The organism is Kordiimonas aestuarii (assembly GCF_025574465.1).
GTDB lineage: Bacteria > Pseudomonadota > Alphaproteobacteria > Sphingomonadales > Kordiimonadaceae > Kordiimonas > Kordiimonas aestuarii.
In genome coordinates, this window is record NZ_JAOBPP010000021.1 from 743,489 (window position 1) to 858,831 (window position 115,343).

The following is a 115,343-nucleotide window of genomic DNA, read 5'->3' on the forward strand; positions in this document are numbered from 1 at the left end:
CAAGTTCGCAACCGACGTGCCGATCATCCGCGGCAAGGTTGCCAATATCATGAAGCGTTCGCAGTTTGCCAGCCGGTCCTATGCCGCCAAGGCGCTTGCGCATATCCTTGAGGCTTTCCCCCGCGACGAGCTGTTCCAGGTTAGTGAGGACTGGCTGTTTGAAACCGCGCTCGGCATCCTGCAGCTGACCGAGCGTCCGCGCCCGCGCGCTTTTGTACGCGCTGACCGGTTCGAGCGTTTTGTCTCAGCCATGGTTTATGTGCCGCGTGAGAACTACCACTCTGGCCTGAGGCAGGCGGTAGCCGATATCCTGTGCAAGTCCTATAACGGTGAAGTTTCGGTCTATTACGCCAACCTGTCAGAGGAAGCGCTGGCCCGCTGGCACTTTATTATCCGCACTTTCCCCGGTGATGTGCGCAAGCCCGATGTTGAGGACATCAACCGCGCTATCGCGGAGGCCGCGCAGGGCTGGGTCGACCGCCTGCACACCGAACTGATCCATCATCACGGTGAGGAAAAAGGCAGCCGCTTGCATCACTATTATAAAACCCGCTTCAAGATCGCCTACCGGGAGAATTTTACACCCGCCCAGGCCGCCTATGATGTCGACAAGCTGGAAGATGTCTCCGGGCAGGATGACGTGCGGGTGGATTTCTATCGTCACCGCGAGGACGGGGGCAACCATTATCGCCTCAAGATCTATCATGGCAGCCAGTTGATCGCATTGACCAACTGTATGCCGATCCTTGAGAATATGGGCTTCAAGGTTATTTCCGAACATTCCTATGAGGTGCCGGGCAAAACCACGAGCTATATCCACGATTTCGCGCTCGACCGGCCCGAGGGCAGCCCGTTTGCGCTTGAGCGTCTGAAACCGCTTGTTGAAGAGCTGTTTGTCAAGGTGTGGCACGGCACGGTCGAGAACGACGGCTTTAACGAAATGGTGCTGACCTCTGCGATGGACTGGCGCGAGATTCAGCTTCTGCGGGCCTACGGCAAATATATGCGTCAGCTGGGCATGGGCTATACGCCGGAATATATCGCCGACGCCATGGTTGAGAATACGCAGATCTCGGCGCAGTTGGTGGCGCTTTTCAAGGTACAGTTCGACCCGGCATATGAGGCCACGAACCGCGACAACATGGCGCAAAATATCGTCACCGATATCCGCAGCCTGCTGGACAGTGTCACAAGCCTTGACCATGACCGTATCATGCGGGCCTACCGCAATATTATCAGCGCAACACTGCGTACCAATTTCTACCAGCCCGGTGTGCTGGATGGGGTGGACGAACGCGCGCTTGCGTTCAAGATCCGGTCCCGCGAGGTCAACGAGATGCCGCTGCCCAAGCCCTTTGCCGAGATCTGGGTCTACAGCCCGCGGGTCGAAGGTGTGCACCTGCGCGGTGGGCCGGTGGCGCGCGGCGGCCTCAGGTGGTCTGACCGCCGGGAGGATTTCCGCACCGAAGTGCTGGGCCTTGTGAAAGCCCAGCAGGTGAAAAATGCTGTGATCGTGCCGCAGGGCGCGAAAGGCGGCTTTTTCCCCAAACAACTGCCGGGCATGGGCGACCGTGAGGCCTATATGGCCGAAGGTGTCGCCGCTTACCGCAGCTTTATCTCGAGCCTCTTGTCGATCACGGACAACCTTGTGGGCGCCAAAGTGAAGCCTCCCAAGAATGTGGTGCGCCGCGACGGCGATGATCCATACCTTGTGGTTGCCGCCGACAAGGGTACGGCGACCTTCTCGGATATTGCGAACGGCATTTCGGTCGATAACAACTTCTGGCTGGGTGATGCCTTTGCCAGCGGTGGGTCAAATGGCTATGACCACAAAAAAATGGGCATCACCGCCAAGGGTGGCTGGGTGTCCGTACAACGCCACTTCCGCGAAATGGGTATCAATGTACAGAAGGACGAGTTCACGGTCATTGGTGTGGGCGACATGTCGGGCGATGTGTTCGGCAATGGCATGTTGCTGTCGAAAACCATCCGGCTGAAAGCTGCCTTCAACCACCTGCATATCTTTGTTGACCCCAACCCGGGAGACACCAAAGCCGCTTGGAAAGAACGCAAACGCCTGTTCGACATGCCGCGATCGACGTGGGATGACTATAACAAGAAGCTTATTTCCAAGGGGGGTGGCATCTTTGCCCGCGCCGCGAAATCCATTTCGCTGACACCGGAGATCAAGGAATGGCTGAAGGTTGAAGCGGACGCGATGACGCCGACAGACCTGATACACCACATCATGAAAGCAGAAGCCGACCTGTTGTGGTTTGGCGGTATCGGCACCTATGTGCGCGCCACAAGCGAGAATAACGCACAGGTCGGCGACCGCGCCAACGACGGCCTTCGGGTCACCGCGCCTGAGCTGCATGTGAAGGTCCTTGGCGAGGGTGGTAACCTTGGCATGACGCAGAAAGCACGTATTGAGTTTGCCCGCCGTGGCGGCCGGCTGAACACGGACTTTATCGACAATTCCGCCGGTGTGGATTGCTCGGACAAGGAAGTGAACATCAAGATCCTGCTTGCCGGGGCTATCGCCAACCAGAACCTGAAGGCAGAGGACCGTGACAAACTGCTCGAATCAATGACAGATGAAGTGTCTGATATCGTGCTTTCGGACAATTATCTGCAAACCCAGGCGATCTCGCTGGCGGCGGAGAACGCCATCCGGTCGCGGGAATATCACCTTGGCCTGATGCGCACGCTTGAGCGTGACGGCGGCCTTAACCGCGAAATCGAAAACCTGCCATCTGATGAAGGGTTTGCTGAACTGGCGGCCAACGATCAGGGCCTGACGCGGCCGGAGATCGCCACCCTGATGGCTTACGCCAAGATGTCGCTGCTTGATATTCTGGTGAAAAGTAAACTGATCGAAGACCCTGTCCTGAGGCCTGAGCTTGAATGGGGATTCCCGACCAAGCTTCGCGACAAGTTCGAAAAAGAACTATCGAACCACCGCCTGAAGCGTGAGATCATTGCCACCGTTCTGGCGAACGAGGTTGTGAACTGGGCTGGCCTGACCTTTGTATATGAAGTGAAGGAAGAAACCGGCCTGGGTGTCGAGGATATCGTGGCGGCGTTTGTAGTCGTGCGGCAGGTGTACGGCTTGCAGGATCAATGGGAAGCCATCAACGAGCTGGACTATAAAGTGTCAGCCAAGGTGCAGTATGACATGCACCAGTCTGTCTCTGATTCGATGAAACAACAGGTGATGTGGGTTCTAAGGAACCTGCAACGACCATTTGATGTCAGTAAGCTTGTTGAGCGGTTCGAAGGGCCGGTTGAAAAGCTCTTTGGCATCAAGCAGGAAATCCTCTCGGAGCCGGCGCAGGATGCTTTTGTGGGTCGCCGCGATGCGCTCAAGAAAGAGGGTGTCGGCCATGACCTTGCGACCTTTGTGTCGGCCTTTGAGGTGCTGACATCCGGCCCCGATATCATCGAGGTGGCTGAGAAAGCTGAAAAACGCGTGGATTATGTTGCGGCGGTGCACTTCGCGCTTGGTGACCGGCTTGGGTTTGACTGGCTGCGCCAGCGTGCCGACCGAATCCAGCCTGAAAACCACTGGGACGTGCTTTCCGTCCGCTCGGAGCTTGAGGACCTTGCCGATCAGCAGCGCGCGTTGGTGGAACGTGTCTGCCTTGAAGCGGGAGAGAAGTCGGCCAAACAGGCGACAAAAGACTGGGCGGCCAGCCAGGCAACGCAGATCATCCGCGCTGAGCGGTTGATTGAGGACCTGGCGTCATCCGGCGGCCTGACGGTGGCGAAACTAAGTTTCGCAACCCGCCACTTGCGCTCGATCCTGCGCTAGATAAACGTGGCGATAAACCGGTAAACGGGGCGGCACCATCATGTGTCGCCCCGTTCAGGTTTGGTCCCGGACTGTCGCGTGGGGTTCAGGGGGAGGAGAGAAGCCCCACGCGACAGTCCGGGGCAGGGAAAACAACATCGTTGTCGGAGGCACATCCCTGTTACGTTGCCGACAAGAAACGTCCTTTGTTCCAGTCGTCGATTGTTGCGATAATTTCTTCCCGCGTGTTCATCACAAATGGCCCGTACCGCGCGACCGGCTCATTGTTTGGGGCGCCCGCGATCATCAGGAAGCGCGCGCCTTGTTTGCCGCGAACCACCACATGGTCACCATCTGACAGGATCGCAAGGGTGCGGGTCGGCACCGCATCGCCAGCGACAACCAGTCCGCCACGGATGCCGTACAGAAATGCTGTATGGCCGTCGTCCACTGGCAGGGTGACATCCCCGTCATCGGTGAGTGTGACATCCGCGAAGAACGGCCGCGCGGCAATATCTTTCACCGCTCCTTCCTGGCCAAGCAGGGAGCCGGCAACAAGCTGTGCTTTGAAACCATCGCCCACGACGGTGGGAATTTCGGCCTTCGAGACATCCTGATAACGCGGCGCGATCATTTTTTTGGCGGCGGGCAGGTTCACCCACAGCTGGAAACCATGTACGTCCTCATCTGATGCAACCGGCATTTCCGAATGGATGATGCCGCGCCCGGCGGTCATCCACTGGGCGTCACCGGGGCCGATAACCCCGCTGTTGCCAACCCGATCGCCATGTTCCATGCGGCCCGAGAGCATATAGGTCACGGTTTCGAAACCCCGGTGTGGGTGTTCGGGGAAGCCAGCACCTCTGGCGTCCCTGGGCAGGACCATCTCATCCAGCAGCAGGAAAGGGTCCAGCACGGAAAGGTCGGGCCTGCCGATACTGCGGTGTACCGTGACACCCTGCCCCTCCGGGGTGGCGACCGCTTGATAGAGCTGGGCTATTTTGCGTGCTGACATGATGGCCTCCTTAAAGCCAGTCCCGCCCATGCGGGGCATCGAGGTCTTGTTCCGGCCCCACGGGGATGATGCCCGTCGGGTTAATGTTTTTGTGGCTGGCGTAATAGTGCGTTTTGATGTGGGTCATGTTGACGGTCTCCCGCACACCCGGCATCTGGAATAGTTCACGCAGGTATGCGCCAAGTTCCGCATAGTCCGCGATGCGGCGGACATTGCATTTGAAGTGTCCAAAATAAACCGGGTCAAACCGGACAAGCGTGGTGAAAAGGCGGATATCCGCCTCTGTCAGGACATCGCCCATCAGGTATCGGTTGTCCGCCAGCCGTTCTTCCAGCCAGTCCAGCGTTTCAAAAAATGGTGTAACCGCATCTTCATAAGCCGCCTGCGTGGTGGCAAACCCGGCCTTGTACACACCATTGTTGACGGTGTTGTAAACGCGGTCATTCACGTCATCGATTGTCGCCTGCATAGCCTTGGGATAATAATTGCCAGCTTTGGCGCCAACGACATCAAACGCACTATTCAGCATGCGGATGATTTCAGCACTTTCGTTTGAGACAATGGTTTCCGTCTTTTTGTCCCACAGCACCGGTACGGTCACCCGGCCCGAATAATCCGCCTTGGCGCGTGTGTAGATCTCATGCAGATAGTCGGCTTGATAAAGCGAGTCGCCTGTGCTGCCGTCTTGCTTGTCGAACGTCCAGCCATGATCAAGCATTTTCATGCCGACCACCGACACGTCTATCAGTTCTTCAAGTCCCTTGAGCTTGCGCATGATAAGCGCCCGATGCGCCCAGGGGCAGGCAAGCGATACATAGAGGTGATAACGACCAGCCTCGGCCTTGAAGCCGCCCTTGCCGGAAGGCCCGGCCTCGCCGTCTGTCGTGACCCAGTTGCGGAAAACACTATCCTGCCGCTTGAAGCGGCCGTCATCGGTGTCATACCACTTGTCTTCCCATTTGCCGTCAACGAGCAAACCCATGTCTGCCTCCTGTCGTTACCTGTTACGTGTCTTCCCCGCTTGAAACCAAGATAAGCGACAAGCTTGACGACTTGTAGGCAGGGAAACGCGAAGCCTGTGTTGCATAGTTGCGAACACACTTTTGATACAAAATCTGTAACCTGTTAAAAAGAAAGAGTTTATACTGGCAGAATGAACGCTCAGTTACGGAATGTGACGTTGCTTTACAGGTTTCTGGCGGGTTGGGTTTTATTGCTCATACTCCCATTTGGTGTCGTGCGGGGCGGGGATAACCAATGTCTTCATATCGGCCGGCCGGCGGTACTTGTGGATGAAGGCCAGCTGGAACGCTTCAGGCAACAGGCAGCGCAGGATTACGGCGTCTGCGTTGCCTTTGTTGCGATTCCTTTTCGCCGCAGCGAGCAGATGATGCTTGACGGCAAGCTGGACGGTGATCTGCTGCGCACCGGCACTTGGGCAGAAATGTACGCGCGCGAGGTCGTGTTGGTGCCGACGCCGTCTTTCAAAAGCGCGGTCGTGGCCGTCAGCCTGCGCGAGCGTGGCATTACGGTGACCTCCCTGGCTGACCTGAAGACCCATCGCCTAGTGTTTTCCAGCGGTTTTCGCTGGGCGGAGCAAGCGGTGCTTGATCTTGGTATCGGCGCCGAAGAAGTTTCGTCGCTCGGCCGCTATCTTGAGCTTCTGCGCAGCGGCGGTTCAGACGTGGGGCTGCTGGAGAAGTCCGTGTTGCCCTTTCTGGGCGATGTATCGGACATGCAGATACAGGAAATAGAAGTCCTCAATTATTATCTGGTGCTTCAGCGTCGTCACGCGCCACTGCTTGACGCGCTTGATGCAACGCTGGTGAAAACAGGGCCGTTTATCCTCGGAAGCCAGACTTCGCGCTAAAGGTTGCAGGCGTGGCAGTCCCGGCCGAACCAGCTAGCCAGATGGTCGATCAGCGCGCGCACCTTGAGCGGCAGCAGGCGTTTTTCGGGATACAGCGCATAAAGGGTGGTGGGAGGTCTGGGAAAATCTTCCAACAGGGGAACAAGCTGGCCGACCTCCAGTGCTTCATGCACATAAAAGCGTGGCAGGTTGGCGATGGCCAGGCCGGCAAGCGCTGCCTCCATCTGCATCTGGCCGGAGTTGCAGGTCAGCCGGCCCTTCACGCGCACGCCTTCACTGTCCGCGCTAGTGCCAAAGCGCCAGTGCTTGGCCGTCTCCACATTTGAATAGAATACAGATTGATGATCGCGCAGGTCTTCCGGCTTCTTCGGTGTGCCATATTTTTCAAGGTAAGCGGGGCTGGCGACAATATGGCTGCGCATATCTGCAAGCTTGCGGGCGATCAGGCTCGTGTCATCCAGTTCACGAGTGATGCGCAGGCCAAGATCATAGCCGCCGCCGATGATGTCCACGCGCTCGTCCGTCAGGTTCATCTCGAACTTCAGCTCGGGATGCCGGTGCATGAAATCCATCAGCGGCGCGCCGAGGAAAATGTCAGCAAAACTGCGGGGGGCGGTGATACGCAAGTTGCCGACAAGGTTGCCTTCGGTGCACTTGACCATCTGCGCAGCGTCCTCAAGGTCATCAAGAATACGTTGCCCGCGTTCGTAAAACAGCGCGCCTTCGTCGGTTGGACTGACCCCTTTTGTGGTGCGGGCCAGCAGGCGCACACCAAGGTCATCTTCAAGCGACTGGATGCGCCGGGAGGCGACGGATTTGGTGATATGCAGCGCCTTGGCCGCGGCTGTCAGGTTGCCGGTTTCAACCGCGCGGCAGAAGGTGCGGATGGCTTGCAGGTCCACGGCGTGTCTCCGTCATCATATCTGGAACATGTTCGGTGCAATTTTGGTTTAGTGTTGCTGTGTGCGCAACAAAAAACTGGCCTCGCGAGGCCGGTTTGAGCGATATCTGAGCCAGATGTGTGCGGAATATGCGCGACAATTGTGCGGGTTTCTAGTGCCAGCGTCGGCTGATGTAGAAACAGGCCAGCCCGCCGAAGATAAACATGATGCCCATGCTGTAGTGCCAGCTGATCGCGGTGGGATGGTCTCCGCGCTGGGTGTCGTAAAGGCTGTATTTTCGGTAGCCGCCCGCCACCTGCTCGATGAAATTATTGCCCTTGTTTTCGCTCAGCGACTTGAAGTCATAGTCGACCCGGTCGTTGAACTTGCGGTTTTCGCTGTCCGGGCCACCGACGGCCAGAAACTCGAACACCATGGGTGATTCGTCAGCTTTGATGACCCCTTCCGAGCGGTAGAGGAACCTTATGTGCTGGCTTTCTGGGATGGAGTAGGCAAGCCCAAACGCACCGCCGCCGATCATGATCATAATGAGCCCGGCAACAAGCCACACCCGCATGAAGCGGTTTTCGGCTTTCTGGCGCGATAGGATGACCGCCCGCACTTCGCCGATCTCGCGCAGCTTGTCGAGCTCCGCGGCAAAAACCTTCTGGCTCAAGTCGTCGATGTTGATGTCATAGGTTTTGACCAGGCGGCCAAAGATATCTTCCGACGGGTATGACTTCCCTGTCTCAAGTTTTGAAAGATAGGACTGTTCGATACCGGCCCTCGCTGCGGCCTCGGGCTGGGTCCATCCATTTTTTTCCCGTTTCTGTCGTATATAATCGCCAAACTTCATGTTGGTCTCCCGCGGTGCTATTTATGTGCACTAGCTTGTTGATAACACGACACATTCTTTGAAAGGCATGCCGGGAATGCCAGATGAATATAGCGGAATATCACGCTTATTGTGGGAATAATGCCCGTGGTGGGGAATGCAAACACTATTTCAGCCGTATCAGGCCCATATGCTTGAGCGACGGAGACACGGCATGACGAAAATCCTGCGGACCCTGTTTTGTATGGTGGCCTTTGCTGCGGCGACGCCTTTTGCGCAGGCCGGCGCGCGCCAGATAGACGATGCCACCTTTGAGATGTTGATGGAGCGCGCCGAGGAAAACAACGCGCGGCTTGGCCTCACCCCCGCGCAGGAGGAACGGGTCAACCCCATCCTTGAGGCGGGGCGTGATCGCCAGCTTGCCATTCTTGAGCGATACGGCTTTGGCCGGGGGCAGAAACCCTCCCTGCGGTTGCGGGAAAAACTGAAGCTGGCCAAGGAAATGAAGGCGGTGCGCGCAGACACCGAATCAGCCCTTGCCACCCACCTGAGCCGCGACCAGATGAAAATCTATAAAGATATTCAGGATGAACGCCGCGCGCGGATGAAAGAGTTTATGAAGTCACGCAAGGATTGATCGATCACGTCGATGTGCGCGCCGGTTTAAATTCCGCAGGCCAATAAAAAACCGCCCCGGATGAGGGCGGTTTTTTGGCTGTTTCACGTGAAGCGCGGCCTTATTTGGGCGCGATGACCATGATCATCTGGCGGCCTTCCATTTTGGGGCGCGCCTCAATCTTGGCTTCTTCTTCCATCTCGGCCGCAACCTTCTTGAGCACGTCCATGCCCAGTTCCTGGTGCGCCATTTCACGGCCACGGAAACGGATGGTCACCTTCACCTTGTCACCTTTTTCGATGAACTGGTGAATTTTCTTCATCTTGGTTTCATAGTCGTGGGTGTCGATACCAGGACGCATCTTGATCTCTTTGACCTCTTGCGTCTTCTGGTTCTTGCGGGCCAGATTGGCTTTTTTCTGCTGTTCGTATTTGAACTTGCCGTAGTCGAGAATCTTGCATACGGGCGGTTCCGCACCTGGCGAGATCTCGACAAGATCCAGCCCTGCTTCGTCGGCGAGGTCTCTCGCCTGCGCGACGGTGACGACACCGTGGTTTTCACCATTAGCTCCGATCAGCCGGACTTCTTTTACTCTGATCTGATCGTTAACGCGCGGCCCTTCCTGTTTGGGTGGGGTCGCAAATTGCCCTCTACGTATGGTCAGTTCTCCTGTAGACGTTAAGTGGCGGGCCACACTTGCGGGCCCGCCTTGCACTTTTTTTACTATAGCCTGTATCGAAGCCCTTGCAAAGCCTTGAAAAACGCGGGCTTTGGCAGGTTGTTACATTCAGGCAACACTAGTTGCCCGTTGGCATCGTCGCTTCAGCCGACAACTGCACCGCAGCTTCATCAAGTGTCATCACCTTGTTCTCGTTCGAACCAAGGCGGCGCATGGACACTTTGCCCTCCTCCGCCTCGCGCATGCCGACCACAAGGATCACCGGCACCTTGGCGTGGCTGTGTTCGCGGACCTTATAGTTGATCTTCTCATTCCTGAGGTCCGTGTTCACGCGCATGCCAAGCGCCGATAGCCTGTCAGCCACGTTCTGTGCGTATTCGTCCGCCTCCGACGTGATGGGCGCCACAGCAACCTGCGTTGGTGCCATCCACAGCGGCATCTTGCCGGCGTAATGCTCGATCATGATGCCGATGAAACGCTCGAGCGTGCCAAGGATGGCGCGGTGCAGCATCACCGGGCGGTGCTTGTTGCCGTCTTCACCGATATAGCTTGCGTCCAGCCGCTCGGGCAGCACAAAGTCGGTCTGCAATGTACCACACTGCCAGGTACGGCCGATGGCGTCCGACAGGTGGAACTCAAGTTTGGGGCCATAAAAGGCGCCTTCGCCGGGTGCGTATTCAAACTCGAGGTTTGCCGCCTTCAGCGCGGCTTCAAGCGCGCCTTCCGCCTTGTCCCACACTTCATCACTGCCGGCGCGCATCTCAGGGCGCGTTGCCAGTTTCACTTGAAACTCAGGGAAGCCGAGGTCTTTGTACACGCTGGCCAGCAGCGCGCAGAAAGCCACACTTTCTTCTGTCACCTGATCTTCGCGGCAGAAGATATGCGCGTCATCCTGTGTCATCTGGCGCACGCGCATCAACCCGTGCAGCGCCCCGTGCGCCTCGTTCCGGTGGCAGCAACCAAACTCGGCAAAGCGGATCGGCAAATCGCGGTATGACTTGATGCCCTGCTTGAAAATCTGCACATGCGCCGGGCAGTTCATCGGCTTGAGCGCCATCAGCTTGGCGTCGCCCGACAGCACCGGGCCGTCCTCTTCGGTGTTCGGCACCTCATCGGGCACGACAAACATGTTTTCGCGGAACTTGGCCCAGTGGCCGGATTGTTCCCAGAACTTGCTGTCGAGCACCTGCGGTGTCTTCACCTCGCGGTAGCCCGCGCCCTGAAGGCGGGTGCGGATGTATTTTTCCAGCGCCAGCCAGATGGTGTAGCCCTGCGGGTGCCAGAAGACCGACCCCTGCGCTTCTTCCTGCAGGTGGAACAGGTCCATCTCGCGGCCGAGTTTCCTATGGTCACGTTTCGCCGCTTCTTCAAGTCGCAGCAGATAAGCTTTCAGTTCTTTTTTGTCGCGCCAGCAGGTGCCGTAGATGCGGGTGAGCATTGCGTTTTTGCTGTCACCGCGCCAGTAAGCACCGGCTACCTTCATCAGCTTGAAGGCGTCGCCCAGTTTACCGGTTGACGGCAGGTGCGGACCACGGCAGAGGTCTAGCCATTCGCCTTGCCGGTAAATGGTTACCAGTTCACCTGCCGGGATGGCTTCGATCAGCTCGGCTTTATACAGCTCGCCAATTTTCTTGAAGTAGGCGACGGCGTCGTCCCGGTCCCACACTTCGCGGATGATGTTCTCGTCGCGCTTGACGATCTCGTGCATGCGTTTCTCGATCACCTCAAGGTCTTCTTCGGTGAACGGCTTGTCGCGCGCAAAATCGTAGAAAAAGCCGTCTTCGATCACGGGGCCGATGGTGACCTGCGTGCCGGGGAACAGTTCCTGCACCGCTTCGGCCATGATGTGCGCGGCGTCGTGGCGCATCAGCTCAAGCCCGTCGTCGTCACGTTTGGTGATGATGGAAACGTCTGCGTCCGCTTCAATTTCACGGTTCAGGTCCCACAGCTCGCCACCCACTTTGATCGCCAGCGCAGCCTTGAGAAGCCCCGGCCCAATGACCGAGGCGAGTGTGGTGCCGGTTACCGGGCCATCAAACGTGCGCACGCTGCCATCAGGCAGGCGCAGGTTGACCGGGTTTTTGACACTCGCGTTCTCGTTCATTGGTCTGGTTTCCTCAAAATAGAAATTATGGAATTCGCGAGTTAACTACGCGGTGGCGGGAAGTCAAGCAAAGCCTTGGCTTTTATGCCGCTTGAGCCTTAAAAAGACCCCTGCTAGGGTCACGCCGGAGCAACACCACTGTCAGTCTATTATAGCCAAGGGGAAACAGCGTATGCCAAAACCATCCTTCATGGACACCGATCACGGCACCCGCATTGCCTATCACCGCACCCATGGCGCGGGGCCGGGGGTGGTGTTTTTGGGCGGGTTCATGAGCGATATGGAAGGCTCCAAGGCGCTCGCGCTTGAGGACTGGGCCAGGCGCACGGGCCGCGGCTTTGTGCGCTTTGACTATCAGGGGCACGGGCAGTCGTCGGGCACGTTCGCTGACGGCACCATTAGCCTGTGGCTTCAGGACGCGCTCGCGGTCATTGACCGGCTGACCACTGGCCCGCAAACCCTTGTCGGCTCGTCCATGGGGGGCTGGGTCGCGCTTCTCGCCGCCAAGGCGCGGCGCGCACGGGTGAAAGCGCTTGTCGGTATCGCCGCAGCGCCTGATTTCACGCTTTGGCACTGGGACGCGCTGACGGATACTGAGCGCAACACCATCCTCACCGAAGGCCGCCTGCTGGTGCCAAGCGATTATGGCCCCGACCCGTATGTTTTCACCCGTGCTTTGTTTGAAGATGGGTGGCAGCACCGGGTGAATCACGGCCCGATCCACCTTGATATCCCTGTGCGGCTTATTCAGGGCACCGCCGACCCTGACGTGCCGTGGCAAACCGCGCTCAGCATTGCCGACAACCTCACGGGTGAAGACACAGAGGTTATCTTGGTGCCGGGCGGTGACCACCGGCTGTCGCGCGACGTTGACCTTGCGCGCCTTGTGCGCGTAGTGGGGAACCTCGTGGAAGGGCTCAGGTAATGGCAGGCAAATATTCAAAGCTGAACCGCGACAAGATTTTTGAGTTTTTCAGAAGGCTCGCGGAAGATAACCCCAACCCCGAGGGCGAGCTCGATTATGTGAACGAGTTCACGCTTCTGGTCGCCGTTGTGCTGTCGGCGCAGGCGACGGACGTGGGGGTGAACAAGGCGACCAAAAACCTCTGGCCCGTGGCTGACACGCCGGAGAAGATGGTTGCGCTCGGCGTGGATGGCCTGAAGGACTATATCAAGACCATCGGGCTTTATAATTCCAAAGCCGAAAATGTTATCAAGCTGTGCCGTGACTTGATTGACAAGCATGGCTCCAAAGTGCCTGAGACACGGGAAGAGCTTGAGGCGCTCGCCGGTGTTGGCCGCAAGACCGCTAATGTGGTGCTGAATATTGCCTTCGGCCAGCCGACATGTGCGGTGGATACCCATATCTTCCGGGTGTCGAACCGCACCGGCCTCGCGCCCGGCAAGGATGTGCTGAAGGTCGAGCTGGCGCTTGAAAAAGTCATCCCCGAACCCTTCCGCCTGCACGCGCACCACTGGCTTATCCTCCTGGGCCGCTACATCTGCAAAGCGCGCAAGCCCGACTGTGCCAAATGCAAGCTGACGGACATCTGTTTGTACAAAGAAAAAACGATCTAACTCATAGCTGTAGTATGGCGCTGTAAATCGAGGGACTGTGATGCGTACTGTTAAATTTTTAGGGCTTGCCCTGCTGTTGGCTGTTGTTGTGTTGGGTACCGTGATGGTGACGCGCACCTTTATGCTGTTGCCGGCAGGGGAAGCGCATAGCGTGAAAAACGCGACGCTTGATGACGCCGAAGTGCGCCGAATCGGTGAAAACCTCGCGGCCGCCATCCGCTACGAGACCATCAGCCACGACCTGAATGCCGCCCCCGATGAAGCCGCCTTCAAAGGTTTCCACAAGTTCCTTGAGGACACCTACCCCAATGCCCATAAGGAGATGGAGCGTGAAGTAGTCTCAGATTACTCGCTCATGTACCGCTGGCCGGCGGCTGAAGGCGTCAGCAAAAAGCCCATCGCGCTTCTGGCGCACATGGATGTGGTGCCGGTGCCAGAATATGGCCTCAAGGACTGGAAACACCCGCCGTTTGACGGCGTGATTGACGCGGACGGTGTGCTGTGGGGCCGGGGTGCCTTGGATGACAAGGGCATCCTGATTTCGCTGATGGAAGCGGCGGAACGTATGGCCACGTCTGGCTTCACGCCGGACCGGGATATCTATTTCCTCTTCGGTCATGACGAGGAACTAGGCGGCGACATGGGTGCCGTCAAGATGGCGGAAATCCTCAAGGCGCGCGGTGTACAGCTTGCCTGGGCGATGGACGAAGGCTCTGCGATGACGGACGGCATTGTGCCGGGGATTAAAAGCCCGGTGGCGCTCGTCAGCCTTGGCGAGAAGGGTTCCGTGACACTCAAATTCTCGGCTGAGGATGAGGGCGGACACTCAAGCGCGCCGAAAGAGTTTACCGCTGCCAGCCTCGCCGCCAAAGCCGGTGCCACAGTGATGGATAACCCTTATGAGCCGATCCTCGATGAGCACTTGGAAGAGTTCCTCTTTGCCATCGCGCCCGAACAACCCTTTATCAACCGGTTGATGATCGCCAACCTGTGGCTCACGCGCCCACTCATGGAGGCGCAGTTATCAAAGAGCCCGACAGTGGCCGCCTTCATGCGCACCACCACGGCTTTCACCATGATGAAATCGGGCACCAAAACCAACATCCTGCCGCAGTATGGTGAGGCGATTGTGAACTACCGCATCCACCCGCGCGACACGGTGGAGAGCGTGACCGAACGCGCCCGCACGCTTGTGGATGATGAGCGGGTGACAATCACCAACCTTGGCGGTGGCCGCGAAGCCACCAGCATGTCTGACGCTTCGGGCGAAGGCTACAAAGCCATTGTTGCTACCATCGCGGATGAGTTTGGCGATATCCCCATCGCGCCTACGCTCACCGTGCAAGGCACCGACGCGCGGCACTATGACATGGTGGCCGACGGCGTGTACCGCTTCATGCCTTTTGTGTTTAAGCCCGAAGACCTCAAGCGTATCCACGGCACCAACGAGGCCGTGCCCATCGCTGTGATCGCGCGGCAAGTGGACTTTTTCGAGAAACTGATGCGACGCGCGGCAGGCGCGCAGCACTAATGCGTGAGCATCACCCTCCACGGTAGTGGGGGGCATTAAAGTGCGCTAGTATACATAGCGAGTGTTCTGAGTACCGAAGGTCATCTGAGGAGGGGAAGATGAAAAAACTCCCGGTTATTACCACTATTTTTGCGGCCTGCTTTGCCGTCGCGGGCATGGGTGCCGCGCAGGCGCTTGATCACCACGAAAAGGGTGAGAAGGGCGACATGCACGATGTGCACAAGGCGGCGATGGAAAAGGCGCAAGCCAAGTGCGATGCGGCGATGAAAAAGGCTGAAGGCGGGTCCGACGAGGACCGGGCCAAAGCCCAGGCCAAGTGCGACAAGGCCATCGCCAAAGCCCATAAGAAACACGCCAAAGAGATGGGCAAGGAACACAAAAAGCACGCCAAGGATATGGCTAAGGCTCATAAGAAACATGCCAAGGACATGGCTAAGGCTCATAAGAAACATGCCAAGGACATGGCAAAAGAGCACAAAAAGCACGCCAAAGAGGCCGCTAAAGAGCACAAAGACCACGCCAAAAAGATGAAAGACAAAAAGGCGAAAAAGGAAAAAGAAAAGGACGATGATGATAAGGACGAGGATGAAGATCCCTCCGTCTGATCGCCCGGTCTTGATGAAGATGTATTGATGAAGATGCCGCCCCGGTCCATGGTTCGGGGCGGTTTTTTTATGGCAACAGGTATTCCATGATCACAAGCTGTTCGCCGGGCACCGAGGTATGGTCCTCCCCCGTCTGCTTGAAGCCGAGTGACGCATACACATGCACGGCGCGCTCATTGCGGGCGTAAACATCAAGCCAGATGGTTTTCAGCGCTTTGTCGCGTGCAAAGTACGCAAGCACATCGCGCATGAACGCGCGGCCAATACCAAAACCCCTGCGGGCAACGATAATGCGCCGCCACTCAAGCCGATCAGCGCTGTTATAGTTCAGGATGGCAAAACCGATTGGCCTGCCTTCAACGTCTTCAGCGATCAGATACCTATAAGTTGTGTCAGCCAACTTCTTTTTGTGAAGGTTTTCGCTCCAGCGATGCACATATTGATTGGCTGGGTCCATCTCCAGCGCCTGGATAAAAAAGATATCGTCTTCCGTGCCGAGGCGGGTACGATGGAATGAGGTCATGACACTACCTTCAATGAGCTTGGGAGCGCTACTATGACAGAATTTTCGCTGCACGCAAAACTGGCGGCTGATACCGAGTGGATTGAAACACTTGCGCTTTGCCGTGTGCTCATGATGAACGACGCCACCTACCCATGGCTCATTCTGGTGCCGGAGCGTGCGGGCATTCGCGAAATTCATGAGCTGTCCGAGGGTGACCAGCAAACCCTGATGCGGGAGATGACGGCGGTCGCACGCGTCATGGAACTGGCGTTTGATGCGACCAAGATGAACGTGGCGGCGCTTGGCAACATGGTGCCGCAGCTTCATGTGCATGTGATTGCGCGTTATGAGGGTGATCCGGCGTGGCCCGGCCCCATCTGGGGCAAGATGCCCACAGTGCCCTATGAAGCCGATGTTATGAAGGCGCGCATTGCCCACCTGCGCCAGCACCTAAATAATCTATAGGCAATAGAACTCTCCCTATGGGTGTATACCCCTCCCTGTCCGCAAGCGCCCCATGCCTTGGCCCGGTTAAATTGAGGAGGGGATAATGTTGAAACCAGTGACACTATTTGGCGCAGGTGTTGCGCTCTTTGCCCTGGTCGCGTGCGGCGAGGCAAAAAACGGTGGCGAGGAACCAGAGGGCGAGATGGATACCACACAAGGCGCTGCCTGCGACCCCAGCACCATGATGGGGACGGTTCATCTTAACATCAGTGGCAATGCGGGCGACAGCTTCCGCATCAGCTATATGTGCGGTGGCCAGATGGTCACCCAATGCACAGCGACCGTGGCGGCAGGTAGCAACAATGCCACATGTACGTCGCAAGGCAATGTGCCACAAGGCGGCACACGGCGCTGCCCGGTTGGGCCGGGGAACGGCAACACACCACAGGCAAGGGTGGTTGCCGCCGGGTGCGGGTAAAGAGAATGATCACGATTTGATCTCAGGCGAAAAAGGCCGGGGCAATGGTGCGCCCCGGCTTTTCTTTTTCAGTCCGCATGCAGGCAACGAAGCCTTGTTCAACTGCCGGTTTTTTGTATACGATGGTTCGTTGATGCAACGAATTGGGGGTGCTATGACAGACATTCAAAAGGCAGCGCCGGCTGCGGATGATGCGATCCGCCGCGTGCTTTCCGCCAACGTCGAAGATTTTGAAAAGAAAGATGCCATGGGCATGGCGGTGGTGGGTTTTGTGGTGGCCAGCCTGAACCTTGCTTTTGCTCTTCTGATGATCTGGCGCTCTGAAGACAGCGGCGGTGCCATGTGGTTGGCCCCCATGTTTAACACGGTGGCCATTCTTGGCCTGTCCTTTCTCGTGACCCAGCATGTGCGGCCAGCAGGCATAGTCCTGATATCGGTGGTAAGCGCAGCTTTTGTCGCAAATATTGTCGCGAATTTCCTTGGAGAGGCGGTCAGTTATCCAGGGCTTGGCCTGACCTTGCTCGTTGCCATTTTTGTGCTGGGGAAAATGTATCCGGGGCTTGGTGCGCTCAAGACGCTTGATAAAGGCGAGCGGGCAGGGGCGACAAAAGTTTTACAGCCTGTGTTTTTGGTCTGGGGTGCGCTCGCGGTACTCAATTTGCTGGTTTCGCCGGTTTTGGCCGTGCGTTAGGTCTCGGCACTATAGCCATAAAAAAAAGCCGGAGCATTTGCCCCGGCTTTTTTCTTGAGATAGCTGTAAGCCCTAGTGGCGGAAGTGGCGCATGCCGGTGAAGACCATGGCAAGTCCGGCCTCGTCTGCGGCGGTGATCACCTCGTCGTCACGCATGGAACCCCCGGGCTGGATGATGGCGGTCGCGCCCGCTTCTGCGGCGGCGAGCAAGCCGTCGGCAAACGGGAAGAAGGCGTCAGAGGCCACAACCGAACCCTTGGCGAGGCTTTCCGTCTCACCGGCCGTCTCGGCCGCTTCACCCGCACGGATGGCGGCGATGCGGCTGCTGTCTCGGCGGTTCATCTGGCCCGCGCCAATACCTACGGTCATGCCGTCCCGTACGTAAACAATCGCGTTTGATTTGACGTGTTTGCCCACTTGGAAGGCAAAGAGCATGTCCTTCAGTTCCGCGTTCGTTGGCGCGCGTTTGGTCACGACCTTCAGGTCATCAAGGCTCACGCGGCCGGTGTCGCGGTTCTGCACAAGATAACCTCCGGCGACGGACTTGACCATCTTCGCGGCCTGGGTTGGTACAGCGAGGCCGCCGGTCGTCAGCAGGCGCAAGTTTTTCTTCGCGCCGATGATCTCCCTGGCTTCGTCGGTGACCTCGGGCGCGATGATCACCTCGGTGAAGACCTTGATGATCTCTTTCGCGGTGTCCGCGTCCAGGCGGCCGTTGAGCGCCACAATGCCGCCAAAGGCTGAAACAGGATCACACTTGAGCGCCTTTTTGTAGGCGTCCAACAGCGTTTCGCCCATCGCCACGCCACAAGGGTTGGCGTGTTTGATAATGGCGACCGTGGGCACGCTCGGGTCAAACTCGCTGACGAGCTCAAAGGCGGCGTCGGTGTCGTTGAGGTTGTTATAGGACAGTTCCTTGCCCTGGTGCTGGGTTGCGGTGGCGATGCCCGGGCGGTTCTCGGCATTCTTGTAGAAAGCGGCAACCTGATGCGGGTTTTCACCGTACCGGCATTCCTGCACCTTTTCCCCCGCAAACGGCAGGCGGTCGGGGAAGGTTTCGCCGTTCTGTTCGGCGAACCACTGGGCGATGGCGGCGTCGTAGGAACCCGTGCGGCTGTAGGCCTTGGCGGCAAGGCGGCGACGGGTCGCGAGTGTTGTGCCGCCGGTCTCGCTGACCTCGGCGATGACAGTGGCATAGTCTGAAGGATCGGTCACAATGGTGACAAAGCCGTGGTTTTTGGCCGCCGAGCGCACCATGGCCGGGCCGCCGATGTCGATATTCTCGATACAGGTTTCAAAATCCGCACCTGAGGCAACGGTGGCTTCAAACGGGTACAGGTTGATGGCAACAAGGTCGATCGCGCCGATATCATGGTCTTTCATCGCCTTGACGTGGTCTTTGTTGTCCCGAAGCGCCAGAAGACCACCATGAATTTTGGGGTGCAGGGTCTTGACCCGCCCGTCCATCATCTCCGGGAAACCGGTGTGTTCAGCTACTTCCCGAACCGGCAGGCCCGCGTCGCGGATCGCCTTCGCCGAACCGCCGGTTGAAAGAAGCTCAACGCCCTTGTCGGCCAGTGCTTTTGCAAGCTCCACCAGCCCGGTTTTGTCCGACACCGACAGAAGGGCCCGTTTAATCGTCACTTTATCCATACTTTATGGTCGCCTCTAAAATAAAAACATCCGACACATGCGGCCACCCATCAGGCCGGGTTGTGTCAGATGTTCATTTCACTCAAAACCCAATTGCAAATGGGTTGCTCGTTCCCCCCTGTGCCCGCACCATGGGCCAGCGTGACAACAATTTGCCGCGCCGCTTCAGGACGGTCGGGCCGGCTGAGATAAAGGCTGTCCTCAATCTCGGCCTTGCCGCCGTCCGCATCGAAAATCCATGTCTTGCCGGATCTTGTCTCCAGCGTGATACGCCCGTCCGGCGCCTTCATGGCGCGTACGTGCGGATGCAGATGAAAGCGCAGCAGCACTTCCTGCCCGGCTAGTTTTTTGATTTTTGGGCCGAACAGGCGGTCGCTGCCCTTGATGCGGCTGCCGTCGGCCAGCACTTCAATCAGCCGTTCGTGTTTGATGCCAAACCGCTTCAGGTAACCGTCGTGGGTCAGCCTCAGGCGTTGGCCTTCGTCGGTGCCTTCGCGGATCATCAGTGTTTCACCCACGCCGGCACCAAGCCGCCCGTCTTCCATCAGGCGGGTGGAGTTGCGGTCACCAATCACCAATGTCGAATGCGCTGCCGTGGTGCGCGAGAGCGTGGCCAGCCGCGGCATGGGGCCGTGTTTGGATGCGGGGCCGACGCTGACAATCATGCGTTCCTGGCCAACGGAAAATTCAATTGCGCCGGTGCTGGCGTGCGCGCGTGCGGCATAGGCCTGCGGGGGTGGCGGACCGGCGTCCATGATCAGGCAGGCTTTGCCCGCAATCACGCGCTGGAAGCCCGTGTGGGCAGCATTCTCGATGGCTTTGCCCTTGGCGTCGCTGGCGGCTAATATGGCATTTGTGCCGTGTCCCCCTTCGGCGGTAACGCCGCCAAACTGCGCGAAACTGCCGTCCCCATGGCGCATGGCACGGATGAAAGGTGCGATACGGTCAAGTGTTGTTAGCACCCAGGCAGGCAGGTCATCACCACGGTCCTGATAGGCGCCGCGCACAAGAATGAGCAGCTGCATGGTGCGGATAGCATCCGCCGTGTTGCGGCTGGCGGGGCCGCCGTCCGGCAGGATGAAGCCCGCCAGCGCGCGTTCAAGCTCTGTACTGCCACGGTTCAGCCACGCCGTGCCGCCGGGCAGCAGCAGGCCACAGAGTGTCAGTGCGGTAGTGGTGTAAACACGCGGCAGGCCTGCGGGCGCGTCATGCCACACGCGCATCAGGTGGCGGGTCTGGCGTGCGAAACTTGTCAGTACCTTCGAACGGTAAACAAGGTCTTCGCTGGAGAGAATAAGCGGCGCATGGGGCAGCCAGTTGATCAGGCGGCGGGCCAGGGTTTCCGCGTTCCACGCGTCCCTGAACCAGTCTTCCCCATAGGGAAGCCACCAGGACAGCATGGTTTCTGCCGCGTCGCGGGCTTTTACCTGGTCCCCCACCTGGGCCAGGTCCTGCAGCCAGTGGAAGCTGTGGGCATAGTGGCGGAACCTGAGGCTCGCGCTTTCCATGCGCAACCAGAAATCTTCTTTCAGCACATGTTGTTCGCCATCATGCAGCATATCGCCGCCAAAAATAGCGGAGCCAAGCGTGGCATTACCGGGTGCCGGGTCGTCGGGGCTGCCGAGCAACTGCCCGGGATGACGGCCGCGCAAACGGTAGCTGTAGAGCGAGGTGGAATAACCCCATTCGCGCAGCTGTTGGCCGGCGCGCTTGAGGGCGTTCAGGACAAAATGGGAGCGTTGATCGCGCCTTAGCGTGGAACGCGACATGGGCGTCCGGGCCGCATATTCGGCAATTTGATCAAAGGCCGCGTTCATCGCCGCCTGCTCCCTGTCCTTAATGTTATACTCTAAATTGGTGATACACCTAAACCCTGAGCGCCTTGATGTTGGCCGCGTACATGTCCGGTCCGCCTTTGAACGTGGCGCTGCCGGCAACAACCACATCGGCGCCTGCGTCCACGACCGACTGGATTGTCGAGGCGTTCACGCCGCCGTCCACTTCAAGGTCGATATCCAGCCCCAGCGCATCGATGCGCTTGCGGATGGCTTCAATCTTGCGCAACTGGCTGTCGATAAAGCTCTGCCCGCCAAAACCGGGGTTAACCGACATCACAAGGATAAGGTCTAGCTCTTCATAAAGATAGTCGATTGTGCTTTCAGGCGTCGACGGGTTGAGGGAAACCCCGGCCTTCGCGCCTGCCGCCTTGATCACCTGCAGTGTGCGGTGGGTGTGCGGGCCCGCTTCCACGTGGGCGGTGATGATATCCGCGCCCGCCTTGGCAAAAGCCTCGATATAGGGGTCGACCGGTTCGATCATCAGGTGCACGTCAAACACCTTGTCGCTGTGCGGCCTCAGCGCCTTCACCACATCGGGGCCGATGGTGATGTTGGGGACAAAATGGCCGTCCATCACGTCGATGTGGATATAGTCGGCACCGGCCGCGTCAACGGCTCTGACTTCTTCACCCAGCCGGGCGAAATCCGCCGACAGGATGGAAGGGGCAATTCTGAGAGGCTTTTTCATGGCGCTTCCATATCAGTTTGGCCCAATGCCCGCAAGCGTTTGGGCGTGCTTTTGGCACAGTTTTCAGGCCGTTTGGTCTTTGGTGATCCGGGCGGCAAAAAAGCCGTCCATGCCGCCTGCATCCGACATCATAGACGGCAGGCAGCGCATGTCACCCTCTGGCGTGACAAGGGCATCCATGCCGCCAAGGTCATCCGCAGATATACCCGCGCGTTTGGCGTTTTTATGGCGGGAGAGGAAAGCATCGATCTGATCTTTCCCTTCTGCGCGCTCCAGCGAACAGACGCAGTAAACAAGCGTGCCGCCCGTGGGCAACAGCGCGAAGGCGTGGTCGAGGATACGGGCCTGCAGGGTCGCCAGCTTTTCCACGTCCTCCGGCGCTTTGGTCCAGATGACATCCGGGTTGCGCCTGAGCGTGCCGGTGGCCGAACACGGCGCATCCAGAAGGATATGATCCACTGGCGTTTTGGGGGTGAAGGTGGCGGCGTCGGCCACATGGACATCGGCCTTCAGGCCAGTGCGCGCCAAATTGGCGTGCAGGCGCTTCAGGCGGTTCCTGTTGCGGTCGATCGCTGTTACGGTCGCGCCGCGGCTGACGAGCTGCATGGTCTTGCCGCCCGGTGCGGCGCACATATCCAGCACGTGTTTGCCACTTACGTCGCCAAGCAGCATGACCGGCAGGCTGGCTGCCATATCCTGTATCCACCATGTGCCGTCGGTGTAACCCGGCAGCTCTGCCACATCGGTAAGCGCCCGGCGCAGGCTGCCGTTTGGCATGACCGTGGCCGCCAGAGCCTCTGCCCATGTGTCGGCGTCTTGCCCGACGGCCAGCGTGATATCAAGCGGCGGCGCGGTTTGCAGACAGCGTGCGATGTCCTGCATCACCGCGGGGCCATAGGCTTTGGACCAGCTTTGTTGCAGCCAGTCCGGCAGGTCGGCGTCGGGCATGGCGTCCAGTTTTGCCACCAATGCATCGCGTTCGCGCACGGCACGGCGCAAGACGGCGTTCACAAGCCCGGAAAACCCTCGTTCCTTGCCGGACAAATTCTTGACCATAGTCACGGTTTCATTAACTGCGGCATGGTCCGCCGTGCGCATGAAGAGGATTTGGGCAAGACCGGTCAGGAGCGCGGCGTCGGTCCAGGTGGCGTTCCGGGGCAGGCCACGGTCGATCAAGGTACGCATGAGAACGCGCAAGGAACCAAGCCGCCTGAGGCATAGCATCACAAGCTGCATTACAAAGGCGCGGTCGCGGCCGTCCAGTTCGCTGGTGATATCATCCAGCGCTACGTCAAACGGGCGGCCTTTGAGCGTTACGGCCATCAGGGTGCGCACTGCCGCCTCGCGAGCGTTTTTCGGCTGAGCGTTTTGCGGTGCGTCGGTGGTTTTTGGGGTTTCTGGCTTTGTCATCATGGCGCTTCATAGCGCCAAGCGCGCCGCAAGGCAAAGCGAAACGCAGACCAAATGCACGATTGCCTTGCGCGCGACGCATTTTCCCCCTTACTTAGGGACAAAGACAAGATACGCGGGGAGGACTATATGCACCAGACAGTGACGATTGCATCGCGCTTCAAGGGCCCACCGACGAGCGGCAATGGCGGTTATGTCTGCGGCATGCTGGCCAGCCTGATTGAGGGCCCGGCGGAAGCCAGCCTCAAGGCCCCGCCGCCGCTGGACATTGACCTTGCACTTTCAAAGTCGGGTGACGGCAGCGTGCTGATGCAGGGCGATGTAGTACTGGGTGTGGCAAAACCTGCAACGCTTGACCTTGAGGTACCCGCCTTTCCGACCCCGCTGACGCTTGGCGGCAACCCCGTGGACGCGCCGGGGCGGCCCAAAAAGTTTGAACCGTTTGAAACCTGTTTTGTGTGCGGGCACGAGCGCACACATCCGGACGGGCTGTGTATCCACGCAAAAATGGTTGAGGGCGTGCCCGGTATGGTCGCCGCCAAATGGCTGCTGGATGAAAGTTACGCGGGGGCTGACGGCAATCTCTCAGACGTGATGCTGTGGGCCGCGCTTGACTGTCCCGGCTATTTTGCCTGTGCGGCCGGGGAAGCGGCACTGCTTGGGCGCCTGACCGCCGAGATTACCGGAAAGCTGAAGGCCGAAGGCGAGGCCACGGTGATCGGCTGGGATTTAGGTGCCTCTGGCCGCAAGCGCCGCTGTGGCACCGCCGTGCTCGACGCGGGAGGTAACCTCATCGCAAAAGCAGAGGGGCTTTGGATCGTGGTCGATGCCGACCGCTTGAAGGCTGAGGGTTAACCGCGTGTCGAAAGCAAAAGACCTTTGGGCCGCGCTGGAGCCCTACCGCGACCGGCGCATCGTCGCCACCTTCGGCCTTGGCATGTCGAGCGGCTTTCCGCTCACCTTCGTGATTTCGCTTCTGGGAATCTGGCTGTCGCGGGAGGATGTGAGCAAGTCGGACGTTGGGCTTTTTGCGCTTATCACCACTTTCTACACCTGGAAGTTTCTGTGGTCGCCGGCGATTGACCGCCTGCCACTTGGCCCGGTCACCCGGTTTTTTGGCCAGCGGCGCGGCTGGCTTTTCACCATTCAGGCGCTGATGGCTGTGGGTATCTTCATCGTAGCGGGGCTTGAGCCCGCGAGCCAGCTTTACTGGGTTGCGGTCCTGTGCGCGTCCATCGCCTTCCTGTCCGCCAGTCAGGATATCGTTATCGACGCCTACCGCATCGAGATTATCGACGACAGGGAAGAGCAGGGCTATAGCGCGGCGGCATATGTCTTTGGCTACCGTACCGCCAACTATGTTGCCGGGGTTGGCGTGTTGACGGTTGCCAATTTTTACGGTTGGTCGTTGGCGATCAGCCTGCTGCCGCTTTTGCTGCTGCCCGGTACGCTGGCGGCCCTTTTTATTGGTGAGCCGGAAGGCCGCGAGGATAGCGAGTTTCTGGCAAACGAACGCAAGCGCCATGCAGGATTACCGACATTTGTCGAACGCCTGCGCGAAGCCGTGTGGTTGCCGTTCAAGGAATTTACCCGTCGGGATTACTGGCTGCTGGTGCTGTTGTTCATCCTGCTTTTCAAGGCTGGCGATGCGGTGACGGCAATCATGACCGGCCCGCTGATTGTGGAGATGGGCTTCTCGGACCTTGATATTGCCGCGGCAAACAAGACGGTTGGTTTCATCACCCTCATGATCGGCGTTGGGTTGGGGGCGGTGCTTTACAAACGGATTGGCATTTACCAGGCGCTTCTGTTCACGGGCATTCTTATGATGCTGACAAACCTTGGTTTTGCCTGGCTTTCCATGGGCGCGACCGAGAGTTGGCGGCTGGCGGTGACAGTTGGGCTTGAAAACTTCGCCACCGGGCTTGGTACGACTGTGATCATCGCCTATTACGCAGGGCTTTGTAATGTCAATTTCACCGCGACACAATTTGCACTGCTGTCGTCGCTTGGTAATCAGGCGCGTACCCTTCTGGGCGCGCCCAGTGGTTTTGTCGCCGAGGCCGTGGGCTGGGTGGAGTTTTTCCTGTATGCGACAGCGATTGCCATACCCGGGCTTATTCTCCTGTTCATTCTCTGGAAAAAAGATGTGGGAACGGGTAACCTTGCAACCGGTGATGGGAAGGCCGACATATGAAACCATGTCACGGATTGTTCAAGCGTCTGTAACAATATCGCCACGCTGTGTGCCTATAAGGATCGCCTTATGAAAAGATACGCTCTCATTCGCCCACGGGTTGCCGCCGCGCAGACATTGGCAGGTGCCCCGTCCTATGTGCGGCAAGGCAGCCTTGAGGTTCGTCTCGCGCGCTCTTTCAAGGAAATCAAATGGGCGCAGAAGCTGCGCTATAAAATCTTCTACGAAGAAATGCAGGCCAAGCCTGACTGGCGCATGCGCATGACCAAGCGCGATATCGACCCCTATGATGCGGTGTGTGACCACCTGCTGGTGATTGATCATGACCGCAAGAAGGGCAAACGGGTTGTGGGTACCTACCGCCTCTTGCGCCAGGAAATTGCTGAGGCACATAACGGCTTTTATTCCGGTGGTGAGTTTGACCTGACGCCGATGAACTCACCCGCCTTCCGCAAGCAGATGGGCGAAGGCCGCCAGCTTCTTGAACTGGGTCGGTCATGCGTGCACAAGGATTACCGCGCCAATTCCACCATCAATATGCTGTGGAAAGGTATTTCGGAATATCTGAAGGCACACAATATCGCCTATATGTTCGGGTGCGCCTCATTTGAAGGCACGGACCCCGAAGACTTCAAGGAAGCGCTGGCTTACCTCTACCACAACCATCTGGTGGCCGAGGATTTCCACGTGAAGGCGCTGGATGGCCAGTTTGTGAACATGAACACCATGCCGGCTGATGAGGTTGACGTGAAACGCGCGCGCCGCGCATTGCCGCCCTTGATCAAGGGTTACCTGCGGATCGGCTGTTTCATCGGTGATGGCGCGGTGGTTGACAAGCAGTTCGGTACCACGGACGTGTTTATCCTGCTGCCGGTTGAGCGCATCGCCAGCCGCTATTCCAAGCATTTTGATATGGGCGCGGGCACACAAGCCAACGACAGCGCGGATGCGGGCCGGGAAGCTTCCGCCGTATAGGAATTGAGATGAACCGTGCCGTCTAAAGGTTAAAGTGTGAGATTATAACAATTCCTACCCTTATGCGCGCGGGTCGTCAGCTTTTCTCCCTGGCAGCCTGGATATGTTTCTCGGAAATATGCAGGTGGGCATCGGTGGGGTAAAAGCCGTAGCGGCTGATATCATCAAGGCATTCATTGACCTCCACGTCGGCTATGGGGCAGTCAGTAAACGTTAATCCACATGGATGACTATAAAATGGTCCGTATTCAACCCCTAGTGAAAATCAGCGAGAAATTATTGGCTGGCATGCCGACGATATCAAAGTCGGCAAAACCGGCACTGTCGGCAAGGTCCATCACGGCTTCCATGTCGCGCACACCCCATGCCGGGTTTTTGCGTTTAAGCGACAGGTCGAAGGCTGCGTTTGATGATGCGGTATGTTTGCCGTGTTGTTTGTAGGGGCCATAAAGGTACAGGGTGCCGCCGCTTGGCAAGGTTTTCCCGGCCCCCTTCATCAGGGCAACTGCCACCTCCCATGGTGCGATATGAATGAGGTTGATGGCCGCAATCGCCGAAATGGGCGCGGGCAGGTCATCAAACTGCCAATCATCTTCCAGCACGTTGAAGCGACGCACGGGTAACAGGTTTTCTGCGCCCACATGGTTGCGCCAAGCGTCAATACTTGTCAGGTGCCGGTCGTCGATGTCGGTGGGCTGCCACAAAAGCGGCGCCAGCTTGGGCGCCATATGGGCGGCGTGTTCTCCTGTGCCGGAGGCAATCTCCAGCAAGGTGCCTTTACGCTGCAGGCAGGCTTCCAGAAGCTCCAGGATAAAGTTCCGGTTGCGGGCGGTTGCGGGGGCATGCAGTCGCGCTGCTTCCCCATCATGCGCCTGCGGGTCGAAAAACTTGCTCATCTGTCACGGCGCCGGTTTTTGAGTTGCATGAGAAAATAAACCGGTACAACGATGGTTGCACCCAGGAGGATATATTGCAGGCCACTGCCGACAAGCCATGCCCAGACATCGGCAACACGCCCGGCGGCCCAGCCATAGACATCGCCAGGGCTCCACTCAAGCCAGTACAGAAGCGCGCCGACAAGGAAGCTGTAGATAACCAGCTTGATAATGGTACCGGCGTCAAAACGCATGAAGTATCCCCTTGCTTATTGTCGGGCCCTTATTCATCGGGCCAGTGACCGCCCGGCAGGTGCGAGGCAAGACAGGCGTCGATATTGACATTGTCGCCTGTCCGGGTGCGCGCTGCAAGGTGGCGCGCTTCAAAATACTCCCCGCGCGTTGGTTCGTAAAACACCACCTCAAGCACACAGCCGTCGTTCTCAAACAGCATGACCTGCATCATGTCGTCGCGTCGCACAAGCGTGGGGTTCCCTATCAGGGCCTGAACATCGCCGGGGCTTGCCCCCATCAGGCGCAGCGGGTCGGCGGGTGGCCGGGGGTGGATCTCGGCCAGTGGCTCCGGCTCGGGTTCCAGCACCGGTGTGGGTGTGGCTTTTTCAGGCGCGGGCGTGGTTGGGCCGCAGCCCGCGGTGAGCGCAAGGCAGCCAATTGCACCAAGTCGCGCAAGAAGGTGGAAGGGTCGTCGGCGATGGTCCTGATGTGTCACTCTTTCTCCTTCGCCCCCTCACGCACGGCCACTTGCCAGATTATGGTAGATATGGGTCATCATCGCCGTGCCGATGATGGGTGCCAGAATATTCACGAACGGGATGGCAAACAAGACCGCGATCATCGCGCCGCCAATAAAAATTTTGCCGCTGAAGCGTTTGCGGAAACGCCGGACCTCGCGCGCGTCCATATGCCGGATGGCAACCATCTCGAAATATTCGCGGCCCAGCAGGATGCCGTTGACCGCCACAAACAACAGGAAGGTGCCGCCAACAGTGAACAGCAGCAGGATATAGGGGACCAGCGCAATGAGGTTGATCAAGATGACAAGGAACATCAGTTTCAGCGAACCCAGCACCACCTCAAGCCCCGAAACTTTGCGAGTGCCCAGCCGGTGTGGGTAATACTCTTCCTCCACCGCCATGGCGATGCCGTCAGTGAAAAACCCCATGACGGTCGTGGAAATGGCCGGGAACAGCACATAGCTGCCAACGGTGGCGACCGCCAGGAAGCCAGCCTCGTCCAGCCATTCAAGCCAGCTGTAGCCAAAGGAAAGGTCCTGTGGCCAATAGATGTGCAGCAGATACAAAAGCAGCCCAAGCGTGGCGAGGGCGACAAACACCCCGGTGAAAAACACACTGCGGAATTTTGGGTGTAAGAGTTGTTGCCAAGTTCGGTTAAGGGCCTGCCCTATCATTGCTGTTTCCTCGCGCTTTCATGGTTTCCGTCGCTTGCGGACGGCTTTTTATTCCCTAAAACATAGGAAGGGCGATCAAAGCTTGCAATACGGTATGGCTTTTCTATGGTGCGCGAGACGCTATGATTTGCCGCCCTGGCGCGGTGCCCAACTCAGGAGACAGGGATTTGAGCGATTTTCAGGTGCTGTGCATTGGCAATGCAATTGTGGATATCGTGGCCCGTGTGGAAGAAGAGTTCCTCACTGACCATGAGCGCGTGAAGGGCTCGATGATGTTGGTGGATGCGGAGACCTCGGCGCGTATTTATGACGCCATGCCGCCAGCCGTGGAACGCTCGGGCGGCTCCGCCGGGAACACGGCTGCGGGCATCGCATCGCTTGGTGGTAAGGCCGCCTATATGGGCAAGGTCCATAATGACCAGTTGGGGGCTGTTTTCAGCCATGATATCCGCGCCATCGGTGTGCACTATCAAACACCGCGCGCCAGTGAGGGTGCACCCACGGCCACCAGCATGATCCTTGTCACGCCGGACGCGCAGCGCACCATGAGCACCTATCTTGGCGCTTGTGGCGAGCTGGCGCTTGCGGATATTGACGAGGATATCGTTGCGTGCGCCGACGTGACCTATATCGAAGGCTATATGTGGGATCGTGACAACCAGAAGGAAGCTGTGCTGAAGGCCATGGACGTGGCGCACAAACACGGCAAGCTGGTATCGCTGACCCTGTCCGACAGCTTCTGCGTTGACCGCTTCCGGTCCGAGTTTGTTGACCTTGTTGAGGGCCGCGTTGATATCCTGTTTGCCAACGAGGCGGAGATCAAATCGCTTTATGAGGTGGATACGTTTGAGGAAGCGGTCGCGCGCCTGCGCCCGCATGTAAAGCTGGCGGCGATCACACGTTCGGAGAAAGGCTCGGTAGTGCTCAGCAGGGACGAGATGGTGGCCGTGCCCGCGCATCCGACTGCGCTGATTGATACCACCGGCGCTGGCGACCTGTATGCGGCAGGCTTCCTGCACGGCTACACATCGGGCAAAAGCCTTGAAGACTGTGCACGCCTTGGCGGGCTTGCGGCTTCGGAAGTCATTTCCCACCTTGGTGCAAGGCCGGAAGTGAACCTTAAAAAAATGGCGGCGGAGGAGCTGGGCCTCTAGGCATGGCCACAAAGACCGAGATATCAGCCCCAGGGACCTTTCCTGGGGCTTTTTTTTGCCTCGCCCGGCCCGGTGTGAGGCACGCTGCCTGATTGCGCGCGCCGCGTGGCGGACCTTGATACAGGTGTGTAATCACCGGAGGCGGCCATCGCTTCAAGCCGGGAGATGCGCTCTTCCATGCGGGGGTGGGTCGAAAAAAGACTATCAAACGAACGGCCGCTTAGCGGGTTTACAATAAACATATGCGCCGTGGCGGGGTTCTGTTCCGCGCGGTCGTTGACGTTCATGGCCGCACCCTGATGCAGACGCGCCAACGCACTGGCCAGCGCCAGCGGCTGGCCGGAGATGGCGGCCCCCTCCCTGTCGGCGGCATATTCCCGCGTGCGTGAGATAGCCATCTGCACCAGCATGGCGGCCATGGGGGCCAGAATCATCATGAGGATTGTGCCAAAAATACCCAGTGGGTTATTGCGGTTGCCGCCGAAAAACAGCGCGAAGTTAGCCAGCATGGAGATGGCACCTGCAATGGTGGCGGTGATGGTCATGGTCAGGGTGTCGCGGTTTTTCACGTGTGCCAGCTCGTGCGCCATCACGCCGGTTACTTCGTCGTGGTTCAGGATACGCAGCAGGCCGGTGGTGGCAGCCACAGCGGCGTTCTCTGGGTTGCGGCCGGTTGCAAAGGCGTTGGGCTGGTTGCTGTCGATGATATAGACTTTGGGCATCGGCAGGTCAGCCCTGCGCGCAAGTCGGCGCACAATGCCGTAAAGTTCGGGCGCTTCACGTTCGTCTACCGCGCGCGCACCGTGCATGCGCAGCACCATTTTATCCGCATTCCAGTAGGCGAACATATTCATGCCCGCGGCAATCACCAGCGCGATCAACATGCCGGTCTGTCCGCCAAGCATCAGGCCAAAAACAAGAAACAGCGCCGTCATGGCGGCCATCAAAAGGGCGGTGCGGGCATAACTCATCATAGCTCACTCATCTGTCGGTTGGTCGCGTTTGACTTGCGTATTACATTATATTTGGGCAGCGTGGGGCATGGCTTCAAGTCTCCATGCATGTCAGGTGATTTATGCCGAGCGTGTTTGAAGGGCAAGAATAACAGAACTGAAGACGGGACCATGTCAAAAGAAGGCCAACTGGAAAACCTGCCCCGGCAGGCGGTAACAAAAGCGCTGGTGATTTTTGTCCTCGTGACAGCAATACTGTCACTCTTGGCATCCAAGCTGGTGATCGATATTGGCCTCAAGCGCCATTATATGGTCATGCTGATGTGGACGCCGGGCATCGGGGCGCTGGTCGCCTGCAAACTTTCGGGCATTGGCGTTGGCAGCCTTGGGTGGAGTTGGGGCCGCTCACGCTGGCAGCTATCCGCCTATCTGCTGCCGCTTGTATATGGGCTGATCGCCTATGGCATCCTTTGGGGTGGCGGCCTTGGCGGTGTGCTGGACACAAAATTCATCGAAGAAGCGGGCTATCACCTTGGCCTTGTCGGCTGGTCGGAGACGGCAACGCTGATGATGGCCATTTTCATCTTCGCTGTGGTGGGGATGACATGGCACCTGGCGTCGGCTCTGGGTGAGGAGATCGGCTGGCGCGGGTTCCTGACGCCTGCCTTGATGCGCTATATGTCTTTCCCGTTCGCGTCGCTGCTGACTGGCCTGATGTGGGCGGCGTGGCATCTGCCGATCATCCTTTTCACCAAATATAATGCGGGGCCAGGCGATATGGGGCTGCAGGTCGCGAACTTTGCGCTGCTGTGTGTCGGCATTTCCTTTATCATGAGTTACCTGCGGCTCGTTTCCGGCAGCCTGTGGACGGCGGCCGTGATGCACGCAGCCCATAATATTTTCATCCTCAGCTTGCTTGACCGCATGACGATCAAATATGACGACACTTGGCGCTTTGCCGGGGAGTTTGGATTTATTCTGCCGCTTGTCGTGGCTGCCTTTGCCCTATATGTCTGGCGCCGTGCGCACAAGGAAGGCTTTTGTGCAGGCCCGGGCGAGAGGAAGGTGGAAGCATGAGTGGAAGAAAGACAGATGAAAAGGGCGCAGGCGCGCAACCTGTTAACGAGAAAGCCAAGGTAAAGCCGCAGCCCAAAGAAATCGGTGGCCGGGCTGGCCCGGAACCCACGCGCTATGGCGACTGGGAAAAAAACGGTATCATTTCAGACTTCTGACGCGAGACCTAGTTCCCGCCGCCCTTGGTCCCGTCGTCCTTATCGGGGGTATTCTGTTGCCCTGATCGCTCCGAGCCCGCCGAGCTTATCGGATCGCCCGCCTCTGGGGTGTCCGCGGCATCATCTTTGTCCGCTTCCGCATCGCTTTCAGCCGGATGCTCTTCAGCCGCTTTTACCGCCTGCGCGGACTGTATGAAACCTGCGCGGTCCAGCAGGTCCCGGAACTCCTTGAGCTCCTTCTCCGCTTCCGCACGCGCCATGCCCTTGATCAGCCCTTCGGTGAACCCCGGTTGTTTCATATAGATGCGGACCTGATGGTCGGCACGGTTGCGGCAATCCCCTGCGGTGAAATAATTATCTGCCATCAATGACAGGATTTTTTTCGCCTTGTCCTGCAGGCTGATGTTCAGGTTATGAAGTTTTTTCAATATCTGCGTATTGTCGAGGATGGCGCGGCAGAAAGCATCCAGTTTTTCGGCAATCTTGCGCCGGTGCATTTCTGTCAGGTCGGCTTCCATGATGCGTTTTTGCAAAAGCACGAGATCGTGCATGCGTTGCATGGGCTGGTTGCTGTCGAGGCCGACAAATATCGATTCGTATTCGGGTCGGGTCAGTACAGGCAGCATGAAGTTGGCTACCATGCGTTTGTTGCTGTGGCCGATGGTAAATTTCTCAAGGTCAAGAAGCGCGTTGATCTGGTCGATGGGGTTTCTGGTTTCATACAGCATTTCACCAACGGCCTGGCTGTTAAGCAGCCGCCCGGCCCGCGAGGCCAGCGCCTCTTCAAGGCTTTCTTGCATGCCCACGTCGTCTTGCAGTTCGTCAATCGCGTGCTTCAGTAGGTCGATGCCCTTCAGCTGGTCAACCAGTCCGCCAGGGCAAATGGGTTTGGCAGCGTCTATTTCGATCTTGAGCCGACCGAACAGGGCGCGGGCAACCTGCGGCATCTGGCCTTCGGACAGGAAACCGTTCAGGCGCAATATTTCGTCGGAGAAAACCGGGGACCGTTCGTTTTCGCCCATCATGTTGAGGCGGCCCGCCTGCAGATAGGAAAGCCAGATCATGAAACGGCTGCGGTCTTCGGGTTCATCGAGGATCTGCCCCAAAATACTGGGGTGGAGGAACATCTCGGCGATCATCTGGTCAAGGATTTCCAGCACCCATGCCGGGCGCCCGCCGCTGAGCATCGCAATAAGCCGCCCGACCTTGTCGGACAGGGTGACAGCCGGTTGCAGATAGTCGGTGATGGCTGCGATCAACAGAAAGCGTTTGTTGGAGCGATCCTGCAGCACCTCAATCACCGGCTTGAGCCTCCCCACTTCAAGCGAGGGCGTTTTTTCCTTGTTGGCCTTCATGATTTCGACCGACGTATCGATCACCTTGGTGATCTTGCGCATGCGTTCCTGAATGGAGCTTTGATCATTTTCATAGGACACGGCGGTCCGCTGCACGGCGTTCTGTAGCTTAGTGCCAGCATTATAGAGCTTATAATAATGGTCGAGGCTGTGCAGCAGTTCGGTGGGGGTGATCATCCAGTCCCCGAGCGTATTGCCGAGCAACTCCCAGATGGCGCGGCGGCCATCGGCGCTATAGAGGTCGTCCGGTGTCAGGCACGGTGAAATGGTGCCGGTCTGATCATATTTGGATGTTTTTCGGCTGGCCCCCCGGGAGTAGATCTCCACCGAGGCAAACTCCTGATTGACCTTGTCGTAGCTTTCCTTGAGAACCCTGATGCCAGTGAAACGCTTGGAACCCCATAGTTCCTCTGCTTTCTCTACGGCAAATTTTCTGTCGTTGACGACTTCAAGAATTGTCCAGCGGGTGCCGCGCCGCCCCATAATCTCAAAATGGACGCTCTGGCCTAGGGACACTCAATTCTCCTCTTCCCGCTAATCCGCACCAATCGCGCGCTCATGGTCAACCAAATTCAGGGGGCAGTCAACATTGGCCCTGTATCCCGACCTGAATCGTCCGTTTCTGCATCCTGCAGGTACGCCGCAAAACCTTCTCAGTTGGTTAAAGCAGCTTTTCTTCCTTGAGATAGGCAATGCATTCATCGACCGACTGTTCAAGCGGCACGATGCGGTAGCCAAGATCCTTGACGGCCTTGTCGCTTTTGGCATCAACCACTTCAGAGGCAAAATATGCTTCTTCCGGCGTTACCATGGGTCTTTTGCCACTGAAAGCCGCGCGAAGGCTTAGGACGCCTGCGGCCAGTTTCAGGAAAAACGCCGATGTCGGGTGTTTGGGTTCCGGCAGGCCAAGTTTGTCAGATGCCAGCGCAAGAAAATCATACATGCTGGCGTAGGGGCCGCCCAGGATATAATTTTCGCCTGTTTTTCCTTTTTCAAAGGCAGCAAGCAAAGCTTCCGCAACGGCCCGGGCGTTGGCGAAGTTGCCGGCGCCAGGTGGGGTGCCGGGCAGACTTCCCTTGGCGTGGCGCAGGATAAGCCGCGCCCAGTTGCGGCTGTCGTAGCGGCCTATGATATGGGTCGGGTTGACGATGACAGCATCCATGCCGCGCCATGTGGCCTCCTTAACCTTGCGTTCCGCAAAGGTTTTGGTGTTGACGTAGGAAACCCAGCTCGTTGACCCCAGCTTTTCGGTCTCCTCTGTCACGGGCGTATGGTGGATGCCGTACACACTTGTACTGGAGACATGGATAAAACGTCCGACATCTTTGTCGGTAGCCAGTTGCAAAAGGGCTGCTGTCCCCTCGACATTCACCAGATACTGGCTGGCGGCATCAGCCTTCCATGTGCTGGTGTTCGCGGCGATATGGAACAAGGCGTCCAGATCCTCCGGCACCTGGTGGGCATAGGCGGTGGGCTGCGAAAGCTTGCCTTCGATATACCGCACCCGGTCGCCAAACAATGCCTCGGCAGCCTTTCGGTCGCGCGCCAAAATGTGTATGGTCCACCCTTGTTCGGTTAACACATCGATCAGATGACGCCCCAGAAACCCGGTGGCGCCGGTCACAAAAGCGGATGGCATGTTTTCGTCCCCGGTTCTATCGCTTGAATTTATGCCTGTTTTTTGGCTCAGCGCTTGAGTTTTTTTGGAACTGACGTTAAGTCACAGGCAAATTTAATCCCGTCTGGCAAGGAATATGACGTTCATGCGGCTTTTTGGCAATGTGAAGACACAAAAAATAGTAGCATCTTTACTGATGATCTCGGTGCTCTCCTCCGCACCTGCCTATGCGTCGGACGCAACGGCAGGCGTGGTAGCCATGCTGAAGACAGCGTCCGTTGCAAATGACAAGGCCACATTCGACACCTTGCTGAAAACAGCGCTTGATACCTGGCCGAAAAACCGCATCCAGATTCTGAGATCGGCAAAAACCATTAGTGAAACCTGGATGAGCCAAGCTTATCTTGACGAGCTGGTTGCTGCAAAAAAAGCAGAGGAAGCAGCGGAAGCAGCGTCTCGTGCCCGGGGGATCATGTATTACCTTGACCCGGAGCTTTGGCAGGGACAGGCGCAGCTTGGCGGAAGCAGCAGCTCAGGTGACACGGATGAGCAAGGTGTCTCTGCGGCGTTGAGTTTTGAGCGTGCTTTTGGTCCCAAGTGGAACCACTCACTGAATCTCAAGTTTGATCTCGCGCGCTCTGAAGGTGCTACCACGCGGCAGCGCTTCGTGGGGCAGTATGAGGTGATGTGGAAGCCGTGGACGGATATATTCCTTCTCAACTTCACCGAGCTCGAGCTGGATAAATTTTCCGGTTATGATTATCGGGTAGTGGAAAACCTGGCAGTGGGTACCGAGATTTTTCGCTCCGCCAACCAAAGCCTGCGTATTGAGGCGGGCCCTGGTATTCGGATCAGCGGTGTCGAGGAAACCCTGCAGGACGGCATGGTCGTGCCCGCGCACACTGAAAAAGAGTTCCTTGGCAGGGTCTCCAGTACTTATGAACTGAAGTTGACCGACAATCTGACATTCAAGGATCGGGCGTCTGCCATCTTTGGCGCGCAGTCAACCACACTTGAGAACTGGGCGCAGTTCTCGGCACGGATCAATTCGCACATGCAGGCACGGGTATCGTTTGAGGTGAAATATGATTCACTTGCGCCAATTGGTACCGCCGCCTGGGATACCGCCACGCGGGCAACGCTGGTATATGACTTCTAGGGCGCTCCGGCGATCGCATGACCCATCATGAGCCCGCGTTTGGCGCGGGCTTTTTCATGCCCCCGCCAGATGGCAAACCACGTGCCGCTCCTGGGCGCTGGTGCGGTGTTCAAACACATAAACGCCCTGCCATGTCCCAAACACAGGCTGGCGGTTGAGCACCGGTATGGACAATGATACGTCGCTGAGTGCAGCCTTGATATGGGCGGGCATGTCATCCGGCCCCTCCGCGCTATGGCGATACAGGCCGCGCGTCATGGGCGCCATGCGGTCAAACGCATCGGCCAGGTCTTTCCGTACATCGGGGTCGGCATTTTCCTGCACGGCCAGCGAAGCGCTGGTGTGCCGGATAAAAAGCGTGAGCAAGCCTTCGGTAATGCCGCTGGATTGTACCCAGCCAGCCACCTCATGGGTAAATTCATAAAGGCCAATGCCTTTGGTTTCGACGCACAGTGTGGTTGTGGCTTGTCGCATGCAGTCCTCTAGCGAATGGGTACAGTGCGTACCATTTCCTGCGCTTCGGGGCGCTCCAGATCGATATGCAGCAAGCCGTTTTCCATAAAGGCGTCTGAGACTTCCATCCCGTCGGCCAGCACAAATTTACGCACAAATTGCCGCGCCGCGATTCCCCGGTGCAGGTATGCTTTCTCGCCACTGTCTTCGCGCTGTTTGCCGCGGATGATCATTTGGCTGCCTTCAAGCGCGAGGTCGAGGTCTTCGCGCGTGAAGCCCGCGACCGCCAGGGAGATGCGTATGGCGTTATCGCCAATATGTTCGATATTATAGGGCGGATAACCGTCCCCGGCGTTTTTGGCAACCTTGTCGAGGACATCCTCAAGTTGGTCGAAGCCGAGAAGAAACGGGCTGTTGAAAATAGACATGCGCGACATGGCGGCCTCCTTGAAAAAGCGAACCCACACCGCGAGGCCCCCGGATGGGCGACCAGAGCGGTGGTCGTGACGCGCTCATGCGTGAGCCGCCAACACTCCAGAGTTTGGGAGTCTGCGGCACATACTTCAAGTATAATTCGTATGAACGCCTATTCCATCACGCTGGCGGTGGTGACTGCGCTGCCTGAGGCGGGCTTCCTGGCACTGTCGGGCAGCCGTCCTTCGCTTTTCTCCGGCGGGCGTATCCAGCATTCAGTGCCGCGGGCCTTCAGCGCCTGACATAGCGTCCGCGCTGCGCCAAGGCTTTTAAGCGGACCCGCGTTCAGTCGGTAGTAGAAGCCTTTTGGTTTGCCCTCAGTGTTCCCGAAGTCCACTTCCGAACGCCGGGGCGGGATGTCAGTCAACAGATCCACATTGGCGCGGTAAAGGATAGTCCAGCCGCGCATCAGCGCCTTGGTTGTACGGTAAGCCCCGATCTGCAATGCCCAGCCATTAGGCTCCACAAGAGGCGGTATTTCTGTCAGCTCATAGTTCGCGACATCAATATCCGTTTTTGCCTCTTGTTTCACCGGCTCCTGCTTGACGGGTGCGGGGACTTTTGCCAGCACGGGCCGGGCGGCGATGCGTTTTGCTGCTTCCTCTGCATTCGGTTTTTCGGCCAACACAAGGTTGCCAGCCTCGGCGTTTGTCCAGTCTGGCTCCACGATGCCCGTTGTCAGCGCCTGCATGCGGCGGTCAACTGGCAGGCTGGTGAGCGACCGATAAAAGGTAAAAGTTTCCCCCACGCTTGCTGGATCAAGATCCAGCCGCGCCATCTGATAGGCGTCGGTTTCCCGGCCCGCCAGCAGATATGCCATGGCGAGGTTCTGGCGGCCCTGTGCGGACACCTTGCCGTTGAGGGCAAGAGGCTCAAGGATGTTGACGGCGGCGGCGGCGTTTCCGGTCATGGCAAAAATAAGCGCGAGATTGGACAGGCTTCCCGGGTCGGCGGTGTGCCGGAAAGCGGCGATAGCGTCACCGGTGCGGCCAAGGGCTGCCAGTGTGATACCCCGTGCCGATATGACACCTGGGTCCGAAGGCATGGTGGTGGCGGCGCTGTCGAATGCCAGAAGGGCGGTGTCGAACTTGCCAAGCGCGATACGGCTTTTGCCAAGGACGTACCAACCTTCGCCAGACAGCCCGGAACGCAGGGCGAGGCCTTCGAGGATATTTTCCGCCTCATCATATTTACCAAGCGCGGCAAGGCTGCGCGCAAGCCCCGTCGTCGCCGTTGGCGACCCTGTCGCCGTTGCCTGATGGCGATAAAGGGGAATGGCGGCGCTGTGGTCCCCCTTTGCGGCGAGGTCGTCGGCGATCACAAGGATTCCGCCGGTTTGCGCGCCCGCGTTGACGGGGGTTGCAGCCTTGATGGCAGGTTCATTTTGCCCGTTGCAGGCGGCAATGCTGAGCATTGCACAGCCCAGGAGCAGCCGCCTGGCGGTGTTGGAAGTCTTCATAACTGTCTCGCTTTTCAGCGTGGGTTGCCTGATTTATCAAGCTGCAGCCTAGCGAAGACACATGAAAGAAGCTTTAATTGACCTTCCGGCTTTTAGCTGTAATTTCAGTAAAGTTGCTTAAAATTTGAGGCTTCGGCCATGATTGATGTGTTCCATAAAACAGTGATGCTGCCTCTGTTGGCGGCATTGATGGCAGTTCCCGTTGCTGCGCAACAGGAAGACGAGGAAGAAATTCCCGAACGCACCCCCACGGTTTTTAGTGGCCCAACCATGGCAGATTCAGAGATCGAAGACGCGCTTGCGCTGGTCCGGGAGGGCAATGTTGAGGCCGGAGCTGAGACCTTGAGGCGATTGGGGGAGCTGGGGAACCCGGACGCGTTTTTCCACCTTGCTGAAATCAACCGGCTCGGGGCAGGCAAGGAGTCATCGGAAGATGTAGCGCTTATGTATTACCGTTTTGCTGCCCGTCTGGGCCATCGCCGCGCCGCGCTTAGCCTTGCGAACATCCTGTTTTTTGAAGGCCAGGATACCGAGGCGGAATACAAGGAGGCCATGGAGATCTGGCAGAAATATGCCCTGAGGGGGGAGCCTGAGGCGATGTATTTGCTGGGCATGGTGTACTGGAACGGGGAAGGCGGCGTGCTGCCTGACCCGGTTCGTGGGTACGGCCTTGTGACAAAAGCGACCCAGTTTGAGTATGCACCCGCCATCGAGGCAGAACCCGCAATGCGGGAGCAGCTAAGCCTTGATGCCCGCGCCAAGGCGGCCGCTTTCGCAGACAATATGGCGCTCGAAGGTTTTGACGACACACCACTTGCCCTTGAGTTGGTGACTGACGACGCGGACACCATTATCAAGGGGTATGAAGAAGCCAAGGGCAAACAAGAGAAACCGGAAAACTGGGATGACGTATGGCATCTTGAGGTTGGCTTTGCCATGAGCCAGGAGGAGATCAAGAAACTGCAGGCCAAAATTATCGCCGACCCGAAGGCAGACGTGAAAGATATGTTTTCGGAAGTGATTGAGAATACGAATCGGGAAGGCTTGTATCGACTTGTCTTTGGCCCTGTTGGGAGCATGCAGGACGCTGTCCGACACTGTGTCGCGCTCAAACGGGTTGGGCATGACTGTTTTGCCAAACCCCCGCGCGAGGAATAACAGGTTTAGTGGCGCGGCTCGCCAGCGGCGGACTTGACAGCTTCTTCTTCCAGCATCTTGACAACAGCGTCCTCCATCAATGATTGCTGGCTCACCCCTCTTTGTTTTGCAAGCGCCCTGAGCGCCCGGTGCTTTTCTCTCGCCAGCCTGAGGGTCTTCTGCTGTCGTTCGGGTTTATTCGCAGTATTAGCGGGAAGCGCTGTGACGGGCTTTGGCGGCGGTGTCGGGGCGGTTTTAGCCGGCACGAGAAACAGCTCACCGTTTCGTTTGCCTGTGGTTTTGTGCCTTCCGCCATGGGGGGTGCGTTCTGGTCTGCTGCGTGTCAGTAGTGATGCGCTGAGCGATGCCATGCTCATTATTTTCCCTTTCCTCAGAACTGTTGATGGCTTGCGGCAACAGTACGGGTGCCGAACGCACCGCGCTGCAGCGGTGCGGCCTTGAAGCTCGCTTTTACCGGCAGGCGCTTGATGCGGTCGTCTATATAGGCCCATAGCGCATCAACCTCTTCCGCTGACCTGCCGCCCGCGGCCGCTTCCATCACGGTGCGCCCGTCAATCATGCTAGCGGCAAAGTCTTGCCGGTTATGAATGATGGTTGGAGCGACGGTGCCGTGTTGGGACAAGGCAATCGCGGCTTCACCTGTGAGCCGCGCCCGCGCTGTTGCGCCGTTGACAACAAATACCAGCGGTTTTTCCGCCCGTTCAACAAGATCCACAGTGGCGCCCGCGGCACGTAGATCATGCGGGCTTGGCCGTGTCGGGATGATGACAAGGTCTGATTTTTGGATCACTGCCTGTATAGAGCGGGTAATGGCGGGTGGCGTGTCGATAAATACCAACTTGATGCCACGTTCCTTGAGCATCAGCAGGTCCTGTGCCAAGGCACCAATATTCACGCGGGCAAAGGAAGGCCCGCCTTGCTGGCGTTCTGCCCACCAGTCGGACAAGCTGCCCTGCGGGTCTGTATCAATAAGCGCGACGGGGCCTGCGCCGGCGAGTTCTGCAGCCACACCAAGGTGGCCCGTAAGGGTGGTTTTGCCTGACCCCCCCTTTTGTGACGTGACGGCGATAATGCGCATCTCTTGTCTCCAAATTGCCTGATCGGGAGTATTTCAGCACCCAAAGTGGCACAGCAGGCGTAAAAACCCCCTTAAGGAGTGCGGAGACTTTTCCTCTAATGATATGATAATATTGAATAAAATTTAATCGCATTCGATATTTCGCTTCCATCTGACAATGTCTGGGCGATTTTCTTGGTGCCGGGAGGCGAGTGTTCAGGCGCTATTTCAAAGGCTACCGGCCATATTTTGCGCGGAGGTCAAGTTTTCGTGCGTGAAAGCAAAGCCATAATGAGTTTTGAACCTTTCTGATAGGTTGATATTCCGCTATGGCTGTTGTCGGAGGGGCTGGCCAAGTGCAATTGCGCTCTTGCCACGCTTGTTTTGACCGAAGGGAAGGTCTCTATGTTACATCAGTCCGCGTTTTCAGCGGCAGAAACAGCGGTCGTCCGGAAAGCCGCACGACATCTCATACCGTTTATGGCGTTGCTGTATTTTGTGTCCTTCCTGGACCGGGTAAATATTGGCTATGCGGCGCTCACCATGAATGCCGATATAGGCCTTTCAGCCAGTGCGTTTGGCTTCGGTGCCGGCATCTTTTTCATTGGTTATTTCCTTTTCGAGGTGCCAAGCAACCTGATCCTCAAGCGTGTCGGCGCGCGGCGCTGGATCGCCCGCATCATGCTCAGTTGGGGCATCCTGTCGGCCGCTACGGCATTTGTCGAGGGTCCTGTCAGCTTCTGGATCATCCGGTTCCTCCTCGGTGTCGCCGAGGCGGGGTTTTTTCCCGGTATGATCTACTATCTCACCTATTGGTTCCCTTCCGCCGTACGCGGGCGGGTGATCGGCGGTTTCCTGATCGCGGTCCCGCTTTCGAGCGTGCTGGGCGCACCGGTTTCGACATGGCTGCTGGAAACACCGATGTTTGGTTTCGCGGGCTGGCAAACCATGTTCCTGCTGGAAGGTGTCCCGGCGGCACTGTTGGGTGTCGTTGTGCTGTTTGTGTTGCCGGACCGTCCAATGACAGCTTCGTGGCTGAGCGACAGTGAAAAAACCACCCTTGAGGGGCTGCTTGATAAAGACCGTGGACCATCGCAGCATACCTCATTGAAAGCTGGCCTGCTCAGCCTGAACGTCTGGCGTTTCTCCTTGATATATTTTGGTCTTGTTGTCGGCCTTTACGGTTTCAGTTTCTGGTCTCCCCAGATCATCAAGGCGCTTGGCAATCTCAGCAATATAGAGGTTGGTATTGTCTCCATTGTGCCCTACGCGCTGGCCGCTGTTGCGCTGTACTGGTGGGGCAACCGGTCCGACCAGGGTGGCGACCGCGTCCTGCATCTGGCAATGCCTGCGTTTCTCGCGGCTGTGGCTTTTGCCATAAGTATTTTTGTCGCAGACCCAATGCTGAATTTTATCGCGCTGACAGTGGGTGCGGTTGGTATTTATGCCAGTTTGCCTGTCTTCTGGACGCTGCCCACACAGGCTCTGAGCGGCACAGCGGCGGCAGGGGGCATTGCGCTCATTAATTCCATTGGCAATCTGGGAGGTTATGCGGGGCCGGTGGTCATCGGTTCGTTGCTGGACAGTACTGGTGGTTTTGCTGGTGGCATGCTGGCGCTGGCGGCCGCTATGCTCGCCGCCGGGCTTCTGGCCCTGTCAGTCAAATGGCGGAATGCCGGTTGAAGCCGGGGATGGACAAAGGAGGGCATCACAATGAAAAAAAGCAAGCTTATTGGCAGTACCATAATTTTAGGAGCACTCGTTGCGGGCACCGCATACCTGCTGACGTCAGCGAATGTGCCGCCCCTGCCTCGCACCGTGACAGCCATCGCGAATGACCCAGCGCCGGTCGGGTTTGATGCTGTAGCGTGCCGCAGCATGGAAGGCGGTTACCTTGCTTATGGTACCGCGATGGTGCAGGCGGCGGCGCTCGCGGATAACACCTCCTCAGGCACAGCTGACTGTGTCGTGACGGTCGCGTTCACGGCGTCTGACCTCAAGTTTCAGGCACGGTTGCCCCTGGGCCGCTGGAACCAGCGTATGGTTTATATCGGTGGCGGCGGTTTTGACGGCCTGATGACCGATGTGCCCGATTATGTCAGCCCATCGATCAAGGCCAAGCCCTATGTCACGGTAATGACTAATGGGGGTCATGATGCGCCGCTACCCACCAGCTATTTTGACGCCGAATTTGCCTTGGACGGGCAGAAGCTTGTGGATTTCACCTATCTGTCCGAGCATCGCAGCCTGCCGGTGGCGAAAGAACTGATCGAGAATGTATATGGGACAAGCCCTGCCCGCAGCTATTTCGAGGGCTGCTCTATGGGAGGGCATGATGCGCTGATGGAAGCGCAGCGTTTCCCTTATGATTTTGATGGTATTATCGCGCGGGCCCCTGCGGGTAATATCATGGGGCTGTTTGCCAAGTTTCACCAGATTTCGCAGCAGGTGGAAGCCGTGGGCGCGCTTTCAGACACGCAGCGTGAAGCCCTGTCCGTCGCGGTCCTGCAAGCATGTGACACGCTTGATGGGGCAAAGGACGGCATCGTTTCAAACCTCAAGGCATGCAAGGTGGATGTGAAGGCTCTGGCTTGCCCGGCAGCGGGGGGTGGGGAGAATTGCCTCAGCGCAAAACAAGTCGCGCTTGTTGAGATAATCACCTCTGAATTTCGTTCAGAGAAAACCGGCATCCACCATGGCGGCTATCCGGTTGCCGGTGCCGCTGAAACCAAGGCATGGGGCGAATATATCTGGCCGCAACTGATGCTTGGAAACACTTCGTTACAGGGGGCGTTCTCAACCGGTTTTATCCGCTCCTTTATCACCCGCGACGCGGATTATGATGTGGAGGCCTGGCAGGTAGACGACTGGAAGGCGCCGCTTGGCCAGGTCAGCAGCCTGTTTCAGGCGTATGACCCCGACCTTTCCCGCCTTGCTGACTATGGCGGCAAGCTTATCGTGTGGAACGGCGTGTCAGATACGTCCGTCAGTGCCAACGATACGGTTGGCTATTATGAGGCCGTGCGCAAAAGCCTGGGGGAAGCGACGGCGGAAGAAACGGTTGCGCTGTTTCTCTCCCCCGGAGTTGGCCATTGTCGTGGGGGTGCGGGGGCAGACAAATCCGAACTGATGGACAGCTTGGTCAAATGGGTGGAAGACAACAGAAAACCTACCAGACAGGATGTCACGGCTGAAAAGCACGCAGACGATGGCACGGTGATCATGACAGCGCCGCTGTGCAAATATCCATCTTATCCCCATTATCGTGGTTCAGGTGACATGAATAGCGCAGAAAACTTTGACTGTCGCACCTAGCGTGAGCATGGGAGCATCAGGGCTTGGCCCTCGCTGAAAGCTAAAATGTAAACAGTTCGTGCGGGCATGCACATGCTGCACCTCAAACAGACCTTTCAGATAGGTTTTCTGTTTGATATGACAAAGGTGAGACACGGCAGGCGTCTTCCGTGTCAGGGAAGTCATACATACCAAGGGGAAGGGTATATGTCGCATACTATGAAACAGTGTCTGCTCGCAGGCACCTGCATCGGTGCTGTGATGTCAGTGCCAGCCGCCGCGCAATCGACCACGGATACAGACACAGCGCAGCTTGAAGAGATTGTGGTCACCGCCCGCCAACGGGAAGAGTCGCTCAAGGATGTGCCGATAGCGGTCAGTGCGATTACGGGCGACAAGCTCAAGGAACAGCAGATCTATGCTGTGAAGGATATCGCGGCTTACGTGCCGGGGCTCAATATCAACTCCGACAGCGTGGGCCGTGCCTTTGTATCGATCCGCGGTGTGGGCACCACGCTCATTGACACCGTGCAGCCGGGTGTTGGTATCTTCATTGACGGCATTTATCAGCCCAACACCTCCTATCTTAACAGCCCACTTGTGGATGTTGAGCGGGTTGAGGTGCTGCGCGGGCCGCAGGGTACGTTGTTTGGCAACAACACTCTGGGTGGCGCAATTAATGTCATAACACGCAAGCCGGGCGATGAATTTGAAGGCCGGGTGGATGGCGCGTATGCCGACAGTGATGACTTTCGCTCTTTGTCCGCCAGTGTGAGCGGGCCGATTGTGGAAGATGTGCTGCAGCTACGACTTGGTGCCGCCTATCATCACCATGACGGGTTTCAGGAAAACGTGCTTGCCGGTGGTTATAGCAACCCGCTGACGCAGAAGACAGTGAACGGAACCATTCGCCTGCTGCCGTCTGAATGGGCTGAATTCACGCTTAACGCCAGCTACGATAAGGTCAAGGGCGGCAATGTCGCTTATCTTGGGGTGGCGGGCCCGACTGACTATTCGCTTGAAGGTGCATCGAACGTTCTCAATATCGCTGAGCATGAATACAAGGGCGTGAACCTCAAGGGTGAATTTGATGTGGAAAGCATCGACACCATCATCACAACTGTGCTGGCGTATAACCGTCGGGACCAGCAGTCGGTCGGTGACGGTGATTATGGCCCGGTGGATTTCTTCCGCAGCGCGGGGGAATCCAGGCTTGTCACCAAAACAGGGGAACTGCGCTTTGACACAAACTGGTCTGCCCGCTTCTCCACCCTTCTCGGTGTTTTCACCAGCCGCTCCACCACCGATGCGTCGGGGGTGACCACGGTGGTGCCCGCCGGGCTTGATGTACCAAGCGCAAGCTTTGCAGAGATCGAATCGCAGGCCGTGTTTGGCACCGCCTTCATCGATCTCAGCGATAGCGTCGATCTGGCCGTGGGTCTGCGTTATGACCACCAGAAACTCGACGCGACCAACGCCGGTAGCACCGATGCTTATGAAGCGAACGATGTGCAGCCGCGGGTAACATTGACGAAAAACTGGAACGAGGACGTTATGACCTATGCGTCGGTTGCGCGCGGTGTGCGGGGTGGCGGTCAGAACGGGCCGGGTGCGCCAAACCTCATCTATCGTGGAGACAGCGTCTGGACCTATGAACTGGGCACCAAACTGACCACAGCGGACAAGAGCTTCTCGCTCGATGCGGCAGTGTTTTATAATGATTATAAACACTTCATTGGCCAGAACGCACTGGCACCCAGCACCACGGGGGCGGGCTATGTGGCGGTAAACCTCAACAGCGGCACCGTGCACAGCTATGGTGCGGAAGCGGAGATGCACTGGCAGCTGACCAGCAACTGGCGCATCGATGCCAGTGCCACGCTCCTCCATGCCCGTATTGTGGATGGCAGCGAGTTTGAAGATACCACAGGCTATGCCCTGCCAAGCGACCGGATCATCTTCACGCCGGACTGGAACTTCAGCCTTGGCACGAATTATGTCGTGCCGGTGGGTGATAATGAGCTGGCATTTGACCTCGGTCTTGTTGGCAAGGGCAGCCGGATGGGTTCAAGTCTTGACCCGGATGTAGCCCCCCTTCTGGAGACTTATTATCTTGTGAACGGCTCCATCACATGGCGGATGGAAAGATTTGAGGTCGCCGCTTTTGTCAGTAATCTCTTTAACGACAAATATATGGAAAGCTATATCGACCAATCGCTTCTAGTGCGGGCGGGGCTTGCTGCTGTGGCGCAGAACCTCGGCCTGCAGGGCGAGCGGCGTCGCATCGGTGTGCGCGCCACGGTGAGGTTCTGATAATGGCCTCGCTGGTCCAGAAAGCGCACCCGCCGCTTGGTGGCGAGTTCACGGACGGCCTGCGTGCCATCTTCGGTGACCGGCTTCATTTCGGTGAGGCCGTGCGCGCGCAGCATGGTGGCAGCGAAAGCCATTTCGAGACCATGCTACCTGATGCTGTGGTGTTTCCGCACAAGACGGAAGAAGTCGTGGCGCTTGTGAAACTGTGCCAGCAATACCAGATACCGGTGGTACCCTTTGGGGCCGGAACATCCGTGGAAGGGAACATAACCCCCATCGCCGGGGGCGTGAGCGTCGATCTTTCTGAGATGAACCAGATCCTGTCGGTGAACCCGGAAGACCTCGACTGTACTGTGCAGGCGGGTGTGCGGCGGGAAGAGTTGAATGAGCACCTCAGGGATTTGGGGCTTTTTTTCCCCATTGACCCGGGAGCGAACGCCACTATTGGTGGCATGGCCTCGACGCGAGCGTCGGGCACCAATGCTGTGCGCTACGGCACGATGCGGGAAGCTATCCTGTCGCTCCGCGTTGTGACACCTGACGGGCGCGATATCCGCACCAGTGGCCGTGCGCGCAAGTCTGCCGCGGGCTATGATATCACGCGGTTGATGATTGGCGCCGAAGGCACGCTGGGTATTATCACCGAGATCACCCTGCGCCTGCACGGCATCCCGGAGGTAATATCGTCGGCGGTTTGCAGCTTTGAGAGCATTGCTGGCGGGGTGGACACGGTTGTGCAATCGATTCAGATGGGAGTGCCCCTCGCCCGCGTTGAGATCCTCGACGATATGCAGATGAAGGCGGTCAACCTGTGGTCCAAGCTCGATTATCCTGAACTGACCACCCTCTTTTTCGAGTTTCACGGTACCGAGGCTTATGTGGCCGAGCAGGTGGAAATTGTGCGTGATATCGCCGCTGATAACGGCGGTGGTGATTTCCACTGGTCCAACCTGCCTGAGGAACGCACCAAGCTCTGGCGCGCACGACATGAAGCCTATTATGCGGCGCTTGGCCTGAGGCCGGGCAGCGTTGGCTGGCCAACAGACGTATGTGTGCCCATGGGGCGGCTGGCGGAATGTATCAGCGCCACGAAAGAAGACCTTGGCACAGCAAGTATACCGGCTACCATCCTGGGCCATGTGGGCGACGGCAATTTCCACGTCATTTTTGTGTTGGACCCGGATAGGCCGGAAGACCTTACAGAGGCTGAAAGGCTGAATGCGCGGCTTGTCGGTCGGGCGCTTGAAATGGGCGGCACCTGCACAGGCGAGCACGGCATAGGCCTTGGCAAGCAGGACTGGCTTGTGCGGGAACTGGGCGATACTGTCGACCTCATGCGGATGGTCAAACGCGCGATAGATCCCAATAACCTGTTCAATCCCGGAAAAATTTTCACGCTCTGATCCATGGATCCAGGCCAGTAGGGAGCTGGGTCTGCCTTATTAACCTATCTGATAGGTATTGACTATACTATCTGATAGGTTATGGTTTAACCGGGAAGAAGGGGAATAGAGTTGAAATATTCCTGCATAAAAGAAGCGGCGCTCTTTGGCGATGTGCCGATCTCGGATGAGATCAGCATTCATTGGGGCTGTGACGCAGCCCATGAGGTTGCCGCAGTTGGCGCCCACGTGGCATTCATATACCTCCCAGGGTCAGGCGGGATGCCGGGCACGTTTTTCATACATGTCCGGTCGTCCTGCCGCTCTGGTGACGCAATCTCTGAACTTGACGGTGAGGAGTGCCTTGTCGTGCAGGTGTCGGAAGCCGCGCTCAAAAAATTTGAAGCGATGCAAATCAACCACCTTGGTGGCTGTCGCTATCATATGCCGGAAAACTTGCGAGCGATCACCCGGGCCCTGCTTGAATGCAACATGACCGGAAAAATGGCGCAAACATACCGCACCGCGAAGGCGATGGAGCTTTTATGTGAAACCCTGCGTGTGGGTGCCGATGAAACCCTGGTGCCGTGTCTTGACCATGGCGGGCTTTCAGCCACGGATACAGCTCGTATCATGCAGGCCCGTGTCGTGATAGACGAACACTGGAGCCAGAAACTGACGCTTGATCACATCGCGCGCATGTGTGGGCTGAACCGGTCCAAGCTCACCTGCGGCTTTCGTCAGCTTTTTCATTGTACGGTTGCGGAAGCCCTTGCAGAAAAACGCCTTCTTGAAGCGCGGCGTATGTTGCTGACGACGGATATGTCCGTCTCGGCGATCGGCTATAAGGCGGGATATCAGAACAATGCCAGCTTCTCGCGGGCGTTTGGCCGGCGATTTGGTGCGCCGCCCAGCGATTATAAGGCTGGCAAGGTTGCGGCTTAGCGTGATAATCCGAAATGTGTAAAAGCTGGCAGTCAGTGATAGAGGATTGGGACGAGGCATGAACGTGCAAGAGCGCGGTGACGAAAAAGGTTCGCTTGTCAAAAAGGCGATGCGAGCCGTTACCTTTCACATCAAGGACAACCGGTTGCGCGTCGGCGATACCCTGCCCGGCGAAGGCTATTTTGTGTCGGAGCTTGGTGTCAGCCGTGCGGTGATGCGTGAAGCCTTCGGTGCGCTTGCCGCGCTGCAGCTTATTGATGTCGGCAACGGCCGCAAACCGAAAGTGGGAGCGGTTGACGGCTCGGTTATTGCGACCTCGCTCAATCATGCGGTGGATACAGCGCAGATCACCGTACCCGAGGTGTGGGACGTGCGCCGCACTATTGAACTGCGTACAGCTACCCTTGCCGCTGTGTCACGCACCGAGGCGGAAGCAGTGGGCATCATGAACCTTGCTGACGCCATCGCGCGCGACAGCGATAACTTTGAGTTGATGACCAAACACGATATCGCCTTCCACGAAGCCATCGCGCGGGCCAGCCATAACGCACTTTTCCTGCAGATCGTCACCTCTTTCTCACCCCTCATGCAGGTGGCGGTTCCTACTGCCTGGCAAACCCGCAAGGCAGCGGAGCAGAAGTCCGTCATGCTGGAGCGCCACCACGATGTGGCGGTGGCGATCGCCAACCGCGATCCAGAGGCAGCGGGCAACGCCATGAAGGCGCATTTCGATACGTCCATTGGGGACTTGTTGCGCGGTCTCGCGGGGCCATACGGCGGGCTTTGAGCCACGCCGATGTCCACCCCCTTCACCTGACTCTATGGCCTGGTGCTTGGCCTTGGGTAACGGTTATTTCAGGAAACGATCATACCAACTGATATAGCGCTGGTAGCGGTCCAGCACAAAACTGGGCCGGACGATGCTGTGGGTTTCACCCGGATAGACGACAAGCAATGTCTCGATCCCGCGCCGGCGCAGGCCCTGATACAACTGCTCGGAGTTCTGGATAGGGACGTTCCAGTCTTCCTTGCCGCCGATCACCAACGTGGGCGTGGTCACCTTGCCGATATCGTTGAAGGGCGAGATACGCTCCCACGCTTCAGGGGTTTCCCATGGTAGGCCAAGCTCCTGTTCCCAGATGGCCTGGTAGATGTCGTGGCCATAGTTTGCGCGGTAAAGCACCTCGCTCGCGCCGGAGATCGCCGCTTTGAAGCGGGTGGACTTGGTGATCACATAATTGGTGAGGATGCCGCCATAGGACCATCCGCCAACGCCGAGCTTATCCGGGTCTGCGTAGCCTTCAGCGATAGCGAAATCCACCGCCGCCATCACATCCTCAAAGTCCTTGACGCCCCAGTTGGCGAACAGGATGGCCGAGAAATCTTCGCCGTAACCAGTTGACCCGCGTGGGTTAGGTGCGATGACGACGTAACCGGCCGCCGCCAGCACCTGCGCTTCGGTATAGAAGCCGGAATCATGCTGCGCAACGGGGCCGCCGTGGGGCCGTAGAATGGCGGGGTAGCGCTTGCCTTGCTCGTAACCCGGCGGAAGATATATGAAAGCCTCGATCATGGTACCGTCCGCACTGGGAAACTGGACTTCCCTGACGCTTGCGAGGTTGACGGAGGCCAGCAGTTTGTCGTTCAGGTGCGAAAGCCTCTGCAATTTACCCTTCTTCAGCGTGTAGATGGCGTCGGGCTGGTCCGGCTCACTGCGGTTGAGGACCGTCATGCCGTCACCGTTCATGTCGAAAGCATAGGTGGAAGACTGGTCTTCGGTTACGCGTTTCACTTTACCCGATTTTGTATCAACAGCGATTAACGGCATCTGGCCGTCATCCTCACTGACGACATAGATGGAGCGTCCATCCGGGGCGTAACGCGGCGCATGTACGGGTCGATCATAATCTGTGGTCAGAAGCCGGGCTTCACCGCCCGCGGCGGGAGAAATCGCCAGATGGTTCGTCGCATACCAGATTTTGGCTGTATCTACAGTGCTGACATAGGCAATCCACTTGCCGTCCGGGCTCCAGGCGGGACTATAGTCGGCACCCGGGTTGGAGGTGACGCGGCGAAGCGGATGGTTCTCTGCCGTGGCAGCTTTACCGTCCTCAAGCGTGGCGGACACTACCCAAATATCACTATTTGTATTGCTGTCGGGCTCTTCGGTGCGGTTACTGGTGAAAGCGATCCACTTGCCGTCCGGGCTCCAGGCCGGGGACTGGTCGTCATAGTCGCCGAAGGTGATTTGTGTCGGGCTGCCTTCGCCACTGAACAGATATAAATGCTGACGGTAGCGGTCGAGATATCCAACACCGTCTTCCTTGAATTGAAGACGGTCGATGACCCAGGGCATAGGCTTGTCTTCGCCATCGATCTTTTCCGGCTCCGGTTGGAGGTCGGTGAGGGTGAGCAGCATTTCCTCACCGTTCGGTGACCAGGCGAAGGCGTCAACGCCTTGCTTGATGTGGGTGTATTGCCGGGCCTCACCGCCGCGCCGGTCGAGCAGCCAGACCTGGCTTTTTTCGCCTTCCTTTTTCTCTGCCAGAAAGGCCAGATATTTGCCGTCCGGGCTCCAGCGCGGGCTGCTGGCGCAGTAACCTTTGCCGCTCATCGCCAGTTCGGCTGTTCCGTCCGTGGCGGCAATCCAGACCTGTGTCCGGCGCTTATCTTTTTCAAGATCGTTGCGGCTGACGGTGTAGGCAACCCACTTGCCGTCCGGGCTCAGGCGCGGGTCGCTCGTGTACTGCAGTTTAACCGCGTCGGCTGCGGACAGCGAACCTGGGTCGGCTGCGTGGCCGCTATATGAGATGACGGCGGCGAATAGTGCTGAAAATATTATCCTGTAGTGCATGAAAACTCCCCCTCTTCATGTCCCCGAACCGTGCTGTGGCATGACGGGTGTCAGCGAGCATGGATCGCGATCAAAGCAGGAAACGGGAGGTTTAGCAATCCCGCGTTTGCGCTTTTCGCTGTCCAGATCAAGTAGTTATGCAGAAATATTCTCCGATACTTAAGTAAAGTTATTATATCATTCGTTATATAAATGAAAAAACTTAAGTTTAAAAATAGCTTCACTGCGTCATCTAGTTGACGGACAGTTTAGTTTTCCTGTAGAATCCTCAAGTTAGGGATAGTGGTAGGAAGGGGGGCTTTTTACCAAAAAGTATTGTTTAACTTTGCAAGCTTCGGTTTGCGGGTCAGCCCCCGTTGTTGTCTTTTGAAAATGCAACTAGGGAGGAAGCTTTTATGTCGGACAGGACAAAAAAAGCACTGATAGTCATGTTAATGACGTCTAGCGCCATGGCATGCATGGCACCCGCAGCTTCGGCACAGGAGGCCGGAGAAAGCGCGGACACTGACGATGAAATGCAATTGGAGGAAATCTACGTAACCGCGCGGAAAAAGCGTGAGCTTGTTGTCGAGGTGCCAATGAATATTTCTACCGTCGGAGCGGTGGAAATCGAAAAACGCAACCTTGTCAACAAGGAGGACATGTACCGCACGATCGCAGGCGCCGCGAGCCCGCGGGGATCGTTGATCCTGAGGGGTCTGTCGGGCAGTAACTCGACGGCGCCCGGCACCACCACCACCTTTACCGACGGCATACCGTATAATTTTTCCAACCTGTTCGATGTTGAACGGGTGGAGGTGCTGCGCGGCCCGCAGGGTACACTCTGGGGCTCCAACGCGATTGGCGGTACGGTGCAGGTGATCACCAAAAAACCGAACCTTGATGAGTTCGAAGGTCTCGCCACACTGCAGCTTGACCGGGAGAAAAACCGACCCAGCACGGGTGTGCGTGCTTCTGCTGCGGTGAATTTCCCGCTGATTGCGGGTGAGCTCGCGCTCCGGGTAACCGCGTCTGTCGGTCATGTGGGCAAAAAGGTTCTCAACACCTATACCGGTGTGATCGGCGAGGACGAAGACCACTTCATCCGTACGCAGTTGATGTGGTCGCCCAATCCTGAAACCCGCATTAACTTCATGCATGTGAACGAGCGTATATTTGACAGTGGTGAAACCGATGTGGATGCGAACTCACCCACATACTATTATGACGCCATCCTGACTGCCAATCCGGACGCACCCTACGGCTATGATGTCGCGTTCGACTTCCCAAGCTGCCCGGATGGTGCCAGCCGGACCTCGTGTTTCGGCGGGCAACTGAACGGTCATGATCCGAAATTCACGCAATATATGCTGATGGACCAGTTCACCCGGGACCGCCAGAACCTGTTTGCGTTGAATATCGAGAAGGACAGCATCTTCCCTGGGGCGGACTTCACCTATTCCGGTTCCTACCGGCGGAATGACAATCTTGGACGGCAGTCCTGGTGGTCACGGGCGGACGCCAACGATATGTTCCGTACCTGGATCATGGACGAATCCGAAGGCCGTCGCTGGACCCATGAAGCGCGGCTTCAGTCCAATAATGAAGATAGCGCGCTCAGCTGGACCGTCGGTGCTTTCTACGACCAAAACGAAACGCTGCCGTCAGGTGACGTACAGTGGCAGTATCATGCAAGCGACGACCGGTCACGCGCGATAGCCGCTTATCTGTGGGGCTCCTATTGGGGGCTTGGCGATCCGTCGGAAATTGGCGCAACCATGTATGGCGACGATACCAAGAACTACAACTACACCATCTACAAATGGAAAAAGAAGGAACTCGCCTTCTTTGGAGAGCTGAGTTACACGCTAGACCTCGGTGACGCCGGGGATCTCGAGCTAACGGGTGGCCTGCGCTATTATGATCTGAAGGATGACCTGCATGACGAAGTGTCGGGCATCTGGATTGATCCATATGACCTGACGCGTCAGGAAACCATCACCAACGACGGTGAAAACGGTACCCGGAAAAAGTTCAGCGTTAACTATATGCCGAACGAGACCCTCGGTATCTTCGCGATCTATTCGGAAGGCTACCGCCGGGGCGGCAACAACGGCCCGACCCCGCCGGCCGACTGTTTGAACGATGAGAATATCGGTTCCTATACAGACCGTTATGCATCGGACAAGATCAAGAACTATGAAGTGGGTGTGAAAGGCGCTGTCTTTGATCGGCGCATGTCGTTCTCCTCTGCCGTTTACCAGATTGACTGGTCCGGCGTGCAGGCAGATGTCTATATGCCGTCGTGTGGTTTCTCCTACATCGCGAACGCAGCTTCGGCCCGCTCGCAGGGTGTGGAGTTCGAATCGACGACCCAGATCATGGACGGTTTGAACCTGATGGTGAACGCAGCTTATACCAACTCGAGGATGACGTCCGACGTGCCGGCACTTGGCGCCGAGGACGGTGACGATATGACGATGGTGCCGAAGTATAATTTCTATGTCGCGCTCGACAAGGAATTCGAGATCTGGAACAAGGACGCGTCTGTCCGGCTCGAGATGCTTGGCTATGGCAAATACAAGTCTCACTTCAACGTACGTGAGGATGACATCTCGCCTGCCTATGAGTTGATAAACCTCAATGCTTCGTTCGGAGTGACCGAAAATTCGCGCCTTAGCATTTTCGTGAACAACCTGCTTGATAGTAATATCATCACCTATAAGCGGTCGCGCAGCCGGAGTGACTGGTCTGGCAACGCGCTGTGGTACACCTACGGGCAGGAACGCAACGTGACGGTTCGTCTGGATGTAACCTTCTAAATTTCTTCAGACCGTTTTATGGTGGCAGGCCTTCGGGCCTGCCATTTTTTTGCCCGAAGGTTGGGGAGGTATCTTTCAGTATGGACAAACAGGCATTCTACAGACAGGCCGCAGCCCTTGTGCAGGCGCAGGCATTTGCTGACGCCGAAGCCCGGCTGGCGGAGTTTCTGTGCGCGCACCCGGATGACGAGATCGCCCGTTCCATCTATGGCAGTGCCCTGATGCGGCAGGACAAAATTCCTGAGGCGCTTGAGGTGTTCGTCGAGAATACCCGACGGCACCCGTCGTCCTGGGCCGCGCTTGCGGATCTTGGCTTTGCCGCCATGAAGGCGGGAGACGCTGACCACGCGCTTGCAAGCTTTGAAGAGGTCGTCGCCCGCAACCCTGACTTTTACCTCGCCTGGTGCAATCTGGAGCGGCTTTATTTTGACAGGCAGGACTACAAGGCGGCGGTTCGGGCCAGCGACCGGGCGGAAACCTGTGATCCGCTTGATGGCGCCTACCGGGACATCCGGCAATTGATGCAATCGGACCGGCGCGCGGACGCGGAGAAAATCGCGCGGCAGATGTTGCAGCAACAATCTGGCCATCCGCGCGCCAGTTTTTTCCTTGCCCATCTTGCCGATACCGTCGGCGCGCATGAAGCTCGGCGCGATATCCTCCGCGCAAGCATTGAACAGCATCCCGCCAATGTCATGCTGCGGCGCAGTCTTGTGGAAGCACTTGAGGCCATGGGCGCCTATACCGCCGCACTTGCCGAGGCCCGCGCGCTCACCGATATAAAACCCGATTTTACCGCTTTCTGGCTCCTCAGCCGCATCTGTGGTCATGTGGCGGACTATGAAGGCGCGCTCAAGGCGGCTGAAGCCGCGGCAGCATTTCTTGAGGAAGGCAGCACAGAACTTGGCAAGGTGGATCTCCTGCGTGGCCACGCCCTCAAGATTCTCGGCCGGCGCCGGGAATGCGAGGAGGCTTACCGTGCCTGCACTGTCAATACACCGGACAATGGCGCAGGCTGGTGGGGCCTGGCCGACCTTAAGGATTATCATTTCTCAAGCGGTGACAAGGAGGCCATGGCAGCGCTGGCGGGTAACGATGGCCTGCCCGATGCGCAGCGATGCCAGGCGGCCTTTGCGTTGGCGCGTGCGTGTGAGAATGACCAAAAGCCGGGTGAGGCGATAGGCTGGTACAAAACGGCAAATGCCTTACGTACCGATGCTGCGTATGACCCTCTGCAGCATGCGGATTTCTATCGCCGCCTGAAGGAAAGCTTCAGCGTAGGTTGCCTGGAGCGGCGAGCGCCGCGCGAAATGCTGAAGGGACCAACGCCCATTTTTGTGGTGGGCATGCCGCGGGCGGGTTCCACGCTCATTGAGCAGATGCTGGCGAGCCACAGCCGCATCGATGGTACGATGGAGCTTCAGGCGCTCGCGCATCTCGAGCGTCGCATCCGTATTGAAGGTGGGCGGCGTTTTGGTAAACAGTTCCCTGAATCCATCGCGGATTTCAGCGCGGAAGACCTCTGCCGGTTCGGGCAGGCTTATCTCGATGAGACCGCAATTTACCGGGCAGGTGGCGATTTTTTCATCGACAAGATGCCGCCGAACTTCGAACGCATCGGCCTCATTCACAAAATCCTGCCACATGCGATCATCATCGATGCACGGCGCTATCCAGTGGACTGCGGTTACAGCGCCTTCAAGCAGCATTTTGCTGGCGGTCATGACTATAGTTACGACCTCGGTCACATCGGCCACTATTATAATTGTTATCTTGACCTGATGGACTATTGGCAGCTGGTCCTGCCGGACGGGATCATGACCGTGCAATACGAAGACACCATCAACGATACGGAGGCCGTTGTGCAGGCCATGCTGGCGCATGTCGGTGTGGCGTTCGAGGGGGCGTGCCTTGAGTTCTACCGGAACAGGCGCGCGGTAAAGACCGCCAGCAGTGAGCAGGTGCGGCAGCCCATCAACCGCAAGGGCGTCGGAGCATGGACGACGATTGCCGAGGAAATACACCCGCTTTTTGACAGCCTTGGTGACGCGACGCTGAAACGTTTTGCTGCCTACGCGCCAGACGGCGCACGGTAGGCTGAAGGCCAAAGTATATTTCCTCGATCTCGCCGGGATCCATCACCGACCGTCATCGCCAGCTTCATTCCCTGGCGCCGCAGTTCATGCCGTGCCGAGATTGGGCTCGGCCGACATGGTGTCGTAAAAAAGGGTCATCCGATACCCACCGTCAAACAGGCAGCAAAGGTGAGAAATCAAGCTCATTCAATACCCAGCCTAGACACCTTCTGGCCGTGAACAGCCATCACGGAAGAGTTGTTAACAAAAATAGGACATAAGCGGACATCGGTGACATAGGGGCCTCAAGCCCACGCATATTTGCGACGTCGGATCCACATCACCTGCTTGAATCTTTCCTTTAGTGCATAAGCGCTAGCTGGAGCGACTGTATGTTCATGAAAAAAGCGCAGGTGCTCCAGAATTGAGGCTAGGCGGCGCTCAGCGTCTGGGCCAAACGTAACCTTAGCAATATGAGAGAGGTTGTTGGCCCTAAAGCATGATTTGCGCTGCGCTAAACTCATCAAGCGCCAACCCGGCAAGGAAAACGCTTTCACCGCCTCCGAGGTCGAGCATAACACCGCTTTCCCCGTTCACACTGGCCTCAATGGCCCCGTTTAACACGGCGTCAAGGCTCTCGAACCCGCGATAGGACAGGTGAAGCGTGTCCTCATCCACGTTAAAGTCGGTGACCACGTCATTGCCACTTACAGTACCGAAACAAAAGGTGTCAGCGCCCGAACCGCCGGTGAGCTGGTCGTCGCCTGCGCCGGCCCAGAGTGTATCATCACCCGCGCCGCCGTCGACCGTGTCAGCGCCAGTGCCACTGAAAGCCAGATCATCGCCTGCACCGCCAAGTACTAGGTCGTCGCCCGCGTGGCCAAAGAGCGTATCGTCGCCCCCCAGGCCAATGAGCTTGTCATCGCCCGTTCGGCCGCCGATGAGGTCATTACCGCCTGAGCCAACGCCCACATCGTTGCCGCCCCCTGCCCAGATGTGGTTTTGCGCTGTGCCACTCTCGATTTCCTCACCGTCATCATAGCTGCCGTTGTCATTGATGCGGTCATCATTCCAACCGCCGCCGAGGATGGTATCGTCTCCCATGCCGCCGCGCAGCGTGTCCGCACCATCGCTGGACGTATCGCTGTCTTGGGGAAGTGATTGGCGGGTAGTACCGTCGGATGCGCCGTCGCCCACGATAAAGTCATTGCCGCCACCGGCGTGCACCATGTCATTCCCGCCGCCGCCGACGATGATGTCCTGCCCGTTGTCACTGCTGTCCTTCAGAATGGTGTCGTCGCCCTCGCCACCATCAAGCGTATCATTGCCCGCACCGCCCGTCAGTGTATCGCGGCCGTCTCCACCCATAACCGTATCATTGCCGTCCGTTGGCGTATTGATGACCGCTTCCGGCAGGTCGTTTACGTTGATATCGAGAAAGGCTGTACGACCTTTACCGCCGTCTGACGCGGTAACCTTGATGCTGAGTTCCTGGACTTCTTCATAGTCGAGCGCGACATCGTCGGCCAGATAGAGCTTGTCATCCACCACTTTGAAACGTGCGTCATCCACTGAGAAGCTAACGCTTTTTCCTTCCGGATCTGTTGCGCTAAGGGTACCGACAAAAGCGCCCATTTTATCTTCATCAACACCGGTTGAAACCAGCCTTGGCAAAGATGGTGCATCGTCAATACCCTCGATTGTCACTGTTATTTCCTGGGAGGAGCCATCTGTAGCCTGATAGGTGATGGTGTCTGTCAGGTTGCTGTCCGCCCCCAAGCCCGACACGGTGCTGCGGTCAAGGGTATAGGTCCATGTGCCACCAGTGAGTTCAAACTTGCCGTATCCGTTATCGCCCCTTGTGGCGCCCTGATCAGCGAAGGTGGGGGTGTCGTCTTCATCCAGATCGCTGATCGACAGCGTGCCGGTTGTTATGCCCGATGAGGTTGCCTGCTCAGACACGGAGCCGTTGAACGTGCCGGTGATAACGGCGTCATCTGCGGTGCCGATAATTGTTATGGTGATTTGTTGTTCCGCGTCGTTTGATGCGGTGTAGGTGATGGTGTCTGAGACAATATCGCCAGCATCCAGGTCCTGCACTGCGGCTTGGTCCAGCCTGTAGATCCAGTCTCCGCCCGTTAGCTCAAATGTACCGTAGGCGTTATCCCCCGCTGTAGCTGCCTGATCCGCGAAACTTGGGTTGTCTGCCGTGTCGACGTCACTGATCGAAAGCGTGCCGGATGCGGTCGTGCCCCTGCCGCCTTCACCCTCATCACTCTCAACCACAGCACCGGTGAAGGTGCCGGATACAACGGCCTCGTCATCAACAGCGGTGATATCCACATTGGCGCTTTCGCTCACTGTGGCATTGCCGTCGTTGACCGTGACGGTCAGTGTTGCGGCGTTATCACCTTCCGCATTTTCCGCCCCGGTATACTGAACATTGCCGACCGTATCCAGATAGCTGGTGATGTCGTCCGCGCCGCCCACAAGGGTGATCGTTTGCGCGTCTGTCAGCGTGGCTGTTACCCCGTCGCCAACACCCGCGCCGTCCGCAGGGGTGGTAAACGTGCCGCCGGTGACCGTGAGGGTCAGTGTTTGCGTGTCGTTCGTATCGATGTCAGTGATGCTGACGGCGGACAGGTCGAGGTTTCCTTGAATGTCTTCCGTGAAGATATAGTCGCTTCCAACACCGGTAAGCGTTGGTTCGTCGTTCACGCCGGTTATCAGCATGGATATTTCGCGTTTGGTGCCGTCGGCCGCCTCAACATTAATGCCGTCACCAAGGGTGTCGTCGCGGCTCAGGCCTGCCACAATATCGAGGTCATTATTGAGATCGAAGGTCCAGGCGCCGTTTGTGTCAATCGTTAGGGTGCCAAAATCGCCTTCCAGCGTTTCGGCTGTAAAGCTGTCAGCACCGTCTACATCGCTTACGGCCAGCGTGCCTGAATAGGTGTCTGCGTCTTCATTCATATAGGCCGAGACATCGCCCGTGAAGACAGCGGCATCGTTTATGCCGCTGATCGTAATGTCGATATCGACATTGTTACCGTCGTCCGCATAAACCGTGACAGTATCACCGAGCGTGTCGCCCTCCGTCAGCCCATTGACCGTATCGCTGGTATTATCAAGCGTGTAGGTCCATGTGCCGTTGGCTTCAATGGTAAGCGTGCCATAGTCGCCCTCAATCGTATCGGGGGTGAAGGCAACATCATTGTCGACATCATTGATGCCAAGGTAATTGCTGGTGGTTGGCACGCCTTCAAAAATCGTACCTGTTGTGGTGCCGGTGATAATGGAATCGTCGTTGGCACCGGTTACCGTTATAACCACCGAACTTTGGGTGCCATCGTCTGCTTCAATGGTATAGGTCAGGTCAATCTCGTCACCTTCCTGCATTTGATCAACGACGCTATAATCATTGTTGAGGTCAAAGCTCCAGTCGCCGTTTTCGGCGATTTCAAAGTCGCCATAGGATGAGGTTGAAGTATCTGCGTTGAAGCTGTCTTCTCCGTCCACATCGCTGACAGACGCAGTGCCGCCAATACTGTCTGTATTATCGTCAAGGTTTGCTCCTAGGGTACCGCCGATGACAGCTGCATCATTGACGCCGCGGATGGTGACGTTAACTGCTTTTTCGGTCCCGTCCGAAGACTGAATGGTGAAACTGTCGCCCAGCGTATCGCCAGCACCCAGTTCATTAATCGTGTCATCGCTGTTGCTGTCTGGCGTATAGGTCCAGCTGCCGAAGGCATTGATGGAAAGGCTGCCATAATCACCGTCCTGAACACTTGCCGTGAAATAGATATCACCGTCCGGGTCGCTTGAGGTCAAATCGCCGCTTATCGATGTGCTGCCTTCGTTGATGGTGCGGGCATCTGTGCCCGTGATCACAGACGGATCGTTAACCGGGGTGACGGCAACATCGATCGATTGCCCGACCGTGAAGTCGTAGGTCAGGAGGTCGTCCTCTGAAAAAGCGCCGACAACAGCCTCATATACGCGGTCGCCGTCAATATCGCCTAAGGCCACGTTGCTGATATAATAAACGGAGACATCATTTAACGGGTTGTCGTCGCCGGTGCGCTCGGTGAAGCTGGCACTATTGGTCGAGCCTGTGTTCTCAAAATAGCTGATATCGCCGCTGTTTTGCCCAAGCACGGCGTCCAGGTCGCCATCGTTATCCAGATCGATAAGCTCGATTGACGATGTTGAACTCAGGTCGACGCCGTTGAGCGGATTGCCGCTGCCGCTCACCTCTGTGAAGTCAGCGGTGTCGTCGTTGCCGTCGTTCCGGAAGAAGGTGAAAGACCCGTCCCCCTGACCTGCGAAGGCGTCGAGATCTCCATCATTATCCAGGTCACCAAAGGCAAGCGCTGCTTTGCTACCCACATCGAGAACATTGAGCGGGTTGTCGCCGCCTGTGCGCTCTGTAAAGCTTGGGGTCGCGGCGCTGCCCGTATTCTCAAAGAAGCGGACGGTGCCGTCGTTTATACCTACGAATGCGTCCTTGTCGCCGTCGCCGTCAATATCTGCGAAGGTAGGTGCCGCACGTGTACCAAAATCCACCCCATTAAACGGATTGTTGGCGCCGGTTTGCTCGGTAAAGTCGCCGCTGCCATCGTTCTCCCAAAACCGAATTCCGGCACCCGCGTTCCCAAACCCGACAAACAGGTCTATATCGCCGTCATTATCAATATCCACCATCGTGGGCGCGGTATATTGATTGCTATATGTATTGTCATAGAAGGGGTTGTCGCCCGATGCACGTTCTATAACCTGACCGCCGCCAAGCACGGAGTTGCCGTCTGTGTCAGCTACATTCAGGGTCAGGGTGCGGGCTTCAACCGGGCTGTCATCTGTGGCGGAGAAAGTGAGCGCTTCGATAAGCGCGTCAACCACTTCATCGGACGCGTTAGCGTTCAGCGCAATGGAGAAGGTGTCGCCGTCACCGCCCGATGTGGTGCCAACGCTCACGCCCTCATAAGTGACACTGGTGCCCGAAAAACCAACTTCGCCGCTTCCGGTTCCGGTATCCTGCAAAGATACCACGTCACCGGACAAAAGGCCGCTGACGGTGAGCGTGCCGCCGCTTGAATCAATGTCGGTGAAGGTCACATCGCCATCAAGCAGGGTGATTTCGTCCTCATTCACCGTAACGCTGCCAGCAAAGCCAGATAGCGAGCCCGGGTCATCGGCCCCGTTGATCGTGATGGTAATATCCTGGTTGGCGCCGTCTGCTGTCTGGATCGTTATCACATCGGTCAGCGTTTCGCCTTCTGTCAGGCCTTGTACGTCAGCGTGGCTTTCATTCAGGTCGTAGATCCAGTCGCCTTCATACTCGGTGGTGATCCGGCCATAATCACCATCATAGGCGAAGCCCGAGAGGCTTTCGGTCCCGTCCGGGTCGGAAAGGTTCAGCGTGCCGGTAACGGTGCCGGTGTTATCTTCATCGATATTGCCGCTTGTATCGCCGGTAATGACCATGGGGTCATCAACCGCAGTGATATCAATCGTGAGGGTGTCGTCATCATTGCCACCGGCACCGTCAGCTGTCTGGAGGCGGATCGAAGCGGCCGCGTCGCCGTAAGCATTGGCCGTTGGTGTAAAGGTGAGGCTGTCGAGTGCCGCGTTCACCTCCGCCAATGTGCCACTAAAGGTCATGCTGGCGTCGTCGGTGCCGTCTCCCACGGTGAAATCGAGGTCGGTGGTATCAAGCGAAACCGTGCCGCCCGTTACTGTGAGCGTAACGGTTTGGTCGTTGCCGTCTTCGTCGGTTATCGCGATCGTGTCGCCAAGGGAGACATCTTCGTCGTCCTCGATCACCTCAGGTGCGTCCGGCAAGGTAATCACCGGCGCGACATTATCCGGCGTGATGGTTACGTTCACGGTGATGATGTCAGTATCGATACCGTCGGAAACCTGAATGAAAAAACTGTCAGAGCCTGAGGTGTCCGCGTTTGGCGTATAGGTATATGTGCCCGGCAGGTCCCCACCCCCAGACGTTGCTGTTGCCGTGCCGGTCAGGGTCACCGAACCTTTGCTGGGGCCGGAAACGACGGTCCACGTCAGCGTGTCGCCTTCGTCAGCATCGGTGACGCCAAGGCCGGGAATTGCCGTCGCACTGTCATTTTCATCGACAGTCAAAGAGACCGTATCATCCGCATCGTCAAACTCGGGTGCATACTGGTTAAACACCAGATTGTCGAAGCCCGGATTGAAGGGAAGACCAATATTCGCGCCGCCCAAACGAATAGTCATGCCGGTAGCATCGGTCGACAAAATAGCAAGAGAGTCACTGGTGTCAGCACCCAGAACGCCTTCAATCGTCGAGTATCGGCTCGTGCTGATAGAAAAGCCGCCGGAATCTCCTCCGGTTATATAACCGCTAATGGTACCATCCAGCGAGTTGTCGATTTCAATAATCTGAAACTGGTTGAGCCGGATACTTTCGGAAAACTCGAACGTTACCAGAGTGATAGCCTGCCCTCCCGGCGTGAAAACAAAGCCCCCGTCAGAACCACCTCCACCACCAACGGCAGACATAGTTACGCTGCCGTCTGTGCTCCCAAGACCATCCGTGAAAGTGACGGTCATGGTCACGCCGTCTTGCGTTTCCGTATAAACAGTATTCCCGTTTGAGAGTGATCCGCTCGAGAAATCAAACATCGGCAGGGTGTGCGGGTAAGATGACTGCGCAGCGTTGGTAAACGGTGCCGGCACACCGATGTTCCAGTCACCGCCTAGTGATGCGGCACCTACCGGCCGGTCTGTGGCGTGTACCTTTGCGTCCGTACCCGCCGCTAGTGTACGGATAAAGCTTGCCCCCTGTGTTGTCCACGCAACCGAGCAGGCCCAAAGTGCAATGCTCGCGTCATCGGCCAGCAAGGCATCTATGGCACTAAGCAGACCTTCATGGGTGTGAAGATAAGCTTCATCAACGTCCACACCACCGAGATGAATTGTGCCCGGTGAGCCGTGGGCGAGAATATGTACCGTCGTTATATGAGAGCGAGACGCCAGTGCCTGTGCGACCTGGAAAAGCGGATTCTGACATGTGTTCAGGTAAACAACGTCAACCGATGGCGAGAGTTCGCTCAGCAGGATCTCAACGTCTTTCACACCCCGGTCGATGATCAGGAGCTCACGCGCCGCTTCACGGTCAAATCCGTATACTGCTTTATAGTTGGTCATGGGTCCTCCCGCCATCTGTTGGCCACCATTTGATGGCAATGCCCGTATGCCGATTGGCCATTGGGCGTCATAACTGTCTCGCCCTTAAGTTCCCATGACCGTTCAGGAAAATCCTGCCAGAAGCCTTGAATTTTCTGCATTGGCAGAAATGTCGGTGTGAATTGGCAGGAATTTCAGTCCGGTTTTGAGTTTGTTTTTCAAGGAAGCTTTCTCGCTGTGACATGCCGCATTTATGGCGAGTATTGCTTCGCGCATATGAAGCTCAGCCACGAATGGCTAGGTTAAAAACACCACCCCGAAAACCAGAACGGTGTCTGAAAGTGTCGTATTGCGGCTCTGATAAGGGGCGGTTGAGGTTTGGGCGAGTATCGTGCGCGGGCGTTAGGTCTGTCCGATATTAAACGTGCTCACGGACCGCTCAAGGTCTGATGGTGTATAGAGCACATCGCTGCTCACAAGCGCGAGGGCCACATCAACCGCCCTGAGCGGCCGGTCAATTTCGAGCCCATGAAAGGAATTGGCAAGAGCCAAGATGGCATTTTCAACATCCTCGGATACAGCTGTCTGGTCCGTCTGTTGCGTCGCCTTAATCGTTGTTGAGCCATTTTTGCAGAACTCGCGGCTTATTTTATAGGTGCCCAGACCGTCTGCCTCATTAAAACAGACCGCCACCATTTCAGAGCACACAAGATGTTTTTGCTGCCGCCAGCGATCAAGCGCCCGGTGGAAAATATCGACAAGGAACAGCTTGATGGTCTCTGGTGCAATGAGCGTGTAGAGCATTTCCGTGGCTTGCGTCCCAAATGCAAGGACCAAAGCGGCGTGCAGGCGGTCCATAACCATATCTTCCCCAGCCCTGAACAGGCACCAGATAGCCAGAAGGCCAGCGTGATAATAGCCGTATTCAATATCGCCAGCGTTGCAGAGGTCGTTCGCTTTTTTCAGCACCGGCTCAGCCGGTAAAAGCTTATCGCCGAGAGACACTGCATCTCTGTGGTAACGATAAACGCTGATCGGGCCACCCCAATAGTCCTTTAAGGGTGTTTGCATGATGCCTTTGGGACCAGCTTCAATCACTACCTTTTCATTATCCGCATCCTGCCCGACAATTGCGGCATGGAAATAACGGTTATTGTCAAACGCCGTGATAGCGAAATGGATAAGCGGCATCAGGGCTGCAAAATGCTTGTCGCGGGTTTCCTTGTCGTAGTCAGCCCAGTGTTTCCAACCTTCAACCGCTTGATGCGCCAGCTTGAGAAGCTTCAGCATCTCCGCAATCCTGTTGTGCTCTGGCACATAATGCAGCAACAGGATATCGCCCAATTCTACGTCTGCCTTGCTAATAGGCACCCCTGCCACGCTTATTTTCTCAGAGGAAAGCGAGGGTTTGTTGCGTTTCTTGAGCGCGGCGATCTTGGATAAGGGTGACATGGAAGGCCTCTCGGTTGCCGGATTTGTACGCTTAGTTGTGTACAGGGACATGAAAAGAAAATCCTGCCAGCGGCCATGATTTTCCCGCCATGGCAGGAATGTCGTTTAATATGGCAAGTTTGTCCGGGGTTAACCATCGGCGTGGGGTAGGTTTGGCCTATTGCACGGTGTCGCTCAAAAGTTTCGAGGCGGACTTTCCGTACCGGCTTGAGAACAATTTGGTGAAATAGCTCAGGTTCCTGTCCCCGCATTTGTGGACGGTTTCTGACAGATTAGCGGCCCGTGCGCTCAATATCTTGTGGCCATACCCCAGCCTGAACGTGCGAATATAGGTTGATAATGATTCGTTTTCGCCTGAGTGGGGTGATGGCCGACAAGGGCTTTAATGAGGGCCGAAAGATCACGTTTGATGAGATATCCCGGGCGACGCTGACCAAGGTCGCGAACCAGAAGGGTATAACGCGTCGAAAGACATCATCGACAAGTTATGCAATTACTTTCGGGTGCCGGTTGAAAAGCTCATAGAGAACGTCCCTGACAGTCTCGATCAATCCGTATGGGTGTCAGGAATTGAGGAGGGTGGCAGTTTCTCAAATTTCGTTGGTCCCAGTGTGGTCCCAGTGTGGTGCCTTTTTGGGGACCAAAAAAGAAAAGGGCCTAGGATTTTTATCCTAAGCCCTTGTAAATCTTGGTGGAGCCGAACGGGATCGAACCGTCGACCTCTACACTGCCAGTGTAGCGCTCTCCCAGCTGAGCTACGGCCCCATGATCGCAAGCGGATCTTGTTGGAATATCCGGAAGCGATGGTTTGCTTCCCAGAACGGCGCGGACTATAGGCGGAGGCCCATGTGTGCGCAAGTAAAAAATACGCTTTGGCAGGGCGGCAAAAGAGCCGCCCAGATCCGGCTGTTTTACTTAATTGTCGTCTTCCGACAGCTTGGTGTCGACGATGCTGGTGACTTCATCGTCATCGTCGTCATCAAGGCTGACGTCACCGAGAACGTCATCGTCATCATCGTCGATTTCAATGTCGTCATCGTCGTCGTCGAGATCCGTCTCGTCCTTCTCGGCTTCTTTCTCTACCTTTGGCTCAATCACGACTGGCTGCTTGGCTTTGAGAACCGGTTCTGGTGCCCACTGGTTGCCGCAATCAATGCAGGTTGCAGGATCGTCTTTTTTCAAATCGTAAAAGCGCGTGCCACATTTTGGGCAGGTGCGCTTTGTACCCCATTCGGGTTTTACCACGTTTCTCTCCTTGCGTTTCCGCCTCTGGACAGCAATTTGTATCAGGCCTTGCGCTGAAGGTGCTTTTCGGCCAAGAATTCGGCGCATCCCTTGCCATGATCGGTTGCGCCTGTCAAAGCATTAGTGTCCACCCATACTTCTAAAGCTGGAAATCCCTCCGTGCCAAGTCTTATTTCATCATTCCTCACACCACTCACTGGTACCGTTAAGGTGCCGGGAGATAAATCGGTTTCCCACCGATCAATCATGTTATCCGCACTTGCAGTGGGTCGAAGTGAAGTGACGGGCCTTCTTGAGGGTGAGGATGTGCTTGCCACCGCCGAGGCCATGCGCGCCATGGGTGCGCAGGTTGAGCGAATCGGTGAAGGGCACTGGATTATAGACGGAGTTGGCATCGGTGGCCTGATGAGTCCGGACGGCGTGATTGACATGGGCAATTCCGGTACCTCCACCCGTTTGTTGATGGGGTTGATTGGAACCCATGACATCACTGTGACCATGACCGGGGACGCCTCCCTGCGCGGGCGTCCGATGGGCCGGGTGATTGACCCCCTGACAAGCATGGGGGCCCGGTTCAGTGCGCGAGACGGCAAGTTCCTGCCGCTCACTGTCACGGGCACCGGCAACCCGCTGCCGATCGATTACACCACGCCGATGGCGAGCGCGCAGGTGAAGTCCGCCGTGCTTCTGGCGGGGCTGAACACGCCGGGTATCACGACCGTGCGCGAGACCGTGGCGACCCGCGATCATACGGAACGCATGCTCAGGGCCATGGGCGCGGAGATAGAGACCACATGCGAAGCGGGGCTCAATATCGTGCGGCTTATGGGTCAGCCCGGGCTGAGGCCTGTCAATTTCGAAGTACCGGGGGATGTGTCCTCGAGCGCCTTTTTGCTGGTGGCAGCGTCCATCATTCCGGGGTCCGATATTACGGTGCAGAATGTGGGCATGAACCCGCTCAGGACCGGTATCGTCCATGCGCTCAAGGCCATGGGGGCCGATATCAAGATATTGGCCGAGCGGAACCTTGGCGGTGAACCGGTGGCAGACCTGAGGGTGCGGGCGGCGACGCTCAAGGCTGTAACCGACCTGCCCGTAGATCCCTCGACGATGATTGACGAGTTTCCTGTGCTGTTTTGCGCCGCAGCGGTTGCGGAAGGCGCCAGCCGTTTCACCGGACTCGAGGAGTTGCGCGTGAAAGAGTCGGACCGACTGGCCGTGATGGCGGAGGGCCTGAAGGCAAACGGTGTGGACCTGAGCGAGTTTGAGGACGGTATCGAGATCAAGGGCGCAGCCGGCAAGGTGCTGGGTGGCGCTACCGTCGCCACGCATCTCGATCACCGCATTGCCATGAGCTTTTCGGTCCTGGGGCAGATGGCGACAAGCGCCATCACGATTGATGACGCTGCCCCTATCCAGACCAGCTTTCCCACGTTTATCGAGCTGATGACAGGTCTTGGCGCCGGGCTGAACCTCAAGGGTTGATCAGCTTTCGGCCTCACTTGAAAATTCAGCGAAGGTGACAATATGGCCGCCGGGTTCGCGGTAGCCAATTTCACGGGCACCATAGAAGGTCGTGCGCTCCGCCATCACCACCTCGTAACCGTCGAGCGCTTTCATGCAGGCGTTGAGATTGCCGGTTTTGACAAACAGCAATACCGGCGTGCCTTCGGTCTCATTCGGGAGCATGCCGCTATCGTCAAAAATGCTGGTGCGGGTCTGGTACATCACCTGTACATCGCCTTGCATCAGGATCACAAAGCCAAGGTGATCGCCTTCCGGCACCTCGGTTACTTTTTCAAAGCCGACACGGCTGAAAAAGTCGATACTGGGTTCAATCCGGTCTACTGGCAGTACCGGTGTTACGCTTTCAATCATTTTCCCGTCCTTTTATATGTTCCCTTTTTGTTCTTTTATCATCAGCAAGAGAAAGAGTCGAATCCTTAAATCAGACTATGCTGCGTAAATAAAACTGCGGCCCCAAAGGAGGCCGCAGTCCTGCATATGTCCGCCGCTGTCGTGAAGCGTATCCGTCCGCGCTTAGGGTCGCAGGCAGGATACGGACATGTGCAATGTCAGGATGGCTCGTCCGCCTGTTTGCGATATACCTTGAAATTCAGGCTGTTTACCGTGATGTCGCGGAACACGAAGCCAAGACCTGCCACGATGCAAAGCTGCAGGTAGAAGCTGATCAGCACCGGATCGAAAACCTCGAAGCCAAAACGGTCGGCCGCCTGGGTGAAAGCAAGGAAAAGGCTGATGCCAATGCTGGAAATACCATATACCTTGCCCATCACCCTGATCTGCCGGTCGCGGTCCTCGTCGGACCGGTAGGGGTCGACCTTTTTACCAAATACCATGCGACGCAGGTACAGCACATAAAAGACATTTATACCGGTGATCACGGCAAGTGTGGCATAAACCTCACCGCTCCAGGTTGCGACCGGCCCTTGGTCCGATAGGTAAAAAACCAACCACAGCACATAAAAAACGATCGCCGCGCCCACAAGTGCGGGGGAGACAAACTGACTCATGCGACGCGGCGCGAGCGAGGCCGACCGGTGCTTGGCGGTGAAACTTTCCCGCATGAGGGCGTAGTAGCGCCACTCGGTGATCTGGATGTAAAGAAGTGGGCTGGCCTGCAGAATGAAGTAAAACATGACAAATATCTCGTCCCCGCCGAGCAGGGCCGGTTCATACCCGGACAGCATCATCATGCAAAGTATGCCGAGGCCAATGGCGGCAATGATGTAATTGGCGGCCATGAATATCTTCAGGCCGTGTTTGCGTGCGCTCTCGGCATAATAAACATAGGGGCCGGGATAGAGGTGGGGATATTCGGCAGGGGGATAGGACTCGACCACCTCTCGGATTCTCGCACACATCTTGCGCGGATAATGCACAGAAATAAGATAAATCTGGCTCAGGAACACAGTGTACATCACTGCGAGAACGGCGGTCATGTTGAAGTCGGCAGGCATTTTATGCTCTTCCTTTCTAGGGCTGCATGGCGTTCGCAAACGCGATGCGAATCTCGCTGTCAGTGGCACCTGCCTCACGGCAGGCCTTGATGGTGATTGCCAGTTGGGCTTCAATCCAGGCGCTGAGATCGAAGCAGCAATGCGCGGTGGCATCTGCATGCACAAAGGTGCCGCGATAGCCTTTGGTCACGATGACATTGTCGCGCTCCAGAAGGCGGTAGGCTTTCGCCACGGTCTTGTTGTTCAGCTCCAGGTCATTTGCCAGTTGTCGGATTGACGGCAGAGGGTCGCCCGCCCGAATGGCCTTTGTCCTGACCGCTGTTTTGATCTGCTCCACAACCTGGGAGAAAAGGGGTTCCTCGCTGTCGATGTCGATCATGATTTTCATAGGTGTTTCGCTATCAAATTATATGTACCATCTGTAATAGTGGTACAATGGGTACAATAGAGAGTCAATTGATTTTTTGGTTGGAGAGCCTGTGAAAAGGGTTGACCGGAGTGGTGCAGGCGCAGTCCCCGCTTTTTGAAAAGAAAGCCGGGCGGTGCGAGAAGCACCGCCCGGCAGCCCGAAGGAGGTCGTTGGTGGAACCGATCAGAAGGTTGCCAGAGAGTTCAACCTGCTTGTCGAAATCCACCGACCGACCACACTTCGGTAGCCCCCTCGTGTGCTATCCGTCAGCGTATGTTATCGTCACTTCGCCCAAGCGCACCGCGTGTGTCGGCGCGTTATCAAGCTTGGTGGCGAAGCCAAAGGCCTCAAATGGTTTTGCGTGACGCATGAGGAGATCGTTGCTTTCCGGTTCCTTGGAAAGCGGCGCGCCTGCATAGGCTACCTGCAGGTACTGAATATGGACTTTGGCCCCGGCGGGAATCGATAGCCCTTGGGGTGGAGTAACAAACACGCCCAGCACCCCGTCCGATACGGCGGTAACAGTGTCGGCGACAAGGATGTCGTAGGGGCTACTGTTGATGGTACGATTGATGTCGATCATGCTACCTAGGCAACTGGACTGCGACATGATCTGAACCTGGCTGCCATAGTCAAACCCGATACATTGGACGGTGAACATCACCTGGATGGTGTGGTTGTCGATATTCCCGAACGTCTGGGCATAGGAAGTGGTTTCAGTCGTGTTTTCCTGAATAACCAGATTGCGCCATGCGATGGCCGGATCATTGATGACCCAGTCGATAAAGGCACCATTATTCGCGAAGCTGTCCGGGATACTGTTCGGCTCTGCTTCGGTTGTGATTTGCGACACAAGGCAATAGTGAATGTCGCGCTCTGGTGGCGTCCAGATAAACGGCTCGCTACCCAGCAGATGCTGCTCGTTGGCGGTGGACGTCAGGGTAACGCTCTCGCCAGAGGTATCAACCGGGTCCCAGCGGTCCGGGGTCATGAACAGGCAGGATGGAACACTGAACAGATTTACCTGGCCGACAACCGGGCCCGCTGTACCAATATTGTCCCGGCTTGCGCCACGAACATAGATATAGTTGGGAATTCCCTCCACAAGCGGCTCGCCATAATCCTGATCCCAGCCATAGGGAGAGATTAGTTCCGGCGGGTCCCGCATCAGTTCAACGCGCGGTACAATATCTGGTGAGCAGCTTGCTGTGCGTGCGCCGCTCGGGATTGAGCCGTCATCGTCAAAATCATCCCGCATATAAAGCTGGTAATTGTTTACCACAGACCCCGTATTCATTTGATCGTACATCTCGATAGCTCCCTTGTTGCTGCGGGTGTCCGGATGACAGCCAGTTTGGCGGAAGTGCCGATCGAGCCATCGTCAGGGTCACCTGCAGGCCGGCTTATCTGGCCACGACCCCCCAAGGTCTTAAGGCAGCCAGACGTGAAGCCGATGCTTGTATAGGGGTATCAGCAAAGCACGTGCCAAAAAAAAATGTTTTATAACAGTAGCTTGTGTTATTTTCGCGCTGTCAACCGTGCCAGCCTGGCATGGCTGACACTCTTGACACGCTTATCGGCGTGGTTCGCAGTTGGTGAATAGAGAGGTTTAAGACGTAAGGGCCTTGATGCGGCGTTTAAGAGCGTCCCGGCCCACCCGGAGCGTGCGGGCCCAGGCGGTGAGGTCACCCGGGTATTCGTTCATGACCGTCCGGATCTGGGTGTCATCAAGGTCTTCCACCTGCCGAATGCCGGAGTGTTGGCGCATCAGATTATAAAGCGTGCCGCGTGACAGGCCAAGCCTATGGGCTGCCTCCTTGATTTGCCAGCCTGTCTGGTCAAGCGCGGCGAGTATCTCGCTCTCAGATACATCGGCGGAGTCGCGATACTGGCTGCGCGACCTGAAGGCTGTATGCCCTTGTGCTGCTTTGAAGCCTTCCCCGGCGGGCGGCTGGCCATGGTTTGGCGCCCGTTCACCGCCCGATGCAGTCAATTCGGGTTTGAGGCCAAGGGCCATCTGCTCGACCACATTTCGCAGTTCGCGTACATTGCCGGGCCAATTGTGGAGAAACAGGGGTACTATCCATTCAGACGGTATATCGGCGGGTGCGATATCCGGGTTCTGACGGTAAAACTGACGGAAAAAATACACGATCAGCGGCCCGATATCGACACGCCGTTGCCTCAAGGCGGGGACGGTCAACACGTAACGTTCAAGCCGCCGGAGGAGTGGGTGGCTGAACCCCGATGTCTCAAGTGACTGATCGGTCGCGGCAATAATGCGAGCACTCGTCCGCATCACCCTTGTGCCGCCCACCCGGCGTATCTCTCCCAGTTCAAGTGTGCGCAACAACATGGGTTGCACACTCTCCGGCACACTGCCGATCTCGTCGAGAAAAATGGTGCTGCCATTTGCCTGTTCAAACAGGCCTGCCCGTGCCTGGTGTGCACCTGTGTATGCTCCCTTTTCCGCGCCGAACAACTCAGCCGCGGCCAGTTCGGGTGCAAGTGTAGCCATGTTGACACTCAGCATGGGCTTGGCGCTATGCGGACTGAGGGCATGAAGGGCCGCTGCCACAATTTCCTTGCCGGTTCCGGTTTCCCCCCGGATTAGAACTGGGATACCGCTTGGTGCAATCCGTTCAATATTGGCACGCAGGAACTGGGTCTCAGCGCTAATGCCAATCATGCCGTGATGGTGCAGACTGCCGGCGGGATCCATCGGCTGTTCGAAAATAGCCAGAACCACATGGGCGGAAAGCGACAGAAATATCGTGCCGCCGCAATCTTCAAGCGCAACTTCCGTTGGCGCAGTGATGATATTGCCATTGACGGCAATTTGCATCCTGCTGGGCGGTGGTGTGATGGTGTAGGTCCGGGTTGCGGTGCGGCGAATGCCGACGGGCGCGCGTGATACGTGATGGTCAAGTAGCGGTTTGCCGTCTTTGTGGGGCGGCTTGGAAAACAGGGGTTCGGACCGCGAAATGGCGGCACCGGAATTCCCACTACTCAAGAGTGTGCTGGTAGAGCCTACCCGGTCAGGGTCCGGGTGCCATACAATGGCGATGCTTGGGACAACCGGCTCCCCGGCAGACCCTTGTAATCTTTCCGGTATAAAACTAATGGTTTCGCTATTAAGATCGGGCCAATCACCCATAGCGTGTTACCCTTCCTGTTATTGTCTCGCCGGAATTTATTCAGATTTAAAGCAATAATATAGATACAAGAGCATTCATATGATAGCAAATGTGCAGACAAAGAGTTGAAACGATGCCAACTCAAAATATAGAACGATACAATCTTTTATATACTGTGGGGGCAGGGTCTCACGGCACCGTATTGTGCGCCTTTGATACTGTCCTGCAACGTAAGGTGGCGCTTAAGGAGCTTACCTCACCGGCAGGGACGGATACGCTGGCGGATGACGACTGGCAGGAAGCCCTGGCGCTTGCACGCATCAATCACCCGAATATTGTGACAATCCATGAAGTGTTCCGTGATCAGGGGACGGCTTATCTGGTGACGGAATTCGTCGAGGGGCAATCGCTTGGCGCGCGCCTTGCCGAGGATGAGGTTGACTTTACACAGGCGGTAACGATCGCGCTGAAGCTGGCAGACGGCCTCAGGGGGGTTCACGAACAGGGCCTCGTTCATGCGGATATCAAACCGGATAACATCATGATTCGTGATGACGGCGAGCCTGTGCTGGTGGATTTTGGCATTGCGCGTGCCGCACCAACCGCAGATGATATGAGGACCGTAATGGAGGATGAGCCATCATCCCTTGGCGGGGTTGCGGGTACGCTTGCCTATATGGCACCGGAAGTCATCCGCGGAGACCCTCCAACAGCCCGGTCGGATATATTTTCGCTTGGTGTGGTGATTTACGAGATGCTGAGCGGCACCAAGGCCTTCAAGCAGAAAACAGAGGCCGGGACCATCTATGCTGTGCTGGCTGATCGCCCCCCCTCCCTGACGAAAGTGCGCCGGGAGACACCGTCTGCGTTTGCTGACCTTGTATCGAGCATGATGGCGCGGGATGCCACTGAGCGTCCGGCGTCGATGCAGGATGTCTACAGGGCCCTTTACAAGTGGTCGCCCGAAGGGATCAGGCAACGCCAGTCACGCCAGCGGCTGACGTACCTTGGTGTGGCGGCAACTTTTCTGATCATGCTGGTTGGTTTATGGCGTCTGGACATATTGACCCCACCGAAAACCATCTCCGGGCTGATGGCAACAGGCCTTGAGGGGCTGAAATCAAGCGCGAGCGAGGAGCAGGTCGACATAACGATTGAAGCCTTCAGGCATGTGCTCCTGCGGGCCCCGGACAATGCCGGCGCCAAATCGGGGTTAAGCCTTGGCCTCACCCGCAAATATGTGTTCGGCGAAAAGAGTGCCGCATTGCTTGAGCAGGCACGGACATTGGCGGAAAGCGCGGTTGAGCTTGATAACCAACTTGCCTTGTCCCATGTGGCGCTTGCGCGTGCCCTTGAATTTGAGGGAAAGGACGAAGCGTCGGAACAGGCGTATGTGCGGGCGCTTGAGCTGGACCCAAGCAATTTCTTCGCTTTTCGGAACTATGGCCGCCTGCTGATCAAGCGTAACGATCTTGCGGAGGCGGAGCAGAAGCTCAAGGCGGCGATTGCTTATTATCCCGAAGAGAGCACCCTTTATGATCTGTTGGGGCGGGTATATTTCCGCAAGCAGGAATACGGCCCAAGCCGCGAGGCTTTCAAGGCCAGCTTGAGCATGGAGCCAGACAACGTGTATGCCCATGCAAGCCTCAGCGCGACCTACTATATGGAAGGCGATACGGCAGGTGCGATAGCCGCATTGCAGGCGGGCTTGCAGGTGCGTCGTGCCGCCGTACTGTATAGTAATCTGGGCACCTATTATTTTGCGCTTGGCCAGTACCCGCAGTCGGCGCAGGCGTTTGAACGCGCGCTTGAAATGACCGGCGGTGGTGCCGACTATCGCCTTTGGGCCAATCTGGCCGATGCCTACCGCGCCGTGCCGGGGCAGGAAAAAAAGGCGGTCGGCGCCTATCGTCAGGCGCTGGATCATATGGCTCCTCTTCTCGCTGTTGCCAGGCCAAGGCCCGACCTTTTAAGCCGCGCGGCACTCTATCACGCCAAGGCTGATGAGGGGGCAGATGCCAGAAAACGCCTTTCCGAAGCGCTGGAGCTTGACCGGGATGACGCGACCCTTTTGTTCCGGGCGTCTGTTACAAGCGAAATTCTCGGTGAACGCACAGAGGCTATTCGTTTTGTGCGCGGTGCGCTTGACCAGGGTTTTCCCCTCAGTGTGATCCGGGCTGAACCCGACCTTATCAACCTGCGGCAAGACAGGGAGTTTCTTGACATCATCCTCAGCCACAACATTACACCAGGAGACTGATATGATTAGTACAATAAGCCGCGTTGCTGTACCTGCCGGTGCCGACTATATGTTGGCCTTGTCCTTTGACCCGTGCCAGATATCGAAATCACTGCACTATGAGTTCTCCATCGCCGTCGATGGCAGCGGTGTCCGCAAGGCAATCTATGGCCCGAACGCGGGTTGTTTCTATTTTCAGGCGGGTAAAACCATGGCGGTGACGATTACCGCTTTGTGCTCGCACGATTCCTCCATGTCGAAATTGCCGGATATTGATATCCTTGCGGTGCAAATCTCCCTCAATGACCAAGAGCGGCATCTGGATGTTCAAAAGGGAGCCGAGGGCGATTATTATGTCAGCTTTGTCGCGACGGAATTGTATCAGTTTGTCAAAAACGATGACCCGTGGCCGTTGAGTGTGACGGTTGTTGCGAGCATTGACGGGCAGAAGAAAATCTATTCCTTTGATCCCGAAGTGATTGTTGGCGACGGTGAATTCTAGAAGGATCTAGGCGAGTCTCCTGCCGGAAACGGTGGGGGAAATTACCCCGATTTTAACAAGCGGCTGGTGATACACGCCGCATTTGTCCTATAAACGCAGCATGATTTCAGGGGTGATTCGCTTTGATTATTGCAATTGATGGGCCGGCGGCGGCCGGTAAAGGCACGTTGGCGCGGCGGCTCGCGGACGAATTTGGCTTCGCTTATCTTGACACCGGTGCGCTATACAGGGCTGTGGGGCTCAGTGTGCTGCGGGCCGGTGGCAACCCGGCGGACGCCGGCGCAGCCGAGGTGGCTTCCGCGACCCTCGACCTTGCCCTGCTCTCCGATCCTGACCTCAGGGCAGAAGATACAGGGAATGCCGCATCGAAAGTGGCCGCGCTGCCGGTTGTTCGCTCTAACTTGCTGGATTTTCAGCGCAATTTCGCTGCGAGCCCGCCTGGTGGCGCTGCAGGCACGGTGCTGGACGGCAGGGATATAGGCACCGTGGTGTGTCCGGACGCCGATGTGAAGTTCTTTGTAACCGCCAGTGCGGAGGTGCGCGCCAAGCGTCGTTTCCGTGAACTTGAAGAGCGTGGCATCGAGCCGGATTTTCGTGTTATACTCGCCGACGTGCGTGAACGGGACGAGCGGGACATGAACCGCAAGGATGCGCCGCTCAGGCCCGCTGAAGATGCCCTCTTGCTTGATACGAGCAATTTGGATATAGACGCCGTGTTTTTAAGGGCGGCGGCTCTCGTGAGAGAAAGCCTCTCGCCCCAATAACCGAAGACGCTTTACGAGAGCGACTCCCGGACCAGACGCTACCCTTAAAAGGAAGCTTGGCCCGAGGGGTCAGAATTTGTTGGTGTTTGAGGCTTCCGGACCACAGGAAAGCACGGGATGGTCCCGCGCTTGAGAAACCCGGAGGAAGACCGTCGGAGCCAACCGGCTGGCAAGAAAAGTAATAGACCTGAAAGGAAGACATACATGTCTGAAGCGGCAACCATGCCGAGCCTCGAAGATTTTGAGGCACTGCTGAATGAAACACTCCCCTCTGAGGATGACGGCTTTGAAGGCCGCGTTGTCAAAGGGACCGTCGTCTCGATCGAGAACGACTTTGCGATCGTGGACATTGGCCTTAAAGCCGAGGGCCGCGTTCCACTTAAAGAATTTGCTCCCGCAGGCAAAGCAGCTGAAATCAAAGTTGGTGATACAGTAGAAGTATTTGTTGACCGCGTTGAGAACGCGCTCGGCGAAGCGATCCTGTCCCGTGATAAAGCTCGCCGCGAAGAAGCTTGGGAACTGCTGGAAAAAGCGTTTGAAGGCGATGCCCGTGTTGACGGTGTTATCTTTGGCCGTGTTAAAGGTGGTTTCACTGTTGACCTCTCCGGCGCTGTGGCATTCCTGCCGGGCAGCCAGGTTGACATCCGTCCGATTCGTGACGTGACACCGCTGATGAACATCGAACAGCCGTTCCAGATCCTGAAGATGGACCGCCGTCGCGGTAACATCGTCGTATCTCGCCGTGCTGTTCTTGAAGAAGACCGTGCAGAGCAGCGTGCTGAACTGATGGGTCAGATCAAAGAGGGCGACGCTGTTGAGGGCGTTGTGAAGAACATCACCGATTATGGTGCGTTCGTGGACCTCGGCGGTATCGATGGCCTGTTGCACGTGACAGACATCTCCTGGCGCCGTGTGAACCACCCGTCTGAAGTTCTGGCGATTGGTGAGACCGTGAAGGTACAGGTTGTTCGCATCAACCCTGAAACACAGCGTATCAGCCTTGGCATGAAGCAGCTTGCTGCTGACCCATGGGATGGTATCGAAGCCAAATACCCTGTCAGCGCCAAGTTCACCGGTACGGTGACGAACATCACCGACTATGGTGCGTTTGTTGAGCTCGAGAGCGGTGTTGAAGGCCTTGTGCACGTATCCGAGATGAGCTGGGTCAAGAAAAACGTACACCCTGGCAAGATCGTTTCCACGAGCCAGGAAGTCGAAGTTATGGTGCTCGAAGTTGATCCTGCGAAGCGCCGCATCTCTCTTGGTCTCAAGCAGTGTGGCGAGAACCCATGGGAAGCCTTTGCTGGTAAATACCCGCAAGGCACCGAAATCGAAGGCGAAGTCAAGAACATCACCGAATTTGGTCTGTTCATCGGCCTCGATGGCGATGTGGACGGTATGGTTCACCTCTCCGACCTCGATTGGGAACGTTCCGGCGAAGACGCGATCCAGGAATACAAAAAAGGCGACATGGTCAAAGCTGTTGTCCTCGACGTAGACACCCGCAAAGAGCGTATCAGCCTCGGCATCAAACAGCTTGCCGGCGATCCGTTCTCCAATGTTTCTTCCAAGAAACGTGGCGAGCAGGTTACCTGTGTTGTTAAAGCCGTAAACGATAACGGTATCGAAGTTGAAGTTGGCGATACGGGCGTTACGGCCTTTATTCGTCGCTCCGACCTCGCGCGTGACCGCGGCGACCAGCGTCCAGAGCGTTTCGCTGAAGGCGACAAGGTTGACGCTATGGTAACCGGTATGGACAAAGGCAGCCGCAAGCTGAACCTGTCGATCAAAGCGCTTGAAGTTGCTGAAGAAAAAGCAGCTGTTGAGCAATATGGTTCGGCCGATTCGGGTGCAAGCCTTGGTGACATTCTCGGTGCAGCGCTTGAGAAAGCCAAAGAAGACAAATAATCCGCACATCTGTGTGAATTGTGATTTGAAAGGCCGTCCATTGGGGCGGCCTTTCTTCTTTTTGACATCCGGATGACAAGAAGTTGAGCAATTGTCGTCGCGTTGATACAAAAAACTCATGATAAAAGCCCTTTTCGTAGAAAGGCTTATCTTGACGTGGGCGAGATCAGGTGGCACGCTTGACCGGTTGGACATGGGTAGCTTCGTTTTGAGTGTCGCTGAAAAGATTGCCCCGAGGGGAGGACCTAGATGATAAAGTCCGAGTTAATTGCAAAAATTTCTGAAGCCAATCCCCACCTGTATTACAGGGACGTTGAGCGCATCGTTTCCAAGATTTTTGATGAAATTACCGCAGCTCTTGCCCGCGGTGACCGGGTTGAACTCCGCGGTTTTGGTGCCTTTTCAGTGAAGGAACGCCCCGCGCGTGTTGGCCGCAATCCCCGCACGGGTGAAAAGGTTGAAGTGGCAGAGAAGCGTGTGCCTTACTTCAAGACCGGCAAAGACCTGCGGGAGCGGCTGAACGGCTGAAAATAGTATCTGTGGCGCAGCTGGCCTGCGCAGCAGAGTTTATCAAAACAAAGATGAAAGAGTGTCATGGCACAGTCGCTCGGCAGCCTGATTCGCCGCATTTTCTGGTTTGCGCTTGCCGTACTGCTTATCCTTTTTGCGATTTCCAACCGGCAGAACGTGGTCCTGAGCCTTGAGCCCTTCGGTGCGCTGATGGCGCCAGTACCTGTTTATGGTGTCCTCTTTCTGGGTATTTTTATCGGCCTCCTGATTGCAGGCAGTGTGACGGGATGGCTCAGGCTCAAAGGCTTCGCCAGGCGCCGGAAAGCCGAAAGGCGGGCAGGGCAGCTTGAAGTGCAGGTCTCGGCCTTGTCGGAAGACGTACACAAGGCGCATGCGAAGGATGCGCATGAAACGGCACGCGCTGCGACCCAGGCCTTGCCAAGGGGTGGCAAAGAGGGCTAATCCGTGTGCAATCAGTCCCAACCCTGAGAGGATTTTGCCCTTGTCCCAGAACCTCAAGTCCAGTGATCGGATATACTGCGCCCTTGACACCGTTGATGTAGATAAGGCGGTGCAGCTTGCATCCACACTGAAGGGTAGTGTGGGCGGCCTCAAGCTGGGGCTTGAGTTCTTCTGTGCAAATGGGGCGGATGGCTTCAACCGGGTGGCAGAGCAGGGCCTGCCTATCTTCCTTGATCTCAAGTTTCATGACATCCCGAATACAGTCGCGGGTGCCATTCGTGCTGTGGCGCCACTGGCGCCCAAACTATTCACCATCCACACGCAGGGCGGGCCTGAGATGATGCGCCGCGCGGCCGAGACAGCAGGGGAAGAGGCGGCGAAATACGGCCACGCCAAGCCGTGGGTTATCGGCGTCAGTGTGCTCACAAGCCTCGACGGCAGTGATTTGAATGCGATTGGGGTGCCTGACCCGGTTGAGGAGCAGGTGGCGCGCCTTGCGGCCCTCGCGAAAGCCAGCGGCATCGACGGTCTGGTATGCAGCCCGCGTGAGATTACCCGCGCGCGCAGGGCTGGCGGACCGGATTTCAAGCTGATCGTGCCGGGGATCCGCCCCGCAGGCAGCGCGGTCGGTGACCAGAAGCGGGTCATGACACCATCGGACGCGGTCGCCGCAGGGGCGGATATCCTCGTGATTGGCCGACCTATCACCGCGGCTGCCGATCCGGCTGCTTCGGCAAAGGCCATCGCCGACAGCATCAACGCTTAGGGGCGGATATGGCACCAGCCCCGTTAGAGACGATCTATCTGCATATCGGAGCTGAGAAGACCGGTACTTCTACCATTCAGCGTTTTCTGGCGGGAAATCGCCTGCAACTGGCAACGCAGGGGTATTGCTATCCAAGTGCGCCTGGGCCCGAAAATCATATAGCCCTCGCGGTGTATGCGCAGGATAGCATGCGGGAACGCGGGTTGCTTAACCAGACAATTGGTGAGGTCTCCGCTCAATCACTGTGTGCCTTTCAGGTCAACTTTGAGCACGCACTTGAAGCTGAACTGATGGCTGCCCGCGAAAACGGATGTCGCAACCTGGTGCTTTCCAGCGAGCATTGCCACACCCGGGTTAAAACCGTATCCGAGACGCGAAGATTATCGGCATTGCTCTCCAGGGTCGCCCGTGACGTGAAAGTCATCTTTTATGTGCGCCGTCAGGACGAAATTGCCACCAGCATATATTCCACGGCGGTCCGGGTCGGTTACAGTCATCCCCTTCCTGACTTGCGGTTCGGGCCGGATGCCCACCGCTACAACTACTGGAACGCGTGCCAGCTGTATGAAGAGTCTTTTGGCCGGGGCGGCCTGGTGGTGCGGCAGTTTGGTGAAAAAACCTACGAAGGGGGGACGCTGTTGCGCGACTTTTGTCGCACCGTCGAGCTTGATTGGGATGAAAAGTTCGCGGCGCCGGAGCGTCGGAACAAATCGCTCGACGGTACGGCCCAGGGTCTGCTTGTATTTGTGAATGATCTGAGGGACGGTCCGTTCCATCCAAAGACCGGACGTCATCGCCCCGCGCTGCTGGCACGGCTGCAGGAGGTCCATGTGGGTACAGGCATTATGCCAGCACGCTCCCAGGCCATGGCTTTCGCCAATCAGTATGACACCGGCAATGAAAGGGTACGCGCGCGATATTTACCCGATGTGCCTGCGCCGCTTTTTTCCGCGGATTTCTCGATGTACCCGGAGGCAGCGTGCGAGGCGCGGATGAGCAGCGATACGGCGCGCGTCCTTGTGGACGCCCTGTTTCATGACCGGCCGGACATTGTTGCTGCGTTTGAGGCGTCGCTATCTTAATTCCTTGCGAATCACTAGCTTGAGGGCGGACCAGACTTCATCCACCGCACAGACCTTCACATCCACAAGCCCCAGGGGTAGCGCAACTTCGCGCACAACATCTTCGCTCATGTCCGTTGCGACTTTGGCGGCCTTCTTCGGCCATGAGATCCAGATCATGCCGTCACGCCGGATGGTGGATATCAGATCACCGATCTCGGCCTCGAAAAGGTCATGCTCTTTATAGAAAGCGTGGACAAAGTGACAATCGGTCTGAGCTTCCTCAATGCCTACGGGCAGGCCACCAAGCAGGTTGGCATAGTGGGGCGGCGTGTGGGCGAGCCGTAATCTGAAGCCATCCTTGATGCCCAGCTTCTTGATCAGTGGTGTGCCTGAGTATCCCGCCATGTGGCACCTTACTGCACCCTGTTAACGGTCAGTCCCATGGCCCGCAACATTTCAATCAGCGACTCCTCGTCCGTCAGGTGCCCCGCGCCCACGGCAACAAAATACCGCCCCGGACGTTCCAGTACCTGCATCAGCTTGTCGGCCCAGTCGCGGTTACGCGCGGTCAGCAATTGTTCCTCAAGCCCGGGCGCGATGGAAAGCGCGTCATTCAGAATATGGTCAAGCTCTGCCACATTGCCTGACAGCCAGGCCGCCTGCATTGCAGCAAAATGCACGTCAATCGCCGCGTTCTGCTTGAGGGTATCAATAAGAAGCGCTTTTTCCTGCTGGGTGTTCAGGCTCTCAAACAGCGCCACCTGTTGCGCGGCGGTTTCAAGTCCAAAGATGGGTTTGCCCATTGTCTCCGCCTGCGCGATGAAATATTTATCCGTCCCGCTTGCCGGGTCATAACCCGCTTTCACAAGGCCGATCACCGAAAGGGACATGCCAGCGAACCATGGTTCGCTGTTGGCAAAGGTGTCCACTGGCATCCCCAGTTGACGTGCGAGTCGCTGCACATCGTTATAGATGCCGTTGCCGACAAGTGCGCGCAGGCTTTGGCCCTCGGGCAGGCGCCCGGCATCGGTGAACAGCGGCCCTGCACGGTCGATTTCATCGCCATTCAGTTCCACGATCAGCGCGCTTGCACCTTCAAAGGCAGTCTTTGTCTCTGTCGTCAGCCAGTTTATATCCTTGGCCAGCACATGCAGCGTGCCAAAGATGTGAATCTCCGTGTCGGCGTCGGCTAACCGCCACAATGCCGGGGCAGCACCGGCGGCGTGACCGGTGAAGACAAGGCAGAGCGCCAAAAACACTTGAAGCGGGAGGTGCTTGATGCTGTGCATATGGACAAATATCTGTTTCATCGGGTCACTTTCCCACGGGTCTCGCTTCTGCGCAAGAAAACGGTGGGCGGAATTCGTTGAATCTGCTTGCAAACCGGGGCTTGCGGCGCTATACACCCCACTTCATCGAACCGACCGGCTTGTTTAAGGGCTGCCGTGCCGGTTCAGAAATGTCGAACTTGCAGTTATAGAAGTGAGGACAAAAATGCCCAAAATGAAGACGAAATCGAGCGTGAAAAAGCGCTTCAGCTTGACCGCCTCCGGTAAGGTACGTGCAAACCAGGCTAACAAACAGCATGGTATGATCAAGCGCACCAACAAGCAAATCCGTAACCAGCGTGGCACCACCATCCTTGCAGATTGTGACGCCAACATCGTCAAGAAGTTCATGCCCAACAGCCTCTAAGGCTTTTCGGGTCCTTCAAGGTTAAGGAGAAAATACCATGGCACGTGTCACGCGCGGACTTACATCACACGCCCGTCACAAAAAGGTTCTCGAGCAAGCCAAAGGCTATCGGGGCCGTCGTAAGAATACAATCAAGGTTGCTCGTCAGGCTGTTGAAAAAGCCGGTCAGTACGCATACCGCGACCGTAAAGCACGCAAGCGCACCTTCCGCGCTCTGTGGATCCAGCGTATCAACGCCGGTTCGCGCGCTCTCGGTCTGCAGTACGGCCAGTTCATGCACGGCCTCAAGCTCGCCGGTGTTGAGCTTGACCGTAAAGTGCTGAGCGACCTTGCGATCACCGAACCAGCTGCTTTTGAAGCGCTTGTGGAACAGGCTAAGGCCGCCCTCGCTAAGTAAGCTGGTTTTGCGGCTGTTGTCGCAGCACCAAGATATTAAGGGGCCTGGCCGTTGGCGGGGCCCCTTTTTATTTGCGCCTTTGGCATTCCCGGTGCAGATTTCAGCGACTTTAAGAACATTTGATCAGATCATCCCGAAGCGGAAGAGACATGCAGGAACAAATCTCAGCCCTCAAAGAGGAAATCACCGCGCGCATTGACGCGGCAGGCGACGTCGCCGCCCTTGAAGATGTACGTGTTGCCGCGCTTGGTAAAAAAGGCAGCGTGTCGGAGCTCATGAAAGGCCTTGGTCGTATGAGCCCCGAAGAGCGCAAGGAAATGGGCCCTGCCCTCAATGGCCTGAAGGCCGAGGTTGCGGAGGCTATTGCGGCACGCAAGGAAACCCTCGAGGAAGCGGCGCTTGATGCCCGCCTCAAGTCCGAGAAGCTGGATATCACCCTGCCGGTGCTTGACCATGCCTCGGGAAGCGTGCATCCGATCAGTCAGGTGATGGATGAGATTGCCGAGATTTTCGCCTCGCTTGGCTTTGATGTGGCTGAAGGCCCGGACCTCGAGAGCGACTTTCATAACTTCACCGCGCTCAATATCCCGCCCGAGCATCCCGCGCGCCAGGATCATGACACCTTCTACCTGAAGCCGGATGCGAACGGTGACCGCAAGGTTTTGCGCACGCACACCAGCCCGGTGCAAATTCGCACCATGCTGAAGGAAGAACCGCCGATCCGTATCATCGCGCCCGGTCGCACCTACCGGTCTGATTCGGACGCAACCCACACACCCATGTTCCATCAGGTGGAGGGGCTTGTGATTGACCGTGACACGCACCTGGGGCACCTCAAGGGCACGCTCGAGGCCTTCCTCAAGGCTTTTTTTGAGGTGGACGCGGTGACGCTTCGCCTGCGGCCCAGTTATTTCCCCTTCACCGAACCATCCATGGAAGTGGATGTGCAGTGCAGCTTTGAGGGCGGCACAGTCAAAATTGGTGACGGCAATGACTGGCTTGAGATTTTGGGCTCCGGCATGGTGCACCAGAATGTGCTCGAGGCCTGTAACCTTGACCCCAATGTCTATCAGGGGTTTGCCTTTGGTTGCGGCATTGACCGGTTGGCCATGCTGAAATACGGCATGAGCGACCTGCGGGCCTTCTTCGATGCGGACCTCAGGTGGCTCAAGCACTATGGTTTCCGCGCACTTGACTTGCCGACGATCGCAGGAGGGCTCAGCCGATGAAATTCACTCTTAGCTGGCTCAAGGACTATCTCACCACGGATGCAAGCCTTGAGGACATTCTTGCCAAGCTGAATGCCATCGGCCTTGAGGTTGAGGGTGTTGAAAACCCGGCTGACGCGCTGGCGCCGTTCAAGGTTGCACAGATCATCTCGGCAGAGCCACACCCCGACGCCGACAAGCTTCAGGTGTGCAAGGTGTCTGACGGTGCGAGCGAGATGCAGATTGTGTGCGGCGCGCCGAATGCCCGCACGGGCATCAAAGTTGTGCTCGGCCAGCCCGGCGACTATGTGCCGGGGCTTGATTTCACCCTGGGTAAAGCCAAAATTCGTGGCGTCGAATCGTCGGGCATGATGTGTTCCTACCGTGAGCTTGAGTTGGGCGATGACCATGACGGCATCATCGAGTTGCCTGACGATGCGCAGGTCGGCCAGTCTTTTGTGGACTATGCGAAACTTGATGAGCCAATGATCGAGATTGCCATCACGCCAAACCGGCAGGACTGCCTTGGTGTATATGGCATCGCGCGCGATCTTGCCGCCGCGGGCATGGGGACGCTGAAGGCGTTGTCGGACGTGAAGGTCGCGGGTTCCTACAAAAGCGATGTGACAGTTGCGCTCAACCTGCCGGAAGACCGAAGGGGCGATTGCCCGCTGTTTGTGGGCCGCAAGTTCACCGGCGTGAAGAACGGCCCAAGTCCCAAATGGATGCAGGCCCGGCTGAAGGCGATCGGCCTCAGGCCCATTTCGGCGCTTGTGGATATTACCAACTATGTCTCGTACGACCTTGGTCGCCCGCTGCACGTCTATGACGCGCACAAGCTAGACGGCAGCCTGCAGGCGCGGATTGCAAAGGAAGGCGAAAGCTTTCTGGCACTTGACGGTAAAACCTACACCTGCAACGGCGGTGAGACGGTTATCGCTGATGACCGGAATGTCCTCGGCTTTGGCGGCATTATCGGCGGCGAGGACAGCGGCTGCACACCCGAGACCACGGATGTGGTACTGGAGTGTGCGTTGTTTGACCGGGTGAAAACCGCGATGACAGGCCGGGAGCACGGCATCAACACCGATGCGCGTTACCGTTTTGAACGCGGCGTTGACAGCCAGTTTGTGCATCAGGGCATGGAAATCGCTACCCAGTTGATTCTTGACCTGTGTGGCGGCGAGCCAAGTGAGGCTTTTGAGGCCGGTGCGGTTCCTGATTGGAATCACACGGTGCCTTTCCGGTCAGAACGGGTGAAAACCCTGGGTGGTGTGGACCTGCGCGGTGAAACCAGCGTCGCCATTCTTGAGCGGCTTGGCTTTACAGTCTCGGGCAGTGATCCTTACACAGTCCATGTGCCGTCGTGGCGTGTGGACGTGGAAGGCGAAGCCGATATCGTTGAGGAAGTGCTGCGTATCCATGGTTATGACAATATCCCGAGCGTGCAACTGTCTGCGACCGACCATAAAGCTGGCACTACCCTGAGCGCCCGGCAGAAACAGGCGCGTGCCACCAAACGCCGCCTGGCAGCCGTGGGCATGCACGAGGCGGTGACGTGGTCCTTCATGAAGCGGGAGAATGCCGTGCTGTTTGGCGGCGGTGACGAACGCCTTGTGGTTGATAACCCGATCTCGTCGGAGCTTGACTGCATGCGGCCGTCCGTTCTGCCGAACCTGATTGAGGCAGCGGGTCGCAACGCCGACCGCGGCGCGCCGTCGGTGGCGCTGTTTGAAGTGGGTGGCATTTACCGCGATGACAGCGACAAAGGTCAGCTTTTGGTCGCAACCGGCATTCGCGCTGGCGACGCCGTAGAGCGGCACTGGGAAAGTACAAGCCGCAAGGTATCGGTCTTTGATGCCAAACGCGACGCGCTGGCTGCTCTGGAAGCTGCGCTTGCGCCGACGGCCAACCTGCAGGCCTTTGATGAAGCGCCGGATTATTATCATCCGGGCCGGTCGGGTACCTTGCGCCTTGGCCCTAAAAACATCCTCGCAAGTTTTGGCGAGCTGCATCCGCGTGTCCTGAAGGCACTGGATGTAGATGGTCCGGTTGTCGGCTTTGAGGTGTATCTTGACGCTATTCCGGCACCGCGCAAGTCAGGCGCGGCCAAGGGCGCGCTGAATGTCTCCAATCTGCAGTCCGTGGAACGGGACTTTGCGTTCCTTTTGTCCCGGGATGCAAAAGCCGGTGACCTGATCCGTGCGGTCAGAGGTGCCGATAAGGCATTTATATCGGACGTGCGTATTTTTGACCTTTATGAGGGTAAAGGTGTGCCGGATGACATGCGCTCTGTCGCGCTAACGGTGACACTTGAACCCAAGGGTGAAACCTTCGCCGATAAGGACATTGAAGCCATCGCTTCCAAGGTTATTGCGGCCGCTGAAAAGGCGGTTGGGGCAACTTTGCGCGGCTGAGGTGGCTAAAAATCGATAAAATTTGAATCGATCGGGGCTTGCAAAATATTCCCGATCGGTTTTCATATTCATGTTAAAGAGGAATTGGGTTCATGGGGTGTGGTCCTTTTCCATACGTGTGGGTGTGAAATTTGGCAGCAAAACAGCAGAAAGGCAAAGCGGCTTCGGTTCCGCTCAAGTTGCGCTTGAAGGCCTGGTGGGAAGGCTATGATACGGAAGATATCAAAAAGCGCATAGGCTCTCGGCAACCTCAGGAGGCTGCCAAGGAGGAACCAAAAGAGGTCGCGCCGACGAAAGCGGCAACCGCGGAGAATCTGGATCCGTGGGATAACGCTACCGTTGATATTGCCCAATATATCTGGGGCAAGGGCTTCTGTGGTCCTGGCGGGCCGGAATATATTGTCTCGCTCTCAAAACTTCTGGCACTCAGCCCTGAAATGTCCATGCTGCAGATCGGTGCGGGTCTCGGTGGCCCGGCACGTGTGCTTGTGGACCGCTTTGGCGTCTGGATCACCGGTTTTGAAGAAAGCCAGACGCTCGTTGACAAGGGGCGTAAGCTTTCCAAAATGGCGGGGCTCGAGAAAAAAGCCCAGCTTGAGCAGTATGACACTGAAAATTTTGATGGTTTCGACCGGAAATATGACCGAGCGCTCTCCAAGGAAGCGCTCTACACCATCGAAGACAAGAATGACATGATCGCCAAGATTGAGGACAAGCTTAAGCCTGGTGGCCTGTTTCTCATGACTGAATATGTTATTTCGTCTGATGCCGTGCTCGGGAAAGACCGCTACAAAGAGTGGGTCGTGGGCGAACGCCATCACCCATATCCTGTGCTCTCGGATGATCTCGTGGAGATGATGAAAAGAAACCGACTGCAGGTGCGCGTGTCGGAAGATATCAGCATGCAATATGTTGATATGATCAACAAGGCATGGGCGGGTGCTGACGAGGTCGCGGCCAAGCTTGCCAAGCGTGAAGACGGCACCATGATGATCCAGACCCTGATGCGCGAAGCCGAGTTCTGGACCCGGCGCAAGAAAATGCTTGAGAGCGGCGATTTGAAATTGTGGCGGATCGTGGCGAATAAAAAGTCCGGCGGCCCCTCCATGATGTCTGACTGGTAAGCGACCAGTTGGCTGAAAGTGGCGGAATCACAAAAATGACATCGTTGCCATAGCGGGGGTTGCAACAAGGCCAAACTGCCGTCATGATCCTCCCCCAGCCTACTGGAGGGAGTTGAGAAATGAGTGAAGGTCTGAAGTTTCCGGTGCCCGCGCACGCGCTTGAAGGCACCCTTTGCACAAATGAAAAATATCAGGAGATGTACCAGCGCTCCATCGACGCGCCGGAGGAATTCTGGGCGGACGAGGCCAAGCGCATTGACTGGATGAAACCCTTCAGCAAGGTCAAGAATACCAGCTTTGAAGGCGACGTGCCGATCAAATGGTTCGAGGACGGCACCCTGAATGCCTCCGTCAACTGTATTGACCGCCATCTGCCAGGGCGCCGCGACGATGTCGCGATCATTTGGGAAGGTGATGAGCCGACGGACCACAAACACATCACCTTTGGTGAGCTTCATGAGGAAGTGTGCCGCTTTGCCAATGTACTGAAGGACCGGGGCGCCAAAAAAGGTGACCGTATCACCCTTTATATGCCGATGATCCCGGAGGCGGTTTACGCCATGCTGGCATGTGCGCGTATTGGCGCGGTGCACTCTGTGGTGTTTGGTGGTTTCTCGCCCGACGCACTGGCGGGCCGTATCAGGGACTGTGGGTCCACCCTTGTTATCACCGCCGATGAGGGCCTGCGCGGGGCCAAACATGTGCCGCTCAAGGCCAATGTGGATGAGGCGCTCAGGCAGTGCCCCAATGTCGCAAGTGTTGTGGTTGTAAGGCGTACCGGGGGCGACGTATCGTGGCAGGATAACCGCGATGTCTGGTACCACGAGGCGAAGACCAGGGTGTCAGCGGACTGCACGCCCGAAGAAATGGACGCGGAAGACCCGCTGTTCATTTTGTATACCTCCGGTTCAACAGGGACGCCGAAAGGCGTGCTGCACACCACTGGTGGATATATGGTCTGGGCGTCAATGACCCATGAGTATGTGTTTGACTACAAACAGGGTGAGGTTTACTGGTGCACCGCCGATGTGGGCTGGGTCACAGGGCACAGCTATATCGTTTATGGGCCGCTCGCGAACGGGGCGACCACCCTGGTGTTTGAAGGCGTGCCTACCTATCCTGATGCCGGGCGTTTCTGGCAGGTGTGCGAGAAGCACAAGGTCAATATTTTTTATACTGCGCCGACGGCAATTCGCGCGCTGGAGCGGCTTGGCGAGGAGCCGGTCAAAAAGCATGACCGCAGTTCGATCCGCTTGTTGGGATCAGTGGGAGAGCCCATAAACCCTGAAGCATGGCTGTGGTATTACCGCGTAGTGGGTGAGGAGCGTTGCCCGATCGTTGATACCTGGTGGCAGACTGAAACCGGCGGTGTGATGATCTCGCCGCTGCCGGGTGCCACGGAGCTTAAGCCCGGTTCTGCCACCCACCCGATATTCGGTGTCAAACCCGCGCTAGTGGATCAGGATGGTAATTTCATTGAGGGGGCCGCGTCCGGCAACCTCGTGATCACCGACAGCTGGCCCGGCCAGGCACGCAGCGTGTATGGTGATCACGCGCGGTTCATCCAGACCTATTTTTCCACCTATAAGGGCCTCTATTTCACCGGCGACGGGTGCCGCCGCGATGAGGATGGCTATTACTGGATTACAGGTCGGGTTGATGATGTGATCAATGTGTCCGGCCACCGGATTGGAACCGCAGAGATTGAGGCAGCCCTGGACGAACATGAGGGTGTTGTCGAAGCCGCGGTGGTCGGGTTTCCGCACGACATCAAGGGCCAGGGCATTTATGCTTTTGTGACCACGGCCCTGGGGGTCGAACCTTCCGATGCGTTACGCAAGGACCTCGTGGCTTTTGTCCGCAAGGAAATTGGCCCGGTGGCGACGCCAGATCATATCCAGTTTACACCGGGCCTGCCAAAAACCCGTTCAGGCAAGATCATGCGGCGTATCTTGCGCAAAATCGCGGAGAACGAGTTTGGCAATCTGGGCGATACGTCAACGCTTGCCGATCCGGGCGTTGTGGATGACCTGATTGAGCACAGGCTGAACCGCTAACAGCCTGAACGGCAACCAGGCACCATTAGTGCGCCCGGGTATGCTCGGCAATGGTTTGCATCAGATGGTCAAGCTTGATCGGTTTGGCCACAAAGCCTGCGATGCCGTATTCCTTTGCCATTTTTCGCGTCTCGGGCGAGGTGCTTGCGGTTAGCGCGATAACGGGGGTCTGCTGTGCGAGGCCCATGGCGATTTTGCGGCGGTTGAACTCAAACCCATCCATATCCGGCAAGTTAATATCAAGCAGGATAAGGTTATATTTGTTGGATTTCAGCTTTTCGAGCGCGGTGTTGCCATCATAAGCGAAAGACATCTGGGTAATCCCAAGCTTGATAAGCATGCGCCGCACAATATCCTGATTGATCTCAAGGTCCTCAATACACAAGACGCTCAGGTCTTCAAACGGCGTAGCTTTGCCGCCGTCAGCTCCCTTGGCGTCGGTTTTTTGCGGCCCGGTCAATGTCGCCGATAACCGGAGGGGGAGGCTGAACCAGAAGCGGCTGCCTTTACCCGGTGTGCTGGAGACACCCATGTCGCCATCAAGTTCTTCAATAAGTTTGCGCGAAAAGGCGAGGCCGATGCCTGACCCCTCGATGCTGGTCACATCGGTCCCAAGGCGGGTAAATGGTTCCCACAGATTAGGCATATCCTCCTTGGTGATTCCCCGTCCGCTATCGTCCACCTGAAAGCGGACATTGCCGGCACCGACGGTGACATGGATACTGACATACCCACCAGCGCTGTTATATTTCACCGCGTTGGACAACAGGTTCAGCAGTACCTGTTTCACCCGCGTCGGGTCTGTCCATATCTGTGGCAGTTCGCTGAGGTCGTCGTTTTCAAGGTGAACGACAATTTGCCCTGCCTTGGCAGAGGGCTCAACCATCTCGATCGACTCGGTTACAATATTGGCGATGGAGGTTTTGCTATATTGGAAGGAGAGCCTACCCAAGTCCAGTTTTGCGAATTCCAGTATTTCGTCGACGAGAGACAGAAGATGTTCGCCGCTTTCCTGAATATTGCCAATTTGCCGGGCATGCTCGGGGTTTTCCTTTACACTTTCCTCTTCGAGAAGAAGCTGGGCAAATCCGATGACGGCGTTGAGCGGCGTGCGGAGTTCATGGCTCATCGACGAGAGAAACACCATCTTGGCCTGATTGGCCTGTTTAGCCTGATCAAGTGCTGCAAGCACGGCCAGTTCCTGCTGTTGCCTCCGGTGCCTGTTGCGGTGCTGTACATAAGCCAGAATGGCCAGCAGCAGGACGATGCAGCCGGCGAAGGTTCGAATGGTGGCAATGCTTGTATTCAGGCCGGAAAAGGCTTCGCCTTTGCCCACTTCTGACGCAATGCCGTACCCAAGTTCATTGTCCCACACCCATGCCCCGACAACCGCTTGTCCGAGATAGTTGCGGTAACCGACCAGGTTTTCACCATTTCCCCCTGCCAGCGCACTCTTGGCCATTGCCGTGGGCGGGCTGGCGTCAATGTCCACATCGCGGGAGCCGTCAAAGGCGTTATAGCCTGGGTCGTGAACCGGTATGTTGAGCATGCTGGCTTCGCCCCTGCGCAGCAGACCAACAAGTTCCAGCGTATCGGTGAAGCGGCTCTCGCTGATCATCAGGCCGTGTTTGTTAAACGCGTATGTCTCGCCGGTCAGACCCATGCGGCCGCGCGCGAAAATGGCCGCAAAGTCATTGAGTGGGTTTATCCGCAAGGTAAAAACCGCAATCACATTGCCGTCACGGTCCCTGAGCGGCGCCAGGGCAAACATCGTGGGGGCCGCTTTGGAGACAACACCGTCTGTACCCAAGACAGGCACGTCGGTGTGAACCGGTTGGCTGATGGTGATGTCACCGGCGAGGGCGCGGGAAAAAAGTTCCGGCGCCTGTACACGAATCAGGTTTTGGCCGCCGATGTTATTGTCGCGCATCGAGGCGATGCTGGTGCCATCGGGCGCGATAATGAAAAACCCGAGATAGCCGTAGTTGGCCAGGATTTTCGCCATATGCGCCCGGAGGTCTTCAAGGGTATCGGAGGTGAGACTGTCCCCGGAGTCCTGGAGACCAAGCAATTTGGAGCCCTCCCGCAGAATAACCGGGTGCTGGGAGATGCTGGCCATCTGCGCTATATGGCGTTGTTTCCAGGCGGCGGCGGCTTCCTGGGTGCTGGCGACGGTTTGATGGAGTGTGGTGGATACCTGTTTGCGCAGGGTGTGGGATAACCTTTGTTCCTGCACATACGCAAAGGCTATAACAAGCAACATTGCAGCAAAAAATAACGTGAGATTTTGCCAGGTACGTTTGGTCATACAGTCCCCCGCCCAATAACTTATTATTTAATAACTATATCCTAAATACACTAAAAGTATAAATTTTCATTCGTGTGGTTGAATTGTTTGTGTTTAAAGGCCTGTTTCTCAGCATTGGCAGGTCGCAAAAATGTTATCGCGCGTGATCTTTCAACCGTCTCCTGCCACGCTATCTTAAGCAGGGTAATTGCAACCGGATTGAGGAAACCATCGTGATCACACTATATTCTGCCGCGACGCCAAACGGTTACAAAGCTTCCGTTGCCCTTGAAGAGATGGGCTTTGACTATAAGCTCGAAGCGATTGATCTCAGTAGCGGTGCCCAGAAGGAAGACTGGTTCCTCGCCATCAACCCCAATGGGCGCATTCCGGCCATCGTGGATCATGACAATGGAGATTTCGCGGTGTTCGAGTCAGGGGCCATCCTGGTATATCTGGCGGAGAAAAGTGGCAAGCTGATGCCATCCGACGAGAAAGGCCGTTCGCTTGTCATGCAATGGCTGATGTTCCAGATGGGTGGCGTGGGGCCAATGCAGGGCCAGGCCAATGTGTTTTATCGCTATTTCCCGGAAAAGATCCAGAGTGTAATCGACCGGTACCAGAATGAGACCCGTCGCCTTTATGGCGTGTTGGACCGGCGGTTGAAGCAAAGCCCCTATCTGGCGGGCGACGATTATAGCATTGCTGATATTGCCAACTGGTGCTGGGTAAGGGCGCATTCGTGGGCCGGCGTGGATCTTGACGGCCTGGATGCAGTGCGGGCCTGGCAAGACAAGATCGGCGACCGGGCTGCGGTAAAACGCGGATTGATGCAGCCCCCCCGCCCGGACCTGAACGTAAAAGAGTCGAGCGAAAAATTCGTCAAAGCAGCACAGCAAATGCTGCAACGCTAATCCATAGCCATAAAACAGGGACAGATAGTCAAGGGAGACAGAGAATGAGTTTTGTACGGAATTGGGGTTTTGCAGCGGCCGCGGCCATTGGCATCAGCCTTGGTGGCGCGATCGCAGACCATCATGAGGACGCAATCTGGAAAGCAGTGCATGACAATAGTGTCCGCAAGGACGGGGAAAGCAGCCGTGACGCGGCGCGCCACCCGGAGGAGTTTTTGCGTTTCCTTGGCATTGAACCGGATATGACCGTCGCGGAAGTAAACCCGGGTGGTGGTTGGTACAGCCGAATTCTGGGGCCGCTCCTCAAGGAGGACGGCAAATATGTCGGGCTTGAACATAACCCGGACGTCTATGCCGAATATGCAAACTATGCCGCCAACCTGCGGGCCTATCCTGAAAAATTTGAAGCTATGCGGGCGGATTTTGGGCCCAACGCAGTTGCGACATGGATTCCCGCGTCAGCGGGCTTGCCAGTGGATGAGGCCAGCCTGGACGCGATTATCATCGTGCGGGCGCTTCACAACTGGTGGCGCCGTGACTTTTTCGACAAGGGCATGGAACAGGCCCATGCGATGCTGAAGCCCGGCGGGGTGATGGGTGTGGTGCAACATCGCATTGACGAGGATTTTGACGGTGACCGTATGGCAGCGGCACAAAAAGGCCGCTGGAAACAAAGCGACCTCGTTGCGGCAATCGAAGCCCACGGCTTCAAGCTTGTGGAAGCGTCTGAAATGAACGCCAACCCCAAGGACGAGAAGAACTATGAAAAAGGCGTGTGGACCCTGCCGCCGGTACTGGCTCTGGGTGATGCGGATAAGGCCAAATACGAAGCCATTGGCGAATCAGACCGCATGACGCTCAAGTTCGTGAAGGTTGAATAGACCGAGGCATAGGCCTAGCCAAAATGACGGGCGGCTGTACCTAGTGCGGTCGCCCGGTTTTGTTGGGCCGTAAAGCCGGATGCCTTCCTGGGGCTCAGGTCGTGGTTGCCATCTGACGCCCAGTGCAGGGTGAAGTTGTCCGCCAGGTCTAGTGTGTCCACCAGCGCCTTGTTGCCAAAAGGATCACGCTCTCCCTGGATGACAAGCGCTGGCACGTCGATGGCGGCCAGATGCCCGGTGCGCAGATTCTCAGGCTTGCCTGTTGGATGAAACGGGTAACCCAGGAGCAGCAGCCCATCGCATAGCGTGGGGTCTTCGGCGGCGACCATGCTGGCAATACGTGCCCCCATTGATTTCCCGCCGATGATCAGCTTGTGCGGGCTATAGCGCACGTGGGTTTCAGTGATGGCATGGTGGTAAGCCTCCATCAGTTTCGGTGCGCGGTCTGGCGGGCGTTTTTTTCCGTCTTCACGGCGCAACACCATATAGGGGAATTCGAAACGCAGCGTCCGAAAGCCGCGGCACGCCAGCCCTTCAGCCCACGCCACCATGAAATCGCTGTCCATACCTGCGCCTGCCCCGTGCGCCAGCAAGACAGTTCCCTTTTCTCCCGTTCCGTTTTCTATAAAATCTGTCATCATGGCCTTGGTCTCCGTCCGGGCGCAGGTTGGGGTGTGTGCGGCCAGAAAATGGATAAGGAAGAGGGCGATGGCAAATCTTTATTTGTTGCGGCACGCAAAATCCGATTGGGCGGACGTGCGCCTGTCTGACCATGACAGGCCCCTCACTGAGCGGGGGCGCAAAAACGCGGTACGCATGGGACGGCTGTTTGCCAAGCTGGGTATAGCCCCTGAGCTTGTTGTCTGCTCCACGGCTGCGCGGGCACGGGAGACGCTTGAACGTGCGATGGATGCAGGCCAGCTTCGTTGGTCGGTACAATTTGAGCCAGCGCTTTATATGGCGAGCGTCGAGACGATTGTGAGCGTTGTACGCAGCGATGCTGGCGACTGCACGAGTGCCCTGCTCGTCGGGCATAACCCCGGGTTCCACAGCGCCGCACTTGAGCTTATCAAGACCGGCGAACCCGAGCTTGTGCATGCGCTTGACTATAAATACCCGACCGGCACGTTTGCCGATATTGAATTTGAGGAAAGGCGCCTCGCGGACATCGGTCTGTCCACGGGCTGCCTGAAACGCTTCATCAAACCCAAGGACCAAACCATGGCTTAGTTGCTTTTGCGAGGGCCCCGTTATAAGGTAACATTCACCCACTTATATGAATACAACTAGTTGTGATGATAAGGATTCGGGGGAATCTGTGTTATAGTGGGATCGACACGGGGGTGTCGAAGACTGACGGGGAGCAGTGAAGTGGAGGTCGTAATGCGTCTTTTAAACCGTCCTGTAATTGCTCTGGCATGCGTGCTTGGTACCGCCTTTTCTGTAAGTGCGGACCGGTTCTCATCCGATGCCATGCCAAAGCTTGAAATTATTCTGCGGGCCTCAGAAAACCTGAAGCGCGGCAATGAGCTGATTATCCGTGGTGACGCGATTGCCGCCCGCGAGGTCTATGCCCGCGCGCTCCGGGGTACCCTGACCATGCAGCAGCGCGCCCGTGCCCACAACGGCTTGTGTGTCAGCTATATCATGGAAGAAGAGTGGGTCGACGCGCTCAAGCAGTGCAATACTGCCATCAGCATCGCGCCCAACAATTGGCGCTTCTATAATAACCGGGGCAATATCTTTCTTGAAACCGGTGAGATCGGCCGTGCCCAGGAAGAATATGCCCGTGGCCTTGAGCTGGCCCCAAGCTCCGTTGTGATCCAGCGCAATATCGAGCTCGCCGAGGGGCGGGCCCAGGGGCTTAAAGCCGAACGGCCGCAAAACACGCGACCAATCTGATCATTTTCCATCCTTTCTGGCTGGGCATGGGGGTGTGCGGCCCTTGAGGCTTCCCACCGCTTGCGATGGGTGATATTAGGGGCTTGAGGATAGATAGTGGAGGCAAAGTGCGTGCCAGTGGTTTCGCGCCTTTTTGCAACTTTAGCCGTGATATTGCTTGTCGCATGTGACCCCGTCGCGCGCGCACCTGCGACGCCGTCTGCAATTGTCGGCACCCGCGCGGTTATCCAGCGCCACGGACAGGAATTATACGCGGAGGTCACAGCCGTGACCGACAAGCTGGTTACCACCGAATATTATTGGCAGGACGAACGTGTCGTTGTGCATAATTATTACCGCGGCCTCTATAATGTGAGCGGGGTTGAATTCGGCTATCAGTATGAGGCCGACTTTGACTATAAGCTGCTGGAGCAGTTGTTCCCGCTTGCCGTGGGCAAGGAAGTCAGCTTCCGCGGCAACACCAAGAACATCAATCGTGGCACTGCGATTGATTTCTGGGCGAATATCCATGTGATCGGTGAGAAAACCATTTCGCTCTCCACCGGAGACCGCAAGGTTTTTGTCGTCGATATTGTCACCGAATATAAAAAGGGCAACCAGTCCAAGCGCAAGACCAACACAGTCTATTACGACTCCGAGCTATCGATGGTGCTGAAGTCCGTCATTCACGAAGATGGCTACCAGAGTTACTGGCGCGCGGTATCGGTTGAGCTGCCGGGCAATGCCCGCACGCCGTCACCGACCCAGCAGCGTCGCGCCGGTACGGTGATGATCTGACCGGCCTTCAGGCGCTATAGATCGCATCATCCCTGATGTCGATATTGACCGCCCGCAGGTGGTCGCCTTTGCACGGACCGCGCACACACCGGCCGCTGGCGATGTCAAACAGCGCGCCATGGGTGCGGCACAAAAGCCGCCCGCCGGTGATATCGATAAATTTGTCGTCAAACATATTCAACGGTGTGCCAGCATGCGGGCAACGATTCTCGTACACGACGGCACCTGCTCCGTGGCGCTGTACCAGCAGCCGCAGGACCATATGGCCGTCGCGAAACACCAGTTCCTTGCCGCCATGGTGCGGCAGGTCGTCAAGCCGCGCGAGCAGAGTACCGCTTGGCGGCCCTGCAGGCACGTCTTCAAGATCAAGCGGGGATGGTGGCATGGGGTTTATCGCCCACCTTTGGCGCAGATCAGGGCCCAGCTGTCGGCATCGATGGGCATAACAGAAAGGCGGCTTTGCCGCACCAGCGCAAGGTGATGCAGGCGTTCATCCGCCTTGACGTCAGCCAGGCTGACAGGTGAGCTGAGCGGCCTTTCAGCTTTCAGGTCGACCAGACAAAACTTGCCCTTCTCGTCATCGGGGTCATCGTAGGGACCGGTTGCCACCGTGCAGATACCAACAATCTCGCGGTCCTTGCCGGAGTGGTAGAAAAACACCTCGTCGCCTTCGGCCATCTTTCGCATGTTGGCCTGCGCCTGATAGTTTTTCACTCCGGTCCATGGCTCCGTGTCTACACCAAGCTGGTCATCCCATGACCAGTCGTGCGGTTCGGATTTCACCAGCCAGTAAGCCATATCAAGCCTCCCGCGTGTCTAGCTTTTGGGCACCCATTCGCCGGTGACCTGCAACCAGTGCTGGATCTCAACCCGTTCAAAAAGCCCGGCGGTGGCATAGGGGTCATTATCGCAAAAAAGACGCACCGCACCTTCGCTGGCGGCATCAATGATAATCATGCTGCCTGTCGGTTTGGGCTCGTCGCCCCCCGAAAGCAGGGGGCCCGCAACCTTGATGCGGCTACCGGCTCCCTTGATGTATTCAAGATGGGCTGCACGGTTTGCCATGCGGAGCTCAAGGCTGTCCGCCTTGTCTTTTGCCAGTATCATGAACAGCATGGCTGTCTCCCGATTTGATGGTTGGGTTTAAGTGTTTTCTGACGTGAATGGCCGGGCCATCAGCTCGTCCATGACGGCTTTGGCTTCGCGTCCTTCCTTCAGGATTTTGTAAACTGCGGCGGTAATGGGCATATCAAGGCCCTTCTCGGTCGCGATTTTATGCACAATTTCAACCGTGTGTGCTCCTTCGGCGACAGAGTTACGTTCCGCCATAATTTCTTCAAGGGTGCGGCCTTCACCGATGGCCTTGCCAAGCGACATGTTACGTGACTGGGTGCTTGAGCATGTCAGGATCAAATCGCCAAGGCCGGAAAGGCCCATCAGGGTTTCGGTTTTGGCCCCATAAAGCTTGCCGAAGCGGATGATCTCCGCCAGTCCGCGGGTGATCACGGCGGCGCGGGCGTTTTCCCCCACGCCAAGGCCCGCTGAAATACCGGTGGCGATTGCCAGCACGTTTTTCACCGCGCCACCAATCTGTGCGCCCACAATATCGGCGTTATAATACGGGCGGAATGTTGCCTGTCCAAGCGCCTCCACAAGCGCCTTGCCGGAGGCTTCATCCTTGGACGCCAGGGTCAGTGCACATGGCAGGCCCTGTGCCACCTCAATAGCGAAGGTCGGGCCGGAGAGCACGGCCACCGGGTTGTTTGGGGCTTCCTCTTCCACGGCTTCACTCAGAAGTTTGCCGGTGGCAACCTCGATGCCCTTGGAGCAGATCACTAGCGGTACACTATCCGGCAGATGTTCCTTGAGGCTGCGTACCATGGTGCGCATATGCTGTGCGGGGGAGACAACGAGAATGGCGTCCCGGTCCGCGAGGTCCGCAAGTGAATGTGTGGCTTTCAGCTTGGCATCAAGGGTTACATCGGGCAGGAACAGCGTATTCACATGATCTGCGTTCACGCTCGCAACCACATCTTCTTCCCGCGCCCACAACAGCGTATCGCGGCCTGCTCCCACGGCGGCTGCCGCCAGTGCTGTGCCCCATGCTCCTGCGCCCAAAACACCAATTTTCTGCAAGGCTGTCTCCCGTTTGTTTTTATGGAACCTAGATTGCCCTTTCCCGCGTGTCTCGGCAAGGTGCTTATGCTTTGGCGCCTTTTTTCCCTTTGCCAACCATGGGCTTGGCATTCTCGTCCAGCGGCCAGCGCGGGCGCACCGAAACATCCAGGTCGTCGATCGTAGGGTCGGCGGCAAACCGCTCCAGCCCTGCCCAGGCGATCATGGCGCCATTGTCTGTACACAGCGCCAGCGGAGGGGCAAAAAACCTCAGCCCTTCACTGGCGGCCAGCGCCTCAAGTTCGTTGCGCAGATACTGGTTTGCGGCCACACCACCCGCTACCACAAAAGGATGGTCGCCTGCGCCAACCTGCTCGCGGAACAAGGCAGTGGCACGCTTCAGCCGGTCCACAAGGCAGGCACCCAGTGCCTCCTGAAACGCGGCGCATATGTCGGCGCGGTCCTTTTTGGTCAGCACACCTTGGCGCGCCACGCAGTCTTCGGCCAGCCGCCTGACGGCGGTCTTGAGACCCGAGAAAGAGAAATTGCACCCGGGCTTGCCCACCATGGGCTTCGGCAGCTTGAAGCGCTTCGGGTTGCCCTCACGCGCAGCGGCTTCCACAGCGGGACCACCGGGGTAGCCAAGGCCCAGGAGTTTGGCTGTCTTGTCAAAGGCCTCCCCGGCGGCATCATCGATGGTGGTGCCAAGGCGGGTGTAGCGCCCCACGCCTTCGACCATCAAAATCTGGCAATGTCCGCCCGATACCAGCAACAAAAGGTAAGGGAACGGCACATCGTCCGCCAGTCGCACGGTCAGTGCATGGCCTTCAAGGTGGTTCACCGCCACAAAAGGTTTGCCCGAGGCCCTCGCCACCGCCTTTGCTGTCATCACGCCCACCATCAGGCCGCCCACAAGACCGGGGCCGGTGGTGGCGGCAATGGCATCAAGGTCTTTGAAGTTAAGGTCAGCCTCGTCCATCAGGTCCCGCAGCAGGTGATCGAGATGGCTGATATGCTGCCGGGCCGCGATCTCGGGCACTACGCCACCAAATTCGGCGTGGTCGTCGACCTGTGACAACACCCTGTGTGCCAGCACTGTGCGGTCCGCCGCGACAATGGCGGCGGCGGTTTCGTCGCAGCTTGTTTCAATCCCCAGCACAAGCGGGCGCTTGAGCGCACTCAGGCCGGTTTCTTTTGTCGCGGGCATCATAATTCCTGTCTTTGGGCTTGGGCCGCCGCTTCATAAGTTCTATAAGCCAAATAGCTAAAAGCATCAAAGAGAAGCGGCGCCTGCGCGGCGTCCGATAGCACCGAGAGAGGGTTTTGTGCAACAAGGCATTAAAATTGGCACACGCGGCAGCCCGCTGGCGCTGGCACAGGCCAATGACGTCAAGGCGAAACTGATAGCGGCGCACGCAGACCTTGGCGACGGTGACGTTGAGATTGTGGTGATCAAGACCACAGGTGACCGTATTCTGGACCGCCACCTGATGAATGCGGGCGGCAAGGGCCTCTTTACCAAAGAGATAGAAGATGCGCTGACAGCCGGTAGCATCGACTGCGCGGTGCATTCGTCGAAGGACATGCCCACACGCCTTCCTGAAGGGCTTGTGCTGTCCACCTTTTTGAAGCGTGAAGATGCGCGCGATGTGTTCATGAGTGCAAAATACGCCTCTTTCAGCGATTTGCCCGCGGGGGCAACGCTGGGCACGGCTTCCCTGCGCAGGCGAGCGATGGCGCTGCGCGTCCGGCCGGACCTCAAGGTTGTCACCTTCCGCGGCAATGTGCAGACCCGCATGAAAAAGCTGGCGGCCGGGGAGGCGGACGGCACCTTCCTTGCGCTTGCCGGGCTCAACCGGTTGGGCATGAGCGATGCCGCCACCGAGATACTTAGCCTTGCTGACTTTCTACCGGCGCCCGCTCAGGGGGCTGTAACGGTGGAAATTCGTGAGGATGATACGGCAATGGCCGCGTGCCTTGCCCCGCTGCACTGCGACGAGACCGCACTTGCGGTAACGGCGGAGCGGGAGTTTCTCGCCGCGCTTGACGGTTCCTGCCGCACACCAATTGCGGCCTATGCTACCCGTTCCGGCAATAGCCTGATGATGCACGCCATGCTGCTGTCACTGGACGGTAAAACCGTGTTTGACAAAACCGGCACCTGCGCGGCGACACTTGAAGCTGCCGCAACACTCGGGCAGGATATGGGAGCCGCTATCCGGGGGGATGCGGGCGAGGCGTTCTTTGAAACCCTTGCAACCGATATCGAAGCGGAGATTGAATGAGCACCATCCTTCTCACCCGGCCGATTGACGAAGCTATGCCGACGGCGGAAAAGCTTGAGGCCATGGGCCACACTGTTATCATCGCGCCAATGATCCGTATTGATCCCGTGTCGTTCGAGATACCGGGCGACGACCGCAGCCTGATTGTCACCAGCAAGAATGGTGCGCGTCATGGCCTTGCCAACATTGGCAACAAGGCACGGCCGATCTTTGCGGTCGGGGAACAGACGGCGGAAGAAGTCCGCAAGCTTGGGTTCAGCAATGTGGTTGTTGGCCCCGGCACCGCGCGCGAGATGATCCCGACCCTGCTGGAATGCGGTATCAGCGAGAAGCGCAAATACAGTTATCTGTGTGGCACCAATGTCTCCTACAATATCTCTGACGTATTGAAGGGTGAGGGCATTGACGCTGTTAATGTGGTGACCTATCAGGCGCGGCCCATGCGGGCTTTTTCATCTGGTGTGCAGGAAGCCATGGAAGAAGGCGAAATTGATATTGCACTCTTTTATTCGCCGCGCACCGCCACCACATTTGAGGAAGCTGCGGCAGAATATGGCCGGTCCGACTGGTTGAACAGGATTGATGCCATCGCGCTTTCGACACGGGTTAAGGAACAGCTGATCGGTCCGTGGCGTAGCGTGCGTTACGCTATCATGCCGACGGAGAAGGCGCTCTTCTCCATGCTCGAAGACTAAGCCTGCCCAAACGGCAGCGACCAAGGGACAGTATCTGTGGCTAGTGAAGACCAAAAACCAGATGACGCAACGGGTGGGGATGCAGGCGCGACTGAACCGTCGGTGGATGAAAAGGACATCATCGACGCCGAAGTGATCGCCGAACATGAGCACCCGCCACGAGAGGCTGAGACCGTAAAAAAAGGCGGGTCCTTCATGGCGAAGGCAGGATGGGTTCTTGCCTTTGGTGTCAGCGCTTTTGCCGCAGGTGTTTATTTTGCACCGAAATTTGACCCGGGCCTTGTGTATCTTGGCCTGAAAGAGGACGCGGTGGTGCCCCTACCCGCTGGCACAGCCAGTGGCCCGGACGGCCCGGACGGCCCGGACATGGCACGCTATAACGCCGCGCTTGAGACATTGTCCGCCGCGCTGGATCGGCACACGGAAATCCTCGCCCAACATGAAGCCGCGCTTGAAAGCGGTGCCGCCGCGCGCGAGAAACTGGCGGCAGACATGGCGCTTGTGGCTGCTGCCGATGGCAATGCCGATGCGGTCCCTGACCCGGCGGCGGTTGCTGGCCTGCAGGCGGATATCAACCGGCTGACGGATGATATCACGCGCCTGTCGGCGATGGAAAGCGCGGAAGACCCGCAGATATCCAAGCTCTCAGGTGCGCTTGCGCTTGCGCGGGCGGAAAGCAGCCACCTTAAGAATCGCCTTGAAAGCCTTGAGACCGCGATGAAAGCGGTGGAATCCGGCGCGTTGGAGGCCAGCCCGCGCGGGCGGCTTGTGTTGTCGCTCGGGCGGCTCAAGGACCGCGCGCTTGTCGGCCAGCCGTTTGGCGCGGAGCTGAATGCCCTGAGGGCTGACTTTTCTGCCCTGCCAGCCCTTGACCAACAGTTGATCGGAGCGGACCTCGCGGTGCTTACCGAGTATGGGGAAGGCATCACGCCATATGGTAAACTCGTCAGCGACTTTGATGCCGTCGCAGCGGCTGTCATGCAGGCGAGCGACAGCGCCGAGGGTAATTTCCTCAACAAGCTTTTCACCGTGCGCCGCACCGATGCGGGCGCCACAGGCCTTGATGCGGACCTTTTGAGGGCCGAGCGTGCACTGGCGGCCCGTAACATCACAGGCGCAGCGGACATTCTCGCCGCGCTCGAGGGCCCGGCGAAGGACACCAGCGCGCAGTGGCGCAAGGAAGCGCGGAACCATGTCGCGGTTACAGAGGCGTTTGACCGGCTGACCCGTGGTGTTGCCAACGCTGGCACGCAGGAAAGGCCAGCCTCGTGACCCGGATCGTTCTGTGGTTTATCGCGATACTTGTGCTCGCGGTTGGGGCTGCGTGGCTTGCCGACCATCCCGGTGATGTGGTCATCGATTTTCAAGGCCTCAGGTTTTATACCAGTTTTGCCGCGCTCACGGCTCTTGCCGTTGCCGCCATGGCGCTTGCCGCGCTTGCGGTGTGGCTTTATGGCTGGCTCAGGCGCGACATGCCGTTTTTTGGCTCCAACAGGGTGGTCAAGCGGCAGGGGCGCGGGCTCAAGCTTCTCAACCAGTCGCTCGTGGCGCTATCGGCGGGGGATCACCGGCTTGCCGCCAAACTGATTGAACAGGCGGAGGTCTTGCTTCCGCCGCAACCCATGGTCCATCTGATTGCGGCGGAAGCCGCGTCCCGCGCCGGGGACCATGCCGGTGCCGCCAAACGCTATCAGGCACTTGAAGGCACGGAAGATGGCCGCTTTCTTGGCCTGCGAGGCCTTGTGGGCGAAGCGCAGCGGCTGGGCCGCGAAAGCGAAGCCCTTCGGCTTGCACGTACCGCCTTTAAGGAAAACCGCAAAAGCCCGTGGGTGCTCAGGACGCTGTTTTCGCTCGAGGTTGCCGCCGGCAACTGGGCGGAAGCGGAAACCGCGCTCGACAAGGTCGCGCGGGAAAACCTGATGGAAAAGCCTGTCATCACCCGGCACCGGAGTGCCCTGGTGTTTGCGGAAGCCACAGAGGCCAACCTGCGCGGCGATACGCTGGCGGCCAAAAAGGGCTTCAAGAAGGTGCTGACCCTCCGGCCCGATTTTGCGCCTGCAACCGCGGCCCTTGCCAAGATCGAGCTGGGTGAAGGCAACAAAAAACGCGCAAGCAAGCTGATTATGGACGCCTGGGCCAACCGGCCTCATCCGACACTGGCGCGTGTGTTCAAGGCGCTGGACGCGGCCGAGGGCGCGGCTGACTGGCTCAAGCGCGTGCGCACGCTGACCACACCAAACCCGGATCATGCAGGCTCCATGCTGCTGCTTGTGGATGCGCTGATGGACGCCCGTGAATATGACATTGCCAAACCGCTGCTCGACAAGCTTATCAAAGCCGCGCCGACGCGGGCGGCGTGGCAATACCGGCTTGCCCTTGCCCACGCGCTGCATGAGGACCCTGATCCGATTGAAGCCGCCCTTGCGCACGCGGAGGCTGGCGAAGGCTGGCACTGTGACGCCTGCGGCCATATGCCAACCGCATGGTCGCCGCTTTGTGGCAATTGTGGTGGTTTTGATACGGTGGACTGGCGCGATGTGGGCGGCAGTGTGGCGCCGCGAAAAGCCTTCCGGGCCGAGGAAACCATTGCGCTGCTGGGCGCGGACGCGGGTGACAGCCAGCCGCTTGGACGCGATACACACACCCGGTAAAGGGCCTGGGGGTGCACGCCAAAAAACGCTTGCCGTGGCTGGGCCCATCCGGTATACAGCCCGCCTGTAACGGCCTTTCCGGCCCACACGCACACTTGTTGCGACGCCGCTTTAGCTCAGTTGGTAGAGCACATCATTCGTAATGATGGGGTCACGTGTTCGAGTCACGTAAGCGGCACCACTTTTACTACCCAGAATCGCCGATCATTAGTGCTTGAAGCAGTTTTCGCGATGCCATGCGAGAAAAGTGGGGTGGGGCCTATCTGTCGGACGTAAGGGAAAAAATGCCTTTCCATTGTCATTGATAAGCCCTCGTATGCGGTTGGGGTCATTTCCCTGCCTGCTGACGATGATCTCAAGCTCATCAGTGAGGCTGATCAGCCCGCGATCAAACATCCAATGAACTGTACCTGAGAGCGCAAGCCCGTTGTTTACAATATCCGGCCCACCATGCTCGACTGGTCTGATATGGGCGGCTTCCACTTCTGCTCGACCGCCGCCATTGATGAGCTTCAACCCAGTAATGGCGCACCGTTCGTTGTAAGCTCTTACAACTCGCTGGCGGAAGGCTCGGTCACGTAAAGTCCTTGATGTCAGGAAAGTTGTGCGACCTCGGTCAACAGCGAATTCAAAGGGAGTTTGCTCTTCGTGCAGAGAAATCTGATGAATGTCGTCTGTTCGCGGAAGAAATGATTGATCGTCCGCCAAACCAATATCAAGAATTCGGTTAAAGTCTGCAGAAGAGAGTGGTCTCACTGCGGCCTGTGCCCAGCCTGATAATTTCCCGTGTTCGTTCAGTAGCCCCTGTTCTAGCAATCCGTATTCTCCGTTGAATGGCACCGGATTTACAAAATCGAGATAAGAGCCGGGTTCAATGATCGCTAGATGCATGTATGGGGTGGTTGGATCTGGGACAATACATTCGACTTTTGCGACGGCAAAATAGCCCCGCGTGTTTTTGACTTTCTTTGGTTCGTGGTAAACAATCCAATCGCCTACACATGCCGAGGCCCGCGCTAGATATGATTGCGGAAATTGATAGCGCTCAGCGGGACGATCATCATAAATCGAATCTGCGCGGTGGATGAAAACACCAAATGCCATGAAACCCCCGGAGCACTGTGTAAACGGTCTACCCTGAACTGTGCCCCGCATCTTTAATAGTTGCAATATAGAAGGATGAAATAGCGGATGAAGAACGGTTTGCGCCCATTGTTAGCTTGCCTTACAGTCCCCGCATGATCGAGATTGCACCCCATATCAAGATTGATGAAGCTGAAATTCAGCTGTCGGCCAAGCGGGCATCCGGGCCGGGCGGGCAGCATGTCAACAAGGTCTCGACCGCTGTGGAACTGAGGTTCGACGCGCGCGCGTGCACGGCTATCAGTAGTGAGATGTTTGTGCGCCTGCGTAAATTTGCGGGCAGTCGCATGACACAGGACGGGGTGATTGTGCTGACGGCAGAAGAAAGCCGCAGCCAGATCGACAACAAGCGCGCAGCAACAAAGCGGCTGGTGGAAATGCTGGAAAAGGCGAGCAGGAAACCCAAGTTCCGCGTGCCGACCAAGCCCTCAAAAGGCTCGAAGGAGCGCCGCATCACGACAAAAAAAACCACTGGCGAGCGCAAGAAGATGCGCGGCAAGCTGAAGATTGTAGACTAACCTTTCCCGCCTTAATCGCGCCAGAAGTGCGGATCAAACAGCAGAAGCAGGGTGAAAATCTCCAGTCGCCCAAGCAGCATGGCGAACGACAGCACCCATTTGGCAGCAATCGGCAGGCTGGCGAAATTACCCGCAGGGCCAATAATGGGCCCAAGTCCCGGCCCCACATTGGTGATGGCGGTGGCACTGGCGGTGAGCGCGGTGACAAAGTCGATCTCAAGGATGGTCAGGATTATGGTCACGAGGGTCACGGACGCAAGGAAGACCGCAAGGAACGCCAGCACCGAAACCGGCAATTCCGGCGGCAGGCGGCTGCCGTGGTAGCGCATGATCACCACGCGGTTGGGGCTCGCGAGCTTCGAGAGCTGTTCGCGCATCGTCACCCACAGCACCTGGAAGCGGTAAATTTTGATCGCGCCGGAGGTTGAGCCCGCGCAGCCCCCCACGAAGGTGAGGATGAAAAAGGCCGCTGCGGCCGCCGGGCCCCACGTCGTATAGTCGGTGGAGGCAAAGCCCGTCGTGGTGACAACCGACACAACGTTAAAAGCGGTAAGCGTCAGCGCACCAAAAAGCGAGAGGTCCTGACGTTTCATCAGCCATGCCGTCATGATGATGATCACCACGGCAAGGAAGCGGATGAATGTCTGGATTTGTGGGTCCGACAGGAAGGGCCGCCGGTGGCCGCGCACAAATTTGATATAGCTGATAAACGGCAGGCCACCCGCCAGCATAAAAAGTGTACCCGCCCACTGGGTTGACAGGTTGGTGAAATAGCCGAAGCTGGCATCATGGGTGCTGTAGCCGCCGGTCGACAGCGCCGTCATGGCGTGGTTAACGGCGTCAAAGCCGCTCATGCCGGTCAGCATGAAGATGATGGTGGCCAGCACCGTCAGCCCTGCGTAAACCCCCATGATCCATTTCACCATACTGGCAGCCTGTGGCATGATTTTTTCCGACTTGTCGGAGCTCTCGGTTTTAAAAAGCTGCATGCCGCCAATGCGCAGAAACGGCAGCATGATAATGGCCATGACGATGATGCCCACCCCGCCGATCCATTGCAGCAGCGAGCGCCACAGCAGGAGGCCCGGCAAAAGGTCATCAAGCCCGCTCATCACTGTGGAACCGGTGGTTGTCAGACCGGAGACAGTCTCGAACACCGCATCGGTGAAGTTGAGGCCAATCTCTGGTGACAGGCCAAGCCCCATAAGAGGCAGGGCGGCAAACAGGGGCAACACGATCCACGACAGCGCGGTCAGCAGGAAAGCCTGTTTTACATCCAGGCTGAAGGGCTGGTTGTCACGCGTGGCAAATACCGCCATCAGCCCGACCGACGCGCAAAAAGACGCTGAGAAGATAAATTCATACGGCATTTGGCCGGTCATCATCTCTTCTGCAATGGCGGGTATGGCCATGGTAACGGCAAGGCTCGTAAGCATGAGCCCCAGCACATGGATGATAGGATTTAGGCGCATCGGGAGTGTCATGGCGGTTTCGGGCTGGCGCGTGGATCGCGCGGGCATTTCCCTTTCAGCTGTCACGGGTTGGCAGGCAAAGGCCTGCGGTGACCAGAAGACGGCAAGGCCGGACATTTGTCAAATGCTGTGTTGTCAGCTTATGGTATTGCAGGACTTTAAGGTAATCCTGAAAAGGCCTAAGCGGCTTTCGGGCCTTATCGCCGGTGTGCAGAAAGCTGGCACAACGGCATTGCACAGTTTCCTTTCAGCTCATCCGGAGCTGTTTTTACCGCCGACAAAAGAGCTGCACTTTTCCGGGCATGAAAAAATGGATTGGGACCGGCCCCAGTACGAGACATATGATAAACATTTCGCCGCCCGGAAACAGGAACAAGACGCTGGCGAAGCAACGTCAGTATATACTTATTGGCAATCCGTCCCGGCGCGCATCGCCCGCATAACCCTGCGATGAAACTGATAGTCAGCCTTGGTGATCCCGTGGCGTAAACAATATCAGACGTGGAAGCTTTCGCCGCAACCGCAGCGGCCTTTTTCATTGGGGTTGCTGAACTTGAAGCCGGTTGAGAACATGCTGTCCTCCCAGTCCATTTCTGTGCCCAGAAGGAACAGGAGCGACTTACGGTCGACAAAAACTTTCACGCCTTTGTCCTCAACCACTTCGTCGTCTTCCGCGGGCTCTTCAACATAATCCACCGTATAACCAAGGCCCGAACAGCCATGGGTGCTGGTGCCAAGCTTGATGCCGACAGCCGTTTCGCTTTTGGCGAGCAGCGCGCGGATATGGTCTGCCGCCTTATCTGTAATGTTGATCACTGCCACTTTAAAAACCTCGTTTCATCATTCTCTAAAGGTGGGACTAAAGCAGGCCGAGTTCAAGCCGGGCTTCGTCGGTCATTTTCGACATATCCCACGCCGGTTCCCATACGAGCGCCACGTCGCAACCGTTTACGCCAGGGACCGTGTTGACTTTCAACTCCACCTCGCCCGGCATGCTTTCGGCCACGGGGCAATGCGGGGTTGTCAGGGTCATGGTCACGCGCACGCGCCGCTCGTCGTCAATATCGACACCGTAAATCAGCCCCAGTTCATAGATGTTAACCGGGATCTCGGGGTCGTAGATTTCCTGCAGAGCCGCGATGATATTGGCCTCAAGCTCTTCCTTTGAGGAAGGCTGGTCACCAACTGGTTCGCTTTTGGTTTCTGCGGTCGCGTCCCCGGCGGCTTTTTTCTCGGCGTCGCCCTCCAGGAACTTGTTGAGGAAATAGCCGCCTTCCTGCGGGCTAACGCCCGGTTGGTCCACTCTGGGGCGTTCTACATCCTTCTTCGGCATGTTCTCCGCCGGATAGTTGTCACCTGAAGGGGCGCTGACGTCCATAACGTCTCTTTTTTGCTCGTTATCCATCATCCAAAGATGTCCACAACTTTCTTGAGGCCCGCAACAAGGCGGTCCACATCGGTTTTGTCGTTATATATGCCAAAGCTGGCGCGCACGGTGCCGGGGATACCAAAACGGTCCATCACCGGCTGTGCGCAGTGGTGCCCGGCGCGCACGGCGATGCCCTGCCTGTCCAGAATAGTGCCGATATCATGCGGGTGGGCGTGCTGCATGGTGAAGCTGATGATCGCCCCCTTCTCGGGCGCGGTGCCGATAATCTTCAGGCTGTTGAAGGCCGAAAGCTCGCGGGTGGCATACTCCAATAGTTCATGCTCGTGCGCGACGATATTGGCGTGCCCGAGCGACGTGATGTAATCAAGCGCCACTTTCATGGCGATACCGCCCGCAATGTTGGGCGTGCCAGCCTCAAACTTGTGCGGCAGGTCGTTGTAGGTCGTCTTCTCGAAGGTCACGGTGGAGATCATGTCTCCGCCACCCTGCCATGGTGGCATGGCGTCCAGGAGTTTTTCCCTGCCGTAAATCACGCCAATGCCTGTGGGGCCGTAAGCCTTGTGGGCGGAGAAGGCGTAAAAGTCGGCATCGATGTCGCGCACATCGACCTTGAGGTGCGGCGCTGCCTGGCAACCGTCAATGAGGATCACGGCACCGGCCTCATGGGCCAGGCGGGCGATTTCCTTCACCGGGTTCATCACGCCGATGGCGTTTGAGATATGGCCGACGGCGACAATTTTTGTGCGGTCAGACAAAAGCGACTTGTAGGTTTCCATATCGAGCGAGCCATCATCGAACATGGGGATGACCTTGATGGCAGCCCCCTTTTCCTCGGCCAGCATCTGCCACGGCACGATGTTCGAATGGTGCTCCATATAGCTCAGGATAATCGCATCACCTTTGCCAACATTCGCGCGGCCCCAGGTTTGGGCGACAAGGTTGATGCCTTCCGTTGCGCCGCGCACGAAAATGCATTCGCGCGCTTTTTCGGCGTTAATGAACGTGCGCACCGTCTCACGGTTGGCTTCATAGGCTTCGGTCGCGTCCTGACTGAACTTATAGACCCCGCGGTGGATGTTGGCGTAGTAGCCTTCATAAAGCGCGGTCTCGGCCTCGATCACGGCACGGGGTTTTTGCGCGCTGGCGGCTGTATCAAGGAAGGTGAGCGGCTTGCCGTAGACCTCGCGGGCGAGGATCGGGAAATCCGCTTTGATCTTCTCGACACCAAGGCCGGGTTTTATGACTGACTGTGTGTTCATCACTTTCCTTGTGCCTGTTGGCCTTAGGCTTCCCGTACTTCCGGGATGGCGCGGTCCGCGCGGGTGGCCATCCATGTCCCGATACGGTCCATCATCGCGTCGCGGATTTCATCGAATGCCACACGCTCCAGCGCGCCAGCGGTAAAGGCCTCCACCAGCATGCGGCGCGCTGTGACCGGGTCAATGCCGCGCGAGGTCAGGTAAAAGATCGCCTTGGCGTCCAGCTCACCCACGGTGGCCCCGTGGCTGCATTTGACATCGTCGGCAAAAATTTCAAGCTCCGGCTTTGCGTTCGCTTCCGCCGTGCGATCAAACACCAGTGCCTTGAAGCTCTGGTCTGCGGCGGTTTTCTGCGCGTCTTTCGCCACCGTTACCTTGCCCGCGAAGGAGGTTTTGCCGCGTGCGTCGGCAACGGTGCGGAAAATCTGGTCGCTGGTGGCAAACGGCACCACATGGTTCACATGTGTCAGCGTGTCGTGCACCTGTCCGGTGGCGGTCAATGCCACGCCGTCAACGGTGGCATGGGCTTCTTCGCCCAAAAGCCGCACATGCGCTTCGAAGCGCGCCATCTTGCCGCCTGCGGTCATATTGGCGCAGCGGTACTCGCCGACCGCATCCACATTGGCATACACCTTGGCGGTATGCAGCGCGCTCGCACCCTCTTCCTGCAGTCGGATATGGCCGAGATTCGCGCCTTCGGCAATGCGGGCCTGCAGGATGATATTTTGCCAATAGGCGCTATCGTCACCAATGAACCGCTCAAACACAGATAGTTTGGCACCCTCACCAAGCTCGATCACATGGCGGAGGTGCGCGGCCCTGCCTGCAGCCTCTGTCATGACATGCACGATCTCGACCGGGTCGTCGACCTCAACCCCTGCCGGCACGGAAATCACCATGCCGTCGCGCAAAAGCGCAGTGTTCAGAAGCGAAACCCCGTCCTCGCCGCGCACCAGTTCATCCAGCCGGGCGGCGTTTGAGGTGAAATGGTTCGCCAGCGGGCGGATCGATGCCGCTTGCCACAGGTCGCCAAGGTCGGACAGGTCTTCCTGATAGCGGCCGTTCACAAAAACAAACCGTGCCGCTGTGTCGCCCATGGAGGCGGGTATGGTCGGCATGGCTTCCGGTGCCTCCGCCGGTGCGTAAACATTGGCGCGCAGGGCCTTCAGGTCGCTATAGCGCCAGTCTTCGGCCCTGGCATGCGGGAAGCCGTGGGTGCCAAAATCCGTCATGGCCTGGGCGCGCAGGTCATCAGCGCCCGGCACCGTTCCCTTAAGGGCGGCCGCTTGCGCGCTATATCCGGTTGTCAGTTCGTCTTGCATATTTGTCCTGTCCCAGCGCGTTTAGGCAACGTCAGCGTAGCCTTTTTCTTCCAGCTCAAGCGCCAGTTCCTTGCCGCCCGATTTCACGATGCGGCCATCGATCATCACATGCACCACATCCGGTTGCACGTAGGATAAGAGGCGCTGGTAGTGGGTGATCAGCAGAATGGCGGTATCCTTGCGGCGCTGGGTGTTGATGCCCTCCGCCACGGTTTTGAGCGCATCGATATCAAGACCTGAATCGGTCTCGTCAAGGATGGCCAGCTTGGGGTCCAGCACTGCCATCTGTACCATCTCGTTGCGCTTTTTCTCGCCGCCCGAGAAGCCCACGTTCACAAAACGCTTCAGCATCTCGGGGTCCATGTTGAGCGCTTTGGCTTTCTCGCGCACCAGCTTCATGAATTCAGCCGCTGACATCTCCGCTTCCCCGCGATATTTGCGTACGCTGTTGAGCGCGGTCCGCAGGAAATTGAGGTTGGAGACGCCGGGAATTTCAACCGGGTACTGGAAGCCGAGGAACAGACCCTCGCCCACGCGCTCGTGCGGCTCAAGGGCCAGCATGTCCTTGCCGCCAAACTCGATCGAGCCGGACGTGACCTCATAGTCATCCCGGCCAGCGATAGCCGCGGCCAGCGTGGATTTGCCGGCGCCATTCAGGCCCATGATGGCGTGGGTTTCCCCCGCCTTGATCTCAAGGTTCAGGCCCTTGACGATTTCCTTGTCGCCGACGCTGACGTGAAGGTCTTTGATATTCAGCATAACTATCCGTCCTTAACCCACGCTGCCTTCAAGGGAGATACCGAGAAGCTTCTGGGCTTCTACGGCAAATTCCATTGGCAGGTGTTGCATTACTTCCTTGCAGAAACCGTTGACGATCATCGCCACGGCTTCTTCTTCCCCAAGCCCGCGCGCCCGGCAATAAAACATCTGGTCTTCCGAGATCTTGGAGGTGGTGGCCTCATGCTCGATCTGCGCGGTGGGGTTCTTGACTTCGATATAGGGCACCGTGTGTGCGCCGCTCTCGCTGGAGACCAGAAGGCTGTCGCACTGGGTATAGTTGCGCACATTCTCCGCCCCCGACAGCACCTTCACAAGGCCCCGGTAGGTGTTCTGCGACTTGCCTGCCGAGATACCCTTCGAGATGATCGTGGACCGTGTGTTGGGCGCCATATGGATCATCTTGGTGCCGGTGTCGGCCTGCTGGTAATTGTTGGTCACGGCGACCGAGTAGAACTCACCCACGCTGCCTTCGCCTGCGAGGATGCAGCTTGGGTATTTCCAGGTGACGGCAGAGCCGGTCTCAACCTGGGTCCAGCTTACTTTCGAGTTCTTGCCTTTGCACAGCGCGCGTTTGGTCACGAAGTTATAGATGCCGCCCTTGCCCTCTTTGTCGCCCGGGTACCAGTTCTGCACGGTTGAATATTTGATCTCGGCATCATCCAGCGCGATCAGTTCCACGACAGCGGCATGCAACTGGTTCTCATCGCGCATCGGCGCGGTGCAGCCCTCAAGGTAAGAGACATAGGAGCCTTCGTCGGCCACAATCAGCGTGCGTTCAAACTGGCCGGTATTTTCGGCATTGATGCGGAAATAGGTCGAAAGCTCCATCGGGCAGCGCACACCCTTGGGCACATAAACAAAGGTGCCGTCGGTGAACACAGCGCAGTTGAGCGCAGCAAAATAATTGTCCCTGACTGGCACCACGGTCGCGAGGTATTTTTTGACCATCTCGGGATATTCGCGAATGGCCTCACTGATCGACATGAAGATCACGCCAGCTTTTTTCAGTTCCTCGCGGAAGGTGGTAGCGACAGACACGCTGTCGAACACGGCATCAACAGCAACTTTTGCGGACCCCTGCACACCCGCCAGCACTTCCTGCTCGCGGATCGGAATGCCAAGTTTCGCATAGGTTGCGAGAAGCTCGGGGTCTACCTCATCAAGGCTTTTGGGGCCATCTTTTTTCTTCGGCGCGGCGAAATAATAGGCGTCCTGATAGTCGATCTTGGGGAAGCTCACCTTGGCCCAGTCCGGCTCGTCCATCTTCAACCAGGCCCGGTAAGCCTTCAGGCGCCACTCCAGCATCCACGCAGGCTCTTCCTTTTTGGCCGAGATAAAGCGGATCACATCCTCGGACAGGCCCTTGGGTGCCATGTCCATATCGATGTCGGTGACAAAACCATATTTATAGTCACCGGTGACTTCGGCGATCTGTTTTTGGGCTTCAGCGGTTCCAGCCATAACGGCGGCTCCTTACATCAAAGTTCAAACTCTTGTACTGCGGCACGACAGGGTTTTCCCGTCAGGCCATTTGCGCGCGCTTTTCAAAACGTGCGGCTAATTCTTCACCACTGCCGTGCGTGGCAATGGCAGACAGTTTCACATCTGCGAGTGCACCCTTGACCGCGCTGTTGATCACCTGCCAGCGCGGACGCATCTGGCAGATATCGTCAAAGCAGCAGTCGCTGGTGCCGGTTTCGGCACAGTGGGTCAGCGAGATCGGGCCATCAATGGCTTCGATAATATCCGCGACCGTAATCTCATCCGCCTTGCGCGCCAGTGCAAAGCCACCCTTCAGCCCGCGGTGGGATTTAAGAAGCTCCGCCCGGCCCAGCGCATTGAGGATTTTGGCGACTGTGGGTGCCGGTATACTGGTGGCGGCGGAGAGATCCTGCGCGCTCACGCGGTTATCCGTGTGCGTCATCTCGCACATCAACACCACGGCATAATCTGCTAAATTGGTCAGCCGAATCACGGCGTGTGTCCTTGTATGATTCTCGGGTCAGCGGGCAAACCCAAGCTTTTCCGGGCATTCTCGCTAATTCCTACCAAATTACTCATGATTTACATATGGGGAGTGGACCCCATGAGTCAATGGCAATTTCATGCGGGTTTGGTGGGCTTATGGCGTATTTCTGCAATGATTGCACCTCTTTATTGTCATTTTGATAAGCATCATGGTTAACACCGAAGAAAATTGGCTTTACATATGAACGATGTCCGCGAGGGAAACGCACGCACTTATGGATTTGGGCGAACTTAAAAATTTGTATGAAAAGGCGCTGTTTATCCGTGCCTTTGAAGACCGGGTTGCCGCCAGCGCCGATGCGGGGCATGTGCCCGGCCTTGTGCATCTCAATTCGGGTGCCGAGCTTGCGGAGCTTGCGGTGATCAGCCTGCTTGACATGCTGAAGGATCAGGTTACCGGTTCGCACCGCAGCCATGGCCTCGCGCTGGCATGCGGCGTGGACCCCCTTGCGCTCGCGCGGGAAATTCTGGGCCGCAAGGGTGGCTTGTCCGACGGCCTTGGCGGAACCCAGCATCTGATGGCGCCCGAAAACGGTTTTCTGACCTCCAATGGCATTGTCGGTGGGCAGGTGCCGCTGGCTGCTGGTGCAGCGCTCAGCGCCAAAACGCTTGGCACAGGTGGCATCGCTGCGACCTTCATGGGGGACGGCGCGGTGAATCAGGGCGCGGTGCAGGAAACGCTTAATCTGGCGGTTGCGCTGAACCTGCCGCTTCTGTTTGTGGTGATCAACAATGGTTTTGGCCAGTCAACCGCTGCCAGTTACGCCACCGCAGGCTCGCTGATTGGCCGCGCACGCGCGTTTGGCCTCGCTGCTGATCAGGTGGACGGGCAGGACCCGGCCGCGATGATGAAAGCGGCTGACCGTATGGTTGGCTGGGTGCGTAAAACCGGTAGCCCGGCGTTTATTGAGGCCAAGGTCATCCGTCTCTCCGGCCATTATCACGGTGACGCAGAACCCTACCGCCAGCGCGGCGAGCGCAGTGA

The 115,343-nt window shown here is 57.2% G+C and carries 102 protein-coding genes and 2 tRNA genes (2 of these 104 running past the window's edge); 53 read left to right on the forward strand and 51 right to left on the reverse strand.

Features of this window, described 5'->3' with window-relative positions:
- Nucleotides 1-3,814: the 3' portion of an NAD-glutamate dehydrogenase gene (locus OEU85_RS16040; RefSeq protein WP_262692527.1), read on the forward strand. The gene continues 1,001 nt to the left of window position 1, outside the view; only the last 3,814 of its 4,815 coding nucleotides appear in the window; its start codon lies beyond the left edge, outside the window; its stop codon occupies nucleotides 3,812-3,814.
- Nucleotides 3,815-3,974: 160 nt separating this feature from the next.
- Here the strand turns inward: OEU85_RS16040 and OEU85_RS16045 are convergent, their stop codons facing one another.
- Entirely contained in the window at nucleotides 3,975-4,808 is an 834-nt protein-coding gene (locus OEU85_RS16045; protein ID WP_262692528.1) for a pirin family protein, read from the reverse strand.
- Between the two features lie 10 nt (nucleotides 4,809-4,818).
- Nucleotides 4,819-5,790 carry a glutathione S-transferase family protein gene (locus OEU85_RS16050; RefSeq protein ID WP_262692529.1) on the reverse strand — a complete coding sequence of 324 codons (972 nt, stop codon included), beginning with the start codon at nucleotides 5,788-5,790 and terminating at the stop codon, nucleotides 4,819-4,821.
- Between the two features lie 306 nt (nucleotides 5,791-6,096).
- On the opposite strand from OEU85_RS16050, the gene OEU85_RS16055 reads away from it, so the two are divergent.
- Nucleotides 6,097-6,678, forward strand: a complete 582-nt coding sequence (locus OEU85_RS16055; RefSeq protein WP_262692530.1) for a type 2 periplasmic-binding domain-containing protein — start codon at nucleotides 6,097-6,099, stop codon at nucleotides 6,676-6,678.
- On the opposite strand, the gene OEU85_RS16060 is transcribed toward OEU85_RS16055, so the two are convergent.
- Together OEU85_RS16060 and OEU85_RS16065 are read right to left on the reverse strand one after the other, a co-directional pair.
- The gene (locus OEU85_RS16060) at nucleotides 6,675-7,580 is read right to left on the reverse strand and encodes a LysR family transcriptional regulator (RefSeq protein ID WP_262692531.1); all 906 of its coding nucleotides are present in this window, start codon (nucleotides 7,578-7,580) and stop codon (nucleotides 6,675-6,677) included. The genes OEU85_RS16055 and OEU85_RS16060 overlap by 4 nt on opposite strands.
- Before the next feature lie 151 nt (nucleotides 7,581-7,731).
- Nucleotides 7,732-8,415 carry a helix-turn-helix domain-containing protein gene (locus OEU85_RS16065; protein WP_262692532.1) on the reverse strand — a complete coding sequence of 228 codons (684 nt, stop codon included), beginning with the start codon at nucleotides 8,413-8,415 and terminating at the stop codon, nucleotides 7,732-7,734.
- Between the two features lie 193 nt (nucleotides 8,416-8,608).
- On the opposite strand from OEU85_RS16065, the gene OEU85_RS16070 reads away from it, so the two are divergent.
- Nucleotides 8,609-9,031 carry a hypothetical protein gene (locus OEU85_RS16070; protein WP_262692533.1) on the forward strand — a complete coding sequence of 141 codons (423 nt, stop codon included), beginning with the start codon at nucleotides 8,609-8,611 and terminating at the stop codon, nucleotides 9,029-9,031.
- 100 nt (nucleotides 9,032-9,131) lie between these two features.
- Here the strand turns inward: OEU85_RS16070 and infC are convergent, their stop codons facing one another.
- Entirely contained in the window at nucleotides 9,132-9,668 is a 537-nt protein-coding gene (infC, locus tag OEU85_RS16075) for a translation initiation factor IF-3 (protein WP_262693033.1), read from the reverse strand.
- 139 nt (nucleotides 9,669-9,807) lie between these two features.
- The gene (gene thrS / locus OEU85_RS16080) at nucleotides 9,808-11,793 is read right to left on the reverse strand and encodes a threonine--tRNA ligase (RefSeq protein ID WP_262692534.1); all 1,986 of its coding nucleotides are present in this window, start codon (nucleotides 11,791-11,793) and stop codon (nucleotides 9,808-9,810) included.
- A 172-nt stretch (nucleotides 11,794-11,965) separates the two neighbouring features.
- Between thrS and OEU85_RS16085 the strand changes: the two genes are divergently transcribed.
- From OEU85_RS16085 to OEU85_RS16100, 4 genes are all read left to right on the forward strand, one after another.
- A complete protein-coding gene (locus OEU85_RS16085; protein WP_262692535.1) occupies nucleotides 11,966-12,718 on the forward strand; it encodes an alpha/beta fold hydrolase in 753 nt (250 codons plus the stop codon).
- On the forward strand, nucleotides 12,718-13,371 hold the full coding sequence (gene nth, locus OEU85_RS16090; protein ID WP_262692536.1) for an endonuclease III: 654 nt from the start codon (nucleotides 12,718-12,720) through the stop codon (nucleotides 13,369-13,371). The genes OEU85_RS16085 and nth overlap by 1 nt, the downstream gene beginning before the upstream one ends.
- 40 nt (nucleotides 13,372-13,411) lie before the next feature.
- Nucleotides 13,412-14,902 (forward strand): M20/M25/M40 family metallo-hydrolase, encoded by a 1,491-nt coding sequence (locus OEU85_RS16095; protein ID WP_262692537.1) that lies wholly within the window; start codon nucleotides 13,412-13,414, stop codon nucleotides 14,900-14,902.
- Nucleotides 14,903-15,000: 98 nt separating this feature from the next.
- On the forward strand, nucleotides 15,001-15,507 hold the full coding sequence (locus tag OEU85_RS16100; protein ID WP_262692538.1) for a hypothetical protein: 507 nt from the start codon (nucleotides 15,001-15,003) through the stop codon (nucleotides 15,505-15,507).
- Nucleotides 15,508-15,574: 67 nt separating this feature from the next.
- Here OEU85_RS16100 and OEU85_RS16105 read toward each other — a convergent pair whose 3' ends face one another.
- A complete protein-coding gene (locus OEU85_RS16105; protein ID WP_262692539.1) occupies nucleotides 15,575-16,030 on the reverse strand; it encodes a GNAT family N-acetyltransferase in 456 nt (151 codons plus the stop codon).
- Between the two features lie 33 nt (nucleotides 16,031-16,063).
- Between OEU85_RS16105 and OEU85_RS16110 the strand changes: the two genes are divergently transcribed.
- From OEU85_RS16110 to OEU85_RS16120, 3 genes are all read left to right on the forward strand, one after another.
- On the forward strand, nucleotides 16,064-16,477 hold the full coding sequence (locus tag OEU85_RS16110) for an HIT domain-containing protein (protein WP_262692540.1): 414 nt from the start codon (nucleotides 16,064-16,066) through the stop codon (nucleotides 16,475-16,477).
- An 85-nt stretch (nucleotides 16,478-16,562) separates the two neighbouring features.
- Complete coding sequence (locus tag OEU85_RS16115) at nucleotides 16,563-16,937, forward strand: hypothetical protein (RefSeq protein ID WP_262692541.1); 375 nt, start codon at nucleotides 16,563-16,565, stop codon at nucleotides 16,935-16,937.
- Between the two features lie 154 nt (nucleotides 16,938-17,091).
- Nucleotides 17,092-17,628 (forward strand): hypothetical protein, encoded by a 537-nt coding sequence (locus tag OEU85_RS16120; protein ID WP_262692542.1) that lies wholly within the window; start codon nucleotides 17,092-17,094, stop codon nucleotides 17,626-17,628.
- Nucleotides 17,629-17,700: 72 nt separating this feature from the next.
- On the opposite strand, the gene purH is transcribed toward OEU85_RS16120, so the two are convergent.
- From purH to OEU85_RS16140, 4 genes are all read right to left on the reverse strand, one after another.
- Nucleotides 17,701-19,281 carry a bifunctional phosphoribosylaminoimidazolecarboxamide formyltransferase/IMP cyclohydrolase gene (gene purH, locus OEU85_RS16125; protein WP_262692543.1) on the reverse strand — a complete coding sequence of 527 codons (1,581 nt, stop codon included), beginning with the start codon at nucleotides 19,279-19,281 and terminating at the stop codon, nucleotides 17,701-17,703.
- A gap of 65 nt (nucleotides 19,282-19,346) precedes the next feature.
- The gene (locus OEU85_RS16130) at nucleotides 19,347-21,098 is read right to left on the reverse strand and encodes a heparinase II/III family protein (protein ID WP_262692544.1); all 1,752 of its coding nucleotides are present in this window, start codon (nucleotides 21,096-21,098) and stop codon (nucleotides 19,347-19,349) included.
- Nucleotides 21,099-21,147: 49 nt separating this feature from the next.
- On the reverse strand, nucleotides 21,148-21,807 hold the full coding sequence (gene rpe / locus OEU85_RS16135) for a ribulose-phosphate 3-epimerase (RefSeq protein WP_262692545.1): 660 nt from the start codon (nucleotides 21,805-21,807) through the stop codon (nucleotides 21,148-21,150).
- 63 nt (nucleotides 21,808-21,870) lie between these two features.
- The gene (locus OEU85_RS16140) at nucleotides 21,871-23,220 is read right to left on the reverse strand and encodes a transcription antitermination factor NusB (RefSeq protein ID WP_262692546.1); all 1,350 of its coding nucleotides are present in this window, start codon (nucleotides 23,218-23,220) and stop codon (nucleotides 21,871-21,873) included.
- A gap of 126 nt (nucleotides 23,221-23,346) precedes the next feature.
- Here OEU85_RS16140 and OEU85_RS16145 point away from each other — a divergent pair, with 126 nt between their 5' ends.
- The 3 genes from OEU85_RS16145 (at nucleotide 23,347) to OEU85_RS16155 (ending at nucleotide 26,389) form a co-directional block, all read left to right on the forward strand.
- The gene (locus OEU85_RS16145; protein ID WP_262692547.1) at nucleotides 23,347-24,072 is read left to right on the forward strand and encodes a hypothetical protein; all 726 of its coding nucleotides are present in this window, start codon (nucleotides 23,347-23,349) and stop codon (nucleotides 24,070-24,072) included.
- A 4-nt stretch (nucleotides 24,073-24,076) separates the two neighbouring features.
- Nucleotides 24,077-25,414 (forward strand): AmpG family muropeptide MFS transporter, encoded by a 1,338-nt coding sequence (locus tag OEU85_RS16150; protein ID WP_262692548.1) that lies wholly within the window; start codon nucleotides 24,077-24,079, stop codon nucleotides 25,412-25,414.
- A 69-nt stretch (nucleotides 25,415-25,483) separates the two neighbouring features.
- Nucleotides 25,484-26,389 (forward strand): GNAT family N-acetyltransferase, encoded by a 906-nt coding sequence (locus OEU85_RS16155; RefSeq protein ID WP_262692549.1) that lies wholly within the window; start codon nucleotides 25,484-25,486, stop codon nucleotides 26,387-26,389.
- A 248-nt stretch (nucleotides 26,390-26,637) separates the two neighbouring features.
- Here OEU85_RS16155 and OEU85_RS16160 read toward each other — a convergent pair whose 3' ends face one another.
- The 4 genes from OEU85_RS16160 to OEU85_RS16175 are packed head-to-tail and all read right to left on the reverse strand — an operon-like array spanning nucleotide 26,638 to nucleotide 28,693.
- A complete protein-coding gene (locus OEU85_RS16160) occupies nucleotides 26,638-27,285 on the reverse strand; it encodes a class I SAM-dependent methyltransferase (RefSeq protein WP_262692550.1) in 648 nt (215 codons plus the stop codon).
- Nucleotides 27,282-27,518, reverse strand: coding sequence for a DUF6460 domain-containing protein (locus OEU85_RS16165; protein ID WP_262692551.1), 237 nt, complete (start codon nucleotides 27,516-27,518; stop codon nucleotides 27,282-27,284). Before OEU85_RS16165 ends, OEU85_RS16160 begins: the two co-directional genes overlap by 4 nt.
- Nucleotides 27,519-27,547: 29 nt before the next feature.
- On the reverse strand, nucleotides 27,548-27,994 hold the full coding sequence (locus tag OEU85_RS16170) for a hypothetical protein (RefSeq protein WP_262692552.1): 447 nt from the start codon (nucleotides 27,992-27,994) through the stop codon (nucleotides 27,548-27,550).
- An 18-nt stretch (nucleotides 27,995-28,012) separates the two neighbouring features.
- Nucleotides 28,013-28,693 carry an EI24 domain-containing protein gene (locus tag OEU85_RS16175; RefSeq protein ID WP_262692553.1) on the reverse strand — a complete coding sequence of 227 codons (681 nt, stop codon included), beginning with the start codon at nucleotides 28,691-28,693 and terminating at the stop codon, nucleotides 28,013-28,015.
- A gap of 167 nt (nucleotides 28,694-28,860) precedes the next feature.
- On the opposite strand from OEU85_RS16175, the gene OEU85_RS16180 reads away from it, so the two are divergent.
- The gene (locus OEU85_RS16180) at nucleotides 28,861-29,847 is read left to right on the forward strand and encodes an adenosine kinase (RefSeq protein ID WP_262692554.1); all 987 of its coding nucleotides are present in this window, start codon (nucleotides 28,861-28,863) and stop codon (nucleotides 29,845-29,847) included.
- Between the two features lie 23 nt (nucleotides 29,848-29,870).
- Here the strand turns inward: OEU85_RS16180 and htpX are convergent, their stop codons facing one another.
- A complete protein-coding gene (htpX, locus tag OEU85_RS16185) occupies nucleotides 29,871-30,818 on the reverse strand; it encodes a zinc metalloprotease HtpX (protein ID WP_394805441.1) in 948 nt (315 codons plus the stop codon).
- A gap of 153 nt (nucleotides 30,819-30,971) precedes the next feature.
- Here htpX and OEU85_RS16190 point away from each other — a divergent pair, with 153 nt between their 5' ends.
- Both OEU85_RS16190 and OEU85_RS16195 read left to right on the forward strand, forming a co-directional pair.
- Nucleotides 30,972-31,877, forward strand: coding sequence for a CPBP family intramembrane glutamic endopeptidase (locus OEU85_RS16190; RefSeq protein ID WP_262692556.1), 906 nt, complete (start codon nucleotides 30,972-30,974; stop codon nucleotides 31,875-31,877).
- Complete coding sequence (locus tag OEU85_RS16195) at nucleotides 31,874-32,032, forward strand: DUF1674 domain-containing protein (protein WP_262692557.1); 159 nt, start codon at nucleotides 31,874-31,876, stop codon at nucleotides 32,030-32,032. Before OEU85_RS16190 ends, OEU85_RS16195 begins: the two co-directional genes overlap by 4 nt.
- 8 nt (nucleotides 32,033-32,040) lie before the next feature.
- Here the strand turns inward: OEU85_RS16195 and OEU85_RS16200 are convergent, their stop codons facing one another.
- Nucleotides 32,041-33,903, reverse strand: a complete 1,863-nt coding sequence (locus OEU85_RS16200; RefSeq protein WP_262692558.1) for a hypothetical protein — start codon at nucleotides 33,901-33,903, stop codon at nucleotides 32,041-32,043.
- Between the two features lie 145 nt (nucleotides 33,904-34,048).
- Nucleotides 34,049-35,026 (reverse strand): NAD-dependent epimerase/dehydratase family protein, encoded by a 978-nt coding sequence (locus OEU85_RS16205; protein ID WP_262692559.1) that lies wholly within the window; start codon nucleotides 35,024-35,026, stop codon nucleotides 34,049-34,051.
- Nucleotides 35,027-35,141: 115 nt separating this feature from the next.
- Between OEU85_RS16205 and OEU85_RS16210 the strand changes: the two genes are divergently transcribed.
- Entirely contained in the window at nucleotides 35,142-36,164 is a 1,023-nt protein-coding gene (locus tag OEU85_RS16210; protein WP_262692560.1) for a DUF481 domain-containing protein, read from the forward strand.
- A gap of 54 nt (nucleotides 36,165-36,218) precedes the next feature.
- Here OEU85_RS16210 and OEU85_RS16215 read toward each other — a convergent pair whose 3' ends face one another.
- The 3 genes from OEU85_RS16215 to OEU85_RS16225 all read right to left on the reverse strand — a co-directional run bounded on the left by OEU85_RS16215 (nucleotide 36,219) and on the right by OEU85_RS16225 (nucleotide 38,550).
- Nucleotides 36,219-36,638: a secondary thiamine-phosphate synthase enzyme YjbQ gene (locus OEU85_RS16215; protein ID WP_262692561.1), complete on the reverse strand. Its 420-nt coding sequence runs from the start codon at nucleotides 36,636-36,638 to the stop codon at nucleotides 36,219-36,221.
- Nucleotides 36,639-36,646: 8 nt separating this feature from the next.
- Entirely contained in the window at nucleotides 36,647-37,054 is a 408-nt protein-coding gene (locus OEU85_RS16220) for an Hsp20 family protein (RefSeq protein WP_262692562.1), read from the reverse strand.
- Between the two features lie 149 nt (nucleotides 37,055-37,203).
- A complete protein-coding gene (locus tag OEU85_RS16225; RefSeq protein ID WP_262692563.1) occupies nucleotides 37,204-38,550 on the reverse strand; it encodes an SPOR domain-containing protein in 1,347 nt (448 codons plus the stop codon).
- A 138-nt stretch (nucleotides 38,551-38,688) separates the two neighbouring features.
- Between OEU85_RS16225 and OEU85_RS16230 the strand changes: the two genes are divergently transcribed.
- The gene (locus OEU85_RS16230) at nucleotides 38,689-39,708 is read left to right on the forward strand and encodes an SPOR domain-containing protein (protein ID WP_262692564.1); all 1,020 of its coding nucleotides are present in this window, start codon (nucleotides 38,689-38,691) and stop codon (nucleotides 39,706-39,708) included.
- Nucleotides 39,709-39,713: 5 nt separating this feature from the next.
- On the opposite strand, the gene OEU85_RS16235 is transcribed toward OEU85_RS16230, so the two are convergent.
- Together OEU85_RS16235 and OEU85_RS16240 are read right to left on the reverse strand one after the other, a co-directional pair.
- Nucleotides 39,714-40,064, reverse strand: coding sequence for a hypothetical protein (locus tag OEU85_RS16235; protein WP_262692566.1), 351 nt, complete (start codon nucleotides 40,062-40,064; stop codon nucleotides 39,714-39,716).
- A 14-nt stretch (nucleotides 40,065-40,078) separates the two neighbouring features.
- A complete protein-coding gene (locus tag OEU85_RS16240) occupies nucleotides 40,079-40,786 on the reverse strand; it encodes a ParA family protein (protein ID WP_262692567.1) in 708 nt (235 codons plus the stop codon).
- Between the two features lie 384 nt (nucleotides 40,787-41,170).
- Between OEU85_RS16240 and OEU85_RS16245 the strand changes: the two genes are divergently transcribed.
- The 6 genes from OEU85_RS16245 to OEU85_RS16270 all read left to right on the forward strand — a co-directional run bounded on the left by OEU85_RS16245 (nucleotide 41,171) and on the right by OEU85_RS16270 (nucleotide 49,486).
- Nucleotides 41,171-42,448: an MFS transporter gene (locus OEU85_RS16245; protein WP_262692568.1), complete on the forward strand. Its 1,278-nt coding sequence runs from the start codon at nucleotides 41,171-41,173 to the stop codon at nucleotides 42,446-42,448.
- Between the two features lie 30 nt (nucleotides 42,449-42,478).
- Nucleotides 42,479-44,080 (forward strand): tannase/feruloyl esterase family alpha/beta hydrolase, encoded by a 1,602-nt coding sequence (locus OEU85_RS16250; protein WP_262692570.1) that lies wholly within the window; start codon nucleotides 42,479-42,481, stop codon nucleotides 44,078-44,080.
- A gap of 186 nt (nucleotides 44,081-44,266) precedes the next feature.
- Nucleotides 44,267-46,372 (forward strand): TonB-dependent receptor, encoded by a 2,106-nt coding sequence (locus OEU85_RS16255; protein ID WP_262692571.1) that lies wholly within the window; start codon nucleotides 44,267-44,269, stop codon nucleotides 46,370-46,372.
- A gap of 2 nt (nucleotides 46,373-46,374) precedes the next feature.
- Nucleotides 46,375-47,775, forward strand: coding sequence for an FAD-binding oxidoreductase (locus tag OEU85_RS16260; protein WP_262692572.1), 1,401 nt, complete (start codon nucleotides 46,375-46,377; stop codon nucleotides 47,773-47,775).
- A 111-nt stretch (nucleotides 47,776-47,886) separates the two neighbouring features.
- On the forward strand, nucleotides 47,887-48,699 hold the full coding sequence (locus OEU85_RS16265) for a helix-turn-helix domain-containing protein (protein ID WP_262692573.1): 813 nt from the start codon (nucleotides 47,887-47,889) through the stop codon (nucleotides 48,697-48,699).
- Between the two features lie 58 nt (nucleotides 48,700-48,757).
- Nucleotides 48,758-49,486, forward strand: coding sequence for a FadR/GntR family transcriptional regulator (locus OEU85_RS16270; protein ID WP_262692574.1), 729 nt, complete (start codon nucleotides 48,758-48,760; stop codon nucleotides 49,484-49,486).
- A gap of 63 nt (nucleotides 49,487-49,549) precedes the next feature.
- On the opposite strand, the gene OEU85_RS16275 is transcribed toward OEU85_RS16270, so the two are convergent.
- Complete coding sequence (locus tag OEU85_RS16275; protein WP_262692575.1) at nucleotides 49,550-51,553, reverse strand: S9 family peptidase; 2,004 nt, start codon at nucleotides 51,551-51,553, stop codon at nucleotides 49,550-49,552.
- 395 nt (nucleotides 51,554-51,948) lie between these two features.
- Between OEU85_RS16275 and OEU85_RS16280 the strand changes: the two genes are divergently transcribed.
- Nucleotides 51,949-54,354 carry a TonB-dependent receptor gene (locus OEU85_RS16280; RefSeq protein WP_262692577.1) on the forward strand — a complete coding sequence of 802 codons (2,406 nt, stop codon included), beginning with the start codon at nucleotides 51,949-51,951 and terminating at the stop codon, nucleotides 54,352-54,354.
- 80 nt (nucleotides 54,355-54,434) lie between these two features.
- Nucleotides 54,435-56,450, forward strand: a complete 2,016-nt coding sequence (locus tag OEU85_RS16285) for a tetratricopeptide repeat-containing sulfotransferase family protein (protein WP_262692579.1) — start codon at nucleotides 54,435-54,437, stop codon at nucleotides 56,448-56,450.
- 471 nt (nucleotides 56,451-56,921) lie between these two features.
- Here OEU85_RS16285 and OEU85_RS16290 read toward each other — a convergent pair whose 3' ends face one another.
- The 4 genes from OEU85_RS16290 to OEU85_RS16305 all read right to left on the reverse strand — a co-directional run bounded on the left by OEU85_RS16290 (nucleotide 56,922) and on the right by OEU85_RS16305 (nucleotide 66,299).
- Nucleotides 56,922-63,623 (reverse strand): VCBS domain-containing protein, encoded by a 6,702-nt coding sequence (locus tag OEU85_RS16290; RefSeq protein WP_262692580.1) that lies wholly within the window; start codon nucleotides 63,621-63,623, stop codon nucleotides 56,922-56,924.
- 381 nt (nucleotides 63,624-64,004) lie between these two features.
- Nucleotides 64,005-65,054, reverse strand: coding sequence for a hypothetical protein (locus OEU85_RS16295; protein ID WP_262692581.1), 1,050 nt, complete (start codon nucleotides 65,052-65,054; stop codon nucleotides 64,005-64,007).
- 689 nt (nucleotides 65,055-65,743) lie between these two features.
- Nucleotides 65,744-65,819 (reverse strand) — tRNA-Ala (locus OEU85_RS16300).
- A 150-nt stretch (nucleotides 65,820-65,969) separates the two neighbouring features.
- On the reverse strand, nucleotides 65,970-66,299 hold the full coding sequence (locus OEU85_RS16305) for an FYDLN acid domain-containing protein (protein ID WP_262692582.1): 330 nt from the start codon (nucleotides 66,297-66,299) through the stop codon (nucleotides 65,970-65,972).
- A gap of 159 nt (nucleotides 66,300-66,458) precedes the next feature.
- Between OEU85_RS16305 and aroA the strand changes: the two genes are divergently transcribed.
- The gene (aroA, locus tag OEU85_RS16310; RefSeq protein ID WP_262692583.1) at nucleotides 66,459-67,784 is read left to right on the forward strand and encodes a 3-phosphoshikimate 1-carboxyvinyltransferase; all 1,326 of its coding nucleotides are present in this window, start codon (nucleotides 66,459-66,461) and stop codon (nucleotides 67,782-67,784) included.
- Here the strand turns inward: aroA and OEU85_RS16315 are convergent, their stop codons facing one another.
- The 5 genes from OEU85_RS16315 to OEU85_RS16335 all read right to left on the reverse strand — a co-directional run bounded on the left by OEU85_RS16315 (nucleotide 67,785) and on the right by OEU85_RS16335 (nucleotide 72,846).
- Nucleotides 67,785-68,177, reverse strand: a complete 393-nt coding sequence (locus OEU85_RS16315; protein WP_262692584.1) for a VOC family protein — start codon at nucleotides 68,175-68,177, stop codon at nucleotides 67,785-67,787.
- 197 nt (nucleotides 68,178-68,374) lie between these two features.
- Entirely contained in the window at nucleotides 68,375-69,280 is a 906-nt protein-coding gene (locus OEU85_RS16320; RefSeq protein ID WP_262692585.1) for a hypothetical protein, read from the reverse strand.
- A gap of 16 nt (nucleotides 69,281-69,296) precedes the next feature.
- The gene (locus OEU85_RS16325) at nucleotides 69,297-69,668 is read right to left on the reverse strand and encodes a GntR family transcriptional regulator (RefSeq protein WP_262692586.1); all 372 of its coding nucleotides are present in this window, start codon (nucleotides 69,666-69,668) and stop codon (nucleotides 69,297-69,299) included.
- Nucleotides 69,669-69,948: 280 nt separating this feature from the next.
- A complete protein-coding gene (locus tag OEU85_RS16330) occupies nucleotides 69,949-70,998 on the reverse strand; it encodes a hypothetical protein (RefSeq protein ID WP_262692587.1) in 1,050 nt (349 codons plus the stop codon).
- A 300-nt stretch (nucleotides 70,999-71,298) separates the two neighbouring features.
- Nucleotides 71,299-72,846, reverse strand: coding sequence for a sigma 54-interacting transcriptional regulator (locus OEU85_RS16335; RefSeq protein WP_262692589.1), 1,548 nt, complete (start codon nucleotides 72,844-72,846; stop codon nucleotides 71,299-71,301).
- Nucleotides 72,847-72,959: 113 nt separating this feature from the next.
- Between OEU85_RS16335 and OEU85_RS16340 the strand changes: the two genes are divergently transcribed.
- The 8 genes from OEU85_RS16340 (at nucleotide 72,960) to OEU85_RS16375 (ending at nucleotide 81,059) form a co-directional block, all read left to right on the forward strand.
- On the forward strand, nucleotides 72,960-75,086 hold the full coding sequence (locus OEU85_RS16340) for a serine/threonine-protein kinase (RefSeq protein ID WP_262692590.1): 2,127 nt from the start codon (nucleotides 72,960-72,962) through the stop codon (nucleotides 75,084-75,086).
- Nucleotide 75,087: 1 nt separating this feature from the next.
- A complete protein-coding gene (locus OEU85_RS16345; RefSeq protein WP_262692592.1) occupies nucleotides 75,088-75,567 on the forward strand; it encodes a hypothetical protein in 480 nt (159 codons plus the stop codon).
- Between the two features lie 122 nt (nucleotides 75,568-75,689).
- A complete protein-coding gene (gene cmk / locus OEU85_RS16350; protein WP_262692593.1) occupies nucleotides 75,690-76,331 on the forward strand; it encodes a (d)CMP kinase in 642 nt (213 codons plus the stop codon).
- Between the two features lie 204 nt (nucleotides 76,332-76,535).
- On the forward strand, nucleotides 76,536-78,239 hold the full coding sequence (gene rpsA, locus OEU85_RS16355; protein WP_262692595.1) for a 30S ribosomal protein S1: 1,704 nt from the start codon (nucleotides 76,536-76,538) through the stop codon (nucleotides 78,237-78,239).
- Between the two features lie 249 nt (nucleotides 78,240-78,488).
- The gene (locus OEU85_RS16360; protein WP_262692596.1) at nucleotides 78,489-78,767 is read left to right on the forward strand and encodes an integration host factor subunit beta; all 279 of its coding nucleotides are present in this window, start codon (nucleotides 78,489-78,491) and stop codon (nucleotides 78,765-78,767) included.
- 66 nt (nucleotides 78,768-78,833) lie between these two features.
- A complete protein-coding gene (locus tag OEU85_RS16365) occupies nucleotides 78,834-79,211 on the forward strand; it encodes a hypothetical protein (protein WP_262692597.1) in 378 nt (125 codons plus the stop codon).
- A gap of 40 nt (nucleotides 79,212-79,251) precedes the next feature.
- Nucleotides 79,252-79,977, forward strand: a complete 726-nt coding sequence (gene pyrF / locus OEU85_RS16370) for an orotidine-5'-phosphate decarboxylase (protein ID WP_262692598.1) — start codon at nucleotides 79,252-79,254, stop codon at nucleotides 79,975-79,977.
- Nucleotides 79,978-79,985: 8 nt separating this feature from the next.
- Complete coding sequence (locus OEU85_RS16375; RefSeq protein ID WP_262692599.1) at nucleotides 79,986-81,059, forward strand: hypothetical protein; 1,074 nt, start codon at nucleotides 79,986-79,988, stop codon at nucleotides 81,057-81,059.
- Here the strand turns inward: OEU85_RS16375 and OEU85_RS16380 are convergent.
- Together OEU85_RS16380 and OEU85_RS16385 are read right to left on the reverse strand one after the other, a co-directional pair.
- Nucleotides 81,051-81,446, reverse strand: a complete 396-nt coding sequence (locus tag OEU85_RS16380) for a DUF3052 domain-containing protein (RefSeq protein WP_262692600.1) — start codon at nucleotides 81,444-81,446, stop codon at nucleotides 81,051-81,053. The two genes, OEU85_RS16375 and OEU85_RS16380, sit on opposite strands and share 9 nt — an antisense overlap.
- A gap of 8 nt (nucleotides 81,447-81,454) precedes the next feature.
- Entirely contained in the window at nucleotides 81,455-82,351 is an 897-nt protein-coding gene (locus OEU85_RS16385) for a TraB/GumN family protein (RefSeq protein WP_262692601.1), read from the reverse strand.
- Nucleotides 82,352-82,535: 184 nt separating this feature from the next.
- On the opposite strand from OEU85_RS16385, the gene rpmI reads away from it, so the two are divergent.
- The 6 genes from rpmI to acs all read left to right on the forward strand — a co-directional run bounded on the left by rpmI (nucleotide 82,536) and on the right by acs (nucleotide 89,939).
- Nucleotides 82,536-82,736: a 50S ribosomal protein L35 gene (gene rpmI, locus OEU85_RS16390; protein WP_262692602.1), complete on the forward strand. Its 201-nt coding sequence runs from the start codon at nucleotides 82,536-82,538 to the stop codon at nucleotides 82,734-82,736.
- A 37-nt stretch (nucleotides 82,737-82,773) separates the two neighbouring features.
- Nucleotides 82,774-83,133 carry a 50S ribosomal protein L20 gene (gene rplT / locus OEU85_RS16395; RefSeq protein ID WP_262692603.1) on the forward strand — a complete coding sequence of 120 codons (360 nt, stop codon included), beginning with the start codon at nucleotides 82,774-82,776 and terminating at the stop codon, nucleotides 83,131-83,133.
- 149 nt (nucleotides 83,134-83,282) lie between these two features.
- Nucleotides 83,283-84,362: a phenylalanine--tRNA ligase subunit alpha gene (gene pheS / locus OEU85_RS16400; protein WP_262692604.1), complete on the forward strand. Its 1,080-nt coding sequence runs from the start codon at nucleotides 83,283-83,285 to the stop codon at nucleotides 84,360-84,362.
- Entirely contained in the window at nucleotides 84,359-86,758 is a 2,400-nt protein-coding gene (gene pheT / locus OEU85_RS16405) for a phenylalanine--tRNA ligase subunit beta (protein WP_262692605.1), read from the forward strand. The genes pheS and pheT overlap by 4 nt, the downstream gene beginning before the upstream one ends.
- Nucleotides 86,759-86,889: 131 nt before the next feature.
- Nucleotides 86,890-87,882, forward strand: coding sequence for an SAM-dependent methyltransferase (locus OEU85_RS16410; RefSeq protein ID WP_262692607.1), 993 nt, complete (start codon nucleotides 86,890-86,892; stop codon nucleotides 87,880-87,882).
- A 119-nt stretch (nucleotides 87,883-88,001) separates the two neighbouring features.
- A complete protein-coding gene (gene acs, locus OEU85_RS16415; RefSeq protein WP_262692608.1) occupies nucleotides 88,002-89,939 on the forward strand; it encodes an acetate--CoA ligase in 1,938 nt (645 codons plus the stop codon).
- A 25-nt stretch (nucleotides 89,940-89,964) separates the two neighbouring features.
- Here acs and OEU85_RS16420 read toward each other — a convergent pair whose 3' ends face one another.
- Entirely contained in the window at nucleotides 89,965-92,247 is a 2,283-nt protein-coding gene (locus OEU85_RS16420; RefSeq protein WP_262692609.1) for a hybrid sensor histidine kinase/response regulator, read from the reverse strand.
- A 212-nt stretch (nucleotides 92,248-92,459) separates the two neighbouring features.
- On the opposite strand from OEU85_RS16420, the gene OEU85_RS16425 reads away from it, so the two are divergent.
- Both OEU85_RS16425 and OEU85_RS16430 read left to right on the forward strand, forming a co-directional pair.
- The gene (locus OEU85_RS16425; protein WP_262692610.1) at nucleotides 92,460-93,140 is read left to right on the forward strand and encodes a glutathione S-transferase family protein; all 681 of its coding nucleotides are present in this window, start codon (nucleotides 92,460-92,462) and stop codon (nucleotides 93,138-93,140) included.
- Between the two features lie 44 nt (nucleotides 93,141-93,184).
- Entirely contained in the window at nucleotides 93,185-94,021 is an 837-nt protein-coding gene (locus tag OEU85_RS16430) for a class I SAM-dependent methyltransferase (RefSeq protein ID WP_262692611.1), read from the forward strand.
- 14 nt (nucleotides 94,022-94,035) lie between these two features.
- Here OEU85_RS16430 and OEU85_RS16435 read toward each other — a convergent pair whose 3' ends face one another.
- Nucleotides 94,036-94,662: an alpha/beta family hydrolase gene (locus tag OEU85_RS16435; protein WP_262692612.1), complete on the reverse strand. Its 627-nt coding sequence runs from the start codon at nucleotides 94,660-94,662 to the stop codon at nucleotides 94,036-94,038.
- A gap of 67 nt (nucleotides 94,663-94,729) precedes the next feature.
- Between OEU85_RS16435 and OEU85_RS16440 the strand changes: the two genes are divergently transcribed.
- From OEU85_RS16440 to OEU85_RS16450, 3 genes are all read left to right on the forward strand, one after another.
- Nucleotides 94,730-95,251: a SixA phosphatase family protein gene (locus tag OEU85_RS16440; RefSeq protein WP_262692613.1), complete on the forward strand. Its 522-nt coding sequence runs from the start codon at nucleotides 94,730-94,732 to the stop codon at nucleotides 95,249-95,251.
- A gap of 153 nt (nucleotides 95,252-95,404) precedes the next feature.
- A complete protein-coding gene (locus OEU85_RS16445; RefSeq protein WP_262692614.1) occupies nucleotides 95,405-95,923 on the forward strand; it encodes a tetratricopeptide repeat protein in 519 nt (172 codons plus the stop codon).
- Between the two features lie 111 nt (nucleotides 95,924-96,034).
- Nucleotides 96,035-96,700: a PLP-dependent aminotransferase family protein gene (locus tag OEU85_RS16450; RefSeq protein WP_262692615.1), complete on the forward strand. Its 666-nt coding sequence runs from the start codon at nucleotides 96,035-96,037 to the stop codon at nucleotides 96,698-96,700.
- Between the two features lie 7 nt (nucleotides 96,701-96,707).
- On the opposite strand, the gene OEU85_RS16455 is transcribed toward OEU85_RS16450, so the two are convergent.
- The 5 genes from OEU85_RS16455 to tsaD form a co-directional block, all read right to left on the reverse strand.
- The gene (locus OEU85_RS16455; protein WP_262692616.1) at nucleotides 96,708-97,085 is read right to left on the reverse strand and encodes a Rieske (2Fe-2S) protein; all 378 of its coding nucleotides are present in this window, start codon (nucleotides 97,083-97,085) and stop codon (nucleotides 96,708-96,710) included.
- Between the two features lie 5 nt (nucleotides 97,086-97,090).
- Entirely contained in the window at nucleotides 97,091-97,498 is a 408-nt protein-coding gene (locus OEU85_RS16460; RefSeq protein ID WP_262692617.1) for an EVE domain-containing protein, read from the reverse strand.
- Between the two features lie 18 nt (nucleotides 97,499-97,516).
- The gene (locus OEU85_RS16465; protein ID WP_262692618.1) at nucleotides 97,517-97,816 is read right to left on the reverse strand and encodes a YciI family protein; all 300 of its coding nucleotides are present in this window, start codon (nucleotides 97,814-97,816) and stop codon (nucleotides 97,517-97,519) included.
- A gap of 27 nt (nucleotides 97,817-97,843) precedes the next feature.
- Entirely contained in the window at nucleotides 97,844-98,836 is a 993-nt protein-coding gene (locus OEU85_RS16470) for an NAD(P)H-dependent glycerol-3-phosphate dehydrogenase (protein ID WP_262692619.1), read from the reverse strand.
- A gap of 64 nt (nucleotides 98,837-98,900) precedes the next feature.
- Nucleotides 98,901-100,022: a tRNA (adenosine(37)-N6)-threonylcarbamoyltransferase complex transferase subunit TsaD gene (gene tsaD / locus OEU85_RS16475; RefSeq protein ID WP_394805442.1), complete on the reverse strand. Its 1,122-nt coding sequence runs from the start codon at nucleotides 100,020-100,022 to the stop codon at nucleotides 98,901-98,903.
- A gap of 118 nt (nucleotides 100,023-100,140) precedes the next feature.
- Between tsaD and hemC the strand changes: the two genes are divergently transcribed.
- The 5 genes from hemC (at nucleotide 100,141) to OEU85_RS16500 (ending at nucleotide 104,627) form a co-directional block, all read left to right on the forward strand.
- On the forward strand, nucleotides 100,141-101,100 hold the full coding sequence (hemC, locus tag OEU85_RS16480) for a hydroxymethylbilane synthase (protein ID WP_262692621.1): 960 nt from the start codon (nucleotides 100,141-100,143) through the stop codon (nucleotides 101,098-101,100).
- Nucleotides 101,097-101,795: a uroporphyrinogen-III synthase gene (locus OEU85_RS16485; RefSeq protein WP_262692622.1), complete on the forward strand. Its 699-nt coding sequence runs from the start codon at nucleotides 101,097-101,099 to the stop codon at nucleotides 101,793-101,795. The genes hemC and OEU85_RS16485 overlap by 4 nt, the downstream gene beginning before the upstream one ends.
- A gap of 36 nt (nucleotides 101,796-101,831) precedes the next feature.
- Entirely contained in the window at nucleotides 101,832-103,067 is a 1,236-nt protein-coding gene (locus OEU85_RS16490; protein WP_262692623.1) for a COG4223 family protein, read from the forward strand.
- Entirely contained in the window at nucleotides 103,064-104,446 is a 1,383-nt protein-coding gene (locus OEU85_RS16495) for a heme biosynthesis protein HemY (protein WP_262692624.1), read from the forward strand. The genes OEU85_RS16490 and OEU85_RS16495 overlap by 4 nt, the downstream gene beginning before the upstream one ends.
- 105 nt (nucleotides 104,447-104,551) lie before the next feature.
- Nucleotides 104,552-104,627, forward strand: a tRNA-Thr gene (locus OEU85_RS16500).
- Nucleotides 104,628-104,653: 26 nt separating this feature from the next.
- Here OEU85_RS16500 and OEU85_RS16505 read toward each other — a convergent pair.
- On the reverse strand, nucleotides 104,654-105,550 hold the full coding sequence (locus tag OEU85_RS16505) for an HNH endonuclease (protein WP_262692625.1): 897 nt from the start codon (nucleotides 105,548-105,550) through the stop codon (nucleotides 104,654-104,656).
- A gap of 134 nt (nucleotides 105,551-105,684) precedes the next feature.
- On the opposite strand from OEU85_RS16505, the gene arfB reads away from it, so the two are divergent.
- Entirely contained in the window at nucleotides 105,685-106,107 is a 423-nt protein-coding gene (gene arfB, locus OEU85_RS16510) for an alternative ribosome rescue aminoacyl-tRNA hydrolase ArfB (protein ID WP_262692626.1), read from the forward strand.
- A gap of 11 nt (nucleotides 106,108-106,118) precedes the next feature.
- On the opposite strand, the gene OEU85_RS16515 is transcribed toward arfB, so the two are convergent.
- The 8 genes from OEU85_RS16515 to OEU85_RS16550 all read right to left on the reverse strand — a co-directional run bounded on the left by OEU85_RS16515 (nucleotide 106,119) and on the right by OEU85_RS16550 (nucleotide 114,305).
- Nucleotides 106,119-107,579, reverse strand: a complete 1,461-nt coding sequence (locus OEU85_RS16515; protein WP_449555797.1) for a TrkH family potassium uptake protein — start codon at nucleotides 107,577-107,579, stop codon at nucleotides 106,119-106,121.
- Between the two features lie 495 nt (nucleotides 107,580-108,074).
- Nucleotides 108,075-108,401, reverse strand: coding sequence for a HesB/IscA family protein (locus tag OEU85_RS16520; RefSeq protein WP_262692628.1), 327 nt, complete (start codon nucleotides 108,399-108,401; stop codon nucleotides 108,075-108,077).
- Between the two features lie 37 nt (nucleotides 108,402-108,438).
- Nucleotides 108,439-108,957 carry an SUF system Fe-S cluster assembly protein gene (locus tag OEU85_RS16525; protein ID WP_262692629.1) on the reverse strand — a complete coding sequence of 173 codons (519 nt, stop codon included), beginning with the start codon at nucleotides 108,955-108,957 and terminating at the stop codon, nucleotides 108,439-108,441.
- 26 nt (nucleotides 108,958-108,983) lie between these two features.
- A complete protein-coding gene (locus OEU85_RS16530; protein WP_262692630.1) occupies nucleotides 108,984-110,228 on the reverse strand; it encodes a cysteine desulfurase in 1,245 nt (414 codons plus the stop codon).
- Between the two features lie 23 nt (nucleotides 110,229-110,251).
- Nucleotides 110,252-111,550 carry a Fe-S cluster assembly protein SufD gene (gene sufD / locus OEU85_RS16535; protein WP_262692631.1) on the reverse strand — a complete coding sequence of 433 codons (1,299 nt, stop codon included), beginning with the start codon at nucleotides 111,548-111,550 and terminating at the stop codon, nucleotides 110,252-110,254.
- A gap of 21 nt (nucleotides 111,551-111,571) precedes the next feature.
- Nucleotides 111,572-112,309: a Fe-S cluster assembly ATPase SufC gene (gene sufC, locus OEU85_RS16540; RefSeq protein WP_317277435.1), complete on the reverse strand. Its 738-nt coding sequence runs from the start codon at nucleotides 112,307-112,309 to the stop codon at nucleotides 111,572-111,574.
- Nucleotides 112,310-112,321: 12 nt separating this feature from the next.
- Nucleotides 112,322-113,791, reverse strand: a complete 1,470-nt coding sequence (sufB, locus tag OEU85_RS16545; protein ID WP_262692632.1) for a Fe-S cluster assembly protein SufB — start codon at nucleotides 113,789-113,791, stop codon at nucleotides 112,322-112,324.
- Between the two features lie 61 nt (nucleotides 113,792-113,852).
- A complete protein-coding gene (locus OEU85_RS16550) occupies nucleotides 113,853-114,305 on the reverse strand; it encodes an SUF system Fe-S cluster assembly regulator (RefSeq protein ID WP_262692633.1) in 453 nt (150 codons plus the stop codon).
- A gap of 268 nt (nucleotides 114,306-114,573) precedes the next feature.
- On the opposite strand from OEU85_RS16550, the gene OEU85_RS16555 reads away from it, so the two are divergent.
- On the forward strand, nucleotides 114,574-115,343 hold the 5' portion of the coding sequence (locus tag OEU85_RS16555) for a thiamine pyrophosphate-dependent dehydrogenase E1 component subunit alpha (RefSeq protein ID WP_262692634.1). Its footprint extends 175 nt past the window's final position; the window shows 770 of its 945 coding nt (coding positions 1-770); it begins with the start codon at nucleotides 114,574-114,576; its stop codon lies beyond the right edge, outside the window.

Coding starts and splice junctions, on each gene's coding strand:
- OEU85_RS16165 (WP_262692551.1), bottom strand. CDS start 27,518: ATGCGTTTTGACGCCGGTACCATTATCAAGCTGGTTATCTACAGCTTC.
- OEU85_RS16215 (WP_262692561.1), bottom strand. CDS start 36,638: ATGCGACAAGCCACAACCACACTGTGCGTCGAAACCAAAGGCATTGGC.
- OEU85_RS16505 (WP_262692625.1), bottom strand. CDS start 105,550: ATGGCATTTGGTGTTTTCATCCACCGCGCAGATTCGATTTATGATGAT.
- OEU85_RS16525 (WP_262692629.1), bottom strand. CDS start 108,957: ATGGACGTCAGCGCCCCTTCAGGTGACAACTATCCGGCGGAGAACATG.
- OEU85_RS16120 (WP_262692542.1), top strand. CDS start 17,092: ATGACAGACATTCAAAAGGCAGCGCCGGCTGCGGATGATGCGATCCGC.
- OEU85_RS16065 (WP_262692532.1), bottom strand. CDS start 8,415: ATGAAGTTTGGCGATTATATACGACAGAAACGGGAAAAAAATGGATGG.
- OEU85_RS16140 (WP_262692546.1), bottom strand. CDS start 23,220: ATGATGACAAAGCCAGAAACCCCAAAAACCACCGACGCACCGCAAAAC.
- OEU85_RS16445 (WP_262692614.1), top strand. CDS start 95,405: ATGCGTCTTTTAAACCGTCCTGTAATTGCTCTGGCATGCGTGCTTGGT.
- OEU85_RS16110 (WP_262692540.1), top strand. CDS start 16,064: ATGACAGAATTTTCGCTGCACGCAAAACTGGCGGCTGATACCGAGTGG.
- OEU85_RS16440 (WP_262692613.1), top strand. CDS start 94,730: ATGGCAAATCTTTATTTGTTGCGGCACGCAAAATCCGATTGGGCGGAC.
- rplT (WP_262692603.1), top strand. CDS start 82,774: ATGGCACGTGTCACGCGCGGACTTACATCACACGCCCGTCACAAAAAG.
- OEU85_RS16260 (WP_262692572.1), top strand. CDS start 46,375: ATGGCCTCGCTGGTCCAGAAAGCGCACCCGCCGCTTGGTGGCGAGTTC.
- OEU85_RS16515 (WP_449555797.1), bottom strand. CDS start 107,579: ATGCGCCTAAATCCTATCATCCATGTGCTGGGGCTCATGCTTACGAGC.
- OEU85_RS16100 (WP_262692538.1), top strand. CDS start 15,001: ATGAAAAAACTCCCGGTTATTACCACTATTTTTGCGGCCTGCTTTGCC.
- OEU85_RS16315 (WP_262692584.1), bottom strand. CDS start 68,177: ATGATTGAAAGCGTAACACCGGTACTGCCAGTAGACCGGATTGAACCC.
- OEU85_RS16465 (WP_262692618.1), bottom strand. CDS start 97,816: ATGCTGTTCATGATACTGGCAAAAGACAAGGCGGACAGCCTTGAGCTC.
- rpmI (WP_262692602.1), top strand. CDS start 82,536: ATGCCCAAAATGAAGACGAAATCGAGCGTGAAAAAGCGCTTCAGCTTG.
- purH (WP_262692543.1), bottom strand. CDS start 19,281: ATGGATAAAGTGACGATTAAACGGGCCCTTCTGTCGGTGTCGGACAAA.
- OEU85_RS16050 (WP_262692529.1), bottom strand. CDS start 5,790: ATGGGTTTGCTCGTTGACGGCAAATGGGAAGACAAGTGGTATGACACC.
- OEU85_RS16320 (WP_262692585.1), bottom strand. CDS start 69,280: ATGCCTGCCGACTTCAACATGACCGCCGTTCTCGCAGTGATGTACACT.
- OEU85_RS16095 (WP_262692537.1), top strand. CDS start 13,412: ATGCGTACTGTTAAATTTTTAGGGCTTGCCCTGCTGTTGGCTGTTGTT.
- OEU85_RS16160 (WP_262692550.1), bottom strand. CDS start 27,285: ATGAGCAAGTTTTTCGACCCGCAGGCGCATGATGGGGAAGCAGCGCGA.
- OEU85_RS16235 (WP_262692566.1), bottom strand. CDS start 40,064: ATGAGCATGGCATCGCTCAGCGCATCACTACTGACACGCAGCAGACCA.
- OEU85_RS16285 (WP_262692579.1), top strand. CDS start 54,435: ATGGACAAACAGGCATTCTACAGACAGGCCGCAGCCCTTGTGCAGGCG.
- OEU85_RS16385 (WP_262692601.1), bottom strand. CDS start 82,351: ATGAAACAGATATTTGTCCATATGCACAGCATCAAGCACCTCCCGCTT.
- OEU85_RS16435 (WP_262692612.1), bottom strand. CDS start 94,662: ATGATGACAGATTTTATAGAAAACGGAACGGGAGAAAAGGGAACTGTC.
- OEU85_RS16105 (WP_262692539.1), bottom strand. CDS start 16,030: ATGACCTCATTCCATCGTACCCGCCTCGGCACGGAAGACGATATCTTT.
- OEU85_RS16230 (WP_262692564.1), top strand. CDS start 38,689: ATGATTGATGTGTTCCATAAAACAGTGATGCTGCCTCTGTTGGCGGCA.
- OEU85_RS16430 (WP_262692611.1), top strand. CDS start 93,185: ATGAGTTTTGTACGGAATTGGGGTTTTGCAGCGGCCGCGGCCATTGGC.
- OEU85_RS16295 (WP_262692581.1), bottom strand. CDS start 65,054: ATGTCACCCTTATCCAAGATCGCCGCGCTCAAGAAACGCAACAAACCC.
- nth (WP_262692536.1), top strand. CDS start 12,718: ATGGCAGGCAAATATTCAAAGCTGAACCGCGACAAGATTTTTGAGTTT.
- rpe (WP_262692545.1), bottom strand. CDS start 21,807: ATGAAAAAGCCTCTCAGAATTGCCCCTTCCATCCTGTCGGCGGATTTC.
- OEU85_RS16340 (WP_262692590.1), top strand. CDS start 72,960: ATGCCAACTCAAAATATAGAACGATACAATCTTTTATATACTGTGGGG.
- sufD (WP_262692631.1), bottom strand. CDS start 111,550: ATGCAAGACGAACTGACAACCGGATATAGCGCGCAAGCGGCCGCCCTT.
- OEU85_RS16345 (WP_262692592.1), top strand. CDS start 75,088: ATGATTAGTACAATAAGCCGCGTTGCTGTACCTGCCGGTGCCGACTAT.
- OEU85_RS16085 (WP_262692535.1), top strand. CDS start 11,966: ATGCCAAAACCATCCTTCATGGACACCGATCACGGCACCCGCATTGCC.
- acs (WP_262692608.1), top strand. CDS start 88,002: ATGAGTGAAGGTCTGAAGTTTCCGGTGCCCGCGCACGCGCTTGAAGGC.
- OEU85_RS16330 (WP_262692587.1), bottom strand. CDS start 70,998: ATGTACGATCAAATGAATACGGGGTCTGTGGTAAACAATTACCAGCTT.
- OEU85_RS16420 (WP_262692609.1), bottom strand. CDS start 92,247: ATGACCAAACGTACCTGGCAAAATCTCACGTTATTTTTTGCTGCAATG.
- tsaD (WP_394805442.1), bottom strand. CDS start 100,022: ATGCCCGCGACAAAAGAAACCGGCCTGAGTGCGCTCAAGCGCCCGCTT.
- OEU85_RS16335 (WP_262692589.1), bottom strand. CDS start 72,846: ATGGGTGATTGGCCCGATCTTAATAGCGAAACCATTAGTTTTATACCG.
- OEU85_RS16290 (WP_262692580.1), bottom strand. CDS start 63,623: ATGACCAACTATAAAGCAGTATACGGATTTGACCGTGAAGCGGCGCGT.
- OEU85_RS16225 (WP_262692563.1), bottom strand. CDS start 38,550: ATGAAGACTTCCAACACCGCCAGGCGGCTGCTCCTGGGCTGTGCAATG.
- OEU85_RS16130 (WP_262692544.1), bottom strand. CDS start 21,098: ATGAACGCGGCCTTTGATCAAATTGCCGAATATGCGGCCCGGACGCCC.
- OEU85_RS16255 (WP_262692571.1), top strand. CDS start 44,267: ATGTCGCATACTATGAAACAGTGTCTGCTCGCAGGCACCTGCATCGGT.
- OEU85_RS16485 (WP_262692622.1), top strand. CDS start 101,097: ATGAGCACCATCCTTCTCACCCGGCCGATTGACGAAGCTATGCCGACG.
- OEU85_RS16245 (WP_262692568.1), top strand. CDS start 41,171: ATGTTACATCAGTCCGCGTTTTCAGCGGCAGAAACAGCGGTCGTCCGG.
- pheT (WP_262692605.1), top strand. CDS start 84,359: ATGAAATTCACTCTTAGCTGGCTCAAGGACTATCTCACCACGGATGCA.
- OEU85_RS16195 (WP_262692557.1), top strand. CDS start 31,874: ATGAGTGGAAGAAAGACAGATGAAAAGGGCGCAGGCGCGCAACCTGTT.
- OEU85_RS16270 (WP_262692574.1), top strand. CDS start 48,758: ATGAACGTGCAAGAGCGCGGTGACGAAAAAGGTTCGCTTGTCAAAAAG.
- OEU85_RS16220 (WP_262692562.1), bottom strand. CDS start 37,054: ATGTCGCGCATGTCTATTTTCAACAGCCCGTTTCTTCTCGGCTTCGAC.
- OEU85_RS16460 (WP_262692617.1), bottom strand. CDS start 97,498: ATGGCTTACTGGCTGGTGAAATCCGAACCGCACGACTGGTCATGGGAT.
- OEU85_RS16145 (WP_262692547.1), top strand. CDS start 23,347: ATGCACCAGACAGTGACGATTGCATCGCGCTTCAAGGGCCCACCGACG.
- OEU85_RS16360 (WP_262692596.1), top strand. CDS start 78,489: ATGATAAAGTCCGAGTTAATTGCAAAAATTTCTGAAGCCAATCCCCAC.
- OEU85_RS16375 (WP_262692599.1), top strand. CDS start 79,986: ATGGCACCAGCCCCGTTAGAGACGATCTATCTGCATATCGGAGCTGAG.
- OEU85_RS16380 (WP_262692600.1), bottom strand. CDS start 81,446: ATGGCGGGATACTCAGGCACACCACTGATCAAGAAGCTGGGCATCAAG.
- OEU85_RS16325 (WP_262692586.1), bottom strand. CDS start 69,668: ATGAAAATCATGATCGACATCGACAGCGAGGAACCCCTTTTCTCCCAG.
- OEU85_RS16240 (WP_262692567.1), bottom strand. CDS start 40,786: ATGCGCATTATCGCCGTCACGTCACAAAAGGGGGGGTCAGGCAAAACC.
- OEU85_RS16530 (WP_262692630.1), bottom strand. CDS start 110,228: ATGAACACACAGTCAGTCATAAAACCCGGCCTTGGTGTCGAGAAGATC.
- OEU85_RS16045 (WP_262692528.1), bottom strand. CDS start 4,808: ATGTCAGCACGCAAAATAGCCCAGCTCTATCAAGCGGTCGCCACCCCG.
- OEU85_RS16070 (WP_262692533.1), top strand. CDS start 8,609: ATGACGAAAATCCTGCGGACCCTGTTTTGTATGGTGGCCTTTGCTGCG.
- OEU85_RS16175 (WP_262692553.1), bottom strand. CDS start 28,693: ATGATAGGGCAGGCCCTTAACCGAACTTGGCAACAACTCTTACACCCA.
- thrS (WP_262692534.1), bottom strand. CDS start 11,793: ATGAACGAGAACGCGAGTGTCAAAAACCCGGTCAACCTGCGCCTGCCT.
- OEU85_RS16190 (WP_262692556.1), top strand. CDS start 30,972: ATGTCAAAAGAAGGCCAACTGGAAAACCTGCCCCGGCAGGCGGTAACA.
- arfB (WP_262692626.1), top strand. CDS start 105,685: ATGATCGAGATTGCACCCCATATCAAGATTGATGAAGCTGAAATTCAG.
- OEU85_RS16275 (WP_262692575.1), bottom strand. CDS start 51,553: ATGCACTACAGGATAATATTTTCAGCACTATTCGCCGCCGTCATCTCA.
- OEU85_RS16210 (WP_262692560.1), top strand. CDS start 35,142: ATGACGTTCATGCGGCTTTTTGGCAATGTGAAGACACAAAAAATAGTA.
- htpX (WP_394805441.1), bottom strand. CDS start 30,818: ATGAGTTATGCCCGCACCGCCCTTTTGATGGCCGCCATGACGGCGCTG.
- OEU85_RS16155 (WP_262692549.1), top strand. CDS start 25,484: ATGAAAAGATACGCTCTCATTCGCCCACGGGTTGCCGCCGCGCAGACA.
- OEU85_RS16250 (WP_262692570.1), top strand. CDS start 42,479: ATGAAAAAAAGCAAGCTTATTGGCAGTACCATAATTTTAGGAGCACTC.
- pheS (WP_262692604.1), top strand. CDS start 83,283: ATGCAGGAACAAATCTCAGCCCTCAAAGAGGAAATCACCGCGCGCATT.
- OEU85_RS16115 (WP_262692541.1), top strand. CDS start 16,563: ATGTTGAAACCAGTGACACTATTTGGCGCAGGTGTTGCGCTCTTTGCC.
- OEU85_RS16365 (WP_262692597.1), top strand. CDS start 78,834: ATGGCACAGTCGCTCGGCAGCCTGATTCGCCGCATTTTCTGGTTTGCG.
- sufC (WP_317277435.1), bottom strand. CDS start 112,309: ATGCTGAATATCAAAGACCTTCACGTCAGCGTCGGCGACAAGGAAATC.
- sufB (WP_262692632.1), bottom strand. CDS start 113,791: ATGGCTGGAACCGCTGAAGCCCAAAAACAGATCGCCGAAGTCACCGGT.
- OEU85_RS16280 (WP_262692577.1), top strand. CDS start 51,949: ATGTCGGACAGGACAAAAAAAGCACTGATAGTCATGTTAATGACGTCT.
- OEU85_RS16455 (WP_262692616.1), bottom strand. CDS start 97,085: ATGCCACCATCCCCGCTTGATCTTGAAGACGTGCCTGCAGGGCCGCCA.
- rpsA (WP_262692595.1), top strand. CDS start 76,536: ATGTCTGAAGCGGCAACCATGCCGAGCCTCGAAGATTTTGAGGCACTG.
- OEU85_RS16205 (WP_262692559.1), bottom strand. CDS start 35,026: ATGCCATCCGCTTTTGTGACCGGCGCCACCGGGTTTCTGGGGCGTCAT.